At 69.6% G+C, this 112,667-nt stretch carries 110 protein-coding genes and 6 pseudogenes (2 of these 116 only partly in view); 48 read left to right on the forward strand and 68 right to left on the reverse strand.

What is annotated here, in order from left to right; all coding sequences use genetic code 11:
* From OG371_RS44655 to OG371_RS44680, 6 genes are all read right to left on the reverse strand, one after another.
* Positions 1–105, reverse strand: the 5' end (the start) of a protein-coding gene (locus OG371_RS44655) for a branched-chain amino acid ABC transporter permease (RefSeq protein ID WP_329063385.1). It extends 1,035 nt beyond the left edge of the window; the window shows 105 of its 1,140 coding nt (coding positions 1–105); its start codon is at positions 103–105; the stop codon falls past the left edge of the window.
* Positions 102–1,112, reverse strand: coding sequence for a branched-chain amino acid ABC transporter permease (locus OG371_RS44660; RefSeq protein WP_329073432.1), 1,011 nt, complete (start codon positions 1,110–1,112; stop codon positions 102–104). The genes OG371_RS44655 and OG371_RS44660 overlap by 4 nt, the downstream gene beginning before the upstream one ends.
* A gap of 93 nt (positions 1,113–1,205) precedes the next feature.
* On the reverse strand, positions 1,206–2,384 hold the full coding sequence (locus tag OG371_RS44665; RefSeq protein WP_329073433.1) for a branched-chain amino acid ABC transporter substrate-binding protein: 1,179 nt from the start codon (positions 2,382–2,384) through the stop codon (positions 1,206–1,208).
* A 454-nt stretch (positions 2,385–2,838) separates the two neighbouring features.
* Positions 2,839–3,450 (reverse strand): ANTAR domain-containing response regulator, encoded by a 612-nt coding sequence (locus OG371_RS44670; RefSeq protein ID WP_091616968.1) that lies wholly within the window; start codon positions 3,448–3,450, stop codon positions 2,839–2,841.
* 334 nt (positions 3,451–3,784) lie between these two features.
* Positions 3,785–4,162: a PPOX class F420-dependent oxidoreductase gene (locus OG371_RS44675; RefSeq protein ID WP_329063389.1), complete on the reverse strand. Its 378-nt coding sequence runs from the start codon at positions 4,160–4,162 to the stop codon at positions 3,785–3,787.
* A gap of 72 nt (positions 4,163–4,234) precedes the next feature.
* Positions 4,235–4,849 carry a dihydrofolate reductase family protein gene (locus OG371_RS44680; protein ID WP_329063391.1) on the reverse strand — a complete coding sequence of 205 codons (615 nt, stop codon included), beginning with the start codon at positions 4,847–4,849 and terminating at the stop codon, positions 4,235–4,237.
* 91 nt (positions 4,850–4,940) lie between these two features.
* On the opposite strand from OG371_RS44680, the gene OG371_RS44685 reads away from it, so the two are divergent.
* Positions 4,941–5,411 carry a winged helix-turn-helix transcriptional regulator gene (locus OG371_RS44685; protein ID WP_329063392.1) on the forward strand — a complete coding sequence of 157 codons (471 nt, stop codon included), beginning with the start codon at positions 4,941–4,943 and terminating at the stop codon, positions 5,409–5,411.
* Positions 5,412–5,443: 32 nt separating this feature from the next.
* On the opposite strand, the gene OG371_RS44690 is transcribed toward OG371_RS44685, so the two are convergent.
* The gene (locus OG371_RS44690) at positions 5,444–6,028 is read right to left on the reverse strand and encodes a TetR/AcrR family transcriptional regulator (protein ID WP_329073434.1); all 585 of its coding nucleotides are present in this window, start codon (positions 6,026–6,028) and stop codon (positions 5,444–5,446) included.
* A 321-nt stretch (positions 6,029–6,349) separates the two neighbouring features.
* Between OG371_RS44690 and OG371_RS44695 the strand changes: the two genes are divergently transcribed.
* Genes OG371_RS44695 through OG371_RS44705 form a run of 3 tightly spaced genes read left to right on the forward strand, consistent with a single transcriptional unit; the run spans position 6,350 to position 9,955 of the window.
* Positions 6,350–6,817: an MFS transporter gene (locus OG371_RS44695; RefSeq protein ID WP_329063393.1), complete on the forward strand. Its 468-nt coding sequence runs from the start codon at positions 6,350–6,352 to the stop codon at positions 6,815–6,817.
* Positions 6,754–7,596, forward strand: a complete 843-nt coding sequence (locus OG371_RS44700; protein ID WP_329063394.1) for an MFS transporter — start codon at positions 6,754–6,756, stop codon at positions 7,594–7,596. Before OG371_RS44695 ends, OG371_RS44700 begins: the two co-directional genes overlap by 64 nt.
* 28 nt (positions 7,597–7,624) lie before the next feature.
* Positions 7,625–9,955, forward strand: coding sequence for an FAD-dependent monooxygenase (locus tag OG371_RS44705; protein WP_329063396.1), 2,331 nt, complete (start codon positions 7,625–7,627; stop codon positions 9,953–9,955).
* 7 nt (positions 9,956–9,962) lie between these two features.
* On the opposite strand, the gene OG371_RS44710 is transcribed toward OG371_RS44705, so the two are convergent.
* On the reverse strand, positions 9,963–10,409 hold the full coding sequence (locus OG371_RS44710; RefSeq protein WP_329063398.1) for a MarR family winged helix-turn-helix transcriptional regulator: 447 nt from the start codon (positions 10,407–10,409) through the stop codon (positions 9,963–9,965).
* Positions 10,410–10,535: 126 nt separating this feature from the next.
* Between OG371_RS44710 and OG371_RS44715 the strand changes: the two genes are divergently transcribed.
* The gene (locus OG371_RS44715) at positions 10,536–11,825 is read left to right on the forward strand and encodes an amidohydrolase family protein (RefSeq protein WP_329063400.1); all 1,290 of its coding nucleotides are present in this window, start codon (positions 10,536–10,538) and stop codon (positions 11,823–11,825) included.
* Between the two features lie 11 nt (positions 11,826–11,836).
* On the opposite strand, the gene OG371_RS44720 is transcribed toward OG371_RS44715, so the two are convergent.
* From OG371_RS44720 to OG371_RS44735, 4 genes are read right to left on the reverse strand one after another with little or no spacing between them, the layout of a single operon-like run.
* The gene (locus tag OG371_RS44720) at positions 11,837–12,949 is read right to left on the reverse strand and encodes a family 2 encapsulin nanocompartment cargo protein terpene cyclase (RefSeq protein WP_329063402.1); all 1,113 of its coding nucleotides are present in this window, start codon (positions 12,947–12,949) and stop codon (positions 11,837–11,839) included.
* Positions 12,950–12,981: 32 nt separating this feature from the next.
* The gene (locus tag OG371_RS44725) at positions 12,982–13,842 is read right to left on the reverse strand and encodes a geranyl diphosphate 2-C-methyltransferase (protein ID WP_329063404.1); all 861 of its coding nucleotides are present in this window, start codon (positions 13,840–13,842) and stop codon (positions 12,982–12,984) included.
* Positions 13,843–13,886: 44 nt separating this feature from the next.
* Positions 13,887–15,284, reverse strand: a complete 1,398-nt coding sequence (locus tag OG371_RS44730; RefSeq protein WP_329063406.1) for a family 2B encapsulin nanocompartment shell protein — start codon at positions 15,282–15,284, stop codon at positions 13,887–13,889.
* Positions 15,281–16,702 carry a family 2B encapsulin nanocompartment shell protein gene (locus tag OG371_RS44735; protein WP_442876054.1) on the reverse strand — a complete coding sequence of 474 codons (1,422 nt, stop codon included), beginning with the start codon at positions 16,700–16,702 and terminating at the stop codon, positions 15,281–15,283. Before OG371_RS44735 ends, OG371_RS44730 begins: the two co-directional genes overlap by 4 nt.
* A 718-nt stretch (positions 16,703–17,420) precedes the next feature.
* Here OG371_RS44735 and OG371_RS47560 point away from each other — a divergent pair.
* The 3 genes and pseudogenes from OG371_RS47560 to OG371_RS44745 all read left to right on the forward strand — a co-directional run.
* Positions 17,421–17,576, forward strand: a pseudogene (locus OG371_RS47560) (LysR family transcriptional regulator); the annotation flags it as partial.
* Between the two features lie 67 nt (positions 17,577–17,643).
* Entirely contained in the window at positions 17,644–18,327 is a 684-nt protein-coding gene (locus OG371_RS44740) for a LysR family transcriptional regulator substrate-binding protein (protein WP_329063410.1), read from the forward strand.
* 23 nt (positions 18,328–18,350) lie between these two features.
* The gene (locus tag OG371_RS44745) at positions 18,351–19,040 is read left to right on the forward strand and encodes an alpha/beta fold hydrolase (protein ID WP_329063412.1); all 690 of its coding nucleotides are present in this window, start codon (positions 18,351–18,353) and stop codon (positions 19,038–19,040) included.
* A 117-nt stretch (positions 19,041–19,157) separates the two neighbouring features.
* Here the strand turns inward: OG371_RS44745 and OG371_RS44750 are convergent, their stop codons facing one another.
* Both OG371_RS44750 and OG371_RS44755 read right to left on the reverse strand, forming a co-directional pair.
* Positions 19,158–20,297, reverse strand: coding sequence for an alpha/beta hydrolase (locus OG371_RS44750; RefSeq protein WP_329063413.1), 1,140 nt, complete (start codon positions 20,295–20,297; stop codon positions 19,158–19,160).
* A 52-nt stretch (positions 20,298–20,349) separates the two neighbouring features.
* Positions 20,350–21,792, reverse strand: a pseudogene (locus tag OG371_RS44755) (CocE/NonD family hydrolase); the annotation flags it as partial.
* Positions 21,793–21,881: 89 nt separating this feature from the next.
* Between OG371_RS44755 and OG371_RS44760 the strand changes: the two are divergent.
* Positions 21,882–22,388 carry a MarR family winged helix-turn-helix transcriptional regulator gene (locus tag OG371_RS44760; RefSeq protein WP_329063415.1) on the forward strand — a complete coding sequence of 169 codons (507 nt, stop codon included), beginning with the start codon at positions 21,882–21,884 and terminating at the stop codon, positions 22,386–22,388.
* A gap of 4 nt (positions 22,389–22,392) precedes the next feature.
* On the opposite strand, the gene OG371_RS44765 is transcribed toward OG371_RS44760, so the two are convergent.
* On the reverse strand, positions 22,393–23,469 hold the full coding sequence (locus OG371_RS44765; RefSeq protein ID WP_329063417.1) for a hypothetical protein: 1,077 nt from the start codon (positions 23,467–23,469) through the stop codon (positions 22,393–22,395).
* Between the two features lie 80 nt (positions 23,470–23,549).
* Between OG371_RS44765 and OG371_RS44770 the strand changes: the two genes are divergently transcribed.
* Positions 23,550–24,221, forward strand: coding sequence for a TetR/AcrR family transcriptional regulator (locus OG371_RS44770; protein WP_329063419.1), 672 nt, complete (start codon positions 23,550–23,552; stop codon positions 24,219–24,221).
* Between the two features lie 29 nt (positions 24,222–24,250).
* Here OG371_RS44770 and OG371_RS44775 read toward each other — a convergent pair whose 3' ends face one another.
* The 7 genes from OG371_RS44775 to OG371_RS44805 all read right to left on the reverse strand — a co-directional run bounded on the left by OG371_RS44775 (position 24,251) and on the right by OG371_RS44805 (position 31,407).
* Complete coding sequence (locus OG371_RS44775; RefSeq protein ID WP_329063421.1) at positions 24,251–25,126, reverse strand: amidohydrolase family protein; 876 nt, start codon at positions 25,124–25,126, stop codon at positions 24,251–24,253.
* 7 nt (positions 25,127–25,133) lie between these two features.
* Positions 25,134–25,934: an HpcH/HpaI aldolase family protein gene (locus OG371_RS44780; protein ID WP_329063423.1), complete on the reverse strand. Its 801-nt coding sequence runs from the start codon at positions 25,932–25,934 to the stop codon at positions 25,134–25,136.
* A gap of 14 nt (positions 25,935–25,948) precedes the next feature.
* Complete coding sequence (locus OG371_RS44785; RefSeq protein WP_329063425.1) at positions 25,949–27,124, reverse strand: DUF5624 domain-containing protein; 1,176 nt, start codon at positions 27,122–27,124, stop codon at positions 25,949–25,951.
* 191 nt (positions 27,125–27,315) lie between these two features.
* Positions 27,316–27,630 (reverse strand): SDR family oxidoreductase, encoded by a 315-nt coding sequence (locus OG371_RS44790; protein WP_329063427.1) that lies wholly within the window; start codon positions 27,628–27,630, stop codon positions 27,316–27,318.
* 26 nt (positions 27,631–27,656) lie between these two features.
* Positions 27,657–28,088 carry an SDR family NAD(P)-dependent oxidoreductase gene (locus OG371_RS44795; protein ID WP_329063430.1) on the reverse strand — a complete coding sequence of 144 codons (432 nt, stop codon included), beginning with the start codon at positions 28,086–28,088 and terminating at the stop codon, positions 27,657–27,659.
* Positions 28,089–28,127: 39 nt separating this feature from the next.
* Positions 28,128–29,693 carry a tetratricopeptide repeat protein gene (locus tag OG371_RS44800; RefSeq protein WP_329063431.1) on the reverse strand — a complete coding sequence of 522 codons (1,566 nt, stop codon included), beginning with the start codon at positions 29,691–29,693 and terminating at the stop codon, positions 28,128–28,130.
* A gap of 235 nt (positions 29,694–29,928) precedes the next feature.
* Positions 29,929–31,407, reverse strand: a complete 1,479-nt coding sequence (locus tag OG371_RS44805) for an FAD-dependent monooxygenase (protein ID WP_329063433.1) — start codon at positions 31,405–31,407, stop codon at positions 29,929–29,931.
* 128 nt (positions 31,408–31,535) lie between these two features.
* Between OG371_RS44805 and OG371_RS44810 the strand changes: the two genes are divergently transcribed.
* Entirely contained in the window at positions 31,536–32,501 is a 966-nt protein-coding gene (locus OG371_RS44810; RefSeq protein ID WP_329063435.1) for an Lrp/AsnC family transcriptional regulator, read from the forward strand.
* 27 nt (positions 32,502–32,528) lie between these two features.
* Here the strand turns inward: OG371_RS44810 and OG371_RS44815 are convergent, their stop codons facing one another.
* Positions 32,529–33,068 carry a Uma2 family endonuclease gene (locus OG371_RS44815; RefSeq protein ID WP_329073435.1) on the reverse strand — a complete coding sequence of 180 codons (540 nt, stop codon included), beginning with the start codon at positions 33,066–33,068 and terminating at the stop codon, positions 32,529–32,531.
* 506 nt (positions 33,069–33,574) lie between these two features.
* On the opposite strand from OG371_RS44815, the gene OG371_RS44820 reads away from it, so the two are divergent.
* The 3 genes from OG371_RS44820 to OG371_RS44830 all read left to right on the forward strand — a co-directional run bounded on the left by OG371_RS44820 (position 33,575) and on the right by OG371_RS44830 (position 37,085).
* Positions 33,575–35,248, forward strand: a complete 1,674-nt coding sequence (locus OG371_RS44820; RefSeq protein ID WP_329063437.1) for a TIGR04141 family sporadically distributed protein — start codon at positions 33,575–33,577, stop codon at positions 35,246–35,248.
* A gap of 201 nt (positions 35,249–35,449) precedes the next feature.
* Positions 35,450–35,848, forward strand: coding sequence for a DUF1508 domain-containing protein (locus OG371_RS44825; RefSeq protein ID WP_329063440.1), 399 nt, complete (start codon positions 35,450–35,452; stop codon positions 35,846–35,848).
* 148 nt (positions 35,849–35,996) lie between these two features.
* Positions 35,997–37,085, forward strand: a complete 1,089-nt coding sequence (locus tag OG371_RS44830; RefSeq protein ID WP_329063442.1) for a substrate-binding domain-containing protein — start codon at positions 35,997–35,999, stop codon at positions 37,083–37,085.
* Between the two features lie 74 nt (positions 37,086–37,159).
* Here the strand turns inward: OG371_RS44830 and OG371_RS44835 are convergent, their stop codons facing one another.
* Together OG371_RS44835 and OG371_RS44840 are read right to left on the reverse strand one after the other, a co-directional pair.
* Entirely contained in the window at positions 37,160–38,062 is a 903-nt protein-coding gene (locus tag OG371_RS44835) for a sortase (protein ID WP_442876055.1), read from the reverse strand.
* Positions 38,059–40,341, reverse strand: coding sequence for a hypothetical protein (locus OG371_RS44840; protein WP_329063444.1), 2,283 nt, complete (start codon positions 40,339–40,341; stop codon positions 38,059–38,061). Before OG371_RS44840 ends, OG371_RS44835 begins: the two co-directional genes overlap by 4 nt.
* A gap of 133 nt (positions 40,342–40,474) precedes the next feature.
* Between OG371_RS44840 and pstC the strand changes: the two genes are divergently transcribed.
* The 5 genes from pstC (at position 40,475) to OG371_RS44865 (ending at position 47,288) form a co-directional block, all read left to right on the forward strand.
* A complete protein-coding gene (pstC, locus tag OG371_RS44845) occupies positions 40,475–41,455 on the forward strand; it encodes a phosphate ABC transporter permease subunit PstC (protein WP_329063446.1) in 981 nt (326 codons plus the stop codon).
* Positions 41,455–42,618: a phosphate ABC transporter permease PstA gene (gene pstA, locus OG371_RS44850; protein ID WP_329063448.1), complete on the forward strand. Its 1,164-nt coding sequence runs from the start codon at positions 41,455–41,457 to the stop codon at positions 42,616–42,618. Before pstC ends, pstA begins: the two co-directional genes overlap by 1 nt.
* Complete coding sequence (locus tag OG371_RS44855; protein WP_442876056.1) at positions 42,615–43,442, forward strand: phosphate ABC transporter ATP-binding protein; 828 nt, start codon at positions 42,615–42,617, stop codon at positions 43,440–43,442. The genes pstA and OG371_RS44855 overlap by 4 nt, the downstream gene beginning before the upstream one ends.
* A 15-nt stretch (positions 43,443–43,457) precedes the next feature.
* On the forward strand, positions 43,458–44,996 hold the full coding sequence (locus OG371_RS44860) for a substrate-binding domain-containing protein (protein WP_329063450.1): 1,539 nt from the start codon (positions 43,458–43,460) through the stop codon (positions 44,994–44,996).
* Between the two features lie 288 nt (positions 44,997–45,284).
* Positions 45,285–47,288, forward strand: coding sequence for a peptidase S8/S53 subtilisin kexin sedolisin (locus tag OG371_RS44865; RefSeq protein WP_329063452.1), 2,004 nt, complete (start codon positions 45,285–45,287; stop codon positions 47,286–47,288).
* Positions 47,289–47,340: 52 nt separating this feature from the next.
* Here the strand turns inward: OG371_RS44865 and OG371_RS44870 are convergent, their stop codons facing one another.
* From OG371_RS44870 to OG371_RS44915, 10 genes are all read right to left on the reverse strand, one after another.
* Positions 47,341–47,997 (reverse strand): maleylpyruvate isomerase family mycothiol-dependent enzyme, encoded by a 657-nt coding sequence (locus OG371_RS44870; protein WP_329063454.1) that lies wholly within the window; start codon positions 47,995–47,997, stop codon positions 47,341–47,343.
* Between the two features lie 46 nt (positions 47,998–48,043).
* The gene (gene kynU, locus OG371_RS44875) at positions 48,044–49,282 is read right to left on the reverse strand and encodes a kynureninase (RefSeq protein WP_329063456.1); all 1,239 of its coding nucleotides are present in this window, start codon (positions 49,280–49,282) and stop codon (positions 48,044–48,046) included.
* Between the two features lie 36 nt (positions 49,283–49,318).
* A complete protein-coding gene (locus tag OG371_RS44880; RefSeq protein ID WP_329063458.1) occupies positions 49,319–49,642 on the reverse strand; it encodes a DUF1048 domain-containing protein in 324 nt (107 codons plus the stop codon).
* Between the two features lies 1 nt (position 49,643).
* Positions 49,644–50,000, reverse strand: coding sequence for a DUF1048 domain-containing protein (locus OG371_RS44885; protein ID WP_329063461.1), 357 nt, complete (start codon positions 49,998–50,000; stop codon positions 49,644–49,646).
* Positions 50,001–50,038: 38 nt separating this feature from the next.
* Positions 50,039–50,800 carry an ABC transporter permease gene (locus tag OG371_RS44890; protein ID WP_329063463.1) on the reverse strand — a complete coding sequence of 254 codons (762 nt, stop codon included), beginning with the start codon at positions 50,798–50,800 and terminating at the stop codon, positions 50,039–50,041.
* Positions 50,797–51,591 carry an ABC transporter ATP-binding protein gene (locus OG371_RS44895; protein WP_329063465.1) on the reverse strand — a complete coding sequence of 265 codons (795 nt, stop codon included), beginning with the start codon at positions 51,589–51,591 and terminating at the stop codon, positions 50,797–50,799. Before OG371_RS44895 ends, OG371_RS44890 begins: the two co-directional genes overlap by 4 nt.
* Positions 51,588–51,920, reverse strand: a complete 333-nt coding sequence (locus tag OG371_RS44900; protein WP_329063467.1) for a PadR family transcriptional regulator — start codon at positions 51,918–51,920, stop codon at positions 51,588–51,590. The genes OG371_RS44895 and OG371_RS44900 overlap by 4 nt, the downstream gene beginning before the upstream one ends.
* Positions 51,921–52,020: 100 nt before the next feature.
* Positions 52,021–52,839, reverse strand: coding sequence for a carbohydrate ABC transporter permease (locus OG371_RS44905; RefSeq protein ID WP_329063469.1), 819 nt, complete (start codon positions 52,837–52,839; stop codon positions 52,021–52,023).
* Positions 52,839–53,759: a carbohydrate ABC transporter permease gene (locus OG371_RS44910; protein WP_329063471.1), complete on the reverse strand. Its 921-nt coding sequence runs from the start codon at positions 53,757–53,759 to the stop codon at positions 52,839–52,841. The genes OG371_RS44905 and OG371_RS44910 overlap by 1 nt, the downstream gene beginning before the upstream one ends.
* Positions 53,756–55,048, reverse strand: a complete 1,293-nt coding sequence (locus tag OG371_RS44915; RefSeq protein WP_329063473.1) for an extracellular solute-binding protein — start codon at positions 55,046–55,048, stop codon at positions 53,756–53,758. Before OG371_RS44915 ends, OG371_RS44910 begins: the two co-directional genes overlap by 4 nt.
* A gap of 162 nt (positions 55,049–55,210) precedes the next feature.
* Here OG371_RS44915 and OG371_RS44920 point away from each other — a divergent pair, with 162 nt between their 5' ends.
* Both OG371_RS44920 and OG371_RS44925 read left to right on the forward strand, forming a co-directional pair.
* Positions 55,211–56,260, forward strand: a complete 1,050-nt coding sequence (locus OG371_RS44920; RefSeq protein WP_329063475.1) for a LacI family DNA-binding transcriptional regulator — start codon at positions 55,211–55,213, stop codon at positions 56,258–56,260.
* A complete protein-coding gene (locus OG371_RS44925) occupies positions 56,257–58,557 on the forward strand; it encodes a beta-glucosidase family protein (RefSeq protein ID WP_329063477.1) in 2,301 nt (766 codons plus the stop codon). The genes OG371_RS44920 and OG371_RS44925 overlap by 4 nt, the downstream gene beginning before the upstream one ends.
* Before the next feature lie 7 nt (positions 58,558–58,564).
* On the opposite strand, the gene OG371_RS44930 is transcribed toward OG371_RS44925, so the two are convergent.
* Both OG371_RS44930 and OG371_RS44935 read right to left on the reverse strand, forming a co-directional pair.
* Entirely contained in the window at positions 58,565–59,773 is a 1,209-nt protein-coding gene (locus OG371_RS44930) for a dihydrolipoamide acetyltransferase family protein (protein WP_329063479.1), read from the reverse strand.
* A complete protein-coding gene (locus tag OG371_RS44935; RefSeq protein ID WP_329063482.1) occupies positions 59,773–61,959 on the reverse strand; it encodes an alpha-ketoacid dehydrogenase subunit alpha/beta in 2,187 nt (728 codons plus the stop codon). Before OG371_RS44935 ends, OG371_RS44930 begins: the two co-directional genes overlap by 1 nt.
* 133 nt (positions 61,960–62,092) lie before the next feature.
* Between OG371_RS44935 and OG371_RS44940 the strand changes: the two genes are divergently transcribed.
* The gene (locus OG371_RS44940) at positions 62,093–62,620 is read left to right on the forward strand and encodes a VOC family protein (RefSeq protein WP_329063484.1); all 528 of its coding nucleotides are present in this window, start codon (positions 62,093–62,095) and stop codon (positions 62,618–62,620) included.
* The gene (locus OG371_RS44945; RefSeq protein WP_329063487.1) at positions 62,617–63,288 is read left to right on the forward strand and encodes a GntR family transcriptional regulator; all 672 of its coding nucleotides are present in this window, start codon (positions 62,617–62,619) and stop codon (positions 63,286–63,288) included. Before OG371_RS44940 ends, OG371_RS44945 begins: the two co-directional genes overlap by 4 nt.
* 49 nt (positions 63,289–63,337) lie before the next feature.
* Here OG371_RS44945 and OG371_RS44950 read toward each other — a convergent pair whose 3' ends face one another.
* The 6 genes from OG371_RS44950 to OG371_RS44975 form a co-directional block, all read right to left on the reverse strand.
* A complete protein-coding gene (locus tag OG371_RS44950) occupies positions 63,338–64,357 on the reverse strand; it encodes a LacI family DNA-binding transcriptional regulator (protein ID WP_329063488.1) in 1,020 nt (339 codons plus the stop codon).
* Positions 64,358–64,382: 25 nt separating this feature from the next.
* The gene (locus tag OG371_RS44955) at positions 64,383–65,816 is read right to left on the reverse strand and encodes an NAD-dependent succinate-semialdehyde dehydrogenase (RefSeq protein WP_329063490.1); all 1,434 of its coding nucleotides are present in this window, start codon (positions 65,814–65,816) and stop codon (positions 64,383–64,385) included.
* Between the two features lie 14 nt (positions 65,817–65,830).
* Complete coding sequence (locus OG371_RS44960) at positions 65,831–67,075, reverse strand: M24 family metallopeptidase (RefSeq protein WP_329063492.1); 1,245 nt, start codon at positions 67,073–67,075, stop codon at positions 65,831–65,833.
* Positions 67,068–68,018, reverse strand: a complete 951-nt coding sequence (locus tag OG371_RS44965) for an NAD(P)-dependent oxidoreductase (protein ID WP_329063494.1) — start codon at positions 68,016–68,018, stop codon at positions 67,068–67,070. The genes OG371_RS44960 and OG371_RS44965 overlap by 8 nt, the downstream gene beginning before the upstream one ends.
* A gap of 366 nt (positions 68,019–68,384) precedes the next feature.
* A complete protein-coding gene (locus tag OG371_RS44970; protein ID WP_329063496.1) occupies positions 68,385–68,714 on the reverse strand; it encodes a helix-turn-helix domain-containing protein in 330 nt (109 codons plus the stop codon).
* A gap of 131 nt (positions 68,715–68,845) precedes the next feature.
* Positions 68,846–69,187, reverse strand: coding sequence for a transcriptional regulator (locus OG371_RS44975; RefSeq protein WP_329063498.1), 342 nt, complete (start codon positions 69,185–69,187; stop codon positions 68,846–68,848).
* Between the two features lie 751 nt (positions 69,188–69,938).
* Between OG371_RS44975 and OG371_RS44980 the strand changes: the two genes are divergently transcribed.
* The gene (locus tag OG371_RS44980; RefSeq protein ID WP_329063500.1) at positions 69,939–71,102 is read left to right on the forward strand and encodes a hypothetical protein; all 1,164 of its coding nucleotides are present in this window, start codon (positions 69,939–69,941) and stop codon (positions 71,100–71,102) included.
* On the opposite strand, the gene OG371_RS44985 is transcribed toward OG371_RS44980, so the two are convergent.
* The 4 genes from OG371_RS44985 to OG371_RS45000 are packed head-to-tail and all read right to left on the reverse strand — an operon-like array spanning position 71,094 to position 74,176.
* Positions 71,094–71,861, reverse strand: coding sequence for an ESX secretion-associated protein EspG (locus OG371_RS44985; protein ID WP_329063502.1), 768 nt, complete (start codon positions 71,859–71,861; stop codon positions 71,094–71,096). The two genes, OG371_RS44980 and OG371_RS44985, sit on opposite strands and share 9 nt — an antisense overlap.
* A 25-nt stretch (positions 71,862–71,886) precedes the next feature.
* A complete protein-coding gene (locus OG371_RS44990) occupies positions 71,887–73,155 on the reverse strand; it encodes a hypothetical protein (RefSeq protein WP_329063503.1) in 1,269 nt (422 codons plus the stop codon).
* Positions 73,152–73,766, reverse strand: coding sequence for a DUF3558 domain-containing protein (locus tag OG371_RS44995; RefSeq protein WP_329063505.1), 615 nt, complete (start codon positions 73,764–73,766; stop codon positions 73,152–73,154). Before OG371_RS44995 ends, OG371_RS44990 begins: the two co-directional genes overlap by 4 nt.
* Before the next feature lie 8 nt (positions 73,767–73,774).
* Positions 73,775–74,176, reverse strand: a complete 402-nt coding sequence (locus OG371_RS45000) for a hypothetical protein (protein WP_329063507.1) — start codon at positions 74,174–74,176, stop codon at positions 73,775–73,777.
* A gap of 223 nt (positions 74,177–74,399) precedes the next feature.
* Between OG371_RS45000 and OG371_RS45005 the strand changes: the two genes are divergently transcribed.
* On the forward strand, positions 74,400–74,948 hold the full coding sequence (locus OG371_RS45005) for an NUDIX hydrolase (RefSeq protein ID WP_329063508.1): 549 nt from the start codon (positions 74,400–74,402) through the stop codon (positions 74,946–74,948).
* On the opposite strand, the gene OG371_RS45010 is transcribed toward OG371_RS45005, so the two are convergent.
* Positions 74,934–75,884: a tetratricopeptide repeat protein gene (locus OG371_RS45010; RefSeq protein ID WP_442876216.1), complete on the reverse strand. Its 951-nt coding sequence runs from the start codon at positions 75,882–75,884 to the stop codon at positions 74,934–74,936. The genes OG371_RS45005 and OG371_RS45010 overlap by 15 nt on opposite strands.
* Positions 75,885–76,235: 351 nt before the next feature.
* Positions 76,236–76,622, reverse strand: a complete 387-nt coding sequence (locus OG371_RS45015; RefSeq protein WP_329063512.1) for an XRE family transcriptional regulator — start codon at positions 76,620–76,622, stop codon at positions 76,236–76,238.
* 168 nt (positions 76,623–76,790) lie between these two features.
* Between OG371_RS45015 and OG371_RS45020 the strand changes: the two genes are divergently transcribed.
* The 7 genes from OG371_RS45020 to OG371_RS45050 all read left to right on the forward strand — a co-directional run bounded on the left by OG371_RS45020 (position 76,791) and on the right by OG371_RS45050 (position 82,393).
* On the forward strand, positions 76,791–76,985 hold the full coding sequence (locus OG371_RS45020; protein WP_329063514.1) for a helix-turn-helix domain-containing protein: 195 nt from the start codon (positions 76,791–76,793) through the stop codon (positions 76,983–76,985).
* Positions 76,982–77,314, forward strand: coding sequence for a WhiB family transcriptional regulator (locus OG371_RS45025; RefSeq protein ID WP_329063516.1), 333 nt, complete (start codon positions 76,982–76,984; stop codon positions 77,312–77,314). The genes OG371_RS45020 and OG371_RS45025 overlap by 4 nt, the downstream gene beginning before the upstream one ends.
* Positions 77,314–77,646: a hypothetical protein gene (locus OG371_RS45030; RefSeq protein WP_329063518.1), complete on the forward strand. Its 333-nt coding sequence runs from the start codon at positions 77,314–77,316 to the stop codon at positions 77,644–77,646. The genes OG371_RS45025 and OG371_RS45030 overlap by 1 nt, the downstream gene beginning before the upstream one ends.
* 20 nt (positions 77,647–77,666) lie before the next feature.
* Positions 77,667–78,476 carry a hypothetical protein gene (locus OG371_RS45035; RefSeq protein ID WP_329073438.1) on the forward strand — a complete coding sequence of 270 codons (810 nt, stop codon included), beginning with the start codon at positions 77,667–77,669 and terminating at the stop codon, positions 78,474–78,476.
* Positions 78,466–80,844 carry a hypothetical protein gene (locus OG371_RS45040; RefSeq protein ID WP_329063520.1) on the forward strand — a complete coding sequence of 793 codons (2,379 nt, stop codon included), beginning with the start codon at positions 78,466–78,468 and terminating at the stop codon, positions 80,842–80,844. The genes OG371_RS45035 and OG371_RS45040 overlap by 11 nt, the downstream gene beginning before the upstream one ends.
* Positions 80,837–81,178 (forward strand): hypothetical protein, encoded by a 342-nt coding sequence (locus tag OG371_RS45045; RefSeq protein WP_329063522.1) that lies wholly within the window; start codon positions 80,837–80,839, stop codon positions 81,176–81,178. The genes OG371_RS45040 and OG371_RS45045 overlap by 8 nt, the downstream gene beginning before the upstream one ends.
* 306 nt (positions 81,179–81,484) lie before the next feature.
* On the forward strand, positions 81,485–82,393 hold the full coding sequence (locus tag OG371_RS45050) for a hypothetical protein (RefSeq protein WP_329063525.1): 909 nt from the start codon (positions 81,485–81,487) through the stop codon (positions 82,391–82,393).
* A 112-nt stretch (positions 82,394–82,505) separates the two neighbouring features.
* Here OG371_RS45050 and OG371_RS45055 read toward each other — a convergent pair whose 3' ends face one another.
* Entirely contained in the window at positions 82,506–83,579 is a 1,074-nt protein-coding gene (locus OG371_RS45055) for a DUF5677 domain-containing protein (protein ID WP_329063527.1), read from the reverse strand.
* A gap of 315 nt (positions 83,580–83,894) precedes the next feature.
* On the reverse strand, positions 83,895–85,400 hold the full coding sequence (locus OG371_RS45060; RefSeq protein ID WP_329063529.1) for a recombinase family protein: 1,506 nt from the start codon (positions 85,398–85,400) through the stop codon (positions 83,895–83,897).
* Positions 85,401–85,646: 246 nt separating this feature from the next.
* Here OG371_RS45060 and OG371_RS45065 point away from each other — a divergent pair, with 246 nt between their 5' ends.
* Positions 85,647–87,167, forward strand: coding sequence for an alpha-L-arabinofuranosidase B (locus OG371_RS45065; protein WP_329063531.1), 1,521 nt, complete (start codon positions 85,647–85,649; stop codon positions 87,165–87,167).
* Between the two features lie 77 nt (positions 87,168–87,244).
* Here OG371_RS45065 and OG371_RS45070 read toward each other — a convergent pair whose 3' ends face one another.
* From OG371_RS45070 to OG371_RS45100, 7 genes are all read right to left on the reverse strand, one after another.
* Complete coding sequence (locus tag OG371_RS45070; protein WP_329063533.1) at positions 87,245–87,901, reverse strand: TetR/AcrR family transcriptional regulator; 657 nt, start codon at positions 87,899–87,901, stop codon at positions 87,245–87,247.
* 49 nt (positions 87,902–87,950) lie between these two features.
* A complete protein-coding gene (locus OG371_RS45075) occupies positions 87,951–88,391 on the reverse strand; it encodes a nitroreductase family deazaflavin-dependent oxidoreductase (RefSeq protein ID WP_329063535.1) in 441 nt (146 codons plus the stop codon).
* A gap of 45 nt (positions 88,392–88,436) precedes the next feature.
* Entirely contained in the window at positions 88,437–89,192 is a 756-nt protein-coding gene (locus OG371_RS45080; RefSeq protein WP_329063537.1) for a hypothetical protein, read from the reverse strand.
* 14 nt (positions 89,193–89,206) lie between these two features.
* Positions 89,207–89,893, reverse strand: coding sequence for a hypothetical protein (locus tag OG371_RS45085; protein WP_329063539.1), 687 nt, complete (start codon positions 89,891–89,893; stop codon positions 89,207–89,209).
* 35 nt (positions 89,894–89,928) lie between these two features.
* Complete coding sequence (locus tag OG371_RS45090; protein WP_329063541.1) at positions 89,929–90,564, reverse strand: hypothetical protein; 636 nt, start codon at positions 90,562–90,564, stop codon at positions 89,929–89,931.
* A gap of 123 nt (positions 90,565–90,687) precedes the next feature.
* Positions 90,688–92,016, reverse strand: coding sequence for a cytochrome P450 (locus OG371_RS45095; protein ID WP_329063543.1), 1,329 nt, complete (start codon positions 92,014–92,016; stop codon positions 90,688–90,690).
* Complete coding sequence (locus OG371_RS45100; RefSeq protein WP_329063545.1) at positions 92,013–93,968, reverse strand: peroxidase family protein; 1,956 nt, start codon at positions 93,966–93,968, stop codon at positions 92,013–92,015. The genes OG371_RS45095 and OG371_RS45100 overlap by 4 nt, the downstream gene beginning before the upstream one ends.
* 156 nt (positions 93,969–94,124) lie before the next feature.
* Between OG371_RS45100 and OG371_RS45105 the strand changes: the two genes are divergently transcribed.
* The gene (locus OG371_RS45105) at positions 94,125–94,775 is read left to right on the forward strand and encodes a hypothetical protein (RefSeq protein WP_329063547.1); all 651 of its coding nucleotides are present in this window, start codon (positions 94,125–94,127) and stop codon (positions 94,773–94,775) included.
* On the opposite strand, the gene OG371_RS45110 is transcribed toward OG371_RS45105, so the two are convergent.
* Both OG371_RS45110 and OG371_RS45115 read right to left on the reverse strand, forming a co-directional pair.
* Entirely contained in the window at positions 94,748–95,644 is an 897-nt protein-coding gene (locus OG371_RS45110) for a helix-turn-helix transcriptional regulator (protein ID WP_329063549.1), read from the reverse strand. The two genes, OG371_RS45105 and OG371_RS45110, sit on opposite strands and share 28 nt — an antisense overlap.
* A 102-nt stretch (positions 95,645–95,746) precedes the next feature.
* Positions 95,747–96,496 (reverse strand): response regulator transcription factor, encoded by a 750-nt coding sequence (locus OG371_RS45115; protein ID WP_329063551.1) that lies wholly within the window; start codon positions 96,494–96,496, stop codon positions 95,747–95,749.
* Positions 96,497–96,753: 257 nt separating this feature from the next.
* Here OG371_RS45115 and OG371_RS45120 point away from each other — a divergent pair, with 257 nt between their 5' ends.
* Entirely contained in the window at positions 96,754–97,728 is a 975-nt protein-coding gene (locus tag OG371_RS45120; protein WP_329063553.1) for a helix-turn-helix transcriptional regulator, read from the forward strand.
* Positions 97,729–97,735: 7 nt separating this feature from the next.
* Here the strand turns inward: OG371_RS45120 and OG371_RS45125 are convergent, their stop codons facing one another.
* Positions 97,736–97,876, reverse strand: a complete 141-nt coding sequence (locus OG371_RS45125; protein WP_329063555.1) for a hypothetical protein — start codon at positions 97,874–97,876, stop codon at positions 97,736–97,738.
* A gap of 680 nt (positions 97,877–98,556) precedes the next feature.
* Here OG371_RS45125 and OG371_RS45130 point away from each other — a divergent pair.
* Complete coding sequence (locus OG371_RS45130) at positions 98,557–98,916, forward strand: VOC family protein (RefSeq protein WP_329063557.1); 360 nt, start codon at positions 98,557–98,559, stop codon at positions 98,914–98,916.
* Between the two features lie 97 nt (positions 98,917–99,013).
* On the opposite strand, the pseudogene OG371_RS45135 reads toward OG371_RS45130, so the two are convergent.
* Positions 99,014–99,215: pseudogene (locus tag OG371_RS45135) on the reverse strand (hypothetical protein); the annotation flags it as partial.
* Between the two features lie 80 nt (positions 99,216–99,295).
* On the opposite strand from OG371_RS45135, the gene OG371_RS45140 reads away from it, so the two are divergent.
* Complete coding sequence (locus OG371_RS45140) at positions 99,296–99,589, forward strand: hypothetical protein (RefSeq protein ID WP_329063559.1); 294 nt, start codon at positions 99,296–99,298, stop codon at positions 99,587–99,589.
* Positions 99,590–99,617: 28 nt separating this feature from the next.
* On the opposite strand, the gene OG371_RS45145 is transcribed toward OG371_RS45140, so the two are convergent.
* Positions 99,618–100,121, reverse strand: a complete 504-nt coding sequence (locus OG371_RS45145) for a MarR family winged helix-turn-helix transcriptional regulator (protein ID WP_329063561.1) — start codon at positions 100,119–100,121, stop codon at positions 99,618–99,620.
* Between the two features lie 135 nt (positions 100,122–100,256).
* On the opposite strand from OG371_RS45145, the pseudogene OG371_RS45150 reads away from it, so the two are divergent.
* The 7 genes and pseudogenes from OG371_RS45150 to OG371_RS45180 all read left to right on the forward strand — a co-directional run bounded on the left by OG371_RS45150 (position 100,257) and on the right by OG371_RS45180 (position 104,163).
* Positions 100,257–101,773 (forward strand): annotated as a pseudogene (locus OG371_RS45150) (chloride channel protein).
* 97 nt (positions 101,774–101,870) lie between these two features.
* Complete coding sequence (locus OG371_RS45155; protein ID WP_329063563.1) at positions 101,871–102,035, forward strand: hypothetical protein; 165 nt, start codon at positions 101,871–101,873, stop codon at positions 102,033–102,035.
* 198 nt (positions 102,036–102,233) lie between these two features.
* Positions 102,234–102,521, forward strand: coding sequence for a hypothetical protein (locus OG371_RS45160; protein WP_329063565.1), 288 nt, complete (start codon positions 102,234–102,236; stop codon positions 102,519–102,521).
* Positions 102,518–103,099, forward strand: a pseudogene (locus tag OG371_RS47565) (cytochrome c oxidase assembly protein); the annotation flags it as partial. The gene OG371_RS45160 and the pseudogene OG371_RS47565, both read left to right, overlap by 4 nt.
* The gene (locus tag OG371_RS45170; protein WP_329063568.1) at positions 103,066–103,503 is read left to right on the forward strand and encodes a cytochrome c oxidase assembly protein; all 438 of its coding nucleotides are present in this window, start codon (positions 103,066–103,068) and stop codon (positions 103,501–103,503) included. The pseudogene OG371_RS47565 and the gene OG371_RS45170, both read left to right, overlap by 34 nt.
* Positions 103,504–103,607: 104 nt before the next feature.
* Complete coding sequence (locus OG371_RS45175; protein ID WP_329063570.1) at positions 103,608–103,799, forward strand: hypothetical protein; 192 nt, start codon at positions 103,608–103,610, stop codon at positions 103,797–103,799.
* Positions 103,800–103,884: 85 nt separating this feature from the next.
* A complete protein-coding gene (locus OG371_RS45180) occupies positions 103,885–104,163 on the forward strand; it encodes a hypothetical protein (RefSeq protein WP_329063572.1) in 279 nt (92 codons plus the stop codon).
* A 36-nt stretch (positions 104,164–104,199) separates the two neighbouring features.
* Here the strand turns inward: OG371_RS45180 and OG371_RS45185 are convergent, their stop codons facing one another.
* Both OG371_RS45185 and OG371_RS45190 read right to left on the reverse strand, forming a co-directional pair.
* The gene (locus OG371_RS45185; RefSeq protein ID WP_329063574.1) at positions 104,200–104,820 is read right to left on the reverse strand and encodes a LysE family translocator; all 621 of its coding nucleotides are present in this window, start codon (positions 104,818–104,820) and stop codon (positions 104,200–104,202) included.
* Between the two features lie 300 nt (positions 104,821–105,120).
* Positions 105,121–105,270 carry a hypothetical protein gene (locus OG371_RS45190; RefSeq protein WP_329063576.1) on the reverse strand — a complete coding sequence of 50 codons (150 nt, stop codon included), beginning with the start codon at positions 105,268–105,270 and terminating at the stop codon, positions 105,121–105,123.
* A gap of 410 nt (positions 105,271–105,680) precedes the next feature.
* Between OG371_RS45190 and OG371_RS45195 the strand changes: the two genes are divergently transcribed.
* A complete protein-coding gene (locus OG371_RS45195; protein WP_329063577.1) occupies positions 105,681–105,992 on the forward strand; it encodes a hypothetical protein in 312 nt (103 codons plus the stop codon).
* 262 nt (positions 105,993–106,254) lie between these two features.
* Here the strand turns inward: OG371_RS45195 and OG371_RS45200 are convergent, their stop codons facing one another.
* A complete protein-coding gene (locus OG371_RS45200) occupies positions 106,255–106,710 on the reverse strand; it encodes an STAS domain-containing protein (RefSeq protein ID WP_329063579.1) in 456 nt (151 codons plus the stop codon).
* A 515-nt stretch (positions 106,711–107,225) separates the two neighbouring features.
* Between OG371_RS45200 and OG371_RS45205 the strand changes: the two genes are divergently transcribed.
* A complete protein-coding gene (locus OG371_RS45205) occupies positions 107,226–107,951 on the forward strand; it encodes an ANTAR domain-containing protein (protein WP_442876057.1) in 726 nt (241 codons plus the stop codon).
* Between the two features lie 422 nt (positions 107,952–108,373).
* Positions 108,374–108,995: pseudogene (locus OG371_RS45210) on the forward strand (UdgX family uracil-DNA binding protein).
* A 1,056-nt stretch (positions 108,996–110,051) separates the two neighbouring features.
* On the opposite strand, the gene OG371_RS45215 reads toward OG371_RS45210, so the two are convergent.
* Both OG371_RS45215 and OG371_RS45220 read right to left on the reverse strand, forming a co-directional pair.
* Positions 110,052–110,462: a hypothetical protein gene (locus OG371_RS45215; protein ID WP_329063584.1), complete on the reverse strand. Its 411-nt coding sequence runs from the start codon at positions 110,460–110,462 to the stop codon at positions 110,052–110,054.
* Between the two features lie 1,277 nt (positions 110,463–111,739).
* Entirely contained in the window at positions 111,740–111,895 is a 156-nt protein-coding gene (locus OG371_RS45220; RefSeq protein ID WP_329063586.1) for a hypothetical protein, read from the reverse strand.
* 217 nt (positions 111,896–112,112) lie between these two features.
* On the opposite strand from OG371_RS45220, the gene OG371_RS45225 reads away from it, so the two are divergent.
* Positions 112,113–112,667, forward strand: the start of a protein-coding gene (locus OG371_RS45225) for a serine/threonine-protein kinase (RefSeq protein ID WP_329063588.1). Its footprint extends 639 nt past the window's final position; the window shows 555 of its 1,194 coding nt (coding positions 1–555); it begins with the start codon at positions 112,113–112,115; its stop codon lies off the right edge, out of view.

Raw genomic sequence — 112,667 nt, forward strand, 5'->3', positions numbered from 1 at the left:
CGGGATCAGGATGGCGCACTGCTGCAGCCGGCTGAGGGTGTTCCACCATTCACGGACCGGGCGGCGGCTCTTGGCCGGCGCCGGCGCGGGCAAGGTCGTTGTCATACCCGGGCCTTTCCGAGCGACTCACCGAGGATGCCGGTGGGCCGGATCATCAGCACCAGCACCAGCAGCGCGAACGCGACCACGTCGCGCCAGCCACCGCCGAACAGGGACTGGCCGTAGTTCTCCACGACGCCGAGCAGCAGCCCGCCCAGCAGCGCGCCGCGCAGGTTGCCGATGCCGCCGAGCACCGCGGCGGTGAACGCCTTGATGCCGAGCAGGAAGCCGCCCTGGTACGCCGCGCCCTGCGGGATCTTCATCATGTAGAACAGCGCCGCGGCGCCGGCCAGCAGGCCGCCGATCAGGAACGTCGTGGTGATGACCCGTTCCTTGTTCACGCCCATCAGCATCGCGGTGTCGGGGTCCTGCGCCACCGCGCGGATCCCGCGGCCGAACTTGGTCTTGTTCACGAAGTAGTTCACGGCCAGCATCAGCACCACCGCGGCGACCACGGTGATGATCGTGACGCTGGTGATGCTGCCGCCGAAGACGGTGAAGACCGGGTCGTTGCGCATCAGCCGGATGCCCTGCTCGGCGTTGCCGCCGCGCCAGATGAAGATGAGCTGCTGCAACACGAAGGACGCGCCGATCGCGGTGATCAGGAAGACCAGCTTCGGCGCCCCGCGTTTCCTCAGTGGACGGTAGGCGACCCGTTCCAGCACCACCGCGGTGCCGCCCGAGACCGCCATCGACGCGATCAGCGCCAGCAGCAGGAACCCGATCAGCTCGAAGACGGGCAGATCGGGGGTGCTGCCGGGTCGGAAACCGAGGCCGTAGAAGGTGAACCACGTCGCGTAGGCGCCGTAGATGAACACCTCGGAGTGGGCGAAGTTGATCAGTTTCAGCACGCCGTAGACGAGGGTGTAGCCCAGCGCCACGAGCGCGTAGATGCTGCCGTAGGCGAGCCCGTCGAACGTGTTGTCCCAGAACTGGTCCAGGAACGACTTCACGTCGAAGGTGATCCAGCTGCCGCCCTGCGCCAGGACGAGCGAGCTCAGCTCATGAGTCATCGACACACTAGTTCTCCATGTGGGTCCGGGGTGCGCGCCCGGCGGGCCTGGCCGCCGGGCGCACACCCCGGTAACTGGAACGGAAGCGTTGCGCTACTTGATTTCGGTGTTCCGGACGATCTTCCCGTTCTCCACCTTGTAGGTCCACACGGTGGTCGAGGACAGCTCGCCGTGGTCGTTCCACTTGAAGTGCTTGGTGATGCCCTGGCCGTCGTAGTTCTTGACGAAGTCGAGCAGGCCCGCGCGGTCCTTCTTGCCGGAGTCGATGCCCTTCAGCAGGATCGTCGCGAGGTCGTAGGCCTCGGGCGAGTAGGTGCCCGGGTCCTTACCGGTCTCCGCCTTGTACGCGTCGCTGAACTTGGTGAACTGGTCCGCCGGCACACAAGGGCAGGTGAAGTAGGCGTTCTTGGCCGCGTCGCCGGCGCCCTTGACGAACTCGTCGTCCTTCACGCCGTCCGGGCCCACGAACTTCGCGGTGACGCCGGCGTCGTTGAGCTGCTGCGCGAACGGGGCCGCCTCCTGGTAGTACCCGGAGTAGAACACCGCGTCGGGCTTGTCGCCCTTGATCTTGTTGACCACGGCCGAGAAGTCGGTCTGCTTGGTCTTGACCTTGTCCTGGCAGGAAACCGCGCTGCCGAGGGCCTTGATGGTCGAGGTGGCCAGGCCCGTGCCGTAGTCCGAGTCGTCCTGGATGACGCAGACCTTCTTGGCGCCGAGCTCGCCGGTCATGAACTTGGCGGCGGCTGGGCCCTGGGTGTTGTCGTTGCCCAGGCCTCGGAAGAAGGTCTTCCAGCCGTTCTCGCTCAGGGTCGGGTTCGTGGCCGACGGGGTCACGGTGACCAGGCCGGCGCTGTTGAAGATGTTGCCCGCGGCCTTGGACTCGCCGGAGAACGGCAGGCCCACGACACCGATGATGCCCGGGGTGTTGACGATCTGGGTCACGATGCCGGGCGCCTTGTCCGGCGTGCCCTCGGTGTCGAACTGCTGCAGCTTGACCTGGCAGCCGGCGTTCGCCTTGTTGTGCTGGTCGACGGCGAGCTTGGCGCCGTTGAGGATGTTCTGGCCCAGCGCGGCGTTCGCACCGTTGATGGTGCCGGCGTACGCGATGGAGGTCGGGGCGCACTGCGCCTTGCCGTCGCCCGCGGGGTCCGCGGCGTCGGCGGCGGCCGACGGGGCCGCGGCCTGCGGCGCCGAGCTGGCGTTGCCACCCGAGCTGCTGTTGTCACGCGCCGCGCACGCGCTGAGGGAGATGACCCCGGCGGCGGCGAGCACGATGACCTTCGTGAGTCGTGCTTTCTGCACTCGTTCCTCCAAATGCCAACCAGCCGCCCGGATGAACGGCCTGTCCCACGTGGGACCTGACTGGCCGCTGAAAGTAGCCGCCCGGCGGGGCGTTGCACAGAGTCACGCAGAGTCTTGTATCCACATCGTGACGGTCGTCACGAGTATTAACGGATGATTTACACCCGATCGTCCCATTGTGACAATCGGGTGATAACCCTGAGTACGCAGTTACACCACTACCGGACCATTGACCATCGGCCAGGTCTGTGTAGGCAGCCTAAGGCTCGTCACTCCCCCGGATCGGCCGAACGCACGAACTCCCGGCCGCCACGGTAGCAAACCTGCCCTTTCGGCCCTTTCAGACAGCCCGGCGCGACCCTGGGTATGCCAAAACGGGCGCGACCCCCTGGTCACGCCCGTTCGGCCGGTCTGGTGCGAAAGCTCAGCCGATGCTCTCCACCACGGCTTCCGCCACCGCCTTCATGGTGGTGCGGCGGTCCATGGCGGTCCGCTGGATCCAGCGGAAGGCGTCCGGCTCGGTGAGGCCCTGACGGCTCATGAGCAGGCCCTTCGCCCGGTCGATCACCTTGCGGGTCTCGAGCCGATCGGTCAGGCCCGCGACCTCGGCCTCGAGCGCCTGCAGCTCGGAAAAGCGGCTCACCGCCAGCTCGATGGCCGGCACCAGGTCGCGCTTGGCGAACGGCTTGACCAGGTAGGCCATGGTGCCCGCGTCGCGGGCCCGCTCGACCAGGTCGCGCTGGCTGAACGCGGTGAGGATGACCACGGGCGCGATCCGGTCGCCGGTGATCTTGGAAGCGGCCTCGATGCCGTCGAGCTTGGGCATCTTGACGTCGAGGATGACGAGGTCGGGCTTGAGGTCCGTGGCCAGCGCGATGGCCTGCTCCCCGTCCCCGGCTTCGCCGACGACCTCGTAGCCCTCTTCGCGCAGCATTTCGACCAGGTCGAGCCGGATCAGCGCCTCGTCCTCGGCGACGAGCACCCGACGCTGCGGCACGGTGACGGCATCGCTGGCCTCGGTAGCCGGTTCGGTCACCGGGGTCCTCCTGAAGGCTCGGCGGGACGATGGACACGCGGTGAACCGCGAACCCGAAGCCTACCGGGAACGATCCAGTAGCGAAGATGGCGTTCACCACGAAGTGGCGGGCATGACACCGACGCGTCGGCGCGAACCCGGCTTCGCCGCGTCCAAACAGCACAGTCGCCGCCCGGGACGGCCTGGCGCGTGTCTGAGAAAGCCGGTCTCGCGGCTGCCACCGGTAGCGGATGACACTTCCCCTGCACTGAGTGCAGCGAAAGCGTCATCCGCTACACCGAGCCAGCCCGCCGCACAGCGACCCGCAACCTTTGCCAGGCACGCCCGGGGCTGCTCAGCCCGCGCTCTGCCGGTCCGGCTCGATGAGGGCGACCACCCGCTCTTCCTCACGGGAGTAGGGAGCGCCGATGTACTTCGCCGCGATCCGGTCGACGATCTCCCAGCCGGCGTCGCCGTCGAGCCACTCCACGACCCGGCCGCGCACGAGCACCGGCTGGAACGGGTTGTCCGCCGGGGTCAGGGAAATCGCCACGCGCGGGTCCCGCCGGAGGTTGCGGGCCTTGCGCGAGCCCGGGCCGGTCAGGATCGCGATGCGGTCGCCGTGGGTGCCGATCCAGAGCGGGACGGAATGCGGGCCGCCGTCGGGCAGCACGGTGGCGAGGTGGGCGATGGGGGTGCCGTCGAGCACGAGGCGGACGTCGGGGTCGAGCATGGTGGTCAGCTCCTTTGACGACTACTGGACAGGTATTTCAGGCCTTGTGAGTGTTTAGGACGGTTCTAACCGTCATAAACACTCACGAGCTTCTTGGCGTTCGACTGCATAGTGAAGGTGGGTGACGCCCGCGGCGGGCACCGCTTCGACCAGGCGCAGCCGGACGTGTGCGGGCAGCTCCCGGAAGAACGGCCGTCCGGCGCCGAGCAGGACCGGCACCTGGTGCAGCACCAGCTCGTCGACGAGGCCCGCTTTCAGTGCTTCGGTCACCACCCCGCCGCCCATCAGCGCGACGTCCCGGTCGCCGGCGGCCTCACGCGCCGCCGTGATCGCGTCCTCGATGCCGGTGCTGACCAGGGTCTGCCGCTCGCCCAGCCCCGGCACCGGCCGGTGGCTGAGGACGACCAGCGGGGCGCTCGGGTGGGGACTGCCGCCGTTGAACCCGTCGGAATCGTCGTAGGTGGCGCGCCCGGCGACGGTCGCGCCCACTCGTTCGGCGACGGCGTCGAAAACCCGCGCGCTGGGCTCGCTCAGCTTGAAGCCGTCGAATACCCGACTGGCGGTGTCGCCGTCGAAGTACCAGTCGAAGAGTGCGGTCCCGTCACCGAGCCCGCGCCCGGCGCCGGGGTCCCGGCCGGTGATGTACCCGTCGACCGACACCGCGTGGGCGCTGAAGACCTTGCTCATCGCCGTGGTCCTTTCCGGAGTTCCTTCAGGAGACTCAGGGAGCGTAGCATTCAAAGTTCCCTTAGGGAACCCAGTGGCGTAGACTCGGCTCATGCAGCGGACCAACTTCGGTGAGATGGCGTGCTCGATCGCCCGGACCCTCGACGTGATCGGGGAGCCCTGGTCGCCGCTGATCCTGCGGGACGTTTTCGTCGGGGCGAACCGGTTCGAGCAGATCCAGGCGGACCTCGGCATCTCCCGCAAGGTCCTGACCGAGCGGCTGAACCACCTCGTCGAACACGGGGTGCTGGAGCGCCGGCCCTACGACCAGCGGCCGCGGTACGAGTACGCGTTGACCGGAAAAGGGGCCGAACTCGTCGACCTGCTGATGGTCATGGTCGGCTGGGGCGACCGGTGGCTCGCGGGCGAGGCCGGCCCGCCGGTGCTCTACCGCCACCACGCGTGCGGCGAGGTCAGCAGCGTCGAGCTGCGCTGCGCGCACTGCGGCGAGCCGATGCATGGGGACAATGTGGACGTACTGCCTGGGCCCGGCGCCGGTCCTGGCCCCAGGGGCGCCCGGTAGTCGACGAGGGCACTATCCACTAAGGACTGCCCTCAGTTTCCGGCGCGCCAGCCGTGTTCGAGGAGGTTGAAGGCGGCATCGACGGCGGGGGCCGGGTTCTCGGCCCGCTGGGCGAGCGCCGAAACCTCCAGCGCGAGGTGAGCGAGCGCGGCGCACCGCGGATCGGCTTCGGCCACGCCGAGATCGCCGGCGATGGCGCGGGCCAGGGCGTGCTCGTGGCGCATCCACATCTTGTGCCAGTACTCGACCAGCGCCGGCGTGCCGTGCACGAGCTTCAGGAAGTCGGCCGATTCCCTGCTGCCGACGCTGTATTCGGTCCGGTCGCGCGTGTGCGCCCGCAGCGCGCCCAGCAGCGAGGTGCCGGGCGGCCGGTTTTCGACCGCCGCGATCAGGCCCGCCTCCATTTCGGAGTCCCGGTCGAACACCAGCGCTTCCTTGCTGGGGAAGTGTTTAAGCAACGTGGTCGTGGAGACGTCGGCCGCGTCGGCGATCTCGCGGACGGTCACCTCCTCGTACCCGCGGTCGAGGAACAGGCGCAGCGCCGCGTCCGCCAGCGCCTGGTGGGTCGCCGCCTTCTTCCGCTCGCGCCGGCCGGGTCCGGTCTCGGTGGTCGTCACCGCTTCACCGTAACACAAGGTGTACAACTCTAAAAATTGTACAGTTGCACTTATTGCACAGATGTGGTTTTCTCGATCCAGGCCGCACCGGACGGGACCGGAACCGGCCCGCCACCCGATTTCCGTTCCATACCAAAGGATCGAAACCATGTCTGTCTCCGAAGCCACCACGGCGGACCCACCGGCGGCCGTGCCGGTGAACGTCCGCTGGACCCTGCTCGGCGTGATGCTGGCGATGCTGCTGGCCGTCCTGGACACCAACGTCGTGGGCACGGCCATGCCGACGATCGTCGGCGACCTCGGCGGGCTCGGGCACATCTCGTGGGTCGTGACGACCTACGCGCTGACCACCGCCGTCGCCACCCGATCTGGGGCAAGCTCGGCGATCTGTACGGGCGCAAGCGCCTGTTCCTCACCTCGATCGCGGTGTTCCTGGCCGGTTCGGCGCTGTGCGGCACCGCCTGGTCCATGCCCAGCCTGATCGGCTTCCGCGCGCTGCAAGGCGCCGGTGCCGGCGGGCTGGCCGCGGGCGCCCTCGCCCTGATCGGCAGCCTCGTGCCACCCCGCGAACGCGGCCGCTACCAGGGGATGACGGCGATCGTGATGGCCGTCGGCACGGTGGCCGGTCCCTGGTTCGGCGGGCTGCTGACCGAGCACCTGGGCTGGCGGGCGGCGTTTTTCGTGAACCTGCCGCTCGGCCTCATCGCGTTCGTGTGGGTGCGATCATGCTGCGCCTGCCCGTCGTCCGCGGCCGGGCCCGGGTCGACTGGGCCGGGATCCTGTTGCTGACCACGGCGATCACCGCGCTCACTCTCGGCGCCTCGTGGGCCGGCTCCACCTACGCGTGGTCCTCCTGGCCGATCCTGGCGCTGGGAGCGCTCGCGGTGGCCGCGACCGCCGGGTTCGTCGCCTGGGAGAAACGCGCCGCCGAGCCCGTGCTGCCGCCCCGGATGTTCACCGGGCAGCGCACCTTCCCGCTGTCGGTCGGGGCCCTGGCCGCCGTCGGCGCGGTCATGTTCGGCTGCACCCTGTACGTGCCGCTGTTCCAGCAGATGGTCCAGGGCGCCTCCGCGGCCGATTCCGGCCTGCTGCTGCTTCCGATGGCGCTGCCCGTCGCGGTCGTCTCGACGCTGGCCGGCAAGTACATCTCCCGCACCGGGCGGTACCGGGCACTGCCGATCCTGGGCACCGCGCTGCTGACCATCGGCACGTTCCTCCTGTCCACTATGGACACGGGCACCTCGTTCACGCTGACCAGCGTCTACCTCGCCGTGATCGGCGCCGGCCTGGGGCTGACCATGCAGGTGTCCGGCACGATCGCGCAGAACAGCGCGCAACCCGCGGACATGGGTGCCGCCTCGGCGGCCATCACGCTGTTCCGCACGCTCGGCGGCTCGGTGGGCGTGGCGGTCTTCGGCGGCCTGCTGACCTCGGCCACCGCGGGCTCGTCCGCGTCCCACCAGGCCCTGGCCACCGGCACCTCGCACATCTTCCTGCTGGCCTCGGCCGTGTGCGCCGCGGCCGTGGTGCTCGCCTGCTGCCTCGACGAAGTCCCGCTCCGCAAGTGATTCTTCCGCCGACACAAGGAGAACTCCGATGAACGACCGAGTCCCGGTCCTGATGTGCGGCGGCGGCATCGCCGGGCTGACGGCCGCGCTGCTGCTGCACCGTCAAGGCGTGTCCCCCGTTCTGGTCGAAAAGCACCCGGACACCTCACCTCAGCCCAAGGCCCGCCGGATCAACCCGCGCAGCACCGAGGTGTTCCGGCTGCTCGGCCTGGCCGACGAGGTCGCGGCCGCCAGCGCCCCGCTCGCCGGATTCAATTCGGTCCTCAATGGACGGACGCTGGCCGACGCCACCCAGCCGACGCTCAGCCCGGTGATGCAGGACCGGCTGGCGCAGCACCGGAAGGTGGGCGAGCTGAGCCCCGGGCCCAACGTGCTGTGCCCGCAGGACGTCCTGGAACCGGTGCTGCGCAAGGCCGCGCAGGAGCGGGGCGTATCCGTGCGGTTCGCCACCGAGCTGACCTCGTTCACCCAGGACGAGAACGGCGTGACCGCGCAGCTGCGCCCGGCCGGCGGCGAGCCGTACCAGCTGACCGCCGACTACCTGATCGCCGCCGACGGCGCGCGCAGCCCGATCCGCACCGCGCTGGGCACGGCGCGCAGCGGGCTCGGCCGCCTCGCCGACAATCTCGACCTCTATTTCCGGGCCGACCTCACGGAACTGGTGCGGGACAAGCCGTTCAACCTCTGCCGGATCGAGAACCCGGTCGCCTCGGGCGCGTTCATGTCCGTCAACGGCACCGACCGCTGGCTGTTCTCCACCGCCGACTTCCCCGGCGCGGACACCCGGTCCGACGACCACTGGCGCGAGGTGCTGCGCGCGGTGATCGGCGAGCCGGACCTGGACGTCACGCTGCTGGGCCGGATGCACTGGGAGTCCGGGATGCACGTCGCCGACCGGTTCGCCACCGGCCGGGTGTTCCTGGCCGGCGACGCCGCGCACGTGATGCCGCCGATGGCCGCGGCCGGCGCGAACACCGCCATCGCCGACGTGACCAACCTGGCCTGGAAACTCGCCGCCGTCCTGAGCGGCCGGGCCGCGCCGGCCCTGCTCGGCACCTACCACGCCGAGCGGCACCCGGTCGGCTACGCGACCGCGGAGGCGTCCAGCGAGGTCGCCGGCCACGTCGGGGACATGCTCGCCACCGTCACCCATGGCGACGGCCTGCGACGGCATCCCACCGCCACGCTTTTCGGCGCCCAGTACCACAACGGCGCCTTTGTGCCCGACCACCGCGGCCCCGCCCCCACCGACCGCTACTCCCCCGCGGGACGGCCGGGCACCCGCGTGCCCCACGCGTGGCTCGACGCCACGACGTCCACCATCGACTACGCTGGCCCTGGCCTGACCCTGCTCACAGGTCCCGCCTCGGACCGATGGACCGTCGAGGCCGCGAGGCACGGACTCCGGCTCGTCCCGGTGTCCGATCCGGGGTGGCTCGCCGAGGCCGCCGTCGGCGAGGACGGTGCCCTGCTGCTGCGGCCGGACGCCATCGTCGCCTGGCACTCGTCCTCGGGGGTGCCGCTGGGCGAGGCGCTCGAACGGGTGCTCGGCGTCGGTGCCTGGATTAGGTTGGGCGATATGACTTCCACCGCTGAGAAGGCCGTGCGCCTGCAAGAACTGCACACGGCGCCGGAGCTGCTGCTCGTCGTCAACGTCTGGGACGCGATCACCGCGAAGGTCGTCGCCGAGACGCCCGGCACGCAGGCGCTCGCCACGCCGAGCCACGGCATCGCCGCCTCGCGCGGCTACCCGGACGGCGAGAAGATCCCCCGCGACGAGATGATCGCCGAGGTCGCGCTGATCGTGCGGACGGCGGGCGACCTCCCAGTCACCGCCGACCTGGAAGCCGGCTACGGCGACCCGGGCGGCACCGTCGCCCGCGCGATCGAGGCCGGCGCCGTCGGCTGCAACCTCGAGGACCAGATGAAACCGCTCGCCGAGTCGGTGAAGGCCGTCGAGGCCGCAGTCGCCGCCGCGCAGTCCGCCGGGGTCGACTTCGTCCTCAACGCCCGCACCGACGCGTTCGTCAAGGGCGCCGGCCGCGACCCCGAGGAGCTGCTGGCCGAAGCAATCACCCGCGGACGCGCGTACCTCGAAGCCGGCGCATCGAACTTCTTCGTGCCGGGCAAGCTCGACGCCACCCAGGTCGGCCGGCTGGTCGAAGCGCTGGGCGAGCGCAAGGTCAACCTGATCGGCATCCCCGGCTCGATCCCGCTGGACACCGCGCAGAAGCTCGGCGTCTCCCGGGTTTCCTACGGGCCGTGGAGCCAGAACGTGGCGCTCACCGCGCTGGCCAAGCTGGCCGAGGACGTTTACGCGGGCGGCGGGCTGCCGGCCGACACGCGCAAGCTGAACTGAACCGTCTTCAGCGCGGCGGTGGCGTGCTCACGTCACCGCCGCCCGGGCTCTCCTCGAGATTGGCGACAAGCCTCCTGAGCAGGTCCAGCAGGAGCTCGGTTTCCTTGGCACTGAAGCCTTTGAGCGCCTGGTCGTTGGTCTCGAACAGCGCCGAGCTCACCTGCGCGAGCTTGGCCCGCCCGTCCTCGGTCAGCGAGATCAGGCTGACCCGCCGGTCGTGCCGGGCGGGGCCGCGCCGGATCAGGCCGTCGCGGTCCATCCGGGCGAGTAGCTGGGCCATGGACGGCTGCTCGATCCGGGCCAGCACCGCCAGTTCCTTCTGGGACAACGCATCCGCCTTCTTCAGCGCCACCAGCACCGGCATCTGCGCGAAGGTCAGCCCCAGCGGCCGCAGCCGCTGATCGTTGACCCGGGTCAACGCGCGCGAGGCGATGTTGATCAGGGCCGCGGGCACTGAGTCGAAGCTGGGGGGCGTCACGCCACGAAGTGTATAGGATCCTATTGACCTAATACATAGGTACCTATACGGTTCGGCTGCATAGGAACCTATGCAACGAGTTGTCCAGACAGGGGAACACAAGTGAGCATTCGCAACGTGAACGTCATCGACGGGGTGGCGCCCGGCCCGATCGCCGGTGCCGAGGTAGTGGTGACCGACGGGCGGTTCAGCGCCATCCGCCCGGCGGACGCGCAACCGGCCGGCGACGACGGCCCCGTCCTCGACGCTAGAGGCGGCTACCTGGTGCCGGGTCTGTGGGAGAGCCACACCCACTTGGGCGGACACGCTTTCGCCAAGCCCGAGCCGGAGCGGGCGAAGTACGTTTCCCAGCTGCTCACCGATTTCCTGAGCGCCGGGGTGACCACCGTCGTCGACCTCGGCGGCCCGCTGGACGTCGAACTCGCCGCCCGCGACTACCTCGGCAGGGACGCCGGCACCGCCGCCGGGTTGTTCTTCGCCGGGCCGGCGTTCACCGGGGTCCGGGGCTGGCCGGTCCTGGACGATCCGGCGCGGGCCGCGATCGCCCACCAGACGAACGATGCCGACCTCGCCTACCGGCAGACCCTGGAGCTGGCCGATCAGGTCGACTTCCTCAAATGCATCTACGACGGCGAGCCCGGCGCCCCGGACAAGCTGCCGTTCGACGCGCTCAAAGCCATCGTCGCGGCCGCGCACGAGAAGGGCAAAAACGTCCTGGTGCACGTCCACGAACGCACCGACCTGGAGGACGCGGTGGCCGCCGGCGCGGACGGCATCGAACACGCTTTCCAGCCACAGGACCCCGGCAGTACCGCCGAGGCCCGCGATGTCGCCGCGCTGCTGGCGGAGACGAACACCTACTACTGCCCCACCCTGGTCACCTGGGAGCAGCTCGCGCACAACGGCGAGGCCGGCTATCTGCAGAAGCTGGTCGATGGCGGCTTCGCCACGCCGGACGACCTCCCGGAGATCACCGCCCGGCCGATCTACGGGCGCGAGTTCCCCCGGCATTCCGCGCAGGACTCCCGTATCCGGTTCGACTACGCGATGCGCACGCTGGCGCTGATGCACGACGCGGGGGTGAAGATCACCGCGGGCAGCGACGTGGCCCTGTTGATGCCTTCGCCGCCCGTCGCCCTGCTGCGAGAACTGCACCTGCTGGCCGAGGCCGGACTGCCGCTGCCCGCGGTGCTGGCGGCCGGTACCCGGCACTCAGCCGAGAAGATCGGCCCGCCGGCGACGGCACCGGGCACGATCACCGCCGGAGCCGTCGCCGACGCGCTGCTTCTTGATGCCGACCCGTACGCGGACATCGCGCACCTGATCGACCGTGCCCACCACGTCGGGACCTTGCGGGCCGGACGGGCGAGCTGGACCGAGCCCGCAGTCTGACCAGGCGGCCCCTACTGGTACCGCGGGCTGGTCGAATGCCATTCGAACCCGCCGCCCATCCAGGCCCGCAGCCCGTGCAGGAAACGCTGGAGTTCAGCGGAGGCAACGGGTTCCAGGGCCCGGTGGCCGGCCTGGAAGTCGCGGACGATCTGGTTGTGGAGGTCGACCACGATCTCCGTGGCCTCTTCGATCGGGCAGGACCGGTCGGCGGCGACCTGCAGGACCATGTTGGCCGGCGGGTTCTCGTCGGCGAGGTCCTTCGTCACCGAGTGCAGGTCGTTGACCAGCACGGACGCCGTGCCGGCCTGGATGGCGGCGCGGCGCACGCGCGGTTCGTAGAACAGGTTGGCGGTCAGCTCGTAACCGCCGAGGACGTCGATCAGGGTCATGGACGTGTAGAAGCTGTCGTGCTGGCGGGCGGCGAGGTACTCCCACGCGGGTGGGGGATCGTCGTTGTACTGCCAGGCGGCGTAGGCGTTCCAGGACACGAACATGGCGAAGGTGGAGTAGTTCACGCGCTGCACCTGGGCCGGGCTGCCGTACTGCCGCAGGTGGTCGACACCCGAGCGGAGCGCGACCAGAACCCGGTCGCTGCGAAGGGTTTCGTCGAGTTCCCGGCTGAACTCGCCCGCCGGCGGCACCGGGTCCATCGCCGCCATCGCCAGCGCCAGCCGCGGCGGGAGCTTCTCCGGGACGGCGCCGAGGGCGGTGTCGTCGGCGTACAGGTCGTCCGCGGCCCACCACGCCGCGTTGAGCTTCGCCGAGATCAGCAGCCGGTCCGGGTCCTCGCAGTCCGGGTGCGCGAGCATGACCAGCCGCCCGAACCCGGCCTTCCCGAGCTGCTCCGCCTCCTGCTCGTCGAAGCCGACCTCCCCCGCCCACGCGATCAGCCGCCGGTCCACCTCCTCGCCGAGGGGATCGTTGATCCGCTCGGTGACCGGGCAGTACAACGGCGAAGCGCTGCCGTCGCCCCAAGTCCGGTAGGCGTAAGCCGGATCCTCGGCGCCCGGCCCGGGGTCCGGCAGCGGGACCTCGGTGAGCCGGGCGCCGAGGCGCGCCGCGGACGTGCCCAGCCCGGTCGGGCCGGCCAGCAGGGTGGACAGGGCACGGTGCGGGTCCGTCATCGCTTCACTCCAGGGTGTCCTCGGCGGGCGAGTCAGACGCGGTCGGCCGCGATGAGCAGATAGTGGAAGCTGCCCTCGCGGTAGGCGGTGAGGAACGGGCCCTCGATCCCGGTGGCCACCGAGGACTTCGCGCGCAGCTCCCAGTACGGGATGGTCTGCGCGGTCAGGTCGACCACGGAGATGGGCACCATGTTGTTCGCCGTCATGGCCTTGAAGTACGCGCTGCGCGGGTGGATGTTGCAGGTGTAGTGCTGGTCGATCTGCGCGACCGCCTTGGACCGCCCGCCGGTCACGTCGTTGTAGCAGCCGGTGATGGTGACGTAGCGGCCGCCGAACTCCAGCTGCCGGGCGTGCTCGGCGAACAGCTCGAACAGGTCCACGTACATGGTGCTCTCGTTGTTCCAGATGGCCCGGCGCGAACCGGTTTCGAAGCCGGTGTCGAGCATGTTGCGGAAGTGGTAGCGGACCTGGTCCTGGACGCCGCGGGCCTCGGCCTGGCCGTTGGCGAAGTCGACCTGCTTCTGCGAGATCGACACCCCGTCGACCTGGCAGCCGAACCGCTGGTTGGCCATGATGCTGCTGCCGCCCCGCCCGCAGCCCGCGTCCAGCAGCCGGTCGCCGGGCGAGACGTCGCCGAGGTGGTCGAGCAGCACCTCGGCCTGCGCCGTCTCCAGCCGGTGCATCTCGGCGATCATCCGCTCGTCCCGGGTCTGTTCGGGTCCCTCGAGCACCGACTGGTCGACCTCGCCGATGCCGTAGTGGTGGTGGTAGAGGCCGTCGACGTCGCCCAGGCGCAGGTTGACCGGGTCTTTCTCCTTGTTCCAGTAGGACGCCACGGACTTCTGGTATTCGGTGCGCAGGACCTCGGCGGGGGCGGGCCGGGCGATCGTCACGGGTGTGTTTCCTTTCGTTGGTGGGTAAGCGGAAGCCGGCTTGCTCAGCGGGCGATCTCGACGTTCTCCAGCACGCCGAGCGCGTCCGGGACCAGCACCGCGGCCGAGTAGTAGGCACTGACCAGGTAGGACGCCACGGCCTGGTCGTTGATGCCCTCGAACCGCACGTTGAGGCCGGGCTGGACCTCGTCGGGCAGGCCGGTCTGGTGCAGCCCGATCACCCCGTGGTCCTCGACCCCGGTCCGCATCGCGAGGATGGACGTGGTGCCGGTTTCGGAGACCGGGATCTTGTCGCACGGCAGGATCGGCACCCCGCGCCACGCGGGCACGGCCTTGTCCTCGACCACGGTGCCCTCCGGGTACAGCCCGCGCCGGGTGCACTCCCTCCCGAACGCGGCGATCGCGCGCGGGTGGGCGAGGAAGAACTTCGTCTTGCGGCGCCGGCTGACCAGCTCGTCCAGATCGTCCGGGGTCGGCGGACCGGAGCGGGTCTGGAACCGGGACTTGAGGTCGGCGTTGTGCAGCAGGCCGAACTCGCGGTTGTTGACCAGCTCGTGCTCCTGCCGTTCCCGCAGCGCCTCGGTGGTCAGCCGCAGCTGCTCGTCGAGCTGGTTCATCGGCTCGTTGTAGAGGTCGGTGACCCGGGTGTGCACGCGCAGGTGGGTTTGCGCGACGGCCAGCTCGTACTCCCGCGGCGAGGTCTCGTAATCGGCGAACGTGCCGGGCAGGAGCGGCTCGCCGTCGTGGCCCGAGGACATCTCGATCTCGGACTCGCCCTTGGCGTTCTGCGGTTTCCCGCCCGCGGCCAGCATTTCCCGCACGTGCTCGCGCAGCCGCTCGGAGCGCCCGTTCAGGTCGGCGAACGCGTCGGCGCGCAGAGTCAGCACGATCACCGGGGTCACCGCCCGGACCGTGAACGGCCAGTTGCGGCTGATCCCGCTGAGCAGCTCGTCGCCGAAGTGGTCGCCGTCGGCCATGGTCCCGAGGGTGATCTCGTCGCCGTACTCGCCCGGCGCCACCTTGGCCACCTTGCCGTGCGCGACCAGCACCACCTCGTCCAGCGGGGTGCCGTGGCGCACGATCACCTCGCCGGCCGGGTACTCGTGCTGCACGAACCGGCCGGCCAGCGCGGTGAGCGTGTCCTCGTCGTCGAAACCGCGCAGCAGCGCCAGTTCCGCCAGCTCCTGCGGCACGACCCGGACGTCGGCGCCGACGTTGGTGAAGCTCACCCGCCCGTCGCCGACGGTGTAGGTCAGCCGGCGGTTGACCCGGTAGGCGCCGCCCGCGGCCTCCACCCAGGGCAGCATCCGCGACAGCCACCGCGGGCTGATGCCCTGCATCTGCGGCCGGGTCTTGGTGGTCGTCGCCAGGGTGCGCGCGGCGGCCGTGCCCAGGCTCAGCCGGGCCTCGGCGGCCGGGGTGAGCGGCTCGGTGGCGGTCATCCTTCGCGGCCGATCTCCGCGGCCTCGAGCACGGCCAGCGCGTCCGGCACCAGCACGGCGGCCGAGTAGTAGGTGCTCACCAGGTAGGAGATGATCGCCTGCCCGGACACACCCATGAACCGCACGTTGAGGCCGGGCTCGTACTCGTCGGGCAGCCCGATCTGGCGCAGCCCGACCACACCCTGGTTCTGCTCGCCGGTGCGCATCAGCAGCACCGAGCTGGTGCGGGTGGGGCTGACCGGGATCTTGTTGCACGGGTAGATCGGCACCCCGCGCCAGGCCGGCACCTTGTGGCCGCCGATGTCCACGCCGGTCGGGTAGATCCCCGCCTTGCTGCACTCGCGGCTGAACGCGGCGATCGTGCGCGGGTGGGCCAGGAAGAAGCCGGGGTCCTTCCACACCAGGGAAAGCAGCTCGTCGAAGTCGTCCGGGGTGGGCGGGCCGGTGCGGGTCGGGATGCGCTGGGCGAAGTCGGAGTTGTGCAGCAGGCCGAAGTCGGTGTTGTTGACCAGCTCGTGCTCCTGGCGCTCGCGCAGCGCCTCGATGGTCAGCCGCAGCTGCTGCTCGGTCTGGTCCATCGGCTGGCTGTAGAGGTCGGCTACCCGGGTGTGCACCCGCAGCACGGTCTGCGCGACACTCAGCTCGTACTCCCGCGGCGAGGCCTCGTAGTCCACGAAAGTGCCCGGCAGCAACGGTTCCCCGTCGTGGCCGGAGGAGATGTCGATCTCCGCCTCGCCGTGCTCGTTGGCCGCCCCGCCGGTGTCGGACGCGCTCTCGATCTGCGCCCGCAGCGAGTCGGACTGCTCCAGCACCTGCTCGAACGCCTGGCGCGACATGGTCAGCACGGTGCCCGAGGTCAGCGCCTTCGCGGTGAACTCCCAGATCCCGTCGCCGGACAGCAGCACCTGCGCACCGAAGTAGTCGCCGTCCTTGAGCGAGCCGAGCGTGGTCTCGTCGCCGTACTGGCCGGGGCCGGTCTTGCCGATCTTCCCGTGCGCGATCAGGAAAACCTGCTCGGCCCGGTGCCCGAACTCGACCAGCACGTCACCCGGCGAGACCTCCTGCTGGGTGAAGCGGCGCGCCAGCTCCGGCAGCACCTCCTCGTCGTCGTAGCCCCGCAGCGGCGGCAGCTCTCCCAGCTCGGCCGGGACCACCCGGACCTGGTCGCCCGCCTTCTCGAACGTCACCCGCCCGTCGCCGACGGCGTAGCTCAGCCGCCTGTTCACCCGGTAGGCGCCGCCGTTGACCTGCACCCAGTCGAGCGCCTTCAGCAGCCAGCGGGAGGAAATCCCCTGCATCTGCGGAACGGACTTGGTCGTCGTAGCCAGTTTGCGCGCGGCGGCGCGGCCCAGGCTCAGCTGCGGATTACCGGCGTCCGGCGCGCTGCCGGCAGCGGCGTCCGATTCGGTCACGGTCACAGTGAAATCCACCCATCGTCAGTCCGGGGTCAGAAATACGGAGATCAACAGGAAAACAGTGGCGATTATCGGTCGGCTCAGCGGCTCTGCCTGGTCCAACATAGCAAGCCGGATTAGCCACACAAGGACACGTTCGAGTCACGGCCGGAATCACTCGAATGCCGCACCACGCGGGGAAAACACTCTGCCGGGACCCGTCGTCGCACTGGGCCGCCCGATCGGCCTAATGCCTGAAACGGAAGTGTCCCCGGGAAAACCGTGCCGTCCCCCAGCGTGCGCGCGGCGCTCCGTCGACCGAGCGAACGGTGTCTCGAATACAGCACAAAACGGGCTCGGTGAATCGGCGGCGATTTCCCCTTGATAAACGACACGTCAATACCGCCGGAGCGCACAATGAACGAACGGAATTCCCGGCCGGGTGACCGCGAATCACGCGCGGTGAATACGAATTCGATGTCGCGACAACCGGATTACTCCGAGCGGCGGCGCCCGGTGACCGAGGGCCCACAGGAAGCCGACCGCGCCGTTGAAGAACTCGTCCGATCGCGGTCGCCCGGCCGCGCAGTATGACCCACGTCACACTGGCCTGCCTGCCCCGGACCCGGCGGATACTGGCGCCGGCCACCCGGACGCTTTAGGTCAGACAGTAGTCAACCAATTAATGGTTACTGGTCTTCCCCACCCGGGACCGTCCGTCAGCTCAAGGGAGAGGTGACCCATGCTCGACGTGGACAAGCTGCTCGCGCTGCGGGCCGTGGCGGCCTCCGGCTCCATCGCCGCGGCGGCCCGCGAACTCGGCTACACCCGGTCGGCGGTGTCGCAGCAGATTTCGTCGCTGGAACGGGCGGCGAAGACCGCCGTGCTCCGGCGCGGCGGCAACAAGGTGGTCGTCCCCGGCCGGCTGGATCCTGCTGGAGCACACCGAACGCATCCTCGCCAAGGTGCGGGCCGCGGAGGCCGCCGTCCGCATCGGCGACGGCCGGGTGGTCGGCGAGCTGCGGGTCGGGGTGCCGTTCCGCGAGGGCCCGCCGCTGATGAGCAGCGCGCCGACCGGGGTGCGCCGCCGTCATCCGGGCGTGCAGGTCACCCTGGCCGCCACGCACGACGGCACGGGCGCCGACGAGGTCCGCCGCGGGCACCTGGATCTGGTCATCATGTCGCGCTTCGGCGCCGACGCCGGCACCGCCGAGACCGGCCTGCACCAGGTGGCCGTCGGGCGCGACCCGCTCCGGCTGTGCGTCCCGGACCACCACCGGCTCGCCGGCGCGACCGAATGCCCGGTCTCGGAGCTCTCCGCCGAGCCATGGGTGCTCGGCCCGGCCACCCCGCTGGGCCGGCTGATCCTCGGCCTCTGCGCGGTCGCCGGCTTCGAGCCGTCGATCGCCGCGACCGTGCCCGACGTCGCCGCCGCCCTCGGGCTGGTCGACGCGGGCTGGGGGGTCACCATCGCGCCCGCGCTCACCCCGGCCGGCCGGGACGGGTGCGGGCTGCGGCGCATCCCGTTGTGCGGGGTCGACGTCTTCCGCCACCACGTCCTGCTCATGCGGGCCGGCGAGGAGCGCTCGCCGTCGATCGCCGCGGTGGTGGCGGCGGTCCAGTCCGCCGGCACCGAAGGCCTGTCCTGAAATCCCCCAAGGAGAGAGCGAACATGACCGAACGCACCCCGAACGTCGTACTCGTCCACGGCGGCTTCGTCGACGGCGGTGGCTGGCAGCAGCTGTACAACCTGCTCACGACGGACGGCTTCAGAGTCAGCATCGTGCAGAACCCGACGCTCTCGCTCGAGGGCGACGCGGCGGCCGCCCGGCGGATCCTCGACCGGCAGGACGGGCCGACCGTCCTGGTCGGGCACTCCTACGGCGGCGCCGTCATCAGCGAGGCGGGCACGCACGAGAACGTCGCCGCGCTCGTCTACCTCACCGCCTTCGCCCCCGACAAGGGCGAGTCGGTGAACACCCTGCTCGCCGACCCGCCGCCGGGCGCCCCGGTGCCGCCGATCCTGCCGCCGCAGGAGGGCTTCCTGTTCCTGGACCGGGAGAAGTTCGCCGAGTCGTTCGCCGGGGACCTGCCCGCGGACCGCGCGGCGTTCCTCGCCGACGCGCAGGTTCCGTGGGGCGTCGAGGCATTGGCCGGGGTCGTGGCCGAGCCGGCCTGGCGGGTCAAGCCCACCTGGTACCTGGTCGTCACCGAGGACCGGATGATCCCGCCGGCGGCCCAGCGCGCGATGGCCGAGCGGGCCGGGGCCACCGTGGTGGAGGTGCCCGGCAGCCACGCGATCTACGAGTCGCAGCCGGGCCGCGTCGCCGACCTCGTCAAGCAGGCCGCGGCAACCCTCTGACCGCCAAAGAACTTTCAGCGGCCCGGGACCACAGCTGCCCCTCACCCGCTCGTGAGTGGCTATGACGGTTCTAACCGTCCTGAACACTCACGAGCTTTGAGGCGGGCACCGCTCGGCTCAGCCCTTCAGGCTCTGGTTGAGGAAGTCGAGCAACGGCGCGGCGACGTTCGCGGACGTCCACTGCAGCGCGCTCTTGGTGTCCCCGGTGAAGGACAGGTCGCCGTGCCCGGCGCCCTCGACCACGTACCGGGTGCTCTGCACCCCGGCCGCCTTCAGCGCGTTCTGCAGCATGAGGGTCTGGCTCGGCGAGATCAGCGTGTCCGCGCTGCCGTGGAAGATCACGAACGGCGGATCGGTCGGCTTGATGTGGGTGATCGGGTTGGCCGCGGCGACGGTCGCCGGGGTGGCCGAGGCCGGCTGGGTGCTGGCCGGCCCGTTCACGTACTTGCCCACCACCGTCATCAGCCCGGCCGCCGCCTGCTGGGACGCGGCGTCGTAGTCCGACTCCAGCTTGGACAGGTCGGAGGCGCCGAACTTGTCGACCACGGCCTGCACGTCACTGCTCTGGTCGAGGTTCTCCCCGAGGTCGTACTGCTTGTCGCCGTTGGTCACCCCGACCATCGCGACCAGGTAGCCGCCGGCCGAGTCGCCCCAGACGCCCACCTTGCCCGGGTCGATCTGGTAGTCCGATGCGTGCGCCCGCAGGTACCGGATGGCCGACTTCACGTCGGCGATGCTGTCGGCGTACGTCGCGCCGTCGGGCTGCACCCGGTACTGGATGCTCGCGACGACGAACCCGGCGTCCGCGGCGTAGGTGCGCAGCGGGAGGTTGCCCTGCTTGTCGTCCTGGACGAAACCGCCGCCGGGCACGTAGACGACCAGCGGCTTCGGCCCCGGGGTCTGCGGCACCTGGATGTCCATCAGGAGCTGCTTGGCCTGGCCGTTGGCGAGCTTCGGCGCGGCGAACGCGACGTCGCTCTTGGTGTCCACCTGGACCTTCCCGCACTGGAGCTGCTGGGCCGGGTCCGGCTTGAGCACCGTGCTGGTGCTGGTGTCGACCGGGACCACCAGCTTCACCTGGGGAGCCGCCCCGGCCGCGGCCCCGGCCGGGGCGGGCGGGTTGGCCGGCGCCAGGCTGCTCGGGCAGGTGGCCGAGGCAGTGGACGGGCTGGGCGCCGGCGCGCTGGGGGAAGCCCCGGTCGAGCCGCCCGAACACTCGGCGACGGCGAGCGCCGCCACCACGGCGAGCGCGCCCACCGGCAGGGAAACGATGGGCGCACGGGCTGGTCTCGAGGTCCAGCTCGGCCACACCGTCGTCGGTGGCACTGTCGGACCGGCGGAAAGCCTCGGAAATGTTCCACGACCGGCCGCGAGTGTCCACATCGCACACCCGCACGAAGACGCCGTTGTCCGCGGTGTGGCCGTGCAGGGCCAGGTGCAGCCGCGCCGGGCCGAACACCTCCACGTCCTTCGGCAGCGGGGCCGAGGTGAAGGTGATCACGTCCGCCCGCGCTTCCAGCTCGCGGTTGTCGACGCTGCCCGCCCCGGCCGACATGTGGTTCCCGCCCACCGAGGGGGTGGGATCGGCGGGATCGTAATGAAATTCGACCAGCCGCGACTCGCTCGGGCCTTCGGCGCGCGTCTCGGGAAGCGAGCCGTCCACGTTCGGGTACAGCGTCCAGTCGACGGTTTCCGGCGGCCAGCTCGGCAGGCTGCGCCACTCGTCGGCGCCGGTGACGTACACCCGGACCTTCGAGTCCCGGCGCGCGCCGGTTTTCCCGAGGTGGCAGTCGAACCAGGCCAGTGCGTCCGCGTCGGTCACCTTCGCGGCCTTGACCGCCGTGTCGAGGTGGGTCCACGGCCCCACGGTCAGGGCGACCTCGGGATTGTGCGCCGAAAGCGTGGCGTACTGCTCCATCGTCTGGTCGAGGAAAACGTCGCGCCACCCGCCGATCAGCAGGGTCGGGACGGTGACGCCGGCCAGCACGGACGTGGCGCGGTACGAGTCCCAGAACGGGTCCTGGAGGTCGTCGTGGGCCAGCCACTCGGAAAACCACGCGCCGCGCCCGTTCAACGCGGCCGCCGCGGCATCGGCGGCCGAGGACGGGCGGCTGAGCGCGGCCGCCGTCCGCCGGCGCGCGGCGACCATCTCACGCAGGCCGCGGAGCCCGCCGGTCCCCTGCGCCTCGACCGCCGCGCTCCAGCCCAGGAAGTCGGCCAGCGCCAGGGCCCCGCCGCCGCGGACGGCCCGGGCGAAGTCGTGCGGCCCCACCAGGACAACACACGCGCGCAGTTCGGGTGGCGGGTCCTGGAGCAGCGCCCACTGCGTCCAGCCGAGGTAGGAGCCGCCCAAGGTGGCCAGCCGGCCGTCGAACCAGGACTGCTCCCGCAGCCAGGCCACCGCGTCCTGGGCGTCCGCGGGTTCCTGGGCGATCGGCCGGAACGGCCCGGTCGAGCCGCCGGTGCCCCGCACGCTCTGCACCACCACGTGGTACCCGCGCCCGGCCAGCATCCGGCCGTGGAACAGGCTTTCCGGCACTCCCCGGCCGTACGGCGACCGGACGAGCACTGTGCCCAGCGCGTCGCCCACCGGCGCGTAGTGGTCGGTCACCAGGACGGCGCCGTCTCGTGTGGACACTTCGAGGCCGCGCTCGACGGTGTACCGGTTGCGGACCGGCTCCAGGCCCATCAGCTTGCCCTGGACGCGGTCCACGGTCCGGGCCAGCCGGCCGGCGGTTCTGTTCTGGGGCATGTGTTCTCCTTCGAACCGTGCCCGCTCCTGAGCCACGCGGACCCGCTATAGTAGATGGGTAGTCTACTAGTTGACGAAATGAGCTGACCATGGCGGACGGCGACGCAGCCGCGATCACCTGGGATCAGTGGCGAGCGGCGCGCCCCGATCTCGACCTGGCCTCGATGACCTTGTTCGGCGGGCTCAAACGCGCCCACGCCATGCTCGAACTGCTGCTCGAACCGGTCTTCGAGACCTCGCCGATCAGCTCGGCCGAGTTCGACGTGCTGTTCCACCTGCGCCACGCGCCGTCCCCGGTGATCGCCCGGCGGCTGGCCCAGACCATGGACAAGTCCGCGGCCGCGCTCAGCAAGACCCTGACCAAGCTGGAGCAGCGCGGGCTGGTCCAGCGGGTGGCGAACCCGGCGGACAAGCGCAGCGCGCTGGTCACGATCAGCGAGCAGGGGGCGGCCGCGGTCGACGAGGTCATGCCCCGCCGCCTGGTGCTCGAAGGCGAGGCCATCGCGACGCTGACCGATCGGCAGTGCGCCGACGTGGCCCGCGCCTTCCGCGTGATCGGGAACGCGCTGGGGTCCACGGCGCGGGTGCGCGGCTGACCCGTCACCACGAGTAGGCGCACGAATCGGTGCGGAAACGCGCGTCGGGCGTCAGGCTGTTCGAGACGATCAGCAGCTGCTCCCCGTCCCGCTCGACGACCGTCACGTCCGTCCCGCCCGCCGTGGGGAACCGGCCGATCTCGACGAGCTGATCGCCGTCCCACCGGTAAACCTGCGACTCCAGGGCGGTGACGGGTTCTTCGCGCGAGCCGCGGATGAAGTTGACCCGCACCAGGTGGGTGCTGCCTTCGTGCTCCACCACGGCGAACTCGCGGGCCCCGGTGCCGGTCAGCACCTGGTGCGGTTCGAAGTGATCGCCTTCCCAGCGCAGCAGCCGGGAGTCCGCGTCCAGCACGGCGCAAGCCAGGAACAGCTGCCCGGACGCGGAGAACGTCGCGAAGGCTCGGCTGCCGCTCTCGACCAGCTCCTGGTGCCGGACGAAACCCTCGCCGTCCCAGCGGTAGAGCACGGCCGGCCGGACGTGGTCCGCGTGCGCCAGGTAGTGCGCTCCCCCGGCGGTGAAGTGGTGCCAGTTGTAGGCCCAGGCCGACGGGATCTCCTGGAACGGCACGAACCGGCCGCCGCTCCACTCGAAGATCACCGAGGGCCGGTTGCGCTCCTGCAGGTGCGGCAGGGCGACGCCTTGGGCGAGCGCGAGGAAATGCCGGTCGCCGATGACGAAGTGGCGCCACTGTTTCGCGGCGAAGCCCGGGAAGAGCTGGAACGGCTCGAAGGCCTCTCCGTTCCAGCGGTGCACGAACGAATCGGTCTCGTACTCGTACGGCCCGTGCCCGGAGCGGATGCTGGCGACCGCCAGGTAGGCGCGGCCCTTGATGGTGAAGAACTCCGCGTCCTCGCCGCCGGGCGCCGGGATCCGCTGGTACTCGGCGTATTCGCCGTCCCCGACGTCTTCCCGGCGCAGCAGGAGCAGGTCCGTGTCGCTGTCGCCGCCGTTCATGCCCGCGGGGGTGCCGGGGGCGTCGAGCGCCAGTTGCGGGATGGCCAGGTAGGAGAACCCGTCCAGGTCGAACGACTCGACCGCGCGCGCCCCGGAGGTCGCCAAGCGGAAGCGTTCGGTCAAAACCGGTGACACCGTGCCGCACTCCCCTCTCTTCATGCGTATTGTTGGAACAAAGTTCCAGCCAGGTCAGGACGGAGCCCATGGCGACCAGCAAGCAGCGCACCGAACGGCGCGCGGACGCCCTGTCGAAGGAGCGGATCGTCGAGGCGGCGATCGGGATCCTCGACGCCGACGGCGAGCGCGCGCTGACCTTCCGCGCGCTCACCCGGCGCCTGGCCACCGGGCCCGGGGCGATCTACTGGCACGTCGAGAACAAGGGCGACCTGCTCGCGGCGGCCACCAGCCACGTGATCGGCCAGGTGATGACCGACGTGCCCGCCGGCACCGAGCCGCGCGAGGCGATCCGCACCATGGCGCTGGGCCTGTTCGACGCGATCGACGCGCATCCGTGGGTGGGCGCCCAGCTCGCCGGGGAGCCGTGGCAGTTCGCCATGCTGCAGCTGTTCGAAGGCATCGGCGGCCAGCTCATGGCGCTCGGCGTGCCCGGACCGGCGCAGTTCGGCGCCGCGTCCGCGCTGGTGAACTACGCGCTCGGCGTCGCCGGGCAGAACGCCGCGAACGCCCGGCTGGTCCCGCCCGGGACGGACCGGACCGCCTTCCTTTCCGGCGTCGTCGACCAGTGGGTGCGGCTCGACCCGGCGCAGTACCCGTTTGTGCATCGGATCGCGAAGCAGCTGGTCGAGCACGACGACCGCGACCAGTTCCTGGCCGGGGTCGACCTCATCCTGGCCGGCGTCGGCACTCTCGGTTAGGCGCACTCTCTTCACCGCCTCTCGCGTGATCACTCGGAGTAGAACAGCTTTTCCGGGGCGTGGACGAGGATCTCGGCCCGGTCGGCCTCGTCCGGCGCCCAGTCCGCCAGCTGGTTGAGCAGTTCGCCGGTGTCGCGCCGGCCGTTGGGCAGGTGCGGCCAGTCCGAGCCCCAGATCAGCCGGTCGGGCCGCGCCGCGACCAGCGCCCGGCCCAGGGGGTCCACAGTGGACAGCGGCTGGTCCTGGGCGATGCGGTACGGCCCGGACAGCTTGAGATAACCGTTGCCGCCCTTGAGCAAACCGAGCAGCCGGGCGGTGTCGGCGTCGGTCAGCCCGTCCGAGGTCTTCATGTAGCCCATGTGGTCGATCACGAACACGTCCTCGAAATCGGCCAGGAACGGCAGCAGGCTCCGGACCACCAGGCCCGGGCTGTAGAACTGGAGGTGCCAGCCGCGGGGGCGGGTCCGCCCGGCCATCGCGCGCACGTAGCCGATCAGGTCCTCGACCGGCCAGTCCGCCCGCGCGAACAGGTCGAGCCGCAGGGCGCGCACGCCGGCCTCGTGCAGGCGGTCGAGTTCGGCGTCGGTCGTGGTGTCCTCGACCCGCGCCACGCCCCGGCACCGCGGGCCGATCTTGCGCATCGCGTCGAGCAGGAGGCGGTTGTCCGTGCCGTAGTAGGTCGGCTGGACCAGGACCATCCGCGAGATGCCCAGCCGCTCGGTGAGCTGGAGGTAGGCGTCGATCGTCGCGTCGGGGAAGGTGTACAGCGGCTTCGCCACGGCCGGGTAGCCGGGCTCGAACACGTGGAAGTGGGTGTCGCAGGCGAGTCCGGGCATCCGGTAGCGCGGCTGCGTGACGGTGGCGGCCGGCCGCATCGGCAGGGTGTGGGCGAATTCGGGGGGCATGGGCGTCCTATCCGGTCGGGCCGAGTGCCTGGGTGAGCTGCTCGGCGCGGGCCAGCGCGGCTTGGTGGAGCAGGCCGTTGTCGTTGCCCGTCATGATCAGCGGGGCGGCGCCCAGTTTCAGGAATTCCGTCAGCAGCGCCGGGTCGCCGATGCCGCCGACCATCAGGGGTTTGCCGTGCCGGCGGCAGGCGTCGGCCAGTTCGGCCACCGCGGCCCGCACGCGGGGATCGCCGTACTGGCCGGGGACACCCAGCTCGGCGGTGAAATCGTTGGCGCCGAAGGCAATCAGGTCGGCTCCGTCGACCGCCGCGATCTCGTCGGCGGCGGCGACCCCGGCCGGGGTCTCGATCAGGATCTGCACCACCACGCGCTCGTCGAGCGCGGGATTGAGCTGCGCGGCGGGGATCGGCCGCATGCCGAACTGCGGCACCATCGCGGTCTGCGAGCGCGAGCCGTGCGGCGGGAAGCGGCAGGCCCGCGCGACGTCCAGGGCCTGCGCGGCGGTCTCGATCCGCGGGGCGATGATGCCGTTCGCGCCGCCGTCGAGCAGCCGGCCGATCAAACCGTATTCCCGCTCGGGGATCCGGACGAAGTCCATCAGGCCGAGCTGGGCGGCGGCGAGGCTCATCGCCACCGCGGTGTCCGCGGACATCGTGGAGTGCTCGAGGTCGACCATGACGCAGTGGTGCCCGGTGGTGGCGGCGAGGTGCACGATCTCGGTGCTGCGCGCGCCGCGGATGGCCAGCATCAGGGTCAGCTCGCCGTCGGTGAGACGGTCGAGGAAAGCGTTGTGGCGTGGTTGTTCCATGTCCTTCACCCCCTTCAGCGGCCGGTCGGGTAGCAGACGCCGGTGAGGCCCGGCACGTCCACGCGCGTGGGGTCCCAGCCCGCTTCTGCCAGCGCCGCCACGGCCACGTCGACCACCGCGCCGGACAGCAGCTGGCGCGGGTCCTCCATCACCACGCGCAGGCGGGTGACCAGCGCCCGCAGGTCCGCGGCGGACCGGACCACCGGCATCTCGCCCACCTCGGTGACCGCCGGGTCGGCGACGTCCGGGAAGAGCACGCCGGACGGGCTGTAGCGGGGGTAGCCGTCGAACATCAGCCCGCCGAGCTCCACGGTCGCGCGGGTGGCGCACCACAGGCCGCGCAGGGGTTCCTCCAGGGCGATGACCTCGGACAGGTCGCCGTCGACCGGGGTGGGGAAGGTCGGGGCGTGCGGGGCGAGGTACATCCGCTCCAGCGGCAGCTTGTCCTCCGAGGCGCCGAGGATCAGCGTCGCCACGCTGCTGGTCGTCCAGGTGACGCCCGCGGTGGCGCGGCCCTGCTTGCCGGCGATGACGACCATCGCCTCGGCCCAGTCGATCTGCTGCGCGCGCAGCCAGCGGCCGATCCGGAAGCTGATGTCGAGGCCGGCCAGGAAAAACGTCGCGACCATCATGTGGTTGACCGGCACCGGAAGCTCGACGTCGCCGCCGCCTTCGAGGTAGTCGGTGCGCAGGGTTTCCGCGGTGAGGTACTGCTCGTCGGCGAGCGCGGCGGTCAGATAGCGCTCGGTCACGGCGCAGGAGTAGTCGACCAGGTCGGCGATCTGCTGTTCCCGCCCCCGGTAGGCCTCGACGGCGATCCGGTCGCGCCACAGCTCGGCGCTGCCAGTGGCGCGGCAGCTCCGGACCTCGGCCAGCAGCCGCTCGGCGTCGGCCCGCCAGCCGCCGTCGCCCAGCACCTCGCGCAGGTACACCAGGCTCGCCACGGCCGGCCCGAGGTGCGAAACGGCGGTCAGCTCCTTGAACCCCCGCGGCGACAACCGATACCCCTCCACCACCGGCGGCCGGCCCCCACCCGGGTAGATCGCGAAGTCCGCCCCGGTCGCGACGATCAGCGGCGTGTCCCGCGTGTTCTGCGCGAACGACCGGGCCAGGTGCCGCCCGATGCTGTCCGGATCGGACGTGTAGGTGGTGAACAGCCTGATCAGCTCCGGGCTCCCGGGCGCGCTCATCCGGCCGCCCCATCGCGGTCAGGCATCACATCGATCTCCCTTGTCGCCGTGCTTTCCACGACCATTAGAGATCGGTTTTCCCAAGCAGGGCAAGGAATCCACCGTTACCATCGACGATGTCCACCGTTAGTGGGACTGACGCCGGTGGACGACGGCTGCTTGCTGCGGTGGTTCCGGTGCGGTGATCCGGCTCAGACCGTCTTCATCATCCCGCCGTCGATCACCAGGTCCGCGCCGCTCATGTTGGCCACCTTCCCGGAGGCCAGGAACATCACCAGCGCCGCGATTTCCGCCGGGTCGGCGAATTCGCCGGTGGACAGGCCCACGCTGGCCGGCAGCCGGTCCTTGAACTCCGCCAGCTCGCTGCCCGCGCGCCGGGCGAGCAGGTCGCCGGGTCCGCCGGCCGAGGTCCACAGGTCGGTCCACACCGGACCGGGCGAGATGGTGTTCACCCGCGGGCCCTGGCCGCCGAACTCCTCGGCCAGCGCCTTGCCGAGGTTCGTCACCGCGGCCTTGACCGCGGATTGCGCGATCAGCCGCGGCTGGGGCAGCTCGCGTTGACAGAGCTGATGTTCACCACCGCGCCACGGCGTTCGAGCAGGCTCGGCAGCGCGGCCCGCGTGGCGCGGACGTTCGACATGAACGTCACGTTGAACGTGTGCAGCCAGGCCTCGTCGTCGAGCTGCAGGAACCCGCCGGCCGGGGTCGAGGTGCCCGCGATGTTGTTGACCAGCAGGTCGATCCCGCCGTGCTGGTCGAGGGCGTGCTGCACCACGCGCGCGGGCTCGTCGGGCCGGCCGAGGTCGGCCTCGATCACGTCCGGGGTCAGCTCCTTCAGCGAGCCGGTGACGGTGCGGCTGGCCGCGACGACCGTGAACCCGTCTTCGGCGAGCGCCCGGACTATCGCCGGCCCGATCCCCCGTCCGGCTCCCGTCACCACAGCGATCCGCGTTGTCTTCGTCATCAGGAATGTCTCCCCTTGTGCGGGCTCGAGCACCGGTGTTCAGGGCCGCTGCCCGTTCCCGGTCCGTTGGGCGCGAAGGAGATCCGCCGGGTCGCCGCTGTGGGCGTGGCGTGTTTCGTACGCGCGGCTGAGGCCTGCCAGGCGTTCGGCGAGCATCGGGTGGCCCGAGGGGGTGGCGGCCACGGCTTGCTCGGCGACGTCGACGGCCAGGTCGATGTCGGCGGGGGCGTTGGTGCGGTCGAAGCGGCGTTGGTAGGCGGTGCCGAGGTTGTGCAGGGCGATCGCGCGGTCCGGGTCGTCGGGCGGGTGGATCCGGACGGCCTCCTCGCCGTAGGCCACGGCGCGGTCCAGGTCGCCGGGTTCGCCGAACCACTGGTAGCGCTCGCGGTAGGCCAGGCCGACGTTGGAGTAGTGCCCGGCCCGTTCCGAGGGACGGGCACAGTGCGCGGCGACCGACTGCTCGCCCCACGCGACGGCCAGTTCCAGGTCCTGCGCGCTCTGGCGGACCTCGTACCGCCGCCGGTGCGCGGCGCCGAGGCGGGACAGGCGCTCCGCGCGTTCGGGATGGTCCTCCGGGGTGGCCACGACCGCGTCCCGGAGCGACTCGATGGCCAGGTCCAGGTCCAGGTCCCGGTCCGGGCCGCCGTCGAGGAAACGCCGCAAGAACAGGACCCCGAGCTCGGTCCGGAAGCTCGCGCGGTCGTCGGTGCGCTCCCCCGCCGTTTCGAGCAGCTGCCGGCAGAGCTCGATGGCGCGCTCCAGGTGTTCCGCGTTGTCGGCGACGGTGGCGGCGCAGGCCCGGTGCGCGGTCATGGCCCGGGACATCACGTCCCGGCGCACGTCGCTGGTGCGGGGCAGGCCGTCCAGCGCCTGGTCGAGCCGGCGGGCGGCGGCCAGCGCGTCGGCCGGAGACCGGCTGAGCAGGTACTTCTCCAGCCGGGTGCTGCCCAGGTTGTACTGGTACAGCGGCAGATTCCGGTCCGCGGGCCCGGCGGCCGCGACCGTCCGCTCCAGCAGCTCGTGCGCGGCGTCGAGGTCCGCGTCGTCGCCGATGCGGTGGTACTTCGACAGGTGCGCGGCGCCGAGGTTGGACAGCCTCGTGACGTACCCGGCGCTGGTCCGCGGAGTGGCCGCCACGGACTCGGTCAGCAACACGATCACGGCGTCGGCGAACAGCCCGTCCTCGGTGCCCGCGTCCGCCGCCAGCATTTCGGCGGCCAGGCCGCCCTGCTGGTCCGGGTCCGCGACGGGACCGAGCAGGTGCTCGAACGCGGGCGGCACGGCACCGGGTCGATCCGCGATCGGCGCCAGGTACACCAGGCCCTGGGCGAGTTCGTAGCTCAGCTGCCCGGACGGCATCGCGGTGGCCCGGTAGAGGTGCAGTTTTCCCAGGCACCGCTGGGCTTCCGCCAGCTGCCGGGCTTCGAGGCCGCTGAGCCGGGCGGCGTCGGCGGGCTGCGCCTCCCACCACAGTCTCGCCGCCTCCGTGAGCGCGGCCGGATCGGTGATCTCCCGCGCCGCCTGGGCGACGTCCTGGGCGGCCATGGTTCGCTCGTACGCCGAGAGACGGTTGCTGACCTTCTTCAGTGCCCGGTCGAAGCTCATGCGTCCTCCTCGCTACGGATCGTAGCGAGATCTCCGCGCCGGTGGGGAGGTCCGAGGATCTCCAGGGCCTGCTCGACGACCAGGTGCACAGCTGCACCGGACGCGGTCAAGGACCCCTTCACCGCGCCCAACGCGGTCAAGGCCCCCATCACCGCGTCCAACGCCGTCAAGGCCTCCTTGCCGGCATCCAACGCCGGTAAGGAGGCCTTGACCGCATCCGAAGCGGGCCCGAAGCTCACCGTCCACTTAGGATCGCAAGCAGGGGCTCGCCGAACCACCGCCCGAACGCCGCCTCCAGCCCGTCACCAGTGCTGTCCACGCCCCCGGCCCAGCCCACGTACCCGTCCGGCCGGACCAGCATCGGCTCGGTGCCGCCGACCACGCGGTCGACCCGGTCGGACCAGAGGTCGGCGACCTTGCCCAACGCGTCGGCCGGGTCGAGCAGGAGGCCACGGCCGGAGCGCAGCAGCTCGTTCACCCGGGCCGGGCCGCGGTCGAGGACAAGATCCAGGTCAGGGGCGGGCAGCCCGGCGAGCGGCTGGCCTTCGACGCCCGGCAGCGTGTACCGGATGCCCATCCCGGACAGCAGGTCGTCGAGCTGGTGCTGGACCTCCGGCAGCTTAGCCAGCGCGGTGAACAGCTCGCGAGTGGCCGTGACCTCGGGGGCGCGGGTGCCTTCCCAGTCCATCAGCAGGCTCTGGGCCTGCACGTTGCGCAGCACCGCCGCGCCGACCGCGTGCCGCTCCGCGTGGTAGCTGTCGAGCAGGCCGTCCGCGGCCTGGCCGCGCACGGCGGCGCCGAGCTTCCAGCCCAGGTTCAGCGCGTCCTGGATCCCGGTGTTCATGCCTTGCGCGCCGAGCGGGAGGTGGACGTGGGCGGCGTCGCCGGCCAGGAACACCCGCCCGTGCCGGTACTGCGCGGCCTGGCGGGCCGCGTTGGTGATCCGGCGGGCGTAACGCAGTTCGAGCAGCCGCACGCCGAGCCCGAACACCGCGCGCAGCCCGTCGCGGATCTCGTCCTCGGTGATCGGGACCTCGCGGGGCCGCGCCCGGCCCGGGCCGCCCATCGCGAGGCGGAGCATCGGCCGGCCGGCCGGGTCGGTGCCGAGCGGGAACAGGTGCACCCAGTCCCCCTCGTCGTTCCAGCGGTGGGTCATCGTCTGCTCGACCCCGCTGAGCCGGAGGTCGGCGGCGATCACGGTCGACGTGCCGGCCTGACCGGGGAACTCGGCCCGCAGCAGCGAGCGGACCGTGCTGCGCCCGCCGTCGGCGGCCACGAGGTAACGAGCGCGGATCGCGGTGCCGTCGGCGAAGAAGGCGGTAACCCCGTCGGCGTCCTGCTCCAGGCCGGTCAGCTCGTGGTCACGACGGACGTGGATTCCTTGTCCCGCAAGGGTTTTCTCGAGAAATCCTTCGACGACCACCTGCGGGATGGACCGCCACGGAAAGCGGTGCCGGTCCTTCGTGAGCGGGAGGTGGATGCCGCCGAAGTGGGCGAGGCCGGCCGGGTGGTTCCCGGTGGCCAGCAACGGTTCCAGCAGGCCACGCTGGTCGAACGCCTCCTGGGTGCGGGATTGCACGCCACCGGCCTTGGACAGCTCACTCCCCCGCGACAGCCTGTCGACGACAACGGCCGAGGCCCCGGCCAGGCGGAGTTCGTGGGCCACCGTCAGTCCGGTGGGGCCCGCGCCGACGATCAGTACGTCCGTGTCCATGGTTTTCCCCTTGTGCTTCGGCATTTTCGTGTCCGCTCCGGACCAGGCCAACGTTCCCGCCCGCCGGCCGGTCGAGCCAGAAACCGACACGATTGCGCCGGTATCCGACCTCAGCTAGCGTCCACCCGGTGGAATCCGACTACGACGAGCTGGACCGCCAGCTCGTGCGCGCCCTGCAGATCGACGGACGGGCCCCGTTCAGCACTATTGCCGAGGCCCTCGGCGTGTCGGATCGCACCATTGCCCGCCGGTACTCGAAATTACGGTCGGCCGGGGCGCTGCGGGTGCTCGGCGGGGTGGCCCCGGCGGCGCTGGGCGCGGTGCAGTGGTTCCTCCGGGTGCGCTGCGCGCCCGGGGCGGCCGTGCCGGTCGCCGAAGCGCTGGCCCGCCGCCCCGACACGTCCTGGGTGAGCCTCACCTCGGGCGGCACCGAGATCACCTGCACGGTCGACACCGAGAGCGAGGCCGAAAGCGAAGCGTTGCTGCTGGCCAAACTCCCCCGCACGCAACGCGTCGAGGGCGTCACCGCGCATTCGGTGCTGCACGCGTTCTACGGCGGCCCGGACAGCCTGATCGCCAAGCGGGGCTCGCTGAGCCGGGAAGCGGTCGAGCTGCTGCGCCCGCCGCCAGTGCCGCACCGGCCGGGACCGGTGCGGCTCGACGACGGCGACCGGAAGCTGCTCGCCGCCCTCGCCGCCGACGGCCGGGCCGGGTTCGAGCAGCTGGCCGCGGCCACCGGCTGGTCGCCGACGACGGTCCGGCGCCGGATGCGGGAGCTGCGCGAAGCCGGGGTGCTGTACCTGGACCTCGACGTCGACGGGCGCCTGTTCAGTCTCGGCACCCGGACCATGCTGTGGCTCTCGGTGCCGCCCGCACACCTGGAGGAGACCGGGAAGGCACTGGCCGGGCACCCGGAGATCGCGTTCGCCGCCGCCACCACCGGCCCGACGAACCTGTACGCGAGCGTGGTCTGCGCCGATCAGCGCGAGCTGTACCAGTACCTGACCACCCGGGTGGCCGGCCTGCCCGCCGTCACGCACATCGAGACGGCGCCGGTGATCCGGACCGTCAAACGGGCCGCGAGGCAGGGCTGAGCGCGACCCTCAGCACGAGGACACGGCTCAGTACGACGACACCAGGTCCGCGGGGCTGAGGTCCAGCCGGTACGGCAGCTCGAGCCGCGCGACCTCCTCGCCGGTCGCCTCGGCGTCGAGGGTGTACTCGCCGTCGACGAGGCGGAAGCACTGGATGCCGGGCGAGCGCGGGTCGATCACCCAGTAGTACGGGCAGCCCGCCTCGGCCAGCCGCGCCGGCTTGAGGTGCGTGTCGATGTGGCGGCTGGACGGGGAAATCACCTCGACCGCCAGCACCGGGACGCCGACGAGGGCGCGCTCGGTGAACGTGTCGCGGCGGCCGACCACCACGTCGGGGATCATCACGGTGTACTCGTCGAGCACGACGTCGACCGGGGCCGGCAGGACCTCGCAGTCCGCAGGGCAAACCGGGGTGAGCGCCGCGAGCAGGCGCGCGACCACCCTCTGGTGCAGCGGGCGCGGGGAGGGGCTCACTAGAAGAGTCCCGTCCACCAGTTCATACCGACGTCGCTCATCCGAGATCGTCTCCAGGTCCCGACGGGTGAGACGGTCGCCGTGCGCGAACATCGGGACTACCACCATGCTGCCCCCAGGAGCGGGCCGACCGGAAAACGACTCCGCCAGAGTAGACGCGCGCACCCGCCACCGCGAGCCGTCACCCGGGGCGTTTCGCGCCCGTCTGGCCCATCCGGCGGCGCGGCCACTGCGATCAACACTCACGATCCGTGACGAAAAAGCGGAGAAACAACCCCGGCCAGCGCAAGAACCGGACCGGAATACGGCCATTCGAGCACTGTTACGGTATTCTCTAAAACGCCATTCACCGGCATCCCATCCGACACTTCCCGCTCATCTGGCAGACGCTTGAGCTGCAACGATGCTCCGGGAAAACGTCTACCGAAAACCTGCTGAAACGATACCATTGCCCGACGAACGAGGGTTTCGCCGGGCCGGGTTAAACCCGATTTCACCCTTCCGCCCGGCATTCGCTCTGCGTGATTAACCGGACGGCCGGATGCCCGTCTTATCCTGGATTGTCATCGCCCCCATACACACCTTTCGGTGGTGGTCTCATGCCTGCCCCGTCCTCCCCGAGCAAACCGGTCTCCCTCTTCCGGCTCGACGGCACCGCGGCCGAGGAAGACCTGCTGGTGTCGCTGACGCCCGAGCAGGTCACCACCGACCTCCCGGTCGACCTGTCGGGCACGGCGGCCCGGCTGGTCGCCGGGACCTTCCGCACCGAGATGCCCCCATGGGTCCCGCACGCCGCCGCGCTGACCGGCAACCAGCTGGAACTGCCTTCGACGCTGCCGTTCGCGGTGCTGCTCGTCCCGCGTCCACCGTGGACATACGCGGTGGCGTGGGGCGCCGGGCACCTGGTGCTGAACGACGAATACGTCGAGCAGGGCTTCGGGCTGCTGTTCGGGATCCGCCGGCTGGACCCGTTCGACCTCGGGCTGGTGGCGAGCGCGGCGCTGGACGTCTCGGCGCGCGCGACGCAGATCTCCATCCCCGGCGGCGGCGAGCTGTCGGCGTTCCGTCTGGAGCCCTACGGCGACCTGGTGAACCGGCTGGCCGGCTCGGCCGACCTGACCGACCTCACCTACGGGCGGGTGACCGGAAAGCGCTATCGGATCCGCGTCGGCAACTCCCTCTGGGCGCCGCTGGCGAAGGAGCCGGACGCCTTCCTCGCCGACCTGGACGCGGTGGGCGCGGTCGTCGACGAGCCGGACGCGGAATCGGCGTTGCGGTTCGTGGCGCAGACCCGGCCGCTGGAACGGCACCACCGCCTCGTGCCGACGCTCGAACGGCGGCTCGCCGAGGCCCTGTCCGGCGAGGAAGGCACGCTCGGCCTGACCTGGCCCGGGGCCGCGGCGCACGACGCGGAGAACGCCGGCTCGTTCCGGATCACCGGGCTCGGGCCGGGCGGGCCGCTGCACGTCGAGGCGAGGCTGGAGCTCGAGCACCTGACCGCCCGGCTGGCCGGGATCCCGGTGGACCGGCGGGTCAAGGCGCTGCGAGCCGGGCGCGTGGTCACCTGCGCCGACGAGGCCGGCGAGCAGGAGACCGGCACCCCGCTGCCGGTGGCGCGCTGGCTGGTGTTCGAGACGACCATCGACCACGTCCGGTACGTGTTCCACCAGGGCCGCTGGTACCGGATCGGCGAGACCTACGTCGAGCAGATGCGCGCCCAGGTGGCGGACCTGCTCTCGCGCAAATACGAGTGGCCGGACCTCACCTGGCGGCCCAGCGGCGAGTCCGACGACGAGAACCGGTACTGCCACCGGGTCGCGCAGGAGCCAGGATTCCTCTGCCTGGACCGGGATTTCGCGACCACGCCGCTGCACCCGCGGTTCGAGCTGTGCGATCTGCTCGGCCCGGACGACGAGCTGATCCACGTGAAGTGGCTCGGCCGGGCCACTGCGGCCAGCCACCTCTACACCCAGGCGCTGGTGTCCGCCGAGGCGTTGCACGACGAGCCGGAAGCGCTTACCCAGCTCGCTGCCAAGGTCTCGGCCGCCGACCCGGACCGTGTGCTGACCGAGGCGCCGCGCACGGTGGTGCTCGCCGCGGCCGGGCGGGCGTGGCACGTCGACGAGCTGTTCACCCTGTCGCAGATCGCGCTGCTGCGGCTCGACCGCGCGGTGCGAGGCCTTCAGGCGACGCTCCGGTTCGCCGATATCCCGTACGTGCCGAAGCGAACTGCGCGCGCACAACCGGCTACTCGCCGCCGCAAGCGCCAGTAAAGCTCGTGAGTGTTTAGGACGGTTAGAACCGTCATTGCCACTCACGAGCCCTTCACGGCACGCGCACAACCGGCTGTTCATTCGGCCGCCGTCACGCCTTAAACGTGGGCGGTAACTTTCCACTGTCCGGGCAACGATGTTCCTGGTGTCTAGGACGGCCTTTCACCGGATGGCCTCCGTGCGGACTGGGGACGCGAAGAAATGAACAGCGCAGCGAGTCCACGCCGGACACCGAGATTCCAGCTGATCGGCGGGCGCGGGGAAGCGACCCGATGGCGGCTGCTCGGCAGCAACAACGCGTCGCTGGGACTGGGCACGGTCGATTACCGCAGCGGCGACGAATGCGTGGCGGCCGTCCAATGGCTGTGCGCGAACCTCGGGCGCATCCGCCTGGAACTGACCCATGACCACGGAATCGACTGGCGCTGGGCGCTGCACGCGGGCAGCGGGCCGATCGCGACCGCGAGCCACGCCTACGGCCGCCGTATCGAAGCGAAGCGAGGCTACGAGCGGTTCTCCCTCGCGGCGGGCGAGGCCGCGGAGTCCGTCGGGGACGGCCGGATCGCGGACTGGCGCACCAAATACCCGCTGCCGGGCTGAGCAGGTCACTGCGCGTGCGTTCGTCGGGCATTAACCGGCGCGCCGTCGGGCGGGAAGGCAACAAACCGCCCGGCGTTGCCGGGCTCGGCGAGGTTGGGTCCCGGCCCCGGAATCCCGAGGTCTAGACCAGACAGAGAGAGTACAACCCATGCGTGCTCGTACTGCCCGGTTCGTGGGCATCACCGCCGCCATCGCCGCCGGCGCCGCCCTTCTCATCCCGGGCACTGCCAACGCGGTGCCCGGCCCGAACGGCATCCCCGAGGTCATCGCGGCCGTCGGCTCCGACACGATCGCCGACGTCACCGGCGCGATCTTCGCCGCTGCCAACGCGGACAGCGCCGCCAACACGGACCCCGACAACTACGTCACCGTCCCGCCGGTGCTCCCGGCCGGCGGCTCTTTCGTGGTGCCGGGTGACGCCTTCGACGGCGGCACCACCTACACCAACCCCGGCAACCTCCCGCCCAACGGCTCCGGCGCCGGCAAGACCGCGCTGAACACCGCCGCCGCGGCCGGCAGCGCCTCGGTCGACATCGCCCGCTCCTCCTCGGGCCCGTCGTCGAGCGACCCGTCCACCTTCCGCTACTACGGCTTCGGCAAGGACGGCGTCTCCTGGGCCGCCTCGTCGACCGGCTCGGGCGCCGGCGTCACCCTGACCCTGCAGCAGCTGCGCGACATCTACAGCGGGGTCATCACCAACTGGAGCGCGGTCGGCGGCGCGAACGCCCCGATCACCGTTTACCTGCCCCAGGCCGGTTCCGGCACGCTGGCGTTCTTCACCGGCACCGTGCTCGGCTTCGACCCGACCACCAAGCCGGTCACGATCAAGCGCATGCAGGAGAACGAGGGCAACACCATCCCGGCCGCCGACCAGGCGACCGCGATCGCGCCGTACTCGGTGGCCCAGTTCGTCGCGCAGGGCAACGGCGCGGTGACCGACAAGCGCGCCGGCTTCTTCGAGGGCACCCTGACCGGGGCCGGCTCGGACGGCGCGCCCGTCTCGGGCACCGCCCCGAACCTGGCCCCGGCGTTCGCCGACGGCTTCCTCGGCGCCCGCACGGTGTACTTCGTGCTCGACACCCGCTCGCCTTCGTTCGACGCCGCGCTGAACGTGGTCGGCTTCGACGCGGCCGGCCCGAGCAAGCTGTGCTCCGGCAGCCTTTCCGCCACGCTGACCAAGTTCGGCTTCAAGCCGCTGGCCGCTGACGCCAACGGTGTCACCTGCACCCTCGGCTGACCTGCTCCGCAGCACAAGAACCGGCCCGGACGGGGTTTCCCATCCGGGCCGGTTCTTGTGTGGCTCAATGGCTTTCAGGCCCAAGCGGGCAACAACCGCCACACCGCCGTCGCCGCCAGCACGGCCAGCGCCAGCAACGCCGGAGCGGTGATGACGTACGTCGAAACCGGGCGCCAGCGGCGATACAGCACGGTCGCGCCCGCGGCCGCGGCGGCGAACCCGCCGAAGGCCAGGATCAGCTGGGCCCAGGCACCGCTGTCGCCGGTCCGGCCGTCCTGCGCGTCCGCCCGGCCGTTCTGCGGCGTGGGCCGGAACGGCTTGCCCTCCAGCACGGCGGTGACCACCGTGGCCGACGAGGCCGAGCCCGGCCACCAGCTCGCCGAGGTGACCAGGGTGAGCCGGTCGTTTTCGGTGCGGCCGTAGTCGCGGTCCTCGTTCAGGTCGCGGGTCGCGGTCTCGGTGACGGTGTAGACGGAGCGGCCCTGCGTCGTCGCCACCACGATCTGGTCGCCCTTGGCCAGTTCGCCCAGCTGCGCGAACGGGGCCCCGTAACCGGAATAACGGCCGACCACGGCGGAGTTCCCGGGCTGGCCGAGGCCCGAGGTCCCCGGGATGTGCCCGGGACCGGACGAAGTCTGGCCGGGCTCGGCGCCTTCGAGCACGACCTGCTGGGCCCGCAGCTTCGGGATCTCCAGCACGGCCACCGGCGAACCGAACTCCGGCGGCTTGGTCACCGGCGCGGCGCCGAGCAGGGTCCGGGTCGCGCCCTGCGCCTCCGCCATCCCGGCGCGGATGGTGGACAACGCGGCCCGCTGGTCGTTGTTCGCCAGCATCGGGCCGAGCGCGTACGCGACCAGCCCGAAGCAGAGCGCCGTGGTGACCAGCCAGCCGGCCACGGTCACCACTGTCCACTTGGGACTGAACTGCACCGGCGGGCGCGGGGCCGTCTCAGCAGGGGTTGCCGCCGGTGCGCTCATGCCCGGCCTCGCAGCGTGCGCAGCCGGCGGGCGAACCGGTTCACCCAGGGTGGCAAGGGTTTCCCCGCGGTCAGGTAGCCGGTCGAGGACGGCAGCAGCACCAGCGCCACGAGCGCCAGCAGCGGGATCAGCGCCGCCAGCGCGCCCGCGCCCGGGAACAGCGGGATCCGGACCCCGTCGGCCAGGTTCCGCGCCGCCTGGACGCTGGCCGCGGTGGGCGCCTTCATCGTGAGCGCTGCGTCCTGCGCCGGGCCGGTGGCCGAAGCGCCCGAGCCCGGTCCGTTGCCACCGAGGTCCCCGCCGGCCGGGCCGCCGGAGGCAGCCGGTCCGGGCCCGCCGGCACTCGGGTTCTGCGCCGCCTGCTGCTCGTGGCAGGCCGACGCGGCGGTGCCCGTGCCCACCTTCGTCGCGGCGTCCTGCGCGGCGGAGAGGAGATCGGGGGTCAGCGCCACCATGCCCGGGCCCAAGCCGTTCTGGCCGCCGTTGGTGGCCGCCTTGAGGAAGGTCGCGAGCTGGTCCTGCTTCGCCTTCTCGGGCGCACACGACGCGTCGACGAGCGGGTTCACCGGCGCGGCCAGGGATTCCACGAAAGTGAGCGGGTACGCGTTCGGATCGTCGGCGGCCCCGGTGATCTCCAGTGAGCCGTCCTTGGCCGGCTTGGCGTGCGCGGCCGCGGCCTGCAGCGAGGCCGGGGTGGGCGCGACGTAGCCGCCCTTGCCGTTCGGCAGTGCGACCGGGGTCCAGCCGTACTCGGTCGCCGTGGCCAGGTCGGTGACCACCCAGTTCAGGCAGCCGTTGGTGCACTCGATCCCGGTGCCGAGGGTGGCGTTGCTGACCTGCTTGCGGACGTTGATCCGGCCGGTCTTGGCGTCGACGTTGTGCACGCCGTCGTCCCCGAGGTTGAGCGCGTTGAGGTCGCTCACCACCCCGACCGGCTTCCCGTTGCCGGGCAGCGGAACCCCTTGCGGGCTCCGGAAATTGCCGTACGTCCAAGCCGGCAGGCCGGCCAGCTTGCCGCTCAGCGCCAGCGGGACGGAGCCGGCGCCGGATTCACCGGTGACGCCGTAGAACGTGCTGTCGGAGTGGCCGGCCCTGGCGTCGGGCGCCTGGACCGGGCTGGTCGGCCCGCTGATCGCGGCGAGCGCGGGGTTGCGGCCCACCAACGCGGAGCCGTTGGTGAAGATGCCGCCCCGGCCGGCGGCGTCGGGCAGCTCACCGCCCTTGCTCAGCATGTTCGCCACGTCGTCCCAGCTGAACTGCAGGTTCGACGCCAGCCGGGCGACCAGCGCCGCGCCGCTGTCCGAGCGGTCGGTCGGGGTCCAGCCGACGGCGGCGAGCACGGTCGCGTTGAGCGCCACCGGGACGTAGCTGCGGGTCCGGACGTTTTGGGCCGCCAGTGCACTGCCGGAGCCGGTGAACACCACGTCGGAGTCGCCCTTGTCGAACGAAGTCAGCCCGGTGTCCTCGGTCTCGGCCAGGATGTTGGCCGGCTGCGCCGATTTCGTCGGCGCGCAGAGCAGCTGGTTCCAGGCCACGGCCGTCCGGCCGAACCGCTCCGGCATGCTCGCGGTGACCGTGCCGGCGCCGACCCCGCCGCAGCCCTGGATCTTCAGCCCCGGAGTGGTCGCGGTGAAGGTGATCGAGCTGTCGTAAACCGTCTGCGAGACGGTGGCACCGGCCGGCTTTCCCGTGAGCTTCAGCATCATCGTGCACGGGTGGGTCTCGTCGCAGGTGTAGGAGTACTGCTTCTTGCCCGGGTTCGCCGGCCACGGGATCGTCGCGCTCGGGTTCAGCGTGGTGAACTCCGGGTCGAAGCTGACGTTCTTCGGCGCGGACGAGCCCCGCGGCACGTAGGTGTCGAACACGACCGACTGGGTCAGCGCGCTACGGCCCCGTTCCGATCGCGGTGTCTGGAACGGGGCGCCGGACAGCTCGTCGTTGAAGCTGCCGCAGTAGGCGTTGACCCGGTTGGAGAGCGAGGGGTCGGGCACCCAGACGAGCTTCTTCGTCACCGGGTCCAGCTGCGACTTCAGCAGCGAGTCGCGAAGCTGGGCCGGGCAGACGTAGAAGGTCGCGGTGGCGTCGGCGGGCAGGCCCGAGACCGTGATGTGCAGCGGGTCTCCGTCCTGCGCGTGCGCGAGGTCGGCGCCACTGGTCTGGACCGTGTAGGTCAGTGGTGGAGTGGTGGTCTGGGCGGACGCGGACGGCACCACCGCCAGGCCCAGCACGGCCAGCAGGCCACTGGCGAACACGAGCACTACCCGTCTCAAGCCGTTCATGGTGCCAACCTCCCCACCCCCGTGCGCCCCGTCAACAAAGCAGGGGGAAGGCCCGAAGCGGTTCACGAACGCGCCGTCGGGCCTTCGCTGCTCGTCCAACTTCGGCGTCCCGGCGGTCGGAATACTCGCTGCCGTGACTGTCACGACACCCGCTCCGGGCGCCCCGCCCCCGGAGCCACTGGCGATCGCCGACGTGCCGTCGCGAGCCGACCGCGCGTTCCGGCGCGTGACCACCGGCGCCGGCCTGTCGGTTCTCGGCCTCCTGGTCGTGATCGGCTTCTTCCTCGTCTACCGCTCGGTGCCGGCCTTCCAGATCAGCGGCTTCGGGTTCTTCTCCACCATCCAGTTCGACGCGGCGTCCGGGCAGCTGGGCGTGCTCGGCCTGATCTACGGCACGATCGTGGTGGCGCTGATCGCGGTGGCGTTCGCGGTGCCGTTGTCGATCCTCGCCGCGCTGTTCATCAGCGACTACGCGAGCGGGCGGATGCGGGGGTTCCTGACCGGGCTGGTGGACCTGCTCGCCGCGATCCCCAGCCTGCTCTACGGGTTGTGGGGCTTCAGCTTCCTGCGGCCGTACATCACGCCGCTCTCGGAGTGGATGACCTCGAACCTGGGCTGGTTCCCGCTGTTCTCGACCAAGCCGGGCGCGGTGCTGTTCAACTCCATGTTCGTGGCCGGGCTGGTCGTGTCGCTGATGGTCATCCCGATCACCACCTCGGTGATCCGCGAGGTGTTCACCCAGACCCCGGCCGGCGAGAAGGAAGCCGCGCTCGCGCTGGGGAGCACGCGCTGGGGCATGGTCCGCACGGTGGTGCTGCCGTTCGGCCGCGGCGGGATCGTCGGCGGCTCGATGCTCGGCCTGGGCCGCGCGCTCGGCGAGACGATCGCGGTTTCCCTGCTGCTGCCCCAGGTTCCGGTGGTGACGAGCCACCTGCTCGAATTCGGCGGCGCGACCATCTCCGGGTTCATCGCCAACAACGCGGGCATGTCCGGGATCGGCCTCAACGGGCTGATGGCGGCCGGGCTGGTGCTGTTCGTCTTCACCCTGGCGACCAACTTCACCGCCTCGGTCATCATCTCCCGCAGCCGCTCCGGAGTGGGAGTGGACGCCTGATGACCTCCGTCAAGGACGCACTCGACCCGGCTGAGGACACTGTGGACGATCTCACCGCAGTGGACACAGTGGACACTCCCGGTCCGCCGGCCCCGCCCCCGGTCCGGCGCCGCACCTCGGCCACCACCTCGCAGGACCGCTGGGTCGCGCTGGGCTGCGCGGTCTCGGCCACCCTGCTGACCTGGTTCCTGATGCACGAGCTGCTCACTTCGCCGGGCTGGCTCGCCGACCTCGTCGTCGCCTACCTGCTGTACCTGGCGATGCTGTACTTGGTCACCCGCGACCGGCTCGGGCGTCTGGCCGCGACGGACCGGCTGGTGTCGGCCGTGGTGGTCAGCGGCGCCGCCGGGCTACTGGTGCCGCTGCTGCTCCTGCTCGGCTACATCGTGACCAAGGGCCTGCCGAGCCTGCGCCTGGCGTTTTTCACCCACGACATGTCCTCGGTCGCGCCGACCGATCCCGCGACGGCGACCGGCGGCCTGCACGCGATCGTCGGCACCCTGGAGCAGACCGCGCTGGCGCTGGTGTTCGTGGTCCCGCTCGGGGTGCTCACCGCGGTGTTCCTCAACGAGACCCGCTCGCGGTTCCGCCGCCCGGTGCGGATCTTCGTGGACGCGATGAGCGGCCTGCCCTCGGTGGTGGCCGGCCTGTTCGTGTACGCGGCGCTGATCCTGCCGCCGGTGCAGTCCGGCTTTTCCGGCTTCATGGCGACGCTCGCGTTGACGATGATCATGCTGCCCACCGTCACCCGGACCGTCGACGTGGTGCTGCGGCTGGTTCCGGACGGCCTGCGCGAAGCCTCGCTGGCGCTGGGCGCGAGCCGCGCGCGCACGGTCTGGTCGGTGGTGCTGCCGACCGCCCGCACCGGCGTGAGCACCGCCATCATCCTCGGCATCGCCCGCGTGGTCGGCGAAACCGCGCCGCTGCTGTTCACCTCGTTCGGCTCGCTTTCGATGAACTACAACCCGTTCAGCGACCCGCAGGAGAGCCTGCCCCGCTTCGTCTACCGCTACATCAAGGAACCCCTCGCCTCGGCGCAGGAACGCGGGTACATCGGCGCTCTGGTGCTGATCCTGCTGATCTTCGCGCTGTTCGCGCTGACCCGGCTGATCGGCCGCAAACGCTGGTCCGGCCGTAGGACCAAACCCAGGAGTGCCCGGTGACCGAAATCCTCGACACGCCCCAGCCCGTGCGCGTGGTCGGCGGGCCGCCGCCCGGCGCCGCGGCCCTGGAGTCCCGCGGGGTGCACGCCTGGTTCGGCGACCGGCTGGTGCTGGAGGACGTTTCGCTGGCCATGCCCGCGCGCGAGGTGACCGCGTTGATCGGTCCGTCCGGCTGCGGCAAGTCGACCTTCCTGCGCATCCTCAACCGGATGCACGAGCTGGTGCCCTCGGCCGGCCTGGCCGGCGAGGTGCTGCTGGACGGCGCCGACATCTACGCGGACGGAACCCGCGCCCAGCACGCCCGGCTGCGGATCGGCATGGTCTTCCAGAAGCCCAACCCGTTCCCCGCGATGTCCATTCGCGACAACGTGCTCGCCGGGCTCAAGCTGGCCGGCGTCAAATGCGACGACAAGGACGGGCTGGTCGAGCAGAGCCTCGAGCGGGCCGGGCTGTGGCGCGAGGTGCGCGACCGCCTGCACTCCCCTGGCGGCGCGCTGTCCGGCGGCCAGCAGCAGCGGCTGTGCATCGCGCGTTCGCTCGCCGTGCAGCCGAACGTGCTGCTGATGGACGAGCCCTGCTCCGCGCTGGACCCGACCTCCACCCGGCGCATCGAGCAGACCATCGTGGAGATCTCCGACGAGGTCACCGTCGTGATCGTCACGCACAACATGCAGCAGGCCCAGCGGGTTTCGCACCACTGCGCGTTTTTCCTGGCCGGGGAGAACGAGCCGGGGCGCGTGGTCGAGCACGGGTCCACCGAGCAGATCTTCGGCGAGCCCGAGGACAGCCGCACCCACGACTACGTCAACGGCCGTTTCGGCTGACCGGGAGCCTTTCTGATGCACCGCAAGAGCTGGCCGGTACTCGGCTGCGCCGCCCTCGTGCTGGCGGCGCAGCTGCTGCTGGCCCCCGCCGCCGAGGCCTTCGTCCAGGTCAACGGGTCCGGGTCCACCTACGTCGGGCTCGCCATGAGCGACTGGCAGAACGGCGCCAATTCCCAGGGCATCCCGGTCAACTACAGCGCGCTGGGCTCACCCGCGGGTGTGAACCAGTACGGCGACCGCACCGTCGACTTCGCCGGCACTGAGGCCGAGGTCAGCTCGCTGCAGGCCGCGGGCGGCGGCGGGCTGAGCGCGAACCAGCGCGGGTACCAGTACGTGCCGGACGTCGCGGGCGCGGTCGCGGTGATGTACAACGTGACCGACGCGGCCGGGCGCCGCGTCGACTCGCTCCACCTGACGCGGGAGACCATCGCGCGGATCTTCTCCCGCGACATCACGCGCTGGAACGACCCGGCGATCACCACCACCAACGGCGGCTTCGCGCTGCCGGACCAGCCGATCACGCTGATCGGGCGCAGCGGCCAATCCGGCACCACGGCGCTGTTCTACGACTTCGTGGCGCACGTCGCGGCCGGCGCGTACAACGCTTTTGTCAGCCGCAACGCCGACAAGGGCATCGGCCCGCTGCCGCCCGGCGTCCGCCCGATCCAGCTGCCCACCATGGGCCCGGACGCTGACTTCTACCGGCTGTTCGCCGACTCCGACCAGATCGCGCAGACCGTGGCCAACGGCAGCGTCCCGTTTTCCATCGGCTACGACGAATTCGGCTACGCCAAGAAGTACAACGCGCCCACCGCGTGGGTCGACAACCAGGCCGGGCAGTACACCCTGCCGTACGCGGCGAACATCGCGGCGGCGCTGTCGAAGGCGAACCTGCGCCCGGACCTGAGCCAGGAACTGTCCGGGGTGTACACCAACCCGAACCCGCTGACGTACCCGATTTCGGCGTACTCCTACCTGATGACGCCGTGCGCGAGCGGCCGCGACACCTGCAAGGGCGGTTACACCGACACGTCCAAAACGGACACCATGGCCGCGTTCATCGAGCATGTCGCCTGCGACGGCCAGCTCAACATGGCCCGCATCGGGTATTCACCGCTGCCGCCGAACCTGTCGCAGGAGATGATGAACGCGAACGCCCGCCTCACCGGGCAGCCCGCCAAGCAGCTGAACGCGGGCAACTGCGCCAATCCCACGTTCCACGGCAGCCTCGGCGCCGGGGCCACCGCGCCGCAGGACCCGTTCGCCGGCCTGGGCGGCGTCGACGCCCTCACCCACGGCGGCGCCGGCGGCGCCAAATCCAGCGCCAACGGGCCGGGCACCTCGACCGGCCCCCAGACGTCGGCGGGCCCCAGCTCCACGGCGCCCGAGGCCACCGACGCGAACGGCGGCTCGACCGACTGGCGCAACGCCGAGCCCGCGGCGTATCAGGGCAGCGGTTTCGGCGGCTTCGGCGCCTGGGCCGCCTTGGTGCTGTTCGCGGCGATCTGCACTCCGCTGCTCCTGCGCGGCATCCGCCGGATCAAGCGGCGCTGAGTTGTTCCGCCCCAATGTGGCGTTGGTTGCGCTCAACGCACCCGATGTGGCGTTCGGTGCGTCCAACGCACCGAACGCCACGTTGGGGTGCATTCCCCGCCCTAGCCGGTGAGGTCCGATGTATCACGCACGGTGCGCGTTCCCCTCCCGGCCGCGATAGTCGCGCTCTGGCAAGAGAAGAACGGACAGAGTTCAGCTGCCGGACGGCCCCGGCGTCACCCCGATTTGCCGGGAAGATCGGACGAATGCCGCTATACGGCGTCCCCTGGCCGGGCCAAGATCACCGGCATGACCTTCAGATCGACCACCAGACGCATCCTGAGATCGGCGACCAGAAGCACGCTGGTTCTCGGGCTGCTCGCGCTGCTCGTCTCCACCGGGACGACCGCCGTGGCCACCGCCGCCCCCGATCCGCATCAGCCCACCGTGAACGCGACCGGACGGCCCCGCGGCGGCTGGGAATCCGTCGGGCCGAACAGCATCGGCGGGCTGCTGGGGGTGTCCGGCTCCCCCGCCAAGCTCGCCGTGATGGAGCCGAGCCCGCCCACCCTGTGGCTGTCGGACGACCGCGGCGGCTCCTGGTCCGCGCGGCGCGGGCTTCCGCAGGACACGTCGATCCAGGGGTTCTTCGTGGACCCGGCCGACGCGGACCGGATGCTAGCCGTGGCCAACACCCCGGTGGACTTCCCGGTCAAGTGGCGCGGCGAGCTGCTGGCCACCACCGACCGCGGGCAGACCTGGCAGACGCTGCGCCAGTGGTACCCCGACGGCGCCTTCGGCATGGCCACCGACAAAACCGGCGGCACCATCGTGGTGCAGAACCTCGACGGGACCAGCATCAGCGCCGACGGCGGCGCGACCTGGCGTGACGTGCCGCGAACCTGGCCGCGGCAAGGGATCGCCGCGCCGGTCGGCGACCTGAAGCTGACTTTGGTGGGCGACGACGCTTACTTCACCACCGTCCACCCGGACTACGCGCTGTGGGCCATCCGCGGCGTCACGAGCGAGCACCCGAGCGCCGAGCAGGTCTACCGGACCGACGGCGAGGTCTCGCAGGTCGCGTCGGACGGACGGCAGCTCGTGGTCACGGTCGGCACCCAGCTGCGGGGCTCCGCCGACGGCGGCCGGACCTGGACCGTGCTGCGCGACGACCCCACCGGCCAGCCCCTGCGCGAACCGCGGTTCGTCGGCGGCCGCCTCTACATCGGCACGTACCAGGACCTGGACGTCAGCACGGACGGCGGCCGGACCTGGGCCCGCAAGCCGGTGCCCGCGCCCGGTGAGGGCACCACCGACATCGTCGATCTCCCGGCGGGAGCAGGAAAACCGGCGACGACGCTGATCTCCGCGGTGTACCGGGGCGTGTACGCCGACGGCGGCAAGAGCGGTTACCAGCAGCTCGGCGTGCCCGGCGAATCGATCCGCCAGCTCGTCACGACCAGGTACTTATGGCAGCAGAGCGTGGTGGCCGCCGGGGTGCAGGAGATCTACAATTCCGCGCTGCCGCAAGGAAAGATCACCCCGTCGACGCGCTCGTGGCAGTCGCATCCCGGCGACCGGCTGCACGAGAACGCGTACCTGTCCGTCTCCCCGGGCCGGCCGGACGTGGTCTGGCAGGTGACCAAAAACGGCTTCAGCCTGGACGTGCTGCGCAGCGGCGACGGCGGCCGCACCTGGCAGCTGATCGGCAAGGCCATCGCGGGCTCGGCGCAGGCGATCCTGGCGCACCCGGCCGATCCGGACCGGCTCCTGATCCCCGCGTTCACCGAGACGGGCTACGTGCTCTACCGCAGCATTGACGCCGGTCAGCACTGGGAAAAGTCCGCGGCGCCGAGCTTCCTCACCCTCGCCGGCGACCCGTGGCACCCGGACCGGGTCTGGGGCGGCGGCACCAGCGGCCTGTTCCGCTCCGATGACGGCGGCAAGACCTGGAACCGGGTTTCCGACCAGCCGGTCAGCACCCTTTCGCTCAGCCCCTGGGGCAGCATCCTGGTGGGCGGCAACGGACTACGGCTGAGCGAGGACAACGGCCGCACGTTCCGGCAGGTCCACGCCGGCGCCAACCCGCGCGAGTTCAGCCAGATCGTGGCGCATCCGTTTGATCCGCGCGTGTGGTTCGCGGCCAGCGCGGCCGGCGCGGGTGTCTTGCGCAGCACGGACTTCGGCCGCAGCTGGTCGCCATTGTCGGGTGAGCTGCCGGACTCCAGGGTGCTCTCGCTGACGGTCAGTGGGGACGGGCGGTATTTGTTCGCGGGCACCGCGCAGTCCGGTGCGTATCGTTTGGCGCTGTAAAAGCTCGTGAGTGTTTGTGACGGTTCTAACCGTCACAAACACTCACGAGTCCTCAGCAGCGGGACCGCAGAGTCGCCACCCCGGCGCCCTCAAGATCGTCGCAGTAGGCGGCCCGCCCGGTCATCGCCATGATCAGCGCGAGGGTCGGCCCGGACACGAGCGGCCCGTCGTCGGGTCCGGTGGTGAACGGGCCGTCCGTGGCGGCCAGCCGGAGGTCGCGGACGCGGCCGCGCGCCAGCACCACCTGATCGGACTGCCCGTAGTACTCGGCCGCCGTGGTCAGCGTGTCGATCGGGACGTCGCGGTGCAGGCCCAGCGGACGGCGGATGTCCGCGCCGTGCACGATCACCTCACCGAGCATCGCCAGGGTCGGCAGCGGGGGTTTGGTGGTGCTCGCGAGACGGTCGCGGAACCGGGCGAGCGTGTCGGCCGGGGAGGAGCCCAGCTGCTCGCGCAGCCGCATCAGCACCTGCCGGTCGAAGTCGAACCGGCAGCGGATCACCCCCGCCAGCCACCGCAGCGGGCCGAGGCCGGCGCCCGCGCTCACATGCGCCAGCACTTCGCGAACGGTCAGCCCTTCGCAGAGCGACGGCGCAGCCCATTGCTCTTCGGTCAGATCGGCGAGATCGTCGGCCAGCGCGGCCCGTTCGGCGTGCACCAGCGGCCACACCTCGGTGGCGCGACGATCTCCGGCCGGCAGCTCGGACATGGTTTCCCCCTGTTTGTCGACTGGGCCGCGGCGTAGCCGGATCGCCTCAGGTCACGACCGCCGTTTGGTCCCGGCGGTGCTGCGGGGCCTCGTGCTCGTTCGACGCGAGGATCTCGGACAGGGCGTGCATCGCGTCCCACACGTCGACGTACCGCAGGTACAGCGGCGCCAGGCCCAGCCGCAGCAGGTCGGGGGCCCGGAAGTCGCCGACCACTCCCCTGGCGATCAGCGCCTGGCCGAGTTCGTAGGCCTTTTCGTGGCGCAGCGACACCTGCGAGCCCCGTCGTGCGCCCTCGCGCGGGGTAACCACGGTCAGCCCGTGCTGGCGCAGCCCGTCCGCCATCGAGATCAGGAAATCGCCCAGTGCCAGGGATTTCGCCCGCACGGCCGCCAGGTCCACCCCCTCCCACACGTCCAGCGCCGCTTCCAGGGCCACCATCGACAGCACCGGCGGCGTGCCGATCCTCGCCCGCGCCATGCCCTCGGCCGGCTCGTACGCCCCGGCCAGCCCGAACGGGTCCGCCCGGCCCATCCAGCCGGTCAGCGGCAGATCGGCCGCCGCCTGATGCCGATGCGGGAGGTACAGCCAGGCCGGGGACCCGGGCCCGCCGTTGAGGTACTTGTAGGTGCAGCCGACCGCCGCGTCCGCGCCGAGGCCGTCGAGGTCCATGGGCAGCGCACCGGCCGCGTGGCACAGGTCCCAGACGACCACCGCCCCGGCCGCGTGCGCCTGGCGCGTGATTTCCTCGACGTCCCACAGCTCCCCGGTGCGATAGTCGACGACGCTCAGCGCCACCACCGCGACGTCCGGGCCCACCTCCAGCGCCGCCGGATCGACGCGGCGGGCCTCGAGCCCGAGCAGCCGCGCGACGGCGTCGGCCAGGTACTGGTCGGTCGGGAAGTTCGCGGTGTCGGTCAGCAGGACGCGGCGGTCCGGCCGCAGCCGCGCGGCCGCGGTGAGCGCCTGGAACAGCTGCACGCTGGTCGAGTCACCGCAGATCGTCTGCCCCGGCGCCGCGCCGACCAGCGCGCCGATCCGGTCGCCGACCCGCTCCGGCAGCGTCCACCAGCCGTTGCCGTTCCAGGAGCCGATGAGGTCCTGTCCCCACTGCCGGTGCACCGCGTCCAGCACCGCCGCCGGCACCCCGGACGGCAACGCCCCCAGGGAGTTGCCGTCCAGGTAGACGACGCCTTCCGGCATCGAGAACCGCGCCCGCGCGAACGCCAGGGGATCACTGGCGTCCAGCGCCTCGGCGGCCGGGCGATCTTCTGGACCGAGAGTCATGCGGCCCATCGTTACACAGCGGGTTTTCGCGGCCGGTCAGCCGGCGGTGCCGGGCTTGCGCCGGACGGACTCCTGATACTGGTCCGCATAGGTCGGCGAATCCTTGATCAGGTCGTCGGCGAAGGCGGCGACGTCCGAGCCGATGAGTTCCAGCACTCCCTTGCCGGCCGCGACGCCCTCTTCGAAGAAATCGACGATGCCGGAGAGCAGATTCCCCTCCGCCAGGTCGACCGGCCCGACCTTGAACAGGTACCGCTGGATCTCCTGGTAGACGATCCGGTAGTCCGGCGGGAGCGCCTTGACCCGCGCCACGTGCGCCCGCCACCGCTTCTTGCCTTCGATGATGTCCTGGATGCCCATTTCAGTCTCCCAACTGGCCCAGTTTGCGGGCGACGTTCCGGTTCAGCTGCTTGCGCCACCGGTCGCGATAGCCCCGGCCGCCTTCTCCGCCGGCCAGCGCCGCGCAGAAGCCGGCGATGTCGTCGCCCAGCACCTCGTGAATGGCCAGCCCGTCGGCTGCGGTCTCTTCGAGCAATCCCAGCGCGCCATCGAGAATCGGCATCAGGTTCCGGCCGGTGAAGTCCCCGTAGGGCAGAAGCTGCCCCTTGATCTCTTCCCACGCCGCCCGGTACTCCGGCGGCAGAACCGCGGCCCGGGCTTCGAATTCCTTCGATTCCCGGGTGAGATCGCTGCCGGTGATGGTCTCCCAGAATTTCATTTCCAGCCCTCCTTGGGCTCCGTTGTGGAGTAAAGCCGCTAGGAGATCTTGCGGCGGTAGATGACCATGGCGAAGGTGTACGCGGCGACGAGGAGGCCGACGCACCAGGCGAGGGCGATCCAGAGGTCGCTGCCGACCGGCTGCCCGGCGAACAGGTCGCGGATGGCGTTGACGATCGACGTGACCGGTTGATGGTCGGCGAAGGCCCGCACCGGGCCGGGCATGGTGCCGGTCGGCACGAAGGCCGAGCTGAGGAACGGCAGGAAGATCAGCGGGTAGGAAAACGCGCTCGCACCGTCCACGGTCTTCGCGGTGAGGCCGGGGATGACGGCCAGCCAGGTCAGCGCCAGCGTGAACAGGAACAGGATGCCGACGACCGCGAGCCAGCCCAGAACTCCGGCGCCTGACCGGAAACCGATCAGCAGCGCGACGCCCACGACGATCACCAGCGAGATCAGATTGGCGAGCAGCGAGGTCAGCACGTGCGCCCACAGCACCCCGGACCGGGCGATCGGCATCGATTGGAAACGCTCGAAGATGCCGCTCTTCATGTCGGTGAAAAGCCGGAACGCGGTGTAGGCGACGCCCGAGGCGACGGTGATCAGCAGGATGCCGGGCAGCATGTAGTTCACATACGAGGCCGATCCGGTGTTGATCGCGCCGCCGAACACGTAGACGAACATCAGCATCATGGCGATCGGCGTGACCGCGGTCGTGATGATCGTGTCCACGCTGCGCGTGACGTGTTTCAGCGATCGTCCCAACAGGACGGTGGAGTCGCCGAAGAAGTGTGTGGTCATCTTTCCTCGCTTGTCCGGGCCGGCGTTGCGTCTTTACTGTGGTCCCCGACGACGGCGAAGAAGACGTCCTCGAGGGTCGGCTGCTTCTCGACGTATTCGACCTTCGCGGGCGGGAGCAGTTGCTTCAGCTCGGCGAGGGTGCCGTTCACGATGATCCGGCCCTGGTGCAGGATCGCGATCCGGTCGGCGAGCTGTTCGGCCTCGTCGAGGTACTGCGTGGTGAGCAGCACCGTGGTGCCGCTCGCGGCGAGGCCCTTGACCGCGTCCCACACCTCGATGCGGGCCTCGGGGTCGAGCCCGGTGGTCGGCTCGTCCAGGAAGATCACCGGCGGATTCCCGATGAGGCTCATCGCGATGTCGAGACGGCGGCGCATGCCACCCGAGTAAGTCGACACCTTCCGCGTGGCCGCGTCGGCCAGCGAGAAGCGTTCCAGCAGGCCGTCCGCGATCTCGCCGGGCCGCTTGAGGTGCCGCAGCCGCGCGATGAGCACGAGGTTCTCACGCCCGCTGAGGATCTCGTCGACGGCGGCGAACTGCCCGGTCAGGCTGATCGCCTCCCGGACCTCGGCCGGTTGCGCGGCGACGTCGAAACCGTCGACGCTCGCCGTCCCCGCGTCCGCCTTGAGCAGTGTGGACAGGATCCGCACGACCGTGGTCTTGCCCGCGCCGTTCGAGCCGAGCAGGGCGAAAATACTGCCCCGCGCCACGTCGAAGTCCACTCCGGACAGCACATTCAGGTCTTTGTACGATTTCTCCAGCCCCTGCACGTGTATTGCCGCCTGGGTTGTCATGAGAGCCCCCCTTCACGGAGCTGTTCGAGCCGTTCCGCGAGGAAGCTCCACGTCCTCCAGAACTCGTTGAGGTATTCCTGCCCCTGGCCGTTGAGCGAATAGACCTTGCGCGGCGGCCCCTTCTCGGACGGGACCTTCTCCGCGCCGACGAGGCCGCGCTGCTCCATCCGGACCAGCAGGGCGTACACCGTGCCCTCGGCGATGTCCGAGAAACCCTGCTCCCGCAGCCAGGCGGTGATCTCCTGCCCATACGCGGGCCGCACCGACAGGATCGCCAGGACGATGCCCTCCAGCGTGCCCTTGAGCATCTCCGTCATCTGCTTGCCCACGACCCGCCTCCAACTACTCAGTAGTGCTAGCTACCGGTAGATAGTAGCACTGACTACCGACGGCGCAAGGGGGCTGCGAAGAACAACGGGAGCGGTCGGGTTACTTGCCGAACCCGGCGGTCAGGCCGGTGACCAGGTAACGCCGTCCGAGGATGTACAGCGCCAGCACCGGCAGCGTGGACAGCACGACCGCGGCCAGCACGGCGGGGATGTTGACGCGGAACTGGCCCTGGAACGCCCACAGCGCCATCGGCAGCACGCGCTGGTCCGCGCTCTGGGTCAGGATCAGCGGGAACAGGAAGCCGTTCCAGACGTTCAGCCCGTCGTAGACCGCGACGGTGATCATGGCCGGCTTGACCATGGGCAGCACCAGGCTCCACAGCATCCGCCAGTGCCCGGCGCCGTCCACGCGCATCGACTCGAACAGCTCGTTCGGCACGTCGCGCAGGAAGTTGGCCAGGATCACCACCGACAGCGGGATCGCGAAGGCCACCGACGGCAGGATGATCGCGAGCAGCGTGTCGTAGAGGTGGGCCCGGGTGATCAGGTAGTAGATCGGGATGATGGTGGCCTGCAACGGAATCGCGAGTCCCAAAAGGAACGCGGTGTAGCCGGACCTCGAGAGGCACGTGCGGCCCCGCACCACGTAGTAGGCCGCCATCAGCGAAACCGCGACCGTGATCACCACCGTGCCGGCCGTGACGGTCAGGCTGTTGACCAGGTACCGCAGGAAGTCGTTGCTCAGCACCAGCCGGTAGTTCTCGAGGGTGGGGTCGGCGGGCGGCGCCAGCGGGTTCGCGTCGAAGAAGCCGCGCTGCCCGCGCAGGCTCGTCACCACGATGTAGTACACCGGCACGAGCACGATGAGCAGCCAGACGAAACCGCCGAGACCGCCGGCGACGTTGGGGCGAGGCCTCATCACGCGCCCTCCTGCTGGCTGCCGCGCGAGAAGCGGGCGAACCGCGCGAGGCCGAGCGAAAGCGCCAGCCCGGCGACCACCAGCAGCACGGCCAGGGTGCTCGCGCGGCCCATGTCGTTGTTCGAGAAACCGTTGAGGTACATGTCCAGCGGCAGGAACCGGGTCGCGTCGCCGGGGCCGCCGCCGGTCAACACGAAGACCAGGTCGAAGTAGGTCAGCGAGCCGACCAGCATCAGGGTCGAGGAGGTGAGGATGGTGTAACGCAGCTGGGGCAACGTGATGTGGAAGAACTGCCGCACCGGGCCGGCGCCGTCGAGCTGGGCGGCTTCGTAGAGCTGCGCCGGGATCTGCCGGACCCCCGCCTGGTACAGCAGCGTGTGGAACGGCATGAACTGCCAGCCGATCACGAAGATCACCACGTACAGCGCCAGCGTCGGGTCGCCGAGCCAGTCCTGGGCGAGCGCGGCGATGCCGAACGCGCGGCTCATCCCGAAATTGGGGTCCAGCAAGGCTTTGAACGCGATGGCGATGGCGGCCGAGGACAGCAGCAGCGGCAGGAAGTACAGCACGCCCAGCACCGCGCGGTACCGGCCGCGGCCCGCGGTCAGCACGCCCAGCAGCAGCGAAACCGGCGTCTGGAACAGCCAGCTGACCACCATCACCCGCAGGCTCAGGCCGATCGCGTGGTACGTGGCCGGGTCGGCCAGCGCGGCGGACCAGTTGCCCAGCCCGGTCCAGGCGGGATCGGCGATGCCGTCCCATTTCATCAGGCTCAGCACCACCACTCCCCCGAGCGGGAGCAGCGCGAAGATCGCGAAGAACAGCAGCGCGGGCGCGATCATCATCGGGTGCGGCGTGGCGCCGCGGGCCGCCGCGCGGGGCTCGCGCCGCACGGCGGTCCGCTCACGGACGAGGGTCATTTCCCGATCGTCGCGTTCATGTTCGCCGAGAACTGCTCGGGCGTGATCTGCTTGAGGAACACCTGGTCGAGGTTGTCCAGCAGCGCGTCGGCCTGGCCGGTCGAGACGGCCTGGTCCCAGGAGAGCTGGAAGTTCGGCGCGTTGCGCGCCAGACCGTACACATAGGACAGATACTGCGGGTCCCGGGCCTTGGCCAGCTTCGCCTCGATCCCGTTGACCGGGGGCACCGACCCGCCGGCCAGCAGGGCGTCGACATACGTGTCACTCATGACGCCGGTGCGCAGGTACTGGACCGCCGCCTGCTTCTGCGCGTCCGACGCCCCGGCCGAGACGGACCAGTAGTTCGCGGGATTGCCGACGATGTCCGCCGGGTTTCCCTTCCCATCCGAGACGGCCGGGAAAGTGGTGTAGCCGAGCTGCTTCGCGGCGAAGTCCGGATCGGCCTCCTTGATCGTCGGGAAGGCCCACGAGCCCATCAGGTACATCGCGGCCTTGCCGGTGTAGAGCAGGGCGGTGTCGGCGTTGCTGTCGGTGCTGATCGAGCTGAACCCCTTGACGAACCCGCCGGCGTCGACGAGCTGCTGGATCTTCCGGTTCGCGTCCAGGATCGCCGGATCGGACCAGGCGCCCGGCTTGTTCGCCGCGACCGCGCCGAAGACGCCGGGCCCGCCGATCCGGTCGACCAGGTACTCCTCCCACATCAGCTGCGGCCACTTGCTCTGCCCGCCGAGCGAGAACGGGGCGATCCCGGCCGCGGTGAACTTCGGCACCAGCGCCATCAGCTCGTCCCAGGTCTTCGGCGGCTGCGCACCGATCCGGGTGAAGAGATCCTTGTTGTAGTACAGGAAAACCGGCTGCATGCTGTTGTTCGGCACGGCGTAGGTCTTGCCGTCGATGACGCCGGACTTCGCCACCGCCGGCAGGAAGCGGCCGGTCAGCGCCGGGTCCTTCGCCACCTCCGGGGTCAGGTCCATGATCTTGCCCGCGGCGACCCAGGACTTGAGCATGCCGCCGTTCCCCCAGCTGTAGACCAGGGTGGGGGCCTGTCCCGCGCCGACGGCGGAGCGGATCTTCTGTTTGTACGCGTCGTTCCCGAAGAACTGGCCGTCGATCCCGGCCGTGCCGAACGAGGTCCGGAAGACCTGCTCGTCGCCGCCGGTCAGGGCCCAGGCGGTCGGCTTGCCGCCGCTCGCGCCGGAGGGGCCGCTCGTGCCGCAAGCGGTGGTGAAGATCAGGAGTGCCGCCAGTCCGGCCGCGAAACGCGTCGTCCGGCGTGTGCCCGGTGTCATGGTGCACCTTCCTCATCGAAGGGTTCGAAAAGTTTCGAAAACACTCTGGGGTGGGCCGAAACCTAAACTAGAAATTCCCCCTCGTCAAGTGATACTTTGCCTCCCACGGCGCCAGGTAATCACGGCCCAGTGCGTCCGAAACTTTTCGATAGGAGAACGTCAATGCCCGCCGGATCCCGGAAGCGCGCCACCCTCGCCGCGGTCGCCGAGGCCGCCGGCGTCTCGCTGCCGACCGTTTCCAAGGTCCTCAACGGACGGTCGGACGTGGCCGCGGACACCCGGGCTCAGGTGGAGGCGGCGTTGCGGGACCTGGCGTACGTGCCGCAGAACGGGCGCCGGACGATCGCGCCCGCCCAGATGGTCGACATCGTGTTCGACGACCTGGTCAGCCCGTACGCGCTCGAGGTGCTGCGCGGGGTGACCGACGCGAGCGCCGAGTTCGGCATCGACGTGGTCGTCGGCCGGATGCCCGCCGCCGAGCCCGGCGGCCCGCTGACCGCGGAGGAGCACTGGGCCCAGCGGCTGAAGAGCAACGACCGGGCCGGGCTGATCGTGGTCACCTCCGAGCTGTCGCTCCGGCAGGTCGAGAGCTTCGAGAACGCCGGGCTGCCGCTGGTCGTGATCGACCCGCTGAACCTGCCCCGGGCCGAGGTGACCAGCGTCGGCGCGACGAACTGGTCCGGCGGCATCACCGCCACCGAGCACCTGCTCCGGCTGGGGCACCGGCGGATCGCGTTCGCCGGCGGCCCGCCCGGGGCCTCGTGCAGCCAGGCCCGGCTGCACGGCTACCGGGCCGCGCTCGAGAACGCCGGCGTCGCGTTCGACCCGGACCTGGTGCGGCACGGCAAGTTCGGCCATCCGGACGGGCTGGAGATCGGCGACGTCCTGCTGGCCATGGCCGACCCGCCGACCGCGATCTTCGCCGCCAGCGACGCGACCGCGCTGGGCGTGCTGGAGGCCGCGCGCCGCCGCGGGCTGCGCGTCCCGCAGGACCTGAGCGTGATCGGGTTCGACGACACCATGCTCGCCCGCCTCGCCACTCCCCCGCTGACCGTGATCCGCCAGCCGCTGCAGGACATGGGCCGGGTCGCCGTGCGCACCCTGCTCAAGCTGATCACCGGGGACACCCTCGACTCCCACCACGTCGAACTCGCCACGCAGCTCGTCGTCCGCGAGTCGACCGGCCCCGCACCGGACGAAGGAGCACGATGAGCCGCTGGCTTGACCCCGCCCTGTCCCCCGGCGAACGCGCAGACGCGCTGCTGGCCGAGCTGACCCTCGACGAGAAGGTCGCGCAGCTGGGCAGCGCGTGGCCGGGCAACCCGGAGGTCAGCGGGAACGTCGCCCCGATGCAGGACGTGTTCGCCCGCGGCGGGGTCCCGTTCGAGCAGGTGCGCGCCGACGGCATCGGGCACCTCACCCGGGTCTTCGGCACGGCGCCGGTCAGCGTTGTCGACGGGGTGGCCAGACTCGTTGCGCTGCAACGGGAAATCGTCTCCGAGACCCGGCTCGGCATTCCCGCGATCGTGCACGAGGAGTGCCTGACCGGGTTCACCACGCTCGGCGCCACCGTCTACCCCACCGCGCTGGCCTGGGCCGCGACCTTCGACCCAGGACTGGTCGAGCGCATGGCCACGGCCATCGCCGAAGACCTGCGCGCCGTCGGTGTCCACCAGGGACTTTCCCCGGTCCTGGACGTCGTGCGCGACTACCGCTGGGGGCGCGTCGAGGAAACCCTCGGCGAAGACCCTTACCTGGTGGGCACGCTCGGCACCGCGTACGTCCGCGGTCTCGAGAAGACCGGCATCATCGCGACGCTCAAGCATTTCGCCGGGTATTCCGCTTCACGCGGGGCGCGGAACCACGCGCCGGTGTCCATCGGGCCGCGCGAGCTGCGTGACGTGATCCTGCCGCCGTTCGAGCGGGCGATCCGCGACGGCGGGGCCCGCTCGGTGATGAACGCGTACGTCGACCTCGACGGCGTGCCCGCGGCCGCCAGCAAGCAGCTGCTGACCGGCATCTTGCGTGACGAATGGGGTTTCGAAGGCGTCGTCGTGTCCGATTACTGGGCCATCGCCTTCCTCAAGAGCATGCACCACACGGCCGACAGCGCCGGCGCGGCGGGAGCGCTCGCGCTGGCCGCGGGCATCGACGTCGAACTGCCCGACAGCCTGTGCTACGGCAAGGAACTCGCCGGGCTCGTCCGCGCCGGGGAGGTGCCCGAGCGCCTCGTCGACCGGGCCGCGCGCCGGCTGCTGCGGCAGAAGGCGGAACTCGGGCTGCTCGACCCGGGCTGGGTCCCGGACGCGGCGCCGGTCGACCTCGATTCGCCGCGCAACCGCGCCATCGCCCGGGAAATCGCGGAGAAGTCGGTCGTCCTGCTCGCCAACGACGGCCAGCTTCCCCTGGCCGCGCGGAAGGTCGCGGTGGTCGGGCCCTGCGCCGACGACCCGCTGGCGTTCATGGGCTGCTACTCGTACCCGAATCACGTCCTGCCCCGGCACCCGGGACTCGGCATCGGCGTGACCGCACCGTCCTTTGTGGAGGCGCTGCGCGCTGAGATCGCCGACGCCGGCATCCGCGCGCACCAGGGCTGCCCCGTCCGCGACGAGGACCGCTCCGGGTTCGCCGCCGCGGCAGCCGCGGCCGCCGACGCCGAGGTGTGTGTCGCCGTTGTCGGTGACCGCGCGGGCCTGTTCGGCCACGGCACGTCCGGCGAAGGCTGCGACGCCCCCGACCTGCGTCTGCCCGGCCTTCAGGACGAACTGCTCGAAGTGCTGCTGGCCACCGGCACTCCGGTGGTGATCGTGGTCGTCTCCGGCCGGCCGTACGCGCTCGGCCGCTACGCCGACCGTGCCGCAGCCCTGATTCAGGCGTTCATGCCGGGCGAGGAGGGTGGCGGCGCGCTGGCCGGCGTCCTCACCGGGCGGATCACCCCGTCCGGGCGCCTTCCGGTGCAGATCCCCCGGCACCACGGGGGTTCGCCGGGCACCTACCTGAGCGCGCCGCTCGGCCGTAACAGCGAGGGGATCAGCAATCTCGACCCGACGCCGCTGTTCCCTTTCGGCCACGGCCTTTCCTACACGACCTTCGATTACACCGAACTCGACCTGAGCCCTCGCGAGGTGGCGACCGACGGCCGGCTGTGCATTTCGGTCACCGTGCACAACACCGGCGAACGGGCCGGTGAGGAGACCGTGCAGCTCTACCTGCACGACGTCCGGGCCCAGGTCACCCGCCCGGTCCTGGAGCTGGCCGGGTTCACCCGGGTCGCGCTCGAGCCCGGGCGCCGGGCGCGGGTCACGTTCACCCTGCACGCCGACCGCACCGCCTTCACCGGGCTCGACCTCCGCCGGATCGTCGAGCCCGGAACCGTCGAGGTGCTGGTCGGACGGTCGGCCGCGGACCTGCCCTGCACCGGCTCGTTCGACCTCACCGGCCCGGTCCGCGAGACCGGCCGCGACCGGGTGCTGGACACTCCCGTCACCGTCGTCCGGCTGCCCGGCTGAGACCGGCCTACAGCAAGATCGACAACGGGTTCTCGATCCGCCGCACGAAGGCGGCCAGCCACCGGGCCGCGAGCGCGCCGTCCATCACCCGATGGTCCGCGGTCAGCGTCACGGTCAGGACCTTCGCGACCGACGGCGCGCCATCAACGACAACGATGCTGTCGGTGGCCGCGCCGACGGCCAGAATCGCCGACTGCGGCGGATTGATGATGGCGTTGAACCTCTGCACCCCGAACATGCCGAGGTTCGACACCGAGAACGTGCCGCCGTCGATCTCCTGCTGTTTGAGGGTTGATTCCCTGGCGCGGCCGGCGAGTTCGCGCGACGCGGCCGCGACCGCGGTCACCGAGAGCGTGTCGGCCGAGCGGATGACCGGGGTGACCAGACCGCTTTCCGTCGCGACCGCGATCGAGATGTCGACGTGGCGATAACGGCGCATCGCCGTCTCGGTCCAGGTCGCGTTGGCTTCGGGCACGTCGCCGAGCGCTCCGGCGACGGCCTTCACGATGAAGTCGTTGACCGACACGGAAACGCCTCCGTTCTCGTTGACCTTCGCGCGAAGGTCGAGCAGGGCGTCCACCCGGCAGTCGGCGACGAGCGAGAACTGCGGGATCGTGGTGACGCTGTCGGTGAGCCGCCGCGCGATCGCCCGACGCATGCCGGAATGCGGGATCTCGTCGAAGGCGTCGTTGATCGTTGCCGTCTCCGGAGCAGCGACGGGCTCGGGTAGCGCATCGAGGTCACGCCGGACGATTCGGCCGCCCGGGCCGGTGCCGGTGATCCCGGTCAGGTCGAGTGCGCGTTCCTTGGCCAGCCGGCGGACGATCGGGCTCGCGAAGAGGCGTTCGCCGGACGCGGGAATCTCCGTTGGCGCGGGACTCTCCGGCGGCGCGGGGCTCTCGGAAGGCGCGGGTTCCGTTGCCGCCGAAGGCATTCCGGCCGCCGCGAGCACCGCCTCGATGTCGACCTCGCCCTCGTCTTTCCCCGCGATCACAGCGATGGGCGAGCCGACCGCCGTCCGGGTCCCGGCCTCGACGAGGTGCCGCAGCACAACGCCGTCCAGTTCGGCGCTGATCTCGACGACCGCCTTCTCGGTCTCGACTTCGGCGATGGGGGCACCGGCCTCGACCGCGCCGCCCTCGGCGACCAGCCAGCTCTCGATCAGTCCCTCGGTGGTGTCGGCGATGACCTCGGGCATCCGCATCACGGTGGCCATCAGCGGCCGCCCATCTCGGCACGGACGGTCCGCAGTCCGGTGGCGACTTCCTCGGTACGCGCGATCGCCGCCCGTTCCAGCACCCGCGAGATGCTCGGCGACGCTTCGCCCCCGGTCACCCGTTGCACGGGCTGGTCGAGCCAGTCGAAGAAGCGGCGCTGGATCTCGTCGGCCAGCCAGCCGCCGTAGGACGTGCCGCGTGCGCCCTGCTCGACGATGAGGACCGCGTTCGTCTTCCGGATGCTGCGCCCGATGGTCTCCCAGTCCAGCGACGCCCGGTCGAGCCAGCGCAGGTCGATCAACTCGGCGTCGATTCCGGTGCTCTCGATCGCTTCGAGGGCATGGCCGGTCATCGAGAGGTAGCTCAGGACCGTGACGTCTTCCCCAGTACGGCGGATCGCGGCTTTGCCCAGCGGCAGACGGTAATCGAGGTCGTCCGACGGCGCCGGGCCGGTGGTCGGGTAGAGGTCGACGTGCTCGATCACCAGGACCGGGTCGCCCAGGTCCAGCGCGGTGTTCAGCAGGCCGATGTAGTCCGCCGGGGTCGACGGGGCCACGATGCGCCAGCCGGGCTGCATCGCGAACACCCCGGCCGGGTCCATCAGGTGCTGCGAGCCGTAGCCGGAGCCCATCGCGACCTTCGTCCGGAGCACCAGCGGCACCGGGTTCCGCCCGCCGAACATGTGGCGGGCCTTGCCGATCTGGTTGAACAGCTGATCGGCGGCCACCCACAGGAAGTCCGGGTACATGAACTCCACCACCGGCCGGAACCGGCCGTCGAGGGCCATCCCGCCGCCCAGCCCGGCGAACGCGTTCTCGCTGATCGGGGTGCCCAGGACCCGCGCCGGGTATTTCGCCGCCAAGCCCTTGGTCGCGCCGTTCGTGCCGCCGCCCAGCCGGTCGACGTCCTCGCCGAGGATCACGAACCGGTTGTCCTCGTCCATCCGGTGGCCCATCACCGCGGCGACGGCGTCGATGAACTTCGTCTCGGTGGCCGGGCCCTGGTAGTCCACGGGGTCGAGGAAACGGGCCCCGTCCAGCTCGTCGGCATCGCCGCGGATACCGACGTCGACGAAATCGGTGTCAGGCCACAGCGAAGGCCGGATACGGCGCTTCCCGGGCTTCGCCGGATCGGGTTCGAGCAAGGCCTCGGCCGCTTGGTGGACGGCGTCCCGCGCCTGCGTGCGGACCCGGGCGACCAGTTCGTCGTCGACCAGCCCCAGCGAGGTCATCTCCCGCGCGACACGCTCAAGCGGGTCTCGCGCCCGCCAGGCCGCTTCCTCTTCCTTGCTGCGGTAACCGAAAGCGCTGCCGGGGAACGGCCCGTTCTGGTGGAAGAACCGGTAGACCTCCGCCTCGACCACGGCCGGCCCCTCGCCGGCGCGCAGGATCTTCTCCGCCTGCTGCATCGCCAGGTGCACCGCGAGCGGGTCCATCCCGTCGACCCGCCACGACGGGATCCCGAAACCGGGCCCCCGGCCGGACAGCCGCGGCTCCCCGGTGACCTCCGCGACCGGGGTGGACACGGCGTACAGGTTGTTCTCGATGAAGAAGACGAGCGGCAGCTTCCAGGCGGCGGCCAGGTTCATCGACTCCAGCACCGAGCCGATGTTGACCGCGCCGTCGCCGAAGTAGCTCACGGCGATGTCGCTGGTGCCGGCGTGGCGATGCGCCCATGCGCTGCCGGCGGCGAACGGGACCCCGCCGCCGACGATCGCGTTGGTGCCGAGCGCGCCCGCCTCGAACCACTGCAGGTGCATCGAACCGCCGCGGCCGCCGCAGAAACCCTTGGCCAGCCCCAGGATCTCGGCGAGGGTGCGGTCGAGCACCGTCTGCACGGCAGGGCTGACCAGATGGTCGAGGTCAAGGACCCCGCCGGAGACGTGGGTGATCGCCTTGGCCAGGAACTGGTGGTGGCCGCGGTGCGAGCCGGTGACCGTGTCGGCCGAGCCGAGCCCGGCGATCGAGCCGACCGCGCCGCCCTCCTGGCCGATGCTCGAATGCGCCGGGCCGTGCACCAGGCCTTCGCCGGCCAGCTCGAGCACCACCGCCTCGAACGCGCGGATCAGGTGCAGCTGCCCGAGCATCGCGGCGAGCAGCTTGGGATCGGCGTTGCGCCAGTCCGCCGCGGTGGAGCTGAGTTCGAACCACGGCGCGCCGGGCTCCAGACGTCGGGTCTTGGCCATCACGGGCCTCTCCGGATCAACGGGGTCTTCTGACTTCACATGTATACAATCAAGCTTGCGCTTCCCGCAAGAACCAGGTGGGATAGAGCTAGGTCAGCATCGATGTATACATTTACGGCGAGGAGGTTCCACCATGGCCGGACTGCCGGGACTGCGCGGCACCGAGCACATCGGCTTCACCGTGCCCGACCTGGACCAGGCCGAGCGCTTTTTCGTCGACGTCATCGGCTGCGAACTCGTCTACTCGCTCGGCCCCTATCGCGCCGACGACGACTGGATGGCCGAGCACCTGGGCGTGCACCCCCGCACGGTGATGCGCGAACTCCGGTTCTTCCGTTGTGGACACGGGCCGAACTTCGAGGTCTTCGAGTACGAGGCCGCCGACGGCGCCCGGCCCCAGCCCCGAAACAGCGACATCGGCGGTCACCATCTAGCCTTCTACGTCGACGACTTCGACGCCGCGCTGGCCCATCTCCACGACCACGGCGTCACCGTGCTGAGCACCCCGACCGCGAGCACCGGTCCAAGTCAAGGACAGCGATGGGTCTACTTTCTGAGCCCGTGGGGGATGCAGCTCGAACTCGTGAGCTTCCCCCACGGCAAGGCCTACGAAGCGACGTCGAAGGTGAAGCTGTGGAGCCCGAGGGAGCCGGCCGAGTGAGCAAGGAAGACGAGCCACCCCGCAGCCGCGACGGAGTGGCGAGCAAGCGCATCGCCGACCAGCTTCGCGAGGCGATCCTGCGCGGGGACTACCCGCCCGGCGCGCGTATCCGCCAGGAGGACGTCGCCCAGCAGTACGGCGCGAGCCGGCTGCCCGTGCGCGACGCGTTCCGGGTGCTCGAATCCGACGGGCTGCTCACCCTGGTCGCCAATTCCGGCGCCTGGGTGACCCGGCTGACCCTCGCCGAATGCGACGAGATCTACCGGATCCGCGAACGGCTCGAACCCTTGCTGCTGCGCATGAGCCTGCCCCATCTCGAGCCGGAACAACTCGACCATCTCGACGACCTCGCCGAGCGCATGCGGGTCACCACCGACATCGCCGAATTCCTGGTCCTCGACCGCGAATTTCACCTCGCGTCCTACGCCGGGGCGACGACCACCATGCTCGGCGAAACCGTGCAGCGCCTCTGGAACACCACCCAGCACTACCGCCGGGCGTTCACCGCGCAGCTCGACGCGCGGGGCACCCGGATCGTCCACGATGAACACCACATGCTCGTCTCCGCCCTGCGCGCCGGCGACGCCGACGACGCGGAACGCGTGCTGGCCGGCCACATCCGAAGGACCCGGGTGACGTTGGCCGACCACCCCGAAGTCTTCGACTGACCCCTAAGGACTCGTGAGTGTTTATGCCGGTTCTAACCGTCATAAACACTCACGAGTCCTGGGGTTTCGCGGGGCCGGTCGAAGCGCGGGCCATCAGTTCGACCGGCAGCACCACGCTCTTCGTCGGTGCCTCCGGGGAGCCGATGCGTTCCAGCAGCAGCCGCGCGGCTTCTCGGCCGATCTCGTAGTGCGGGATCCGGACGGTGGTCAGCGGCGGCCGCTGGCGGTCGACGAACGGCATGTCGTTGAAGCCGGTCACCGAAACTTCGTCCGGCACCGTGCGGCCCAGCTCCGCCAGCGCGGAGTAACAGCCGAGCGCGATCAGGTCGTTGCCCGCCAGCACCGCGGTCAGCCCGGGATTGGCGGCGAACAGGTCCAGCGTCGCGGCGTGGCCGGCCGCTTCGGTGAACGCCTCGGCGAACTCGACCGCCTTCGCGGCCTGGTCGAGCCCGAGCGACGTGATGGCGTCGAGGTACGCGCGGTAACGCTCCCAGCCGGTGGACGCCGAACGCGGGCCGGCCACGTGTCCGATCCGGGTGTGCCCCAGGCCGGCCAGGTGCCGCACGAGAAGGTGGACGCCCGCCGCGTTGTCCGCGGTCACCGAAGGCACTCCGCCACCGTCGATGCGGCGATTGACGAGCACCGTCGGCACCGGCGAGCCGGGCACCGTGTCGTCGCGGCGGCTGGTGGCCAGGATGAAGCCGTCGGTCTGGCGGCCGCGCATCGCCGCGACCAGCTCGCGCTCGCGCTCCGGATCACCGTCGGTGTTGCCGAGCAGCGCCATGTACCCGGCTTCCCGCAGGGCGTCCTCGATCCCGCGGACGATCGGCGGGAACACCGGGTTGCGCAGGTCGGGGATGATCACCCCGGCCACCGAGGACGTGCGGGTGCGCAGGCTCCGCGCCGCGGAGTTGGGCGCGTAGCCCAGCGCCCGCGCCGCCTCGTGCACCCGGCCGGCGGTCCGCGCGTTCACCATCGCGCGGGTGGCCGGGTTCAGTGCCCGGCTCGCGGTGGCGGCGTGCACCCCCGCCCGCTCGGCGACGTCCTTGATCGTCGGTGCCCTGTCCATCGGGCCAGCATAGGCAGGAGACTCGTCACCAGGTGACGGCGACATACTTGGACTCGGTGTACTCCAGCAGGCCCTCGTGCCCGCCCTCGCGGCCCAGCCCGCTCTGCTTGACCCCGCCGAACGGCGCCGCCGGCTCCGAGACCAGGCCGCGGTTGAGCCCGACCATGCCGGATTCCAGGGCCTCGGCCAGCCGCAGTCCGCGGGCCAGATCGCCGGTGTACACATAGGACACCAGGCCGTGCTCGGTGTCGTTGGCCAGCCGCACGGCCTCGTCCTCGGTGTCGAAGGTGACGATCGGCGCCACCGGGCCGAAGATCTCCTCGGCGAGCACCGGCGCCCCGGCCGGAACCCCGGCCAGCACCGTCGCCGGGTAGTAGAACCCGGTGCCCTGCGGGCGTTTCCCGCCGACGAGCACCCGGGCCCCGGCGCCGACCGTGCCCTCGACCAGCTCGCTGACCTTGGCCACGGCCTCGGCGTTGACCAGCGGGCCCAGCTCCACCCCGGCTTCGGTGCCCGGTCCGACGCGCAGCGCGCCCATCCGCTCGGCGAGGCGTCGCGCGAAATCCTCCGCCACGCCGCGCTGCACGAAGAACCGGTTGGCGGCAGTGCAGGCCTGCCCGCCGTTGCGCATCTTCGCGACCATGGCGCCGTCGAGCGCAGCGTCGAGGTCGGCGTCGTCGAACACCAGGAACGGCGCGTTTCCGCCGAGCTCCATCGACGCGCTGACGACGCTCTCCGCCGCCGCGTGCAGCAGCTTGCGGCCGACCTCGGTGGACCCGGTGAAGGACAGCTTCCGCACCCGCGGGTCTTCGAGCATCGCGCCGACGACCGCGCCGGACCGGGTCGAGGGCACCACATTCACCGTGCCCGCGGGCGCGCCGGCCTCCTCCAGGATCGCGGCGATCGCCAGCGCGGTGAGCGGGGTTTCCGACGCCGGTTTGAGGATCACGGTGCAGCCGGCGCCGAGGGCGGGCGCGATCTTCCGCGTGGCCATCGCGGCCGGGAAGTTCCACGGGGTCACCAGCACGCTCACGCCGATGGGCTGGCGCAGCACCAGGATCCGGTTGGCGCCACCGGGCGCGGTCTGCACCGTGCCCGCGACCCGCACGGTTTCCTCGGCGTACCAACGGAAGAACTCCGCCGCGTAGGTCACCTCACCGCGCGCGTCGGGCAGCGCCTTGCCGTTCTCGCGCACGATCAGCTCGGCCAACTCCTCGGCCCGCTCGTGCATGAGCGTGAACGCCCGCAGCAGGATGTCGGCCCGGGCCCGCGGCGCGGTCGCCGACCATTCGGGCAACGCCGTCGCCGCGGCGTCAACGGCGGCCAAACCGTCCTCGACGGTGCCGTTCGCCACCGTCGTGACGGGATCGGCCGTGGCCGGGTCGATCACGGTGATGCGGGCGCCGTCGGCCGAGGGCTTCCAGCCGCCGCCGATGAACAGCTCTTCGGGGATCTTCACAGCGCCTCCTCGGCTCAGTACGGGTTGGCGATGAACAGGTCCTGCGCCGGGAACTTCGTGAGCACCTCGACGCCGGTACCGGTGACCACGACCTCTTCCTCGATGCGCGCGGCGGAGAAGCCGTCGGACGCGGGACAGTAGGTTTCGAGCGCGAAGACCATGCCGGGCTTGATCTCGACCGGATCGCCCAGGCTGTTCAGCCGCGAGATGATCGGCCGCTCGTGCAGCCCCAGCCCGAGACCGTGGCCGAACTGCAGGCCGAACGCGGCCATCTCGTCGGTGAACCCGAAATCCGTGGCCGCGGGCCAGACCCGGGCGACGTCGTCGGTGCCCACCCCCGGTTTCACGATCTCGATCGCCGCGTCCATCCACTCCCGCGCCCGCGCGTACGCGTCGCGCTGCGGGTCGGTGGCGCTGCCGACGCTGAACGTGCGGTAGTAACAGGTGCGATAACCGTTGTAGGACTGGATGATGTCGAAAAACGCCTGGTCGCCGGGCCGGATCAGCCGGTCGGAGAAGTTGTGCGGATGCGGGTTGCACCGCTCCCCCGACACCGCGTTGATCGCCTCGACCTGGTCGGAACCCATTTCGTAGAGCCGTTTGCTGGCCAGCGCGACGATCTCGTTCTCGCGGACGCCGGGCTTGAGCGCCTCGACGATGTCCTGGTACACCCCGTCGACCATCGCCGCGGCCTGCGAGAGCAAGGTGATCTCGTCGTTCGACTTGATCTCACGCGCGTCGAGCATCAACTGCTGCGCGTCGACGACTTTGAGGCCCTGGCGCTGCATCTCGAACAGGAGCGGCGGCTCCACGATGTCGACGCCGATCGGCGAATCCGCCACGCCCGCCTGGACGAGCAGGTCCTTGATCTGCGTGACGGCCTGGCGCATCAGCCCGGCGGCCGGCGAGATCGCCCCGCGCAGCCCGAGCATGCCGGCCCGGCAGTTCTCCGGCTCCAGCCAGGGCGAGTAGAGCTGGTGGTGTTTGGCCGCGGACCCGAAGTCCCACAGCATCGGCTCGCCGTCGCGGGCCAGCAGCGCGTAGCGGGTCATCTTGTCCCCGAGCGCGCCGCCGATCCAGGTCTGCGTGGTGTAGCGGATGTTGTAGAAGTCGAACAGCAGGAACGCGGCGCACTCGCTGGACTCCAGCGACGCGCGGGCCCGTGCGAGCCGGTAGTCGCGCAGCCGGGCGAAGTCCACGCGCTCCTCGAAGTCGACCGCGCCGTGGCCGGGGGCCGGAATCGGGCGTCCGTCAGGCATCGCCGGCCGCCAGACCGTCGGTGACGTCGGAGTCCTCGGACACCAGCTTCAGCCCGGAGCGGCGCGCCTGCTCCTCGATCAGCACGGCGAAGTCCTGCTCCACCAGGCCCGCGCCGACCGCGGACGCCACCAGCTGCGCCGCCGCCGAGGCGACCGGCATCGGCGCCTCCAGTGCGCGCGCGGCCGCCAGCCCAAGGTCGAAGTCCTTGCGCAGCAACGGCATGGTGAACGTCGGGGTGAAGTCCAGGTTCACCAGCGCCGGGGTCTTGTACTGGCTGAACACCGAGCCCATCACCGACGCGTTGAGGAAGGCCATGAACGCCTCGCGGCTCACCCCGCCCTTCTCCGCCAGCACCGTGATCTCGGCCAGCGACTGGATCACCACGCCGAGGAACACGTTGTGGGCGATCTTCACCAGCCGCGCCACCTCGCCTTCGCCGACGTAGGTCACGCCGCGGCCGAGCGCGTCCAGCAGCGGCTGGACCTCGTCGAACACCGCCCGCGGCCCGGACGCCGCGAGCGTCAGCTTCCCCGAGGCCACCACCTTCGGATTGCCGCTCACCGGCGCGGCCAGCAGCGCGGTTCCGCGCTTGGCCGCCTCGGCCCGCACCAGGGCGGAGGCCTCGGCGGACACCGTGGACGAATCGATGAGCACCTTCGGCGCCTGGGCCGGGTCGGTGAACAGCCCGCCCTCGCCGGAAGTCACCTCCTCGAGGTCCGCCGAAGCCGAAACCATGGAGAACACCACGTCACGCCCGGCCAGGTCGACCGGCCGCTCCGCCACCACCGCCCCGGCCGCGACCAGCTCTTCGGCCTTGGCGCGTGTGCGGTTGTACACCGCGACGTCGTAACCGGCCTCGAGCAGCCGCCGCACGAGCGCCGCGCCCATCCGCCCGGCACCGATCCAGCCGACTGTGGTTGCCCCTGGGTTTGCGGTCACCATGACCTGCACCTCCGTCTGCAATCGTTTGCATCAGTGTGTGTCGGAGGCTGGCCAGTAGTCAAGTGAGAGATGGGACTCAGTGCTGCAAACGTCTGCCGGGCGAAGGGCTCGTGAGTGTTTATGACGGTTAGAACCAATACTGACTTGGTTACCTACTTGTGACCTGCGTAGACGCTCGTTGCATGCTCCAGAGCGCGGAGGCTGGCGCGGTGGGCCGCGGCGCGCATCCGGTCTGTGACCTTTTCTCTGATCGCTCTTCGGCGTCGCAACATGCTGTCGTCGGGTCGTTGTGGGAGTCAGGGGCTCCTGGCTTGGCCCGGTCGGTGCGGTGTCGGGGTCAACCGCACCGACCGGGGGATCAGGGGCCTAGCGTCGGCCGCGGCGCCGGAGTTGGACGCCTTCGGCGAGCAGTATCCGGCGGGTCTGGTTGTAGCTCCGGCCGTGGGTGGTGGCCAGCTGCTGGATCGTCCGGCCGTCGAGGTAGGCGTTGACCAGGCCGGGCGGTGTCGGCGGCAAGAGGATCTTCTGCGGCCGGATGGTGACGCGGGCGAAGATCAGGACGTTGCGGACTTGCCGGTAGCTGACTGAGTACTGCGCTGCCAGCTGTTCCATGGTCTCGCCAGCGGTGTACCGATGGATGACTTCCGCAATGGTGTCGGGGTCGAAATCGGGGCCACTGACGACCGGCAGACTCATTCCGGGTCCTCCTCGTCATCCAGGACGACCAGCTCATGCTGCGTGTCTCGGTGTCCGTTGTTCGCTTAGCCACCCGTTCCAGATATGGGGCAGGTGGACAACCGCCCTACAAGCATTTGAAACGGCGTAGATCACGATCGCCTGCCCGCACGTATGGATGCAACAATCTCCGCCGCCGTCGCCACGACGAGTTGCAGCGCGTCAAGATGATCCGTCAGACGCTGAGTACCGGTGGGAGTCAACCTCCAAGAGGACCGGCGGCCGTCGGGGCGAGACTCGACGTGCCCAGCTTTCCGGAGCACTCCGAGTTGCTTCGACAACGCCGCAGGCGTCAGCCTCAGCGTCTGGCGCATCGTCGCGTACTCGCACCACTGCTCGTCAGCGAGCGTAGCCACGATGAACAGCCGCACTGGCGGTACAAGCACCGGATCGAGTCCCTCGGTATACCCGGCGATGGGGACCAAGCGCGCCATCGCTACCCCTCGACCGCGTCGGGAGTAGGCGAGTTCCGCAGGCACGACACGCAAGGCATCCCACTCGGTCTGTCGAGCATCTCCAGTTCCCCCGGCCCGAAGTCCGCGCCGCACAGAGCCACAAGCCGTGACGGCATCACGTCGTCGGTCGGGAACGGAAAGAGGTGCACCACGCGACGAGTCTCACCGACCAAGCCCGGCAGCGGGCGAGCGAGATAGATCCGCACCGTCATCGCGCGATCCAGCCTTCTGCGTTTGGCGATGCGACGGCGAGTGGACGCTCAGCGCGGAGCCTACGTCGCAGGCGAGGCCACGCACGGGCCTTTCGGTGTCGACGACGAGGTGAGCGCTGGTCCGCTTGGTGCGGTGACCGGGCAACCACATAGGCCTGGCAGGCCACGCACCGTGCGCCTGGAGCCTCCAACATCGATCCGACTACGACGACATGCCCGCACACCGACTGGTAGCGCCCGGCCGAGTTCGTGCGACGCCCTCGTGCGAATTCCTCGTCAGTGACGGCGTGATCTCGGCCATCAGAAGCGCACCGGTGCCACGACAGATACGTCCGCACGACAGTCACGCCGGCCTGTTGGTCGTCCATCTGTTCCGCCTTCCGCGCACCGGGGGCTGACCTGCGCCAGTGCCATGTGCGACACTGAAATTAGCTTCACCTAAAGGCTGATTTCAGCGAAAGGTCGCGGGCGGGCCACACGGGGGACATGCAGGTGTCAGGACGGTCAGAGGGGATGACATGACGACGGGCGACCAGCGCGCGCGGAAGCCGCGTACGGTCCTTGAGTTGAAGATCTGGCAGCGCAACCAATCGTTGGCTGAGTTCGTCAAGTCAGCGGAGGAGTTCGCACGCGAGTGCGGCGAGCCGGGCACGCTCAGCGAACGTCATCTCAAGCGTCTGGTCTCGGGACAGACCACGGATGGCTCCCCGATCGGCCGCCCCCGCCCAGCCACAGCACGCCTGCTCGAACGGATCTTCCGTCTGAGCATCGACGACCTTCTCGCACCGCCGGTGACAGTCAGCGCGGGCGAGAGTGACAGGCCGCAACTCCGCGTCATGCTCGACGCCGCCAGGCGGGTCGACCCGGCGGTTCTCGCGGTCCTGCACGGCCAGCTCGACAGCCTGCGACGGCTCGACCGGCAATTAGGCGCCGTCACCGCACACGACGAGGTAGTGGCCAAGATCGAGCAGATTTCCCTGCTCCAGTCGCACTGCCTCAACTCTGACATCAGAACGCGCCTCGCCACCCTGCTCGCCGAGCTGGGGACCCTGGCCGGATGGCAGGCGCTAGACCTCGGCCGAGTCGCGGAGTCATGGAGACACTACGAACGAGCCAAAGGCGCCGCCCTCCAATCAGGCAATGCTCGGTTCGAGGTGCACACCACTGCGGAACAGTCGTTCGCCTTGCTCGACGTCGGCGAGACAAGCGCCGCCGTTGAGGTGCTTGCTGCCACCGAAATTCGGGCACGCCATGCCGTAGATCGTCTGCTGCGCTCGTGGCTCGCGGCCGCACACGGGGAAGCGCTCGCCGCCGACGGGCAGCGCTCCGCCAGCCTCCGCGCGTTCGACCGTGCCGGAGCACTGTTGCCATCCGGATCATCCGATGCAGACGGCCCGTACGTCGCGCTCGACCCCGTACACCTCGAACGATGGAGGGGCCACGCGCTCGCCCGTACCGGCGCCCCGGAGGCGGTCGACGTACTCACGTCAGCGCTGAATCGCCTTGACCCGACGTTCGCCCGTGCTGAAGCTGGCCTGCGCGTGGACCTGGCGTCCGCATTCTTCGCGCAAGGCGAACGTGAGAAGGCAAAGGGACACATCGCCAAAGCGCGCACGCTGGCATCCAGTATTGGATCGGCGCGTCAACTCGGCCGACTCAAAAAGTTGACCCATTTACTGTAAAGCTTGCAGGGTGTTTTCCAGGGTTCCAGTGATGTAGTCGAGACTGCCTGGTCCACATGTGATCTCTTCGCCGCCCGGGCCGTCCTGCAGATAGGTGAGGAATCGGCCGTGCTCCGCCGTGTCGACGGCTGTCAGAGGCATACTGGTGACGCGCCCGCGGTTGGTACGGGAAGCGACATAGAACTGGTGGCCGCCGATCCGTCGCGCTGTCATGGCTGTCCGCAATTGCTCGGCGGAGTCGGGCGCGGTGTAGTCGCTGGTCGTGTCGAGGGAGTATGCTTCGCCGTCCCCACTGGACTCGTACTCCGACCGCGCCACGCTGAACTGGCGGATGTCTGCCGGAGCACACGCGGTCAAGCTCTCAACGACGGCGCGAATGAGTCGATGGCGCGGGATCTTCTCCAGCGTGACTCGATCACCATCCACTATGTACCGAATGGCCGATCGTCCGGCCGGCACTGCCAGCGTGGCGGTGCTTTGCCCGTCGCTGGTCGAGGAGAAGCAGTAACACTCGGATTCCGCGTTCGCCGTGGCCAGCAACAAATCCCGGAACTCGCCGACGAAACGACCCCTGCGTAGGTCGTAGAAACCGGGCTCCGCCAGGACTTGCCGGGTCAGGTCCTCGAACCTGCCGACAATGTCGTCCTCAAGCCACACGTCGACCATGCCGATCACCGGATGCGGCGCGCCAACGCGCTCCCATTCCCACGCCTGTGCCAACGCCAGACGCGGCACCGTCACCGGTTCAGCCAGCAACACGAAGCCCCCCTCGCGTTCAGCACCGTTACTTGCCGATCACGGGTGGTGTGGCCTTGCCGTCGTAGCCGAACAGGGCGTTCGGGTCGGCCTCGCGCAAGTAGTCGGCGGACTTCTTCTCCTTGTCCTCTTCCTTCTTGCCCTTCCCACCATTGGCGCCGATCGGCATCCCGTTTGCGCCACGCTGGCCGGAACTTCCTGCCTTACCACCGATGCCTGGCTCTTCCGTCGTGCCGAGTCGACCTGCACCACTCGAATTCCCCGGCGATCCCGGACCTCGGACACCCGTGCCCGACCCACCTGCTCCTGAACCGCCCGGCATACCGCCGCGGCCTCCAGAGCCGAGACCGCCGGTCTCGGAACGCGAACCACCGGGGAAGCCTGGCACAAAGCCACCACCCGAGCCGTAACCGCCAGCCGAACCGGAAGCGGTCTGCCCACCGGGGCCGGTGGAGCTAAATCCTGGTCCGAACGTTCCACCACCAACGGGCGTACCACTGGCTGGGGGTGGCGGCGCGTACCCGGCTGTCTCGGTTCCGCCGTTCTCCGACGCCGCGGGCGGATGGGGTGAAGCCCCTTGATCGCCATGAGAGCTGGAGCCCGAACTCGGTGCACCGTGCTGCCCGCCCGGAGCACCCGCCGATGAGCCAACGCCCGACCCGACCACCGATTGATGAGATCCGCTCTGCTCGGTGACCGCGCTCTGCTGCGCCGTGGGAGTTTGCACGGCGTAGGAGCCGTCCGGGGAGTCTGGCACCTGGCCGTAGTCGATTGGCATCTTTTGCGCATGACCATCACTGGTCGTAGTGAAGCCTTGGTAGATCTGTTTGTTCTGTGCAATCGCTGCGCTGTTCTTGTTGATCTGATCCTCGGTGTCGGTGTCCCACGGGCTAAGTGTGTCGAGCAAGTCTGTCGACGGCGGCTTGTCGGACACATCCTGCATCGAGTCGCGTGTGGACTGGAACGCATGTCCTTGATCAGCCAACGCGTTCTGACTGCCGTGCATGGCCGACGATGCCGATGTCGCGACGTCAGCCAACGGACGTAGGCCAGCCCGGGATGCATCGCCACTCGGCCCGGACCACGCCGATTCCAGCCGACCGACGATCGCCAGCGTGTCCGCCTCAATGCCCTGCTGCTCGGTGACCTGTTCAACGCCTGCCGCCTGCGCGTGCCCCAAGCTCTCAGGACCGGGTCCGGCCTTGACTCGACGCACCAACTCCGCGGGGAGGATCAACTTGCCGTCGGCCTGTTGTTGCTGGAGGAACTGGTAAACGACATCGGCGAGGGCCATCATGCACCGCCCTTCAGCGTGGTGACGGCCAAATCAGCGACGTGGTTCGCATCCTGGCAAGGGTCTGCCTGACCGACGACGGACCTTGCAAGCGTCACATCGATATCGAAAGCTGCATTGTCGGCAATTCCGATAGCAACGCTGCAACGTCCTTGCGAACGCTCGTCATGGGGCCCGTACGCGACAACGGGATAGCCCTGCACCGGTTGCAGAACCTTGAAGAATCCGCCCTGACTCTGGGTGTTGTAGACGGTGCGAAGCCCGTCCTTCCAGGCGTACACAAGCTGAACGCCCACGAGCGACCCCTTGTCGAGATCACTCCAAGAGCACGATTTTGCCGCGCCCGTGTCCTGAACAGGACTCTGCGTCGGTGTTCCCGTGAAGAGCCCGTCAATTTGAGTCGACGTCAGGACTGAGCACGGGTCGCGTTGGATGACTGACGCGGGCAGCGGGTTGGAGATCGTCGGAACCGCGGCACCAGGTTGCTGCCCGCTGCTCGGGGAGGCAGGCGACGACGTACCGGACGTCGGGGTCGCTTTGCCGGTCTCGCCGGAGCAGGCGGCAAGCCCGCACAACGTCACGACAATTCCAACGGCGACGCTGAGGCGTCCCATGCGATGCATCAGAAATGTCCCCCACCTTGCGTCTTGATATCCGCGCTCATTTGTACGTCATTACCCTCGTGAATGCCGAGCGCTTTTTCCATCTGCTGAATAATCTGATCGGCGTAGCTTTTCTGGCGAGAGAGATGGCCGCGATAGTAGTCGCCCGAGGTGTTCGAAGCCTTGGTGTTGCGAAGCGAGGCCGGGTCCTGACCGGGAGACTGGATAGTCCAGAGTGGGACGGCATTGCGCAGTTGGTCGTCAATGCGCCTCGACAGCTTCTTCAGGTTCTCCAACTCGGCCTTCAGGTCGTCGGGGCTGAGGTGGAAGCCGCCACCGCCTGCAACTGCCTCGCCACCCGAGGCACCGCCTCCGCCGGCCGACGTGGGATCGCCTGTGACGACGAAGTTCAACTTGCTCACCGATGCACCCGGTGCAGCCTCGCCAGCCACGACGTCCTCCCCTGACACCGATCAAACCTTGCCCGACCTGCACCGATAGTAGCCAATCGGCAACAATGTGTCCGAGGAACCGCGCAAGTAGGCTGGTCGGACTCCGAATATTGCTTTGACCTGTGATTTCTTGGCCTACGTAGACACCCCACCAGGTCTGCCGTGAACGTCCCGCGCGCCGTAGGCTGCGGGCGTGGCTGATGAGCATGGGTCGTGGAAGACGTTCGGTGAGCGGCTGGTCTACGACAATCGGTGGGTCAAGGTCGGGTTGACGGACGTAGAGGCACCGAACGGGGAGCGCTGGGAGTACCACGTGGTGCACCTCGCCCGGATCGCCATCGCTCTGATCGTGAACGACCAGGACGAAGCGCTGATGCTGTGGCGCTACCGGTTCGCCACGGAGCAGTGGGGCTACGAATTGCTGGGCGGCATGGTCGACGAGGGCGACGACTCGGCGGGGACCGCTGCAAGGGAAGCCGCGGAGGAGTCCGGCTGGCAGCCGATCGGCGAGCCGGAGCACCTGGTCAGCTTCGAGCCGCTGCCCGGCCAAGTCACGGCCCCGGTCGATGTGTACCTGTGGCGCGCAGCCGAGCACATCGGCGAGCCGACCGAGACCGAAGAGGTCGGAAGGGTCGAATGGGTGCCGTTGTCCAGGGTCAACGAACTCGCGCAACGTCAGGAGCTGCTGGGGTCTGGGACGTTGGTGTCCCTGCTGTACTACCTGAACTCACGTCAAGGGTGAGTCACCGGGGAGCACGAGCCGTTCCAGGCGGCGACGCAGCCGCACGGACCCGACTTCGGAGATGATCCGGCGGGCACGCTGCGCATAGGTCCGGGCCGCCTCACGATCTCCGGCCGCACTGTAGGCAAGCGCAAGGTCAACGTAGATGGCCCCTCCCACACGGACGAAGGACGCTTGCGTGCGGTCAATCAGCCCTTCGAGCTGGTCGATGGCTTCCGGTGCGCCGAGGTGGACGAGCGCGTTCCCGCGCCAGCGGTCCAGATGGGAGCCGCCGAGGAACAGAAACGGTAGCTCCGGGTGGACGACTTCGGACGGTCGGAGCGCGTCAGCCTCGTCGAACGCGCGCAACGCACCGTCGCGGTTTCCGGCGATCGCGCAGGCCTCACCCTCGGCGGCGGCCAGCCACGCACGTAACAGGTGCGGAGCCTGCGCGCCGATCGATCGTGCCTCGGCGAACAGAGCTACGGCGTCCTCGATGTTGCCCGCATCGATCAGGACGAACGCCTGCTCAGCGGTGGCGTGGGCGAGCAGTGCCGTCGACCCGGATTCACGTGCCGCGGACTTCGCACGTTCGTAGTGCAGCCAGGCCTGGCTGAGTGAACCCATGTCGAGGGAGTTCCAGCCGGCCAGAGTGGACGCCTCGACGAGCACCCCGGCCAACGGCGCTCGATCGCGCTCCAACAGCGTGTGCCGCAGCCGGTCTTCCACCTCGTCGATCTGGCCGCGTAAGCGTTCGAGCCGTAAGGCTGAGCCGTGGCGCCGGTCGGCGTGCCGGACGCTGTCGACCTCGCTACGGAACAAGGCGATCATCTCGGGATCGACCCGCTTGGCGATGGCAAGCCGTTCGGCCAGCTCGCCCCCGATAGCAGGGACGCTCGGAGGAAAGCCGAGTTCAGCGTCGGTGCGGCCGTAGATCTCGCGCAGGAGCGCGCGCATGGGGGGTTCGGGGGTGATGTGCCCGTTCTCCCACCGGGATATATCCGTCTTCCGGCTCGCGACCGAGCGCACCGGCAACCCGTGCGCCGGAGCGCGCGCGTTGATCGCGCGCGCCAGCTTCTCCTGTCCCCAGCCGAGGGCGTCCCGTACGGCCCGCATGGGGGTGGCCGACGTCATGAACCGGCACTCCGATAACGGGTTCTACCTGCGGAGATAACACGAGATAGCACGGGTCGTGTCAACTGCTGCCAGCTCCCGGCAGGCGCGTAAATGCCGTTTCTTGGTGGCATGACACATGACAGGAACACCCGCCGGACAGCCGCTCGGACCGACCGGAAAACCGAACTTCCGCTAACCGCGGCGAGTCCCATCACGGCCGACCAGTGCGGCAATGCTCGCATTCAGGTCGGCGAGTTGGTCGGTGATCTGCGACAGCCGCAGCTCGATCACGGCCAGGCGTGCCGACACGGCGTCTTCCATGTCCTCGCGGGGCTGGCCGGGCGCCGGCGGTATGCGACCGTGCAGCACGGCGAGCAGGTGTTGCGGGTGCAACCCGAGCGCCAGGGCAAGCGCTTCGAGCGTGCGGTCACTGCGCTTGCGCTCGACGGTGTGGTTCTGGATCTCGCGGACGATCGCCTGAGAGACCTGCGAGCGTTCCGCCAGTTCGCGTTGCTTCCACCCGAGCTCGTGCACGCGCTCGTTGATGGTCTTCGCGACCGCCGCCCAGTCTTCCGACACCCATTCCTCCGTGGTCCGCCTCAGCGCCGACATTAGCGCTTCACGGATTTCGTGACGCCTAGATCGACACCGCGTCGCGCATTCGGACCATTACTTGTCCAATGAGCGACTAAATCAGCTTTCTTTTTGCGACTAAATCATCGTTCTTGACGCAAGGGACTCAATCCAATGCCGAAGAAACTTCCTGACGCCGTTCAACCGGCGTTCTACTCACTGGCCGACGCTGCGTGGATTCTCGGCGTCGACCACGACCAAGTGCACCGCGCCATTCGGGTAGGCACGCTCCGCGCGGAACGTCGCCGCTCCCGACTCGTCATCCCTGCTGCTGAGTTGCTGCGGGTGCTCGACGGCGGTGCGCGATGACCGATTACGACTACACGGAGATGGCTGCTCAGCTTGACCGGTACGCCGATGTGCCGGACCAGGTGCTGAACGACGTGGTGTCCAGGGACGGTCTGTGTTTCTGGGCGTTCGACCGGGCGGACATGCCACGGCTGTCCGGAGATGACCCGCCGGACCGGGAGCTTGCGTTCCGATTGTGCGCGGGGTGTCCGGTGATTGACGAGTGCCGGGAACTGGAGTTGCGGACAGCCGGGCCGGACACGGTCGGGGTGTGGGGTGCGTTGCCGGACACCGATCGGCGTGCGCTGTATCCGGTGTGGCTGGCTCGCCGCGAAGGTGGTGAGGCGTGATGACGCTGAACCTCACGGCAACACAGATCGCGGTCGGGGCCGGGGTGCTGCTGGTGCTGTTCGGCCTGTGGCGGTTCAGCGCGCGGAAGGCGCGCCGGGCGGTCGAGGCAACGCAGGTGGGTGCCCGGGTGGTGTCGCTGGCCGGGCGGGTGCTGTTCACGGGTGCGGCGTTCACGGGCGTTCAGTGGCTCGTGATCACCCATCCCGGGAATCCACTGCTGCTTCTGGTGGTCCTCGGACTGCCGGACCTGATCGCGGCCTATGTCCTGACGCGGGTCCTGACGGTTACGTCGCTGGACACCACCACGCGCCGGGGTGGTGGTCGCCGATGACCACGACCAAGGAAAGCCGTATGAGGCTGGCGGCCGTCCCGGAGCTTTCTACGCGGACGGTTCCGGGCCGGGCACGGCGGTTGGCCGAGGATGCCGCGGAGGCGGCCGAGGTCCGGCGCTGGCAGACGCACCCGGACGTGGTGGCGTTGCGGGTCGAGCGGGTCCGTACGCAGGTGGATCGGTTGTGCTGGGCCGGGATTGTCCTCGGCTTGGCGTTCACCACAGCCAATGTGCAGTGGTTCGCCGCTGCCGGTGCCGCGTTCGGGTCGCTGCCGTGGCTCACGGCCTGGCTGCTCGATCCGACGGTGTGCCTGGTCCTGCTCGCAATCCTGCGGGCGGAGCAGGTGACCGCGCGGTACCAGGTCCAGACGGGCCGGTGGGTGCGGGCGGCGAAGTGGTTCACGCTGGCCGCTACGTACGTCATGAACACCTGGTCATCGTGGGCAGCCGGGATGCCGGCCGGAGTGGTTCTGCACTCGGTGCCGCCGCTGGTCGTGTTCGTCGCGGCCGAGGCGGTCACCGATCTTCGGGACAAGCTCACCGACGCGGTGCAGGTGGCGTTCATGAACGCCACCGACAAGGCGAGGGTTCATGCACTGGCCGCGCCGCACCCGGCGGAACCTCGTCCGGCCGCGCGGGGTGATGAGCGGTCGGTGCGGCGGAAGCTGTTCGCGGACTATCTCGCCGATGCCCGGGGCGCCTGGAGTCCCGGGGTGGAGATCACTCCGGCGTGGGTGCGGGAGGCGACCGGGTGTTCCCGGGGCCTGTCCTCGCGGCTCGCGGCTGACCTGACGGCCGACGTCGGGACGGGGGTGCGCGATGACGCCTGACCAGAATCCGGAGGACCACGACAGCACGGCGCTGGCGCACAGCAGCACGCGGGAGGTCGAACACGTCGGGCCGGTCCTGGACGGCGAGTTGATCGACGACACGTTGCCCCAGCCGCGACGCGGGACAGCTCGGCCGCCGGTCGAGCGTCGGCGCTGGATTGAGGTGGCGTCGCGGGTGTGGCGGTCCGGGCCGATGGTGCGGGCACGGTCGGTCGCGGCCTACCGGGCCCGGAAGGTACCGGCGGACGTAGTGCGACTGGTGTGGTTCGTCCTGCGCGGGAACTGGCGGTGGCTGGTCAAGTTCTGGAGCTGGGCCACCTACGCCGATCTTCGGGCCGATGCCCGGCGCGCCCGGCTGGCCGGGGATGCCGAGGCACGCCGGGCCGCGCAGGAGTTGATCCGGTCGGATGCCACGGCACGGTGGGCGAAACTCGGGATCGCGCTCCGCCGGATGGTGATCACGGTACGGGTGGCCGCGCCGGTCGCGGCGCTGCTGTGGCTGGTGGACTCGGTGATGGACCGGGCGGACATGTGGCCCTGGCTGGCCGATGTCTGCACGGGACTGGACGCCGTGTGGTCAGTGGCGACGGTGCTCGTGCCGCTGCTGCTGGTCGTGCTGCCGGTGGCGTGGGCGGTCGCGGCGGCGTTCGAGGGACGCGACCGTACCCCGGGCGCGGGCTGGCTGGTCCGGCCCGACCGTGACGACGCCGATTCATGGATCGACGAACGGATGATCTCGAAAGCCTTGGCGCACCTGGGAATCACCCCGCTCGACAAGTTCTACCGCGACGGCGGCGAGCTGATGTACACCGTGGCGGCCCGCAAGGACGGTGACGGGACGTTCGCTCAGGTCCGTCTGCCGATGGGTGTCACGGCCGACATGGTGGCCGCGCGCCGGTCCAAACTGGCCGCGAACCTCGGGCGTGCGTCGCTCGAAACGTGGCCTACCAAGGGAGATGAAGACGGAATCCTGGACCTGTGGATCGCCGACAAGGGCGTGCTTCGCGGCGGGGCCGGCGCCTGGCCATTGGTCCACGAAGGACAAGTGGACGTGTTCGACGGTGTCCCGTTCGGACTGTCCCAACGCGGCCTGGTCATCAACGCGCCGCTGCTCGGGGTCAACTGGCTGATCGGCGGCCGTCCCGGGCAAGGGAAGTCGGCCGCGTTGCGGACGCTGATGCTCGGCGCGGCGCTCGACCCGACGGCGGAACTGTGGATGTTCGTCATGGGCGAGTCACCCGACTTCGACCCGTTCACCCCGCGTCTGTCCCGCTACCGGATGGGCATGGACGACCATGTGGCCGAGGCGGCGACGCAAGCCCTGGCGGACCTTCTGACCGAAATGGAGCGACGGGGCAAGGTCCTCGGGGAGCAGCCGGGCCGTCCGCCGAAGGTGTCGCGCAAGCTCGCCGACAAGCGCGGGCTGGGGCTGCACCCGCTGGTGGTCGGGATCGACGAGTGTCACGAACTGTTCCAGCACCCCAAGTTCGGCAAGAAAGCCGCCGAGCTGGCCGTCAGGTTGATCAAGCGAGGACGCAAGTACGGGATCGTGCTGCTGCTGGCCACCCAGTCGCCCACCAAGGACAGCATCCCGAGGGAGATCACCCGCAACGTGGCGTGCGGGGTCGCGTTCTCCGTGGCCGACCAGGTCGCCAACGACGGCTTGCTCGGGTCCGGCAAGTACGCGGCCGGTATCCGCGCGACCGAGTTGCGGATCAACACCGACCGGGGAACCTGTGTCGCGGTCGGGATCACCGATGAGACGTTCGAGCTGGTGCGCGGCTTCTACGTCCCGTTCGAGGACGGGGCGGACGACGTGACCCCCGTCATCGCGCGTGCCGTCGCGCTGATCGAGGTCGCGGGCCGGGCGGTCGAGTCCAGCGCACGGCCGGAGATCGAGGCGGCACCGGTCGTCGCCGACCACCTGGCCGATATCGACGCGGTGATGGACGGGGAGCGTCGCGTGCGGACACAGGTGGTCCTGACGCGGCTGGCGCGGCACGATCCCGGCGAGTACGAGGGATGGACCTTCCGGGACCTCACGGCCGCGCTCGCCGGGTTCGGAGTCTCGCCGGTGAAGTCCGACGGGAACAAGGTGGTCCGCGCCGAGGACGTCGCCGCCGCGCTCGCCGAGCGGGACCGCGACGGCAGGGAGCCGGACGGGGACCCGGCAGGGAGGCAGGGAGTTATCCCTACCGGGTCCCTGAACCAAAGTCCCGGTTCTGACCAGGGAAAATCCGGCTCAGGGACGCCAGGGACCCCAGCCGGCCGAATCCCCGAATCTGGCCGGAAACCGAGTGCTGCCAGGGATGTGCCCGAGTCCCTCCAGCGCGACGAGGACAACGGACGCCGGGGGCGCGATGGCTAGGAAGCCCGCCGATCACCCCGCATCCACCAACACCCCCACACGACGACACCGTAAGCGAGGAAGCGATGACGACAGCCACATCGATCAGGACAACGCCCACACCACCACCAGAGTTGAGGCCACACCCGAGACGATCGACTCTGGGTCGGCCACGCGGGAGACCTACGCGCAGCAACAGGCGCGGCTGGATGCCGAAGCCGTCGACCGGTGGGCCGTGATCGTGGTGGACTGGCCACCGATGACTGAGGAGCAGATCCGTGCCCTTGCGGTGATCCTCAACCGGATCGACGCGCGCCAGGCCCAGCAACGGCCGGGCGGCAAGAGGAACGGCTGAGTACCCGGATACCGGGACGGTGGCTCCCCAACCCCCGCAGGGCCCTGGTGAGCCACCGTTCGCGTGCTCCGGCCCGTCCGTTCAAGGCGCGGTCAGCCGCGCCGCCGCGCCGGGCTGGTAGGGCTCGACGCGGACGCGTCGCTAGCCCACAGCAGCGTCATACGGTGGTCCGGCTTGACTTCAAGCCAGAACCACGAACGCACTCGTAACACGATGGCCAACGGGACCGACAACTGTACAGCTGCCTAGCCTGGCGCGGGCATGTCTGGTTGACCTGATCAGCCGTTGCACCGGAGGTTCCTGCCCATGCCAAGCGAGACCGACATCGACCCGAGCACGCTTACTTCATGGGTAGAGCTCTTCGACGAGTTCCTGGACGCAGTGGCCCGTCGCATCGATGGCGGTTGGACCCCCGCGCTGTGGTCCCAAGCTGAAACCGAGATCCGTGAGACCGCGAAGCTGCCGCGCGCGGACGGCAGTGGCGACCGCTGGGGCCGTGATCCTGCAAACAGGGTCTATGCCGTCGCCGAGGTGCTCTGCCACGCCATCATTGACCATGTTCGCTCGTTGCGAACTCTCATGACAGCGGCTGGCCCGCCAGCGCCTACCGCAGTCGATGCTCTGGCCCGTGGAGCACTGGAGGCGGCCTCGACCATCTGGTGGCTCACCGACCAGTCGATAGCCGGACGTGCGCGGGTTGCCCGCCTCTATGCCATCTGCCGGGCGAGCGCTATGGAGTATGAGCGTGCTTTCGAAGCTATGCAGGGCTCGCCGATTGGCCACTATGGGAAGTCCATTGCTGATCTTGATGCGCACTACTGCGGCACTCTTGGGTTTCAGACGAAGCTGACAAACAAGGGCGCCTTTATCGACAGTGAAGGGCAGAAGCTACCAGGTTACACCAACAGAGTTAAAGCCTACCTCAAAGCCATGGGCCATCCCTCAACCACGGCCGTATACAATTTTCTATCGGGCTCCGCCCATGCGCAGCTGTGGCGACTAGAGTACGGCTACACTGACTTGATTGGCCCAGACGGCACTGTCCGATCCTATCAGTATTACTCACAGAGCATCCTGCGCGTGGGCATGGGCGTGGCGGCGGAGAGCCTGGCACACGCGGTTCGATTGTGCTTTGAGATTCTTGGGCGAAACGTTGATCTGTCGGACGTTTGGCGATACGCCATGCCGATCAATCGAGTATTTTCCGCTCAATAGATGTTCGCGACGGGCGATCACTTAGACGGTCGATCGTTTCATGGTTGGAAATCATACAATCGCAGAACTCTTGACAGATTGCCACATCAAGATCCAAGTGGCCCACTGTGAATCAAGACAAATTACTGTTCAACCGTTCTTCGTCGGCATCAATGCCTGTCTGAGCCTCAACAAATGCCTCTCTTGCTTCATCAAGCAAAATCCATATAGCCTTGAGTGATATGAGATCCTCTGGCGTCGGCGCGCTGGGCGTGCTCTGAGTCAAATACACTGTAGTCACCTGAACTAATGAGCCAAGCGTAGATTGCGCAGGATCAGCCAGGCCCGTGTTGCTCGGCCCCACCAGCATCACCCCGGACTTCCCACGCGGCTGCCTGATCGAAAGTGCGCCGCTGGCGCCACTGTGGATTGCGTGATGGGATTGCTGCACCCAGGGACGCATGTGCTCAATACCTGCAATCTCCTCAAGCTCTGTAAAATTCGGATCGACCTTCGGTTGCATGAGGGGCTTTGCCCACCCCCATGACCTTTGGTAGCCGCTGCCAAACTGTCGCATGACGGACTTCCTGTCTTCGCTAAATTCCGTCATTTCACTATCCGAGAACGGCTCATAGCCGAGCGCTTCGCAATGCTTCTGGTAGCGTTCAGCATCCTTGAAGCGCTCAACGAGGCGATGCAGCAGGAACCGCTCGGAAAGCTCCGCATCGTTGTCTCCAAGCACGAAAGAAATCACTGCGATCTCATGAAGCGTGCGCCATCGCGCTTGAGCCCCCACTGCATGCCCGGTACGGAGCAGTCCATTAACATCAGATGCAACCAAGCAGGCGCGTGCATGCAGAAGGGTTAACGCCTCAAACTTCACGTCGTTGTTGTTAACGGCTTCAGATCGATGTGTTTGGTCGTGCTTCTCGCCAACCTCAAGACATGACGTATATACGCATTCGTATAGGTCCAGCGCCCGCGCCCAGCGCTTACGCAATCGACGCTCGAATCCTTTACGGATCCTGCGATGCTCTCGCAGCATCTTCTGAGAATTTTGCCGGAGAGACCTTGCTAGAATGTCGGCCGACTCGCTCGTTGCCCCCTCCAAAGCGGCCGATATCTGGTCCGAGCTGGCGTCAAGATCAATTGCCTCGGCAACAAGTCGGCTATATAGATCTTCAAGCGACTCCTTGCCTTCCTTCATGCGACTTGGTCGTGTGATTCTCACGTCTTAATCCATTCGCTAGGAATATTGTTCACGTGGTCGGGGAAGCATACAGGATGAAACACTCGAGCCCGCCGACACAACATTGACTGCTGCGCGCCGCCAGGCGGCGCCTTGATCCCATTTCTGATCCCTACCGCGTTGGCCAACTGCTTCGACTGCTAACGCGCCTTGCGTGCAAACGCACCATCGGACAGGACCGAACAACGGCAGCGGGAGGCACGCGCGAAGGTGGCTCACCACCCCTGCGGCAAGCGGGTGGTGAGCCACTTTCGTATTTCCACTGACGCCCAGTCAGGACACGTTGTGCATGGCCCTGTTGCGCTTGGGCTGGTAGGGCTCGACGCGGACGCGTTTGGGGTTGAAGGTGCGGAACCCGGTCTGGTCCGAGGGGTCGACGTAGAGGGTGTCCCGGCCGAGTGCGTCAGTGAGCATGGCGCGCTGCTCGCCGGTGTCGGCGGCGTCCCACTTCTCCGCCGCTTCGTCGCGGCTCATCGCCTCGGTGGGGCCTTCCGGGTTGCCGCCGGTCAACTCCTCCCGCTCAGCCTCCAACCGCGCTAGATCAGCGATCAGCGGCTCGTTCGCTCGGTCGAACGCCTTGTCCGACATCTTCCGCGCGCCCCACTTCGCGGCAATCGCCTCTTGCCGCGCCTCACACTCGGCGATCTCCCGATCGACCTGGGCCAGCCGATCAGAGATCCGCGCCCGCGCGGCCTTGATCGCCGCCGCGTGCGTCTTGTCCGACATCCGGGCGAGCACCATCCCCCGGATCTCCCGGTCCACCGCCCGCACGTCCGCCGCGACCTTCCCGCACCCACCACGGGCCTTCGTGCACGCGTACTGCCGCCGCCGCTGCCCGTCCGGATACTCTCCGACGTGCGGACGCCCGGACAGCTTCTTGCCGCACCGAGGGCACGTCGCGATCCCCGACCCGACATAGTGCCCACTGGGCCGCCGCCCGCGCGTGCGCCCGGCATACAGCGCACGCAGCCGCTCAAACTCGACCGGGTCCACAATCGGCTCACCCGGCATCGTTCCCACGATCTCGCCCTCGTGCTCGATCAACCCCGCGTTGCGTGGCCGCAACAACAGGTCCCGGACCTTCGTCGGGCTGAACAACCCTCCGGTGATCGTACGCAGCCCGGCCGCGTTCCACTCCTCACTCAACTTGACCTGCGACACCCCGGCCAATACCGCGCTGGTCCCGGCGCGCAGCGCGACCTGTTCCCGCTCCACCAACGCCGCCGACACCGGTTCCCGGGTGTCCATGCCATCCTCGTCGATGGCCTCGTCCTTCGGGACGGTCCGGTCCAATCCGGGGAACCCGAACGATCGGCCCTGAAGGTGGGGGACACCCTTGCGGCGCAGCACATCGAACCGCCGGGAAATCCGCTGTGACGCCTCATCGGAGTTGCGCTGGTTGTGCGCTACTTCCTGTCGCAACTGGTATCGGTCGTTGTAGTCCGAGAGGTCATACCGGCCGTGCGAGGACGCGACCGTGAACGAGTCGAAGCCCTCGATCAGCTTGAACATGTCCTCCAGGTCCGGCGACTGCCGCCACCCCCGGTCGGTGTTCCACAACACCACCCCGTCACACGCCCGCGCCGCCACCCGCTTCATGACCCGCTCCCACCCCGGGCGGCGGACTTTCGGGTTCCACGCCGAGAGCTTTGGGTCGGAGATCTCCTCACCCAGCACGCCGCCCAACCGCTCGATCACCTCGCGGTTGTCGGCGTGCTGGGTCTCGCACTTCTCCAGCTTCCCTTTCTGATTCCGGGACAGCCGCGCGTACGAGTCCAAGATCGGCCGTCGACCGTCCTGACCTGCGCTAACCTGGTGTGAGTGAGCCACACGACCCACCGTAGGTCGTCAAGTGACGGTACGCTAGAACCGTCATAAACACTCACGAGCCCTTACGCAGCACCAGGTCCCTGGCTGCGGCACCGGCCGCAGCCAGGCCGCCGGAGCCCCATCTGGACCTTTACAACGTTGTTCCAACGATGTAAAAATTGGCCTCCCCCGTCCCCGAGGCCGAAAGCCCCTGCCATGAAACGTCTGCGGAACATCCTGCTGTCCGTCGCGCTCATGCTCACCGGCCTGGCTTTCGCCGGGACCTCGGCGGGCGCCGCGTCCTCCCTGCCATGCGATATCTACGGCTCAGCCGGCACGCCCTGCGTGGGCGCGCACAGCACCGTGCGCGCGCTCTACGCCGCCTACAACGGCCCGCTCTACCAGGTGCGCCGCGCCGACGGGGCCACCACCGACATCGGGCTGCTCTCGCCGGGCGGCATCGCGAACGGGGCGGCGCAGGATTCCTTCTGCGCCAACACGTCCTGCATCATCTCCGAGATCTACGACCAGTCACCGCGGCACAACGACCTCACCATCGAGGCGGCGGGCGGGGCCGGCGCGGCCGACGTCGGGGCCCCGGCCGACGCGCTGCCGATCAGCATCGGCGGGCACACCGCGTACGGCGTGGAGATCACCTCGGGCATGGGCTACCGGGACAACAGCACGAGCGGCGTCGCGGTCAACGGCCAGCCCGAGGGCATGTACATGGTGGCTTCCGCGACCCATGTGAACGGCGGCTGCTGCTTCGACTACGGCAACGCCGAGACCAACAACCAGGACACCGGCGACGGCCACATGGACGCGGTCTACCTCGGGCTGCGCTGCGAATTCGGCAACTGCAACGGATCCGGCCCCTGGGTGGCGGCCGACCTCGAGAACGGCCTCTTCCAGTCCAACACCGGCAGCAACGCGGGCGACCCCGGCCCCGGCGCGACCCCGTACGTCACGGCGATGCTGAGCAACAACGGCCAGGACCACTTCACCCTGAAACGGGCCAACGCGCAGACCGGCGACCTGACCACCACGTACTCGGGCTCCGAGCCGACCGTCCGGAACACCTACTCGCCGCTGCACCAGGAAGGCGCGATCGTCCTGGGCACCGGCGGCGACAACAGCAATGCCGACGTCGGCTCGTTCTTCGAAGGCGTGATGACCGCCGGGGTACCGACCGACGCCGCGGACAGCGCCGTGCAGGCCAGCATCGTCTCCGCCGGTTACGGCGGTTCGAACGGCGTCGGCGGCGGCACGCTCACCCCGGGCTCGTCGATCTCCCTGCGCGCCACCACCGCTTGCTGCACCACCCGCTACCTGCGCCACTCCGGCGGCGACGCGATCACTTCGGTGATCACGGCGGACAGCTCCGCGCTGGACAAAAACGACGCCACCTGGATCGTCCGGCGGGGCCTGGCCAACAACTCCTGCCTGTCGTTCGAATCGAAGAACTACCCCGGCGAGTACCTCCGCCACTCGAATTACCAGCTGCACCGCCAGCCCGACGACGGCAGCGCCCTGCTCACCAACGACGCCACCTTCTGCCCGGCCGGCGGCAACAGCGGCTCGTACACCTCGTTCCAGTCGAACAACTATCCGGGCTACTACATCAGGCATTACGACAGCACCGTCTACATCGCACACAACGGCGGCAGCAATCCTTGGGACACCACGACGTTGTGGGCCGAGGACACCACCTGGGAGGTGGCCCAACCCTGGGCGTGACCCGGGGTCAGCCGGCGAGCAGTGCGTTCAGCTCTTCGTGGGCGCGGTCGCCACTGCGCATCCCTGGTGGGACCGGGTCACCGGTCAACCCCGTCTGCCTGTTCTGAAGGTCCGCTCGGTTTCAAGGCGCACAGTTGGGTGACGAGTTCGGTCCAGCCCTGGATGAGCCGTTTCCGCTGCTGCCGGGCCTTGGCGGATGACAGGTCGCCGGCGGGCAGCTGGAGCATCAGCGGCCCGTCGAGCGCTCCGGTCAGCTGCGCGGCGAGCACGTCGAGATCCGCGAACGCGGGCTTGATCTCGCCGAGCAGCATCCGGATGTGCAGGCGGGACAACGGGGTTTCGCCGGTGGGGACCTGCTGCCCGCCGTCGAGCGAGGCGCGGGCGATCTCGTGGTTGTCGAACAGGAAGCCGATCCGCGCGGTCCCGTAGGCGATCAGCCGCTCCAGCCCCGGGGCGCCGGGGCCGAGCGGCGGATCGCCGGCCATCACGGCCTGTTGCAGGGAGCGTTCTTCCTCGTCCAGCAACGCCTGGAAAATTCCGGCGCGGCTGCCGAACCGACGGAAGACTGTGCCCTTGCCCAGCCCCGACCGCGCGGCGAGCTCATCCATCGTGACGTCGCTCGCCCCGTGCTCGGCCACCAGCACCCGGGCCGTTTCCAGCAGCAGCGCCCGATTGCGGACGGCGTCCGCGCGCTCCGGGCGTGGTTTGCCCAGCTGCGGCAGAAATTCCTTCACCGTCGCCAGCCTATCGCCTCTCGGCCCGGCCCGGAGCGCGCCGCTGCTGCTACGCGTCGAAAGGCGTCAGGACGAAAATGGGCATCCGGCGGGTGGTCTTCTTCTGGTACTCCGCATAGTCGGGCCACGCCTCGATGGCGCGGGCGATCCAGGCGGCGTACTCGTCGCCGTCGACTTCCCGCGCCCGGTAGTCCTTCTTGACCGGCCCGTCCTGAAGCTCGACATGCGGGTTCGCCTTCACGTTGTAGTACCAGACCGGGTTTTTGGGCGCACCGCCCAAAGAGGCCACGACCGCGTACTCGCCCTCGTGCTCCACCCGTTGCAGGGCGGTCTTGCGGATCTTGCCGGTCTTGGCGCCCAGCGAGGTCAGGACGATCACCGGCGCACCCTGGTTGTCGGTGCCCTCGGTGCCGCCGGAGCTCTCGTAGAGGTCCACCTGGTTACGGCTGAACTCGAACGCGCCCGGCTCGTACTCCCCGGTGAGAGGCATGACTCCACCAACTCTTTTCGTTGATCGACTGTACCGTCAATCGGACTATACCCCGTTTGTCACCGGCGTGGGTGGCGGCGGCGTGGGTGGCGGAGTGGAGGTGGTGGTCGTCGCCGGAGCTTCGGCAGTGCCGGTCGGCGGTGCCGGGCTCGGTGACGGCTCCGGGCTCGGGGATTGAGCGGGGCCAGGGGACGGACTTGGGCTCGGACTCGGGGACGGGGAGCGCGCCGGGCTCGGAGGCGGCGGCGTGGTGTTCGGGTTGTTCGGCGTGTCCGCCCCGTTGTAACCGGGCAGACCCCAGATCGGGATGACTGCGGGCGGCACTTCCTTGGCGACACCCGGCTTCGTGGGAGTGCAGCCCACGACGTGGGAATTGCTCACCCAGTTGCCCAGCGTGGCACGCACGAACAGGTAATCCTGCCTCGGATCGGCGCCGCCCCGGGGCAACAGCTGGTTCACCACCGGACCGCTCAAGGTGAGCACGGTCGCGATCGGATGGTAGTTCCCATCCGGGTGATCCCCTTTGAGGACCTCCCGGATCTGGTAGGTCACGCCCGGCTGCGGCGGGGTGAAGGTGATTCGCGCCTCGGTCCCGAGACAGCTCCCGCCGGTGTCGGTCCAGAGGAGCCCGTCCGGCCGGATCAGCTGGCCGGCTCGGCCGCTCGCTGATCCGGCCCCGGTCAGCCCGTACGCCGCCGCGGCCGGCGGAGCCAGAGCCATGCCCGATGCCAGCACGGAAACCGTCGCGAACACGCCGAGCAGCAACGCCTTCCGACCGGCCGGGCCTCCTGCCCTCCGCACGTTCCGGCCGCCGTTCATCGCCGCGCCCCCTGCGCGCGACGACGCCGGGCACCGAGCCGCATCGTGATCCCGGCGACCAGCAAGGCGAGCGCGACCCCGGCCAGCACGGCAAGCGAGACCCCGGTGAACGCCAGTTTCCCTCGGTTCGCGCCGCTGTTGCCCACCTGCGCGCCGGCGGGCCCCTCGTGGCCCATACCCGTCAGCACACCGGCCTCCGGTGCACCGGCCACCGGCCCCGGCGAACCGGACGGACCGGGGCCGGTGCCCGCCGGCGGCACCGCGCCCACGCCCCGGTCGTCCTCGACGCCCACGGCCCGGGTCTCGACGACAAACGTCACGCCGAGACACGCGTCGGTCGCCGCCGCGGACAGGGTCAACGCCCCCGGCACCACGAAGGAGGCCCGGCCCGACGCCGGCACGAAAAGCCCGCCGGCCGGTTGCAGGTCGTTGGTCGCGAGCAGACCGGCCGGGCAGCCCACCGGGTTCGAGGAGGACTTCACCCGGTCGAAGAACAGCGACACCAGCCGCACGCCGAACCCGTTGGGATTGGTCACGGTGAACTGCGCGGAGCCGGTCCGCCCCGGAAGGAGGTCCGCCACCGGCTCGCTCACCGCGGTCAAGGCCACCGGTTCCGCGGCCGCCGCGATGGTGCCCGCACCGCCCACGATCAGGACCGCCGGTATCGCGCTCAGCAGAAGCATTGGTCGTCTCATGCCCACTCGCACCCGTCGGCTCGTTATCCGGCTGCCGTCACCGCGTCGATGGCCGTGACCTTCACGACCACCTTCGCCCCCTGACAGCCGTTACCCGCATCGGCCGACAAGCTGATCGCGCCGGGGATCGAGCCGGTCTGCGCGGTCGAGTTCGCCGGCACCGTGAGCGGCTTGGCGAGAGTGATGGGCCCGGCCGGCACGCTGAAGTTCTCCGGCCCGCAGGTCTGCCCGGCGACCGGTTGCACGGTCAGCCCGCCGAGGCTGACCTTGTTCACCTGCACGGCGAACCCGTTCGCATTCGCCACGGTGAAGGACGCGGCCCCGGCGCCCCCGGGCAGCATGTCACCCTGCGGATCGGCGATCTGGGTGAACACCAGCGCCTTCAGATCCCCCGCACCGAGCGCCCGGCCGGACGCGTCGCCGCTGCCCTGGATGGTGAACGCCGCGAGGGCGCCGCCGGTCAGGGCCATCGCGCCGACGGCGACCCCGACCCCGGCCATGACGGTCTTGAATCTCCGGCTTCTTTTCGGAGCGGGGACATTCTGCGAATCGTTCGACATGATCAAGTGTTCCTTTTCTGAAGACCAGTGCAACCTGTGCAGATCAATTTCTACGGGAGCGGCGGAAAGACCACCATACTTTTCCGCGAAAGTACCCACCAAGGGTGATCTCGGACCACGGAAAAGCCGGGTATGTTTCTCTCGAGCCGCGATTCCCGCCACGGATGGCGCGGCCGGCCGAGCGGGACCCGGCGGGGGGATAGATACGGTAGCCGGGCCCCGCTACGATTTCACCGGCTCCATCGCGAAAAACAGCAGAGAATGGTTCAGCGTCGCGGGCATCGGTTCGCCGTCGGCGATACTCGACTGCGCCTGGCCGACGAATCGGCAATCGCCGAGCAATTCGGCCAGGATCGCCTTGGCCAGGAACACCGCGAGGTCCCGTCCCGGGCAGCTCTGCCTCCCGTTGCTGAATTGGTTGAACCGGTAGCCGGCCGGCCGTGACGGCACGAACGCGTCCGGCTCCGGAACCGAAACCGGGTCCCGGTGATTGAACGAGTTCACCACCAGCAGCGGCGTTCCGGCGGGAATCGGCACCCCGCCGAGGGTGGTCGCCGCGGTGGCCCGCCGGCCGAACATCGGCGTCGTGGGCCAGAGCCGCATGCTCTCGTACAGGCAGGATTCCAGGTGCTTCAATCCGTCCACATCGGACGCCGTCCGAGTAGGCGCCGAGCGGAGTTCGTCGCGAACTTGCCACTCCACCAAAGGCTGACCGCTGATCACCGCCAGCGTCCGGAACACGTTGGCGGCCAGCGTGCCCGACATCGCGAACACCCAATGCGTCACCTGAGTGAGCGCACTGACCTCTTCCGAAACCGGAGGAAGCCCGGACACCAGGCTGCCCGGCTCCGCAGTCCGGACATAGTGCGCCACCCGACGGTAAAACGGATCGAAGTGCCTCGACTTCCGGAGTCCGTGCACCTGGTTCGCCTCGGCCATCATCGCGTGCAGGGCCGCGGTGAGGTCGCGATCGTCCCGGGCCCGGGAGCCGAAGATCACCTGGCGCGCAATACTTTCCACCGCCCCTTCGAGCTGGGACCAGTCGAGCAAATACGCCCGAGCCTCGTCCTTCATCACCGCGATCTCCCGCTGCACCACGGAAAGGAACTGCGGTGCCAGCGGATGAACACGGCTCCCCGGCGAGAGCGCCACCTCGGCGAACGCCCGTCGCGCACGCCACTTCTCGCCGTGGGAGATCGTCAGCGCCTCCGGCTGGAAATGGCTCATCCCCCGCAGTTTCACCGCCGGGTCGGATGCGAAATCGCCCCCGGACCGGTCGAGCACCTCCCGTAGCAGCGGCTCGCCGAAAACCAGCAGCGTCCGGTCGCCCAGCACTCGCACCCACAGCGCGTCGCCGGGGTGGGCCGCCCGCAGGTCCGCGAGCAACCGTGACGCGAGCAGGTCGGTGCCCAGGCTGTCGAAGACCTTCACCAGGTTGTCGCGCTGGCTGAACAAGCCGGCCAGCGTGTTCGGCGCGATCTGCACGGCCGTGAACACCACACTCTCCGGCAGGCTCAGCTCGGGGAACTCGCGGACCACGGGCGCCGTCACGGGAACTTCGGCTGCGGCGCGAACAGCGGCGGCTCCCGGGTGTCGTCGAGCGGCGCTCGCGCGACGGTCTTGAGCAGGTTCAGCGCCTTGACGCCGGCCTTCAGCCGATCCGGCACCAGGCCGCCTCCCCCGCCCGTCGAGGACACCGGCCACGGGGCGAAGGGCAGCTCCACATGCTCGAGCGCGGTCTCCAGCTCGGGGTGGTGGCGCAGCAGGATCTCTTTCATCGTGGTCTTCTGCACCCAGTCGAACCCGGTTTTCGTGTACACCTCCGGCGTGAAGTGCGAGGTGAAGAACCGATCGCTCTGCAGCCGCCGCGACGCCATCAGGATGAAGATCCGGAACGCCGTGTCGGAGAACCCGAAGCCCAGTGGCGGTTCCTCCGCGTACATCCCGACCATCGTGTCGACCAGATCGACGTCGCCCTTGTACAGCCGGTCGATCTCCGCCGCCCACTTCCGGTTGGGCGTCAGCTCGGCGAACGTCCTGGCCCGCGGCATGCCCAGTGCCTCACGCAGGTCGTTGTAGCGGGGCACACCGCGCTCACGGTCCCGGGTGATGTCCAAAGTGGCCAGATCGGTCAGCTGGCCGTCGATCCGGGTCAGCCGGCGCAGCGCGTTCGGATAGTTGTGCAGGCAGACGCGCCCGGCGTTGGCCAGTCCGAACGAGTAGTACAGATCGGGCATGCTGTACTTGTCCATGAACGCCCGGGTGGCCTCGCCCTGGATCTCGGTGAACGAGACTTTTTCCACCAGGCGCCCGCTTTCCAGGTCGAAGAACGACCAGTCGTCCGGGATCAGCGGGTGCATCCGATAGACCGAGACGAACTCCTCGGTCAGGGAGAACGGCACCCCGTGATGGCTCGGCGGCGAGCCGACGATGCCGCACACCACGTCCCGGTCGCTGAACCGCCCGAAGGTCCGCCCGACGGTCTCGCCGGCCAAGCCCCACCAGTTGGCGCGCATGCCGACTTGCAGTGCCGGGTGCCGCAGCACCGTGGGCGTCCACTCGACGGTGTGGATCTTGGCGATCAGCGCGGCGTTGGTCAGCCAGGCGACCTCGAACAGCCGCTGGTCGCTGAACTCCGGGTGCTCCTTCTTGATCGCGTCGCAGATCGCGTTGTGCTCACGGGAGAACAGGGTGTGCAGCATCGCGACGCCGGTCCACCAGTTCTCGGTCATCCCGGTCAGGTCCACGCCGGGCAGCTCGTCGTGCGGCAGGAGCCGGGAGTCGTCCTGCACCTTGATCTTGCCGTCGACGTAACTGCGGATGCTGTTCTGCTTCGCCGCACCGGTGCCGTAGAGCTGCGAGGCGTCCCACCAATGCGTCTCCTCGTTGACGTACGCCGGCGCGCGGTCGGTCTTCATGTGGGAGCAGGGATGACGTGGCGTCCTCCGAATCTTCATCGGACGTTCGGGCCAATCGTCCTGTTCGGACAGCGGGATCTCGATGCAGTCGTCCGGGTCGCCGGTGCCGTGGAAGAACCAGTTGTGGTTCTCGAACTGCAGCCAGGCGGCGGCCAGCGCGTTGATGATGTGCGCCGGCTTGAACGTGTCCCTGGCCAGCAGCAGATTGCTGATGTCACGGGGATTCGGGTCCATCATGATCCGAGTGTTCGGTTTGGTCAGGCGCGGCGGCACATTCCGGCCGAACGGTGTGCCGGCGCTGCCCATGTCCGGGTCCGACAGGTCGTTCCACCGGCCGTCCGGGGTCCGGGCGCGCAGGGCTTCCTCCGGCGGCTCGACCGGCTTGGCCGGGGCGGTGGGGTCCGCCTCAAGCGGAACCTCGTACAGATTCTCCTCTCGGAGCTGCCGCCGGATCCTGATCAAGGTGCCCAGGTGCAGCGGCAACGCGGCCAATTGCGCGGGCATCGGCATCTTCGGCACCGGAAGCTGATGCCATTGCCGCCCGGCCAGCCGATTCGGCACCCGGCGTTTTCCCTGATCCACCATCCGGCCCACATCCTCACATCTTCGGTGATGTCCGCCCCGGAATCGATCCGTCTCGGGTTCGGGAAAGCGAACCGTACCCCGGATCAGCGGACCCGATCGCCGTTCTCCCCTCCGTGAGGTATTCCGAAATGCACCCCGGCCGAGTCCACTGTTCCCATGGAAGACTTACGCACGGCCGGCAATTCCGCGGCCGCCGCCGTGGAGCGCCGGCTGCTCGAGATCAGGGAACTGGCCGCCGTCAACCGGGAGCCGGCGGCCACCAAAGCCTGGGACTGGTGCCGCGAACTCTCGGCCAAAGCCGCCACGAACCGCGCGGCGACGGACTGGGAGCTGAACGAGCTGTTCCGGCGGGGTGACACGCCGGACGGGCTGCGTGGCTCCACCGAGGGGATCCTGGTCACCACCACCACGAATCCGTTGCTGGACAACGCAGTCCGCCTGCTGACCGGAATGTGGATGCCCTGGCAGGGCAAACGCTTCGGCGCGACCGGCGGCATCAACCGGATGCCCCGCACGGCGAAGCTGCCCGCGAAATTGCTCTGGCCGCTGTACTCCATGACCGACGGCGCCGACGGCGTGCTGGCCTTCGATTTCAGCGCTTACCCGGATCGCGGGAAAAACGATCCCGACCTCAACGTCCTGGCCATCGACTACACGAATCCGGGCAACCCGCGGCTGGTGATCCGGGATATCCGCGACGAACTCGTCCAGCTGGTGCCCGGCGCATATCTGGGCAAGATCCTCTACCGGCTGCCGGGCGACCGGTTCATGAAAATCGGCTATTTCGCACTGCGCTCGCCGAGCTGAACGGCCGCGCTCCGGCGGAAGGCCAGCGGCGACTCACCGGTCGCGTCACGGAACAAATGAGAGAAATGCTGTGCGCTGCGGATGCCGACCGATTCGGCGATCTGCCGGATGCTGTGGTCCTGGTACGTCGGATCGGCGAGCAGCGCCTTCGCCTTGTCGATCCTCGCCCGCCGGATGAAGCTCGCGACACCGGAACCGCCGAACAGCTGGTACAGCCGGCGCCGGGAGACCGCGTGAGCGGCGGCGACCGAGCCGACGCAGAGCTGGGCGTCGGTGAGGTTCCGCCGGATGTACCGCTCGATGTGCTCCCGTTTCGCGGTCCCGGGATCCGCGTCGGGTTCAGCGGCGTGAATGGAACGCAGGATCAGCTCGGCCAGCCCGCTCAGGTAGTGGTCGAGGCCGACGACGCCGATCGCCGGCTGCCCTTCGGTGATCGGCACGATGTTCTCGATCAGCTGGCGCAACTGCGGGCTCAGCGCGTACGGCCGGTAGAGGACCCGGTCGACGGTCGCGGGCGGCAGCTGGATCACCGATTCGTCGACCCGGATCAGGTGCCACCGGCAGGCGCCCTCCTGGATCACCGTGAACGGCACCGCCGAGGAGCCCGCGACCAAGTGGCCCGCCGGGACGTCGATCCGGCGCCCCTGGGTGAGCACGGTGGTCCGCGCCTGATCGAACACGGCCAGGTACAGCGACCTGCCGCCCCCGCCGATCCGCCAAGTGCCGCGGAGCAGATCGTGCGTGCCGGTGCCGACCGCGGTTTCGGCGCCGGCCCGGACCTCGAGGTGCACCGCGGCCGGCGCGTCGCGGAAAACGTGATCGATCTCGACGTCACCAAGGAGGCGCCGCAGCGCCTGGCAGACTTCCATCGGAGTTTCTCCTCGCCTCACCGGCATTCAGTGTCGGAGCGGCGAACGACGGAAGGGAACCCGCCGGGACGAATCGGCAAAAAGGCCGAACGGACGGGCAAACTATCGGCGCAGTGGGAAATCCGCTCTCGGCGGCCGCGGGAAAAGCACCGGCGCCGGAAAGGTTTCGGGGGAAAGGATGCGCAGCCGGAAACCCCGCGAAACGGCGTCGGCGCGGCTCTGCGCCCCGAGCTTGCGCAACGTCGCCTTCGCGTGGGTGCGCACGGTCTCCACCGAGATGAACAGCAGGTCCGCGATCTGCCGGTTCTGCAGGCCTTCGGCCATCAGGTGCAGCACCTGGACCTCGCGGCCGGTGAGCAGCCGCCGGACCGGGCGGACCGGGGCGGGGTGGTCCTCTGGCAGCCGCAGCGAGGGCGGCAGATGGGGCCGTCCGCGCACGGCCAGGCGCAGGCCGTCCAGGAGCTGATCGAACGCGATCGAGGCATCGAACGCCGCGAAAGCGCCGGTCTCGAAGGCGAGCGCGGCCCGTTCACGGACCCGTTCACCGGGCTTCAGCAGGACCGCCACCCGGCTGTCCGTGCGGCTTTCCGCGAACAGCCGCACGAAGCCGAAATGCGGATCGGCCTCCTCGTGCACCCAGACGAACGCGGGCCGCAGCAGCCGGTCCAGCTGGAGCGCGGCGTCCATGGTGGCGGCCGCGTGCACCACGGCGCCGCCGCCCGACTGCTCCAGCAGCCGGCTCATGCCCTCGCGGACGAACAGCGACGGGCAGACGACCAGGAACCGGCCGGGCCCGGCGTCGGGCCGGACCGGCAAACCGGCCGCGGGTACCCGAATTTCGACTTGGGTCATCTTTTTCGTCCCTTCCTGCGCGCACGGGACCGGCAACGGGAAAAGGTTCCTGGTCACCTCGGGTGGGCGCCCACTGTAAGACGGATCGGGCCGGACACGGCGGTTCGGTTGTCCCGGTTTTTGCCGAGGTGTGCATTTTTCGTCCTCACCCGGACGAGGGATGAGCCGTTATCGCATATTTGACTTCCGCACCGGCGCGTCCCAGAATCACGCGTATCGCACCTGAATAATCCAGGCCGGCCCGCGGAGGTGACGGCGTGTCCCAGCCGGACAGTCCCCTGCGCCCCCTGGTCCAGCGGCACACCCTCGGCTGGACGCCCGGCGGCATCGCCTGGACGCAGTTCCAGCACGAGCTCGACAAGATCGACACGACCTCGGTGTCGCTGGCCAGTCCGCAGCAGGCGGACCACCACGCGGACGTGGGCGTGGTCCGGATCGACGAATTCGCCATCGCGCACGGCGAACTGCCCTCGGTCCGGGTGCTGAAGGAGGAGCTGGGCGAGACCGCGGCGCTGTACTTGCGAGAGGGCACGTCGTGGACTGTCCGCAACGGACGGTCGGACTTCACCCACCACCACGGCGAGCTGGTGGTCGCCGGGGCCGGCACGCACCAGGCGCTCAGCCGCGAGCGGGGCCGGACCACCGGGCTCTGGGTGCCGCTGGACCGGCTCACCGTGCCGTACCGCGAACTCCGGCCGATGCTGATGCAGTCCCTTCCGCTGGACGCCTCGCTCCGCCGGCTGCTTTCGGTGTCGGCGACGGAACTCGCGCGGTCCGGCGAAGCCGAAGCGGTGGGGACCATGCACTATCTGAGCGGCCTGGCCGATCTCGTGCTGCGGTCGCTGCTCGGCCGCGACCCGGACCACGCCCTGACCCGCGACGCGCGGCGCGAGCAGATCATGGAATACCTCGACAACCGCCTGTCCGACACCGGGCTCACCGTGGACGAGATCGCCGCCGCGCACCACATCTCCCGGACCAAGCTCTACGAGATCTTCGGCGGCGAGGGCATCGCGAGTTATCTGCGCGGCGCCCGGCTCGACCGGGCCAAGGCCCTGCTGGCCGACCCCCGGCGCGCGCACGAAACGATCGGAAGCATCAGCCGTCAGGCCGGATTCTCGAACCAGTCCCACTTCACCCGGGCGTTCACCAGGGAATTCGGCGCGAGCCCGGGCGATTTCCGCGCTGCGGCAAGGGAAATGCAGCGCCTTCGGGATCAGCCGGACCGCTGAACATCCGTCAGTGCTCCTGACGCTCGTCCGGCGGCTCGTCGATCTCGGCCAGCAACTCGTCGAGCTTGCGCCCGGCCGCCCGGAACCTGGTGACGGCAAACAGCACCAGCACCGCGACGACGATCGGCACCACCACACTCCAGTACACAGCGGTCTCCGTTTCGCAGGCCTAGCGGCGGAAACAGCGCGAGAACGCGGCCCGGAGCCGCCCGGCCCGCCGTGCCCTCGGCCTCCGGAACCGGAGATCCACCCATCTGAGCACGTTTGCCATTATCGCCCGGCCGAACAGCCTCAGCTGCCGCCGTTGTGCACAAACGTTGCCGCTGCGTGCAAAGTCCTTATCCGGCCCCCGCGGCGCGGCCAGCGCGACGGGACAGCTCGGCGATCGCCGACCGCAATTCCGGCGGAGAGACCACCTCGATCCCGACGTCGAAGCGGGTCGCCGCAGCCCTTTCACGTGCACACAATCGTGCGCACCCACACGGCGGCGACTACGGCCAGGACCTCCTGCGCCGGCGCTACGCGCGGCACCATCACGGGCACACCGCAAAGCCATGACCGCCATCGCAGCGAATGCCGCGCCTCGATCACGTCTCCTCGCAAGCGTCGGTCGGGTACCGGCGCCAGCGCCGTGAACGGGGCACGCGCACTGGTCAACGACGCGAGTGCATGGCCCAGCGGAGAAGTGGCGAAGACGGCGGTGGCGTCGTCGACATCGCCCCCGCTGGTGCGTGCCGCAGGCTGAACGAGGACACCGGCGCATCCGACCCGTCTCGCCCGCTCCACCGATGCGCGGCGAGCCGCGGCAGACGATGGCACCCTGGAGCCATGACCACCCGGATGATCGCCGTCGCCTTCGACTGCCGTCACCCCGACGCGCTCGCCGAGTTCTGGCGCGAAGCTCTGGACTACCGGCAAACCGAACGATGGACAGACAACCACGGAGTCACCTACGTCGAGGTGAAAGCGCCCGACCGGCCCTCACTGCTCTTCCAGCCCGTGCCTGAGGGCAAGCAGGTGAAGAACCGCCTGCACCTCGACCTCGCGCCCACCACGATCGAGCAACAGGACGAAGTCGAGCGGCTCGTAGCGCTCGGAGCGACGGTGCTCGACGAAGCCGAGGAAGACCCTTGGATCGTCCTCGCCGACCCCGAGGGCAACGAATTCTCCGTACTCCCCCGCCGCTGACGCCCTCGCACCGAAATGCCGCCAGCGCGCCCTTGGCGAATCAGCCAGGCGCGCCGGTGGAGACGCCTCAGGCGAGGTCGAACCGGTCCGCTTCACCCTCGCCGGTGGCGGCGCCGCGGATCTCGCCATGTGTTCTTCGGACTCCGGAGCTTTCCCCGTGTACCCGGGGAAAGCAGGTTGGTGAAGAAGTCGCCCGAGAGCACCCTGGGGACGGTCGGTGAGGACAGCGTGCCGCGCGCCGCCGGCATCGCCCCGAGGGAACGCAGGCCGCCGACCAGGACGGTCGCCGACGTATTCGTGTCCGGATCACCCCGGGTTCCTACGGCCGCGCGCAAGTGGGGATCTTCAGCTCGGCGGGGACATCTGGATCAGCCTGGTCGTGCACGCGGGACGGCCGCTGCGAGTGGCGGCCGACGTCGAACTCCAGGCCGGTGACGAAGTGCTGGTCCTGGCTGATCCGGACGCCGCGCGCGACCCGGCGACGATCTTCACCGGCAGGAGTCAGGCCGCGCCGGAACCGGCCCGCCTGCGCTGTCCGGGGTTAGCTCGGGGCGAGACCCGCGACGGAGGGGCGATCGGCGTGGCGCACGTGGTTCCGGCCCGCGGGCTGATCCTGGTGTTCGTCATCGCGGTGCTGGTCCTGCGGGCGGCGCGGAAACACTCCCGCAGGTGAGTGCGGCTCACCGTGCGCCGTAGGCGGGTCAGGACCAGATGGTTTCGAGTGTGGTGCCCGCCGGTGGTTCCCCGCCGGCCCGGGCGAAGGCGCTGAGGACGTCCGCCAGTCCGCTGCGCGCGGTGTCGGGCATCTTCGCGACGATCTTCGCGATCTCCTTGCGGCGGCGCGCGGTGACCTGGCGGACGATGCGGGCGCCGGCGGCGGTCAGCTTCACGGTGATCTCGCGGCGGGACGCGGGGTTGTGCTCGCGACTGACCATCCCGACGGCGACCAGCCGGTCGACCATCCGGGTCGCCGTGGACGGGTTGACCCCGAGGTAGTCGGCCAGGGCCACGTGTTTGAGCGGGCCGCGGGTCGCCACGATGACCAGCAGCCGGAACTGCGGCAGGGTGATCAGGTCCCCGGCCGCCGAGACCGACCGGGCCGAGACCGCCACCAGCAGCCGTGACGCGGTGAGCACGGCGTCGGTGACCGCGTCGATGTCGGTGTCGGCAGCCGTGGCGGAGCCTGCGGCCGTGGTGCGGGGCATGCCCACAGTGTGCCCGACCGGCGGCCGATCCGGTGCGCGGGCCGAGCCCCGCGAGCCCGCCGGGACCCGGTGGTCTGGCCCGCTGTACGCCACCTCACGTGTACGGCACTAAGCAACTGTTGCGTACTGCAACACATGGTCGAGGCAAATGTTGGTGTGAAGCAGTCTCTTCCCGTTCCGGCGCGTCAGCCCGTCGGCCGGTGGCTGCGGGAGAGCTCCACCGGCCTGGTCGCCCTGGCGATCGCCATCGGCGCGGGCGCCGGGCTGGGCGCGATCGCGTTCCGGTGGCTGATCACCTCGTTCACCCACCTGTTCTCCGGGCACGCCGACTACTCCGACGCCGGCGGTGCCGCGCACCCGTGGTTTCCCGCGCTCGGCCCGTGGTTCGTGCTCCTCGCGCCGGTGCTGGCCGGTCTGGTGTACGGGCCACTGGTGGCCAGGTTCGCCCCGGAAGCCCGCGGCCACGGCGTCCCCGAGGTGATGTACGCGGTCGCCGAGCGCGGTGGCCGGATCCCCGCCCAGGTCACGGTGGTCAAGGCGATCGCGTCGGCGATGTGCATCGGCTCCGGGGGTTCGGTCGGGCGGGAGGGGCCGATCGTGCAGATCGGCTCCGCGCTGGGTTCGACGCTGGGGCGCCTGGACCGGCTGCCGGAGTCGCGCCTGCGGGTGCTCGTCGCGTGCGGCGCGGCCGGTGGCATCGCGGCGACATTCAACGCCCCGCTCGCCGGGCCGTTCTTCGCGATGGAGCTGATCCTGCGCGACTTCGCGATGGAGTCCTTCGGCGCTGTCGCGCTCTCCAGCGTCGCGGCCAGTGTGGTCGGGCGCGCGGTGCTCGGCAGTGGCGCGTTCCTTACGCTGCCGCCGTTCACGCTGCGCAGTCCGGTGGAGTATCTGCTGTTCGTCGTGCTCGGGGTCGTGGTCGGCGCGGTCGGGGTGCTGTTCACCCGGGTGCTGTACTGGATCGAGGACGCCTGCGACTGGGCGTGGCGCGGTCCTGAGTGGCTGCGGCCCGCGGCCTGCTGCTCGGTGTGGTGCTGCTGGTGCTGCCGCAGATGTACGGCGTGGGCTACCCGGTGCTGCAGAACGCCGTCGAAGGCAAATACGTGCTCTGGTTCCTGCTGGTGCTGCTGGCCGGGAAGATGATCGCGACCAGCCTGACCATCGGCATCGGCGGCTCGGGCGGGGTGTTCGCGCCCTCGCTGTTCCTCGGGGCGATGTCGGGCACTGCGTTCGGGATCCTCGTCCACGCGTGGCTGCCCGGCCTGACGGCCTCGCCCGGGGTGTACGGGCTGATCGGCATGGGCGCGGCGTTCGCGGGCGCCGCGCGGGCGCCGATCACCGCGGTGATCGTGCTGTTCGAACTCACCGGGCAGTACACGATCATCCTGCCGATGCTCACCGCGATCGTCATCGCCACCCTGACCGGCAAGCCCCTCTCCCGCGACACGATCTACACCCTCAAACCCCGCCGCCGTGGCATCGACCTCGACGCACCGAAAACCCCTGCCCGCCTGGACCGCACGCGGGTCGACGCGGTGCTGGAACCCCTGCCCGAACCGCTGGACGAACACACCACCCTCGACGACGCCGCGCAGGCGCTGGCCCGCTCGGCCCACGGGGTCCTGCCCGTCACCGGCACCGACGGCGCCTAGCACGGCTGCGTGACCGCCCGCGCCGTCGCCGAAACCCTCGACAACGACCAGAGGACCAGCCACACGATCGCCGACCTCGCCGAACTCCCCCCCCGTGGTGACCACGGACTCCTCCCTCAGCGACGCCTTGACCGCGCTGGTGGCCGACCAGGGCAGCGGCCTCCCCGTCCTCGACCCCGCGTCGCACGCACTCGTCGGGTGGATCACCCACCAGACCGTCCTCACCGCCCTGCACCCCGCCACCGCTACGACAAGGGCATGATCATGGGCCTGCTCACCGAGAAACCCCCGGCCTGGCTGCAGCTGGTCTTCCGCGCGCCCAACGTGCTCTACCGCGCCGGCCTGGGGCGGCTGCTCGGCCACCGCCTCGTCTACATCGTCCACGTCGGACGCACCACCGGACAGCGCCGGGAGACGGTCCTCGAAACCATCCGCTACGACCCGGCCACCCGAGGTGATCGTGGTGTCCGGGCGGGGACCGGCCAGCGACTGGTACCGCAACCTCGAGGCCGTACCAGCCGCCGAGATCCGCATCGGCGCCCAGCGCTGGCTGCGACCGGCCCACCGGGTCCTCGAGGTCGAGGAAACGATCCGGCTGCTCACCGGCTACCGCAACGCGCATCCTCACCTGTGGGCACGGCTCTCGCCACTGATCGGAGCACCCCGCGAACCCGGCCAGCAGACCTGGCGTGACGTCGCCGGCCGGCTGCGCGCAATCGCCTTCACCCCACCGAGCCCACCCGCATGACACCCGCGGCGATCCCGCTGTCCTGGTCGGCCGCAGTGACAGCATGGACGTTCCAACCGGTGGCCGACGCCGCGATCCTCGTCGCGGCAGTGCTATACCTGCGCGCCGTGGGCAAGTCGCCGCGGTGGCCCCGCCGGCGCACGGCCTGTTTCCTGGGCGGCCTGACGGTCCTCGTCCTCACGCTCAACAGCGTGGTCGGGGTGTACGCGCACGTGCTGTTCTCGATGCATGGCACAGCACCTGCTGCTGATCACCGTCATCCCCGCGCTGATCGTGCTCGGACAGCCACTGGAACTCCTACGCCGGACCAGCCCACCACGGCACCGGCGGGCACTGTCGGCGTTGCGCCGCAACGGCCTACTGGCCGTGCTGACCCATCCGCTGGTCGCGCTCGCGGTCTACGCCGTCGTCTTGGTCGGCACCCATCTGACACCGTTCATGCAGGTGATGCTGACCACCCGTGGCTGCACCACGCCGAGACCCTGCTCTACCTCACCAGCGGGTACCTGTTCCTGCTTCCGCTGCCGGCGCACGAACCCATCCGGTGGCGCCTGCCGTACCTGCTGCGCCTGGCGATCCTGCTCATCGGCATGGTAGTCGACACCGTCGTCGGCGTGGCCCTGCTGATGACCCCACCGAACCGTTCCCCGCCTACACCGCCCAACACCGCACCTGGGGCCCGACACCGCTGCAGGACCTGCACTGGGGCGGCGCGGCCATGTGGATCGGCGGCGACACCCTCATGGCGGCACTGGCCGTCCTGGTCATCGCCCAATGGCTCGGCGACCCCGCCCGAAGCAACGACCTCGGCACATTCCTGAACTCCGCGCGCCGCACCGCACTCGCCGGCACCAGCCCCGGAACCGCGGCCAGCGCGACCATCTCCGAAATCCGCGACCTCGACGACGACCAAGAAGCCCTGGCCGCCTACAACACCATGCTCGCCGGACTCGCCCGGCAACACCCACCACCGAGACCATGACCGGGGACGCCTGAACTCCACCAGCAGTGATCAGTCGCGCTCAGGAGCAACCGTCAGGTTCCGGCAGGCTCGTCCACCTCCTGGCAGAACTGCATCTGCAACCGTTGCCCACCCTCATCCCCGCGTCCGCCGGCAGCCACCGAGTCCTGCACCGCATCGCCGCCGTCCGCGCCCTGCGCGCCGGCAACTCCCGCCTGAGCCACGCCGAGCTGGTCGACCTGCTCACCACGATCATGCGGCGGATAGTCACTGCCAGGATCACCGTGGCTCTCATCGTGGACGCCCCCGGCCGCTAGTCGATCGAGTGGACTCCGCACTGCCCGCAGACCCGGTGGCCGTACAACATGAGCTTCTTCGACCGCCGGTCACTCCACTGCGTTCGTGGAAGCAGCGATCCGCGCGCACGCCCGCGTCGGCCGGACCACGTTCACCGACCCGTCGATCGTGCTCGGCAGGCAGATCGCCTCGTTCTTCGGCGTGCTGGTCCAGCAGTGGAACCACATCATCGACGCCTCCACCCGGATGACCGGGCACATCGAAACCCCGCACCACGCCAAGCTGCTGGATCTGCTGTTCGAGTGCGAACAGCAGATCCAGCAAGGACTCGGTGTCGGGCACTCCCTCATCGGCACCGCGATCGTCGAACGCGTCTCCACCTGACCGTTCGACCATCGCTGCTTCGCGCCGCGCTGGGTGTCACCCGCGCGGCGCGAACGCCAGGTACACCCCGAAACCCAGGAACGACAGCCCGGACACCTGGTCCAGACGCCGCTGGGACACCGCGAAAACACCCTTGCTCCGCCGGATCACGACCCCCGCCCCGAGGTAGGCGCAGGCCGCGACAGCTTCGACGCCGATGTAGCACGCGGCCAGCACCGGCAAAACCCACGGGCCGGCCGAGGGCGTGGTGAACTGCGGCAGGAACGACGCGAACAGCAACAGCGCCTTCGGGTTGGTCAACGCCGTCACGAACTCCTGACGAGCAGCAGATCCGTACGCCGGACCCCGTGAAGCCCGGCCTGTCTCCTCGCCCCTGCGACCGGCACGCACGAACGTGGCCACCCCCCGCCACAGCAGGTACGCCACACCGCACCAGCGCAGGACCTCGAACGCCACCGCCGACGCCGCCAGCACCGCACCCAGCCCGGCCGCGGTCAGCACCGCCAGCAAGGAAAACGCTGCGAACCGCGCCGCCACCCCCACGAACGCCGACGCTGCTCCGAAGGACGCCGCGTTGCGCAACCCCAGCACCTGATTGGCACCAGGCACCAGCGCCAGCAACACCGACGACGGCAGGAACGCAGCCCACGCGATCACGCCCTCGACCGTAGCCGCCGGCGACCAGTCTGTCCTGCCGGTGCAGCGGCACCGTCGACGTCCAGGCTCGCGTCGTCGGCCCGGAGGCGCCGTGGCAGCTGATCTGCCGGCTGCTCGGCTGGTCTCCCGGCCCCTTCCCACGAACTGCTCCGCTTCCCGGACAACATCGCCACCAGCGTGCTGCCCAAGCAGCCATCTATCGCGTTCGATCGCACGACGACCGGACTTACCCGGGTCTCTTCCTCACGGCTCGGCACCGGTGGGGATACTCGGGCGGTTCCGGCCACCCACGTCACGCGCTCAGGCGCCCGTCGCCGCGCCGACCGCCTCGGCGATCGCCGGGACGAGGGCGTCGTCGAACACGCTGGGCACGATGTGCTCGCGGTCGAGGTCGTCGCCGACCACACCGGCCAGGGCCCGGGCGGCCGCGAGCAGCATGCGGGTCGTCACCCGCGTGGCACCGGAGTCGAGCAGCCCCCCGGAACATCCCGGGGAACACCAGCACGTTGTTGATCTGGTTGGCCGCGTCACTGCGCCCGGTCGCGACGATCTCCGCATGCTCGCGGGCGGCCTCCGGACGACCTCGGGATCGGGGTTCGCCAGCCCGAAGGCGATCGACCGGTCGGCCATCCGTGCGATGTCGCCTCCGCCAAGCAGGCCGCCGGCACTCACGCCGATGAAGGCGTCCGCACCCCGCAGGGCGTCGCGCAGACTGCCCTGGGCCGCGCCGGCGCGGTTGGTGTGATCCGCGAGCCACTGCTTCTCACCGGTCAGGTCGCGGCCGGTGTGGAGGGCGCCGTGGCGGTCGCAGACCGCGCTGGATGAGGACGACCTGCAGGTCGATCCCTTGGAAGCCCGGGGTGGAGCCGGCCGAACATCTGAGCCCGGCCAGCCGGTACGGCACGACGCCGGCCGAGGTGCGCGAGGGCGAGCCGATCGCCCGGCGGCTGGCCGAGGAACAACCGGACGACGAGCCTGGCCCGGCCCCCGAACGTCCGGTGGCGGCCACTCCGGCCACGGACCTGGACGAGAGTATCGATGCCGCGCCCGCAGACGTCGAACCCGTCGCCCCGCCGGAGGACGTGTCTGGCCGCCGCCGAGCGAACCAGGATCCGCGCGAACAGGCCGACGAAGCAGGCGGCTCGGTCGCGGACGCCCTGCGCGCCGAGTGACGGGGACCGCCCTCCGGCACAGCCGAACGCCGTGTGACCACACCTGGCTCCGGGTACTCCCCAGCCGACGAAGGGAGTGGCGGGATGCGTCCGGTTTGGCAGGGATCTCTACGGCCAGGTCCGCCACCGCCTGTCCCTGGGCGGCCGTGCGCGACCAAAACCCTGGAGGGGGCGCCGGAATCCCGTGCTCAGTCCCCGTCGGGCCCCGCCCGAAGGCGTTCCAGCTACACGCTCGCGGCGGTACGGGTCGCCCGTCCGGGCTTCACGCCCAGTATCCGCCCGGCTGCTCAGCCGCGTCGATCCCGGTGGTCGAGGTCCGCGGGCCAGGCACCGCAAGGCGTTCGGCCACCGCCTGGCGCGCGTCGGAGATCGCCGGGTACAGCGACAGCACCTGGTCGAGCCCGAGCAGCCGGATCGGCCGCACGACAGCGCGCTGCCCGGCGGCGACCACACACGGCACGCCCGCTTCACGCGCTCGGGTATCGGCCGCCACCAGCGCGGCAAGCCCCCGGGACGAGCAGAAGCCGACCGCGGTCAGGTCGATGATCAGCGCCCGGGGCGCGAGGTCCAGCTCGATGGCGAACTGTTCGGACAGCCGATCGGTGAAGCCGAGGTCGATCTCGCCGGTAACGCTGACCGTCGTGATCCCGTCCGCACTGACCACCACCAGCTCCGCGGCCGGCGCGAGTTCGACGAGCGAGGGCCGGTTTTCGATCACGTGTATGCCTCCTGGAAACGCACCGGAGGCGGCCGCCGTGACGGACACCTCCGAAACCGGGCGCTCGCGCCCTGGCCCCTCAGGAACGGCTATTGGCTGAACCGTTAAGCAGCGAGCTTAACGCGGCCGCTCCGTACCGGCAAACAACGCAAGCCGCCCACGTCTCGGGCCCCACCGCCCGCGGCTACCCCCGGGAAGGACAACGATCCAGCCGATCCAGCCGATCGCGTCACCCGGCTCCAGGATCGGCGGATCAGGCACCTCTTCATGCCGGATGTCCGCCACCCCGCGCCACACCACGGCCTTCATCCGCTCCGTCTCCTCGAGTCCGTTCGGGAGCCGCGTGCCCACCGGATCACCACCGAAACCTCCTCGGTGGGCTGGTTTGCCGAGCAGCGTGCTCGGCCCCGGACGTCGAGCGGTAGTGTTCCCGCCGATCCGTTGAGACCGCAGCGGCGCGAACCGCGGCGGGATCGTCTGGTGAGCGTCGCCTGGTGACCTAGGCCCTGAGGACGATGACAAACAGGCACGCTATCGCAGGACGACTCGACGAGCTGGCCGCTGCCATGGCCGCCCTCACCTGGTCACTCGAGTCCGACGAGCACGAGCCCGACCTCTTCGACACCATCTGCGCCGAGGCGGTGCGGGCTGTGCCCGGCGCCGACATGGCCAGCATCGCCGCGATCCAGGACGGAGTGCCGGACACCGCCGCCTGCACCGACAAACGCGCCCTGGACATCGACCGCGGTCAGTACGCCGCCGGAGAGGGCCCCTGCCTCCACGCCGCCGCGACCGGTGAAACAGTCCGGCTGTCGATCCACGCGGCCGCCGATGTGTGGCCGGCCTTCGCCGCCTCCGCCGAAGCTGTGGCAGTCGGCAGCTATCTCGCCGCTCCGCTCCACGTCGACGACCAGCTCACCGGCGCGCTCAACCTCTTCGGCTTCGACGATCACGGCTTCCAGGAAGTCGACGCCCAGCTGCTCGCCGTCTACACCACCATCGTCGCGTCCGGGCTACGCACCCGACACCGCTACCAGCAAGCCCGCACCCGCGCCGACCAGCTCGAAGAGGCCATGAACAGCCGCGCAGTCATTGAGCAGGCCAAAGGCATGCTCATGCTGATCCATCGCATCGGTCCCGACGAAGCGATGCAGCGCTTGATCGCGGAGTCGCAGCACACCAACACCAAGCTCCGCGAGGTAGCCAAGGCGTTCGTCAAACACGCCGCCGGACCCGAATGACCCCCGAGCGCCGACCGGGACTCCGCGATGGCGTCTCATGACCCGCCGCGTAATCACGGCGCCCCGGTGATCAGGACCCGGCTCCCGGCCGACGGGGTTGCCGCGCTTGCCCGTGGCAGGACGGCGGTGGAGCAACGTCGGGTCTCCGCCCGCGCAGAGCCTTTCGTCGCTGCCGGTGAAGGGCAACCGGACCTGTCGCCATCCGAGGTGATCGGTGGGCGGGGAAGAACGGAGCAGTCCCATGTCCCAATCCGTCGACGACCCCTGGCACGCCATCGCGAACCCGCACCGCTCGTCGCGGCGCCCGGCGCGATCGAGGGCCGGTGCGCGGTGCGGGCGTGCCGAAACGCAGACCCTGCCGAAGCCGGAGCTCCACAGGCCGAGAACCACGACCGGCCCGCGGCGCGAGGTCCGGAGCGGTGATGGCCGCCCACAGCGAATCCGGCGCCGCGCCGCCGGATACCACCGACCTGGGCGAGCTCCGCCGAGCGGCGGAGGGCTGTCACGGCTGCGGCTTGTATCGCGACGCGACCGCCACGGCCTTCGGTACCGGAAACGGCCGGGCGGAGATCCTCGCGGTAGGCGAGCAACCGGGCGATCAGGAGGACTGCGAGGGTGCACCCTTCGTCGGGCCGGCCGGTCAGCTGCTCGACCAGGCGCTCGAGGAAGCCGGCATCGACCGTGGCTCGCTCTACGTGACGAACGCGGTCAAACACTTCAAGTTCAAGCTCCGGGGCAAACGCCGCACCCACGACAAGCCCGCGCGCTCCGAGATCATCGCCTGCCGGCCGCGGCTGGTGGCGGAGGTGCGGACGTTACGACCACGGCTGGTCCTGCTACTCGGCGCCACCGCCGCACGGTCGTTGTCCGGCACCGCGTTCCGGCTCACGCGACATCGCGGCGAGACACTCGATCCGCCTGAGGAGTTTTGCCGGGCTGTTCACCACCGCGGTGGTGACGGTGCACCCTTCGGCGGCGCTTCGCGCCCCGGACCGGGACAAGGTGTACGCCGCGTTCGTCGCTGACCTACGCGACATTCCTTGACGCGGAACAAAGGCCGCAACAGGTTGCGGGGAGCACCAGCCGGCGAACGTCGTACTTCCCAGCCAGCAGCCCGGGAGCGCCGCGCCGGTGCTGCCGGAATGTGGACCGCGCCGCCAGGCCTCGCGAGGGCTGATGCGGCGGTGAGTCTCCCGGCGAGACCCGGCCGCTGCGCGGCACGAGGCAGCCGGCTTGCCCGGGGAACGCACGGAGCCCGGCGACACAGGCGAGCCGGGCATGGATGGGTCATTTGCCGCGCCGTCCCGGCACGAACTCCTGGAGTTTCGTCTTCACCCCCTGTGCCAACAGGTGCAGAGCATTGGGATCGCCCCTCAGCACGGCCTGGGCGGCGGACTTCATCTGCTCGAACGTCGCGCGGGGCGGGATCGGCGGCTGCGGGATGCGGGCAAGTCCCGCGACCCAGTCGAGAAACTGACCGAATCCGCGGGAGCGCGGGAGGCCGGCAGCCGTACGACCCGGACGTGCCAAGACCGGGTCGTACGCAGCACGTTGGGGAACTCCGGCGCGGTCTGCCTCCCGGGTACCGCGGCACGGATCCGTACTGGGAGACGCGGTGCGGGTTGGCAGGCGGTTCCACCCGACGCCGGTGCGGCACCAGGCACCCGGTTGTCTTCCAGCGCGGCACGCTTGCGGCCAGGGGTGCGTAACGCCTCGGCCGCACGAGATCAGCGACGCCGGCCGCGCCCGCTATAGGTGGTTCGACCAGCCGACCGCAGTCGCCTGCCTTCCTCCAGGCACAAGCTGTGGCGTGGATGGCTCGGCGGCAAGCGGGGGGTCCTGCCGCCGAGCCGGCTGACGTGATCGAAACGACCGGGGGGCGTGCCGCATCGATCACGTCAGCACAGAAGACGAGGGCGTGGCTCCCCTGTCGTGACGGCCAGGCGTGATGATCACCGGATCGGGTGGCCGGCACCGCGTGGGGGCATCGCCCAGATGTTCGACCGCTTCGCGTGACGGATCAGCGAGGCCGGCCCCGCGCAGAAAGATGTCGAGCGGCTCACCGGCCACGCGGTGGCAGCTGTACTCACCGCCCGGTGTCTACCACTGGTATGACCAGGTGGTGCGATCGGACTCAGGCTGAGTGATCCGAACCGGGTCGCCTTCCTGTGCCGGCGACCGTCCGCGCGCAGAATGGCCGGGCACCCTGACCCGGTCCCGCCGGACCGCCGCGAGTCTGCCGTGAGCCGCGATGAGGTCGGTGCAGGCTAGTTCGTGTCGGCCTTCGGCCGCCGAGCCCACTGCCTGGCGCACCAGGATGATGACCTCCGGAGCGCAGCCGGCGAGATCGTCCGCCGCACGGTCGGCGGTCTGCGCCACCCCGGTCAGCATGATCACGACTTCCGCCGACTCCGGCGCTACGGTCATTGTCGCCGCGAGCAGCCGCAATTGGTGCTGAAGTGACACGAGATGGCCACTCTGCGGACTTTCCGGCGCCGGGTCTGCGTGCATCGGGTGATCCCTCATCTGCGTTTGATGCGGAGGGTGTGACGGTGTGGGTGGCGATAAGATGATCTTGCCGGGTAGGCTCGATTTGTGTGTCGAGCCGGATCATTTGTGTGTCGAGCCGGATCAATCGATTGGTTGAGCGTAGAGCTGCCGGAGAGTGCCAGCATTCCGAAGAGTGAGAATCACTCGACCTCCCCTTCGCCGAGGCCGAGATTTCCCTGATTCCGAACAACACCTACTCGAAGTAGAGGGTCGCTGAATCGGCGGTTTGCATATTCACCGGGTCGAAGGTTGATGCTTGCGCTCCGTCGCCGCAGGGACCTTGCGGTGCCGTAGCCGTAGCGGCCACGCGTCGCAGGGTGGGCGGATCTGCCCGGCATGCGTGGACACTGAACACCCGCAGCCATTCAGGCGCTGCGGACGACGCCGACCGGTGCCACGCGGGACCGATCCGCCAAACCTGCCGGGCACACGGCCCCGCCCGCTACGAACCAGGCGGCGGGTACGGGTACCTGATGCGAGTCCACGCCCGCGGCGGGAACCCGCGCCATGCTGCCGGTGCCGCGCGGCGCCGTTCCCGCGGCGGCACCACGGGCGTGCCGGTCCGCGGCGCTGCTACCGAAGTCCCGCACAAGGCCGCGACGCATGCGGACGCGTCCGCCCTCGGCAGTCCGCCGCCGGGATCACAAAACGTACGAGTTCCATGTCTTCCGCATCGGCGCCGGGGCTGCTCGCCTCGTTCGAAGCGCCGGTCATCGGCGAACTGGGCTGCACCGGCGACGCGGAGGCCGTGCTGCGCTGAGCGTTGGTCGTGGGCTCGCCGAGCGCCCTCGGTCAGCTGCCCGCTTCCCACTGCCGCCCGGAACCGGAAGCTTCCGGATCTGTGCGATGACGACGTCGGAGTCACGCGGATCGAACAGATCCATCGGGTTCGGCAAATGGCCGAGTCACCCTCTGAGGGAAGCGCGGAGAGCCGGCTGATCAGCTGTCCCGGGTTCTTCGTGGACGGGATCAGCGGCTCCTGCGCCTTGCTCGCCGCATCCCCGGCCGTGCGCAGTAGACCCTGCGATGCGCGATGACCATCGGGGAGTTCAGCGCCATGTGCGATCCGTCGGACTGGCAGCTTCCAGGTGATCCGCAGGATGCGCTGAGGTGTCGGCGTTCACGTCCTTCTGCGCGATGGTGATGCTGTCCGGACTGCCGAGCGGAGAGACCTTCGCACCGTGACGCCGGTGACCTCGGGCGCGGGCCGAGACCACCGGCGTGCCGGTTGTCCGGGCTCAGAACCAGTGGGCACGCCCGCCGATACGGCGGCCGGTGCCGCCGAGGATGGCGAGGACGGCCCCGGCGACGGCGAGGACCGCGCCGATGGTGGTCAGCACGGGGATGCCGACGATCAGGCCGATCACGAGCAGGATGATTCCGAGAATGATCACGGTGACTCTTTCGGTTCGGGCGGCCGGATCGGGGTCCGGTCGCGAGGTGGGGACTGCTCCCCGATGCCCGCTTCGCGATCTCGCCAAACATGCGGTGGTCGAGAGACCGCCGGCCGGCGCTCGTGCAGGCGCAGGAGTGCTACGTCACGTGCCAACGCCGTTTGACCGGAGCCTCGCGGTGGTATCTGGTGCCGCGATTCAGGAACGGAGCGCCGCTGTGGATACGAGTTCTCGGCTTGACGGCCACGACGAGCCGACGGCCGGCCCGCCCGCCGTTCTGGGCGGCGGTCGCTACGAAGTCGGCCCTTTGGTCGGCGTGGGTGGAACGGCGCGGGTGTACCGGGGGTACGACCGGCGGTTCGGGCGGGATGTCGCGATCAAGATCTTTCGCAACGACGTCGTCGACATCGAGCAACGCCGGCGCCTTCGCGAGATCAGCATCCACCGCAGCATCGACCATCCCGGTGTCGTGTCACTGCTCGACACCGGAAGCGAAAACGGCCAGACCTACCTGGTCATGGAGTTCGTCGAGGGTGAGAACCTGGCCGAGCGGCTGCTCGCCGGTCCGATGACGCCCGGGCCGGCGACCGCGCTGACCCTCGTGCTGGCGGACACCCTGGACCACCTGCACCGGATCGGTGTCACCCATCGCGACCTCAAGCCCGGCAACATCCTGCTCGGCGCCTCCGTCCCGCTCATCGCCGACTTCGGCATCTCCCATGCGCTTGGCGTCACGCGTATCACGGCGACCGGCACGGTCGCCGGCACCGCC

The organism is Amycolatopsis sp. NBC_01480 (assembly GCF_036227205.1).
Classification (GTDB): Bacteria; Actinomycetota; Actinomycetes; order Mycobacteriales; family Pseudonocardiaceae; genus Amycolatopsis.

Coding starts and splice junctions, on each gene's coding strand:
- OG371_RS44745 (WP_329063412.1), top strand. CDS start 18,351: ATGACCGAACGCACCCCGAACGTCGTACTCGTCCACGGCGGCTTCGTC.
- OG371_RS45030 (WP_329063518.1), top strand. CDS start 77,314: ATGACGCTGAACCTCACGGCAACACAGATCGCGGTCGGGGCCGGGGTG.
- OG371_RS44935 (WP_329063482.1), bottom strand. CDS start 61,959: ATGGCCAAGACCCGACGTCTGGAGCCCGGCGCGCCGTGGTTCGAACTC.
- OG371_RS44820 (WP_329063437.1), top strand. CDS start 33,575: ATGCCTGCCCCGTCCTCCCCGAGCAAACCGGTCTCCCTCTTCCGGCTC.
- OG371_RS44830 (WP_329063442.1), top strand. CDS start 35,997: ATGCGTGCTCGTACTGCCCGGTTCGTGGGCATCACCGCCGCCATCGCC.
- OG371_RS45115 (WP_329063551.1), bottom strand. CDS start 96,496: ATGACCCAAGTCGAAATTCGGGTACCCGCGGCCGGTTTGCCGGTCCGG.
- OG371_RS44680 (WP_329063391.1), bottom strand. CDS start 4,849: ATGAGCAAGGTCTTCAGCGCCCACGCGGTGTCGGTCGACGGGTACATC.
- OG371_RS44785 (WP_329063425.1), bottom strand. CDS start 27,124: ATGAGCGCGCCCGGGAGCCCGGAGCTGATCAGGCTGTTCACCACCTAC.
- OG371_RS45130 (WP_329063557.1), top strand. CDS start 98,557: ATGACCACCCGGATGATCGCCGTCGCCTTCGACTGCCGTCACCCCGAC.
- OG371_RS45075 (WP_329063535.1), bottom strand. CDS start 88,391: ATGCCTCTCACCGGGGAGTACGAGCCGGGCGCGTTCGAGTTCAGCCGT.
- OG371_RS44880 (WP_329063458.1), bottom strand. CDS start 49,642: ATGGGCATCCAGGACATCATCGAAGGCAAGAAGCGGTGGCGGGCGCAC.
- OG371_RS44685 (WP_329063392.1), top strand. CDS start 4,941: ATGCAGCGGACCAACTTCGGTGAGATGGCGTGCTCGATCGCCCGGACC.
- OG371_RS44975 (WP_329063498.1), bottom strand. CDS start 69,187: ATGGCGCGCTTGGTCCCCATCGCCGGGTATACCGAGGGACTCGATCCG.
- OG371_RS44775 (WP_329063421.1), bottom strand. CDS start 25,126: ATGCCCCCCGAATTCGCCCACACCCTGCCGATGCGGCCGGCCGCCACC.
- OG371_RS45205 (WP_442876057.1), top strand. CDS start 107,226: ATGACAAACAGGCACGCTATCGCAGGACGACTCGACGAGCTGGCCGCT.
- OG371_RS45105 (WP_329063547.1), top strand. CDS start 94,125: ATGGAAGACTTACGCACGGCCGGCAATTCCGCGGCCGCCGCCGTGGAG.
- OG371_RS45065 (WP_329063531.1), top strand. CDS start 85,647: ATGAAACGTCTGCGGAACATCCTGCTGTCCGTCGCGCTCATGCTCACC.
- OG371_RS44915 (WP_329063473.1), bottom strand. CDS start 55,048: ATGACACCGGGCACACGCCGGACGACGCGTTTCGCGGCCGGACTGGCG.
- OG371_RS44660 (WP_329073432.1), bottom strand. CDS start 1,112: ATGACTCATGAGCTGAGCTCGCTCGTCCTGGCGCAGGGCGGCAGCTGG.
- OG371_RS44940 (WP_329063484.1), top strand. CDS start 62,093: ATGGCCGGACTGCCGGGACTGCGCGGCACCGAGCACATCGGCTTCACC.
- OG371_RS44950 (WP_329063488.1), bottom strand. CDS start 64,357: ATGGACAGGGCACCGACGATCAAGGACGTCGCCGAGCGGGCGGGGGTG.
- OG371_RS44800 (WP_329063431.1), bottom strand. CDS start 29,693: ATGAGCTTCGACCGGGCACTGAAGAAGGTCAGCAACCGTCTCTCGGCG.
- pstA (WP_329063448.1), top strand. CDS start 41,455: ATGACCTCCGTCAAGGACGCACTCGACCCGGCTGAGGACACTGTGGAC.
- OG371_RS44675 (WP_329063389.1), bottom strand. CDS start 4,162: ATGCTCGACCCCGACGTCCGCCTCGTGCTCGACGGCACCCCCATCGCC.
- OG371_RS45085 (WP_329063539.1), bottom strand. CDS start 89,893: ATGCTTCTGCTGAGCGCGATACCGGCGGTCCTGATCGTGGGCGGTGCG.
- OG371_RS44720 (WP_329063402.1), bottom strand. CDS start 12,949: ATGACGGACCCGCACCGTGCCCTGTCCACCCTGCTGGCCGGCCCGACC.
- OG371_RS45110 (WP_329063549.1), bottom strand. CDS start 95,644: ATGGAAGTCTGCCAGGCGCTGCGGCGCCTCCTTGGTGACGTCGAGATC.
- OG371_RS44870 (WP_329063454.1), bottom strand. CDS start 47,997: ATGTCCGAGCTGCCGGCCGGAGATCGTCGCGCCACCGAGGTGTGGCCG.
- OG371_RS44920 (WP_329063475.1), top strand. CDS start 55,211: ATGCCCGCCGGATCCCGGAAGCGCGCCACCCTCGCCGCGGTCGCCGAG.
- OG371_RS44840 (WP_329063444.1), bottom strand. CDS start 40,341: ATGAACGGCTTGAGACGGGTAGTGCTCGTGTTCGCCAGTGGCCTGCTG.
- OG371_RS44980 (WP_329063500.1), top strand. CDS start 69,939: ATGACGACGGGCGACCAGCGCGCGCGGAAGCCGCGTACGGTCCTTGAG.
- OG371_RS44960 (WP_329063492.1), bottom strand. CDS start 67,075: ATGCCTGACGGACGCCCGATTCCGGCCCCCGGCCACGGCGCGGTCGAC.
- OG371_RS44930 (WP_329063479.1), bottom strand. CDS start 59,773: ATGGCCACCGTGATGCGGATGCCCGAGGTCATCGCCGACACCACCGAG.
- OG371_RS44890 (WP_329063463.1), bottom strand. CDS start 50,800: ATGACCACACACTTCTTCGGCGACTCCACCGTCCTGTTGGGACGATCG.
- OG371_RS44760 (WP_329063415.1), top strand. CDS start 21,882: ATGGCGGACGGCGACGCAGCCGCGATCACCTGGGATCAGTGGCGAGCG.
- OG371_RS44805 (WP_329063433.1), bottom strand. CDS start 31,407: ATGGACACGGACGTACTGATCGTCGGCGCGGGCCCCACCGGACTGACG.
- OG371_RS44905 (WP_329063469.1), bottom strand. CDS start 52,839: ATGAGGCCTCGCCCCAACGTCGCCGGCGGTCTCGGCGGTTTCGTCTGG.
- OG371_RS44910 (WP_329063471.1), bottom strand. CDS start 53,759: ATGACCCTCGTCCGTGAGCGGACCGCCGTGCGGCGCGAGCCCCGCGCG.
- OG371_RS45100 (WP_329063545.1), bottom strand. CDS start 93,968: ATGGTGGATCAGGGAAAACGCCGGGTGCCGAATCGGCTGGCCGGGCGG.
- OG371_RS44705 (WP_329063396.1), top strand. CDS start 7,625: ATGAACGACCGAGTCCCGGTCCTGATGTGCGGCGGCGGCATCGCCGGG.
- OG371_RS44815 (WP_329073435.1), bottom strand. CDS start 33,068: ATGTTCGCGCACGGCGACCGTCTCACCCGTCGGGACCTGGAGACGATC.
- OG371_RS44860 (WP_329063450.1), top strand. CDS start 43,458: ATGCACCGCAAGAGCTGGCCGGTACTCGGCTGCGCCGCCCTCGTGCTG.
- OG371_RS45025 (WP_329063516.1), top strand. CDS start 76,982: ATGACCGATTACGACTACACGGAGATGGCTGCTCAGCTTGACCGGTAC.
- OG371_RS44895 (WP_329063465.1), bottom strand. CDS start 51,591: ATGACAACCCAGGCGGCAATACACGTGCAGGGGCTGGAGAAATCGTAC.
- OG371_RS44970 (WP_329063496.1), bottom strand. CDS start 68,714: ATGAGTCTGCCGGTCGTCAGTGGCCCCGATTTCGACCCCGACACCATT.
- OG371_RS44965 (WP_329063494.1), bottom strand. CDS start 68,018: ATGGTGACCGCAAACCCAGGGGCAACCACAGTCGGCTGGATCGGTGCC.
- OG371_RS44770 (WP_329063419.1), top strand. CDS start 23,550: ATGGCGACCAGCAAGCAGCGCACCGAACGGCGCGCGGACGCCCTGTCG.
- OG371_RS44795 (WP_329063430.1), bottom strand. CDS start 28,088: ATGACGAAGACAACGCGGATCGCTGTGGTGACGGGAGCCGGACGGGGG.
- OG371_RS45145 (WP_329063561.1), bottom strand. CDS start 100,121: ATGCCCCGCACCACGGCCGCAGGCTCCGCCACGGCTGCCGACACCGAC.
- OG371_RS44730 (WP_329063406.1), bottom strand. CDS start 15,284: ATGACCGCCACCGAGCCGCTCACCCCGGCCGCCGAGGCCCGGCTGAGC.
- OG371_RS45020 (WP_329063514.1), top strand. CDS start 76,791: ATGCCGAAGAAACTTCCTGACGCCGTTCAACCGGCGTTCTACTCACTG.
- OG371_RS45035 (WP_329073438.1), top strand. CDS start 77,667: ATGAGGCTGGCGGCCGTCCCGGAGCTTTCTACGCGGACGGTTCCGGGC.
- OG371_RS44885 (WP_329063461.1), bottom strand. CDS start 50,000: ATGAAATTCTGGGAGACCATCACCGGCAGCGATCTCACCCGGGAATCG.
- OG371_RS44825 (WP_329063440.1), top strand. CDS start 35,450: ATGAACAGCGCAGCGAGTCCACGCCGGACACCGAGATTCCAGCTGATC.
- OG371_RS44835 (WP_442876055.1), bottom strand. CDS start 38,062: ATGAGCGCACCGGCGGCAACCCCTGCTGAGACGGCCCCGCGCCCGCCG.
- OG371_RS44780 (WP_329063423.1), bottom strand. CDS start 25,934: ATGGAACAACCACGCCACAACGCTTTCCTCGACCGTCTCACCGACGGC.
- OG371_RS44990 (WP_329063503.1), bottom strand. CDS start 73,155: ATGATGGCCCTCGCCGATGTCGTTTACCAGTTCCTCCAGCAACAACAG.
- OG371_RS44700 (WP_329063394.1), top strand. CDS start 6,754: ATGCTGCGCCTGCCCGTCGTCCGCGGCCGGGCCCGGGTCGACTGGGCC.
- OG371_RS45050 (WP_329063525.1), top strand. CDS start 81,485: ATGCCAAGCGAGACCGACATCGACCCGAGCACGCTTACTTCATGGGTA.
- OG371_RS44925 (WP_329063477.1), top strand. CDS start 56,257: ATGAGCCGCTGGCTTGACCCCGCCCTGTCCCCCGGCGAACGCGCAGAC.
- OG371_RS45055 (WP_329063527.1), bottom strand. CDS start 83,579: ATGAAGGAAGGCAAGGAGTCGCTTGAAGATCTATATAGCCGACTTGTT.
- OG371_RS45040 (WP_329063520.1), top strand. CDS start 78,466: ATGACGCCTGACCAGAATCCGGAGGACCACGACAGCACGGCGCTGGCG.
- kynU (WP_329063456.1), bottom strand. CDS start 49,282: ATGACTCTCGGTCCAGAAGATCGCCCGGCCGCCGAGGCGCTGGACGCC.
- OG371_RS45045 (WP_329063522.1), top strand. CDS start 80,837: ATGGCTAGGAAGCCCGCCGATCACCCCGCATCCACCAACACCCCCACA.
- OG371_RS44865 (WP_329063452.1), top strand. CDS start 45,285: ATGACCTTCAGATCGACCACCAGACGCATCCTGAGATCGGCGACCAGA.
- OG371_RS45010 (WP_442876216.1), bottom strand. CDS start 75,884: ATGCGCGCGCTCCTGCGCGAGATCTACGGCCGCACCGACGCTGAACTC.
- OG371_RS45215 (WP_329063584.1), bottom strand. CDS start 110,462: ATGCACGCAGACCCGGCGCCGGAAAGTCCGCAGAGTGGCCATCTCGTG.
- OG371_RS44995 (WP_329063505.1), bottom strand. CDS start 73,766: ATGGGACGCCTCAGCGTCGCCGTTGGAATTGTCGTGACGTTGTGCGGG.